Origin of the sequence: Peptoniphilus catoniae (assembly GCF_901447155.2) — a bacterium.
Lineage (GTDB): Bacteria > Bacillota > Clostridia > Tissierellales > Peptoniphilaceae > Peptoniphilus_E > Peptoniphilus_E catoniae.
Map to the genome: position 1 here is coordinate 1 of NZ_LR588414.1, position 115343 is coordinate 115343.

A 115343-nucleotide genomic window follows, 5' to 3' on the forward strand; every position below is an offset into this window, starting at 1 on the left:
TTAGAACCACAGACGTAACAGGAGACATACAACTAGCAGAAGGAGTAGAAATGGTAATGCCCGGAGACAACGCAACCTTCACAGTAGAACTAATCACACCAATAGCAATGGACGAAGGACTAAGATTCGCAATAAGAGAAGGCGGAAGAACCGTAGCATCAGGAGTAGTAACAAAACTACTATCATAAGAACAAAAAAATACAAAAGACAAAGAAGACACCTAAACAGGTGTCTTTTTTTTAATAATAAAAAACATTGCCCAGTTATTTCGACTGAGAGAAGCGAGCGGAGAAATCTCCACCACCCAGTTATTTCGATTGAGCTTTAGCGAGTGGAGAAACCTCCACCACCCAGTCATTTCGACTGGAGCGAATGCAATGAGCGAAACGGAGAAATCTCTTTTTATAAAAGTAAATACAGTTTTCTTTTGATAAATAATTACTAAAATATCTATAGAAAGTAAAAAATAATATTACAATTATATTAAATTTATTAAAATATAAGGGCAAATTCCTGTAAAAAATAGATTTATAAACTTTAGCCAGTGGCTTAAACTAGGGGTTTATAGGAATAAGTTTTAAAAGATTGAGCTTATTATGGCTTTTATTTTAAATGTTTTATTTTTAAGGGATTTAGGGTAGACTATTAGTACATAGAGTTATTAAAATCTTTTGTATAATAGCGTTGGGAGGAGTGATAGATAAGTAAATTTATTAATCACAAGTTTATAAATAAGATTTAATAAAAAAATTTAATAAAGGAGAGTTTTTATGAAAAAGAAAACAGTATCATTGCTTTTAACTCTAGTAATGATGGTTTCAGTTTTTACAGTCGGAGTTTTTGCAGAAGAAAACGAAGCAACTGTTGCTGAGCCTGAAACTACAGTAGCTGAAAGCAATACAGAAAAAGAAGTTGTAGAAACAACATCAGAAGAAGAACCTGCTCTTGAAATGTCAGAAGAATCAGTTGGTCCGGTTTTGAGATCTCCTCAAACACCTCCTACAAAACTTGAGGTTACACCTCCAAGTCTTAGCATGAAAGTTGGAGGAACAGGACAAATTAATGTGACGATAGAACCAGCAGGAACTCCTGTAGCTTATGCAAGTTCAGATACTTCAGTTGCAACAGTTGGCGATAAAGGACTTGTAAAAGGGGTAAAAGCCGGAACTGCAACTATTACAGTTTCATCAGGTGGAGTATCAAAAGCAGTATCTGTTACTGTAACGGATGATACAGTAGTGCCTGTAACAAGTGTTACCGTTACTCCCCTTGGTACAGAAGTTAAAGTAGGACTAACAGTAACTTTAACAGCAAGTGTAAAACCTGACAATGCAACTGATAAAACAGTAGCTTGGTCATCAAGTGATGAGTCTATAGCAAAGGTAAGTAGCAGCGGAGTTGTAACAGGAGTAAAGGAAGGTACAGCTGATATTACAGCTAAAGTTGGAGACAAAACAGCAACAGTTAAAGTAACTGTAAAGCCTGCAGAACCTACACCTCTTGGAAAGATCAACAATGTTAAGGTTTACTATAATTCAGTAACAGGGTATGCACCTGCAAACTCAAAAGTTACTCTTTATAGAAACGGAAGCTATATAGGATCTACAACAGCAGATTCCAAGGGATACTTTTCAATAAGCCATAGTTTCGGTTATTATAACGGATACTATAAGGATTATTATTGGAAGGACTATTGGAAAGATTATGGATATCACTGGTACTATAATTTAAGTGACTATACTCTAAAGGCAACAGATTCATCAAATAATCTACTTGACACTTACTATTTAAGCAATGCAAATGGATATTATGATGATTATTACTGGTGGGGAAATGGATATTATTGGAATAACGACTACTGGTACAATGGCTACAACGGATACAATGGAAGAGTATATCCTACATCACTAAGCCTAAATTCATCAGGTAGATATGTAGAAGGATACCTAAGCTCATATCCAAACACCTATGTTGCAGTTTATAGAAACGGTAGCTATTTAGGATCAGGATACACAAACTCAAGCGGATATTTCAGTATCTCACTTAATGAGTATGTATCAAGTGCATCAAGCCTTGACTTCTACCTAAACAGAGGAACAGGCTACTATTATGACGAACCAAGCAACAGAATTTATCCATGGTCACTTACAGTTAATTCATATTCAGTAAGTGGTTACTATAATGCTAATACACTTGTAAAAGTATACTATGACGGAAAATACATCGGATCAGACACAACAGATTCAAATGGATACTTCAATGTAGCATCAAGCATTAGATTATACAATGATTCATTATTAAAATTCTATGGTGAAAAGACAACTGTTAAAGAAACTAAACCTACTAGCACTACCAGCACCTACAAAACAACAATAACTATTGGAAGTGCGGCTATTTCTAAGACAGTTGACGGTATAACAACAACTACCTATATGGATGTAGCACCTTATATTAAAGAGGGAAGAACAATGCTTCCAATAAGATTTGTTGCAGAATCATTAGGATATGCCGTAACCTTTAACGACACTACTAGAAATGCAACATTCTCAGATGGAAACAAGCTTGTAATTCTTAACATAGATTCATCAGAATTCTATGTAGACGGAGTAAAATACACCTTTACTGTTAAACCTGAAATTAAAGACGGAAGAACAATGCTTCCAATTTCAGAAATAGGTAGAGCACTTGGACTTACTCACGGCAATAAGGGTGAAGGCAAGAACATTGAGTGGGATAGCGTTAATAGAGTAGTTACTATAGAAACTACAAAAACTAAATAAAATTTGTAAAACAAATTAGGTAAGATAGAAAGGACTGTCGAGGAATCGGCAGTCCTTTTTTTATTAATATGAAATATATAGGTGTAATTTTTTATTTAAGACAGGAATATTTTTAATTACAATATTATTTGGGCATATTAAGGCGTTAACATTTCGCCTTAAATCCTTTAAGCTGAACTTATAATAATGCTTATAGCTAAATAGGCAGATGAAAAAAGTCCTTTCCTTGAAAAGATATCCTCAAGAAAAGGGTTGTAACTAAAAATCACTCGTCTTCTATAACAAATCCTGTAATACGGGACTGAATGGCAAGCTGAGTTCTACTTGTAAATCCTGTTTTATCTAGTAGATGTTTAATATGAGTCTTAACTGTATTTTGTGATATTCCAAGAGTTTCTGCAATTTCCTCATTTCCCACCCCTGTAGTAAGAAGACGAAGGACTTGAATTTCCCTAGGTGTCAATTCTTTGGAATTAGTTAAGCCAAGCTGAACTTGTGGAGTTTCATCAGGATATATAGATTCACCGGCTAGAGTCCTTTCAATAATTTCAAGAATTGTTTTTTCAGAAACCTCTTTATACCAAAAACTTTCAACACCTATTTTTTTAGCTCGATCCATCCATGACACCTCAGGCATACTCGTTACGGCAATTATTTTAACATTTGGATTTAATTTTTTAATTTTTTCTGCGGCATCCAGTCCGTTGGAACCATCCTGCATAAGGATATCCATAATAACCAGATCAATATTGCTATTTAACACATAGGTATCCGCAAACATAGCACTATCAATGCAATATAAAACCTCATAATTTTTAGATTGATCAATATAAAGTTTAAAGAGCTCCCTAGATACAAATTGGTCATCTACAATCATTATTTTATAAGTCATAATTTTCTCCTTTAAGCCAAGATAGGTCCAACTGAAAATTCTGATTCATACTTACTTTAATTGTACCATTAAAAGGCTCTAAACGCTGGCGAATATTTTTAAGTCCGCCTTTTTCAATTATGGGACCTTTAGGTGTTAGACTATCGTTTTTTATTCGGCAATAATTTTTAATGCCGTCTTCTCTCAAAGAGATCCAAATGTTTTTGGCATGTCCGTGGCGAATAGCATTGTTTAAGGCCTCGTGTACAATATCCACTAAAAGAACCCAATCGACCTTGTTTTTTGGAAGCTTGCCTTCAACATAGACTTGAACTCCTATATCATTTGCTGCAGCTATTAGCTTTTCAAGTAGGGATCTGTCTTTAGGCGAATCATTGTTTTCATCTAATATTAAAAGGCTTTCCATCCAAAGCTTTATTAAATTGTCTCGATCTTCCTTTGTCTTATTAGTTTTTTCCAGATAGCGTTTAAAGTATATTAAGGATTGTCCGATTTTGTCATGGATTTTTATTTTTGCTTTTAAAATTTCCTTTTGTCTTGTGTATTCACCTACATTTTTTTGGTAATCTTTTAAGTTGGTATTAATTTTTTGAATTTGTTTGTTTTTTCTTTCTATTGCTTGATACATTGCCCATTCCAAAGTAATATTATAGGCTAAAGTTTCCCTAACATTTTTGTGATTTATAACCTTTATTTGCCAAATGTCACCTATACTTTCAATAACTAGGGGATCTCTTTGTAAAATTTTTGCATTTTCTTTGATTTTATTATTTTTTACGGCTTCTGCACAGGCAACATCATTTACCAGCATTTTTCCAAAGACTTCATAACTGATTTCTTGCATTTTACTATTGATTAATAAGGGTGTTCCGTCAAGCTTGGAAAAACAAATACCATCGGGAAGGCTGTCCATACTTTCTTTAATGGAGTTTTTTCCGATATTTTTATTTTCAATTTTAAAAAAGCTTTTAATAAAAATAATTTCTAAAGCAAAAATAAAAATATCATAGATGATTAAAAGGTGTAAGGGCATATCTAAAAATAAGGCGGATATAAAAATTTTTTTACTCCCGATTTCTGCCAAAACTTGAAATGGAAGAAAGCTTAAAAAGAAAATTAAAACACTTATTATAAAAAAATAAGAATGAAATTTATTATCCGCCACTTCTACTATAAATTTTATGCTGATAACTAAAATTATAATGCTAAAAATAAAAAATAGTGTTATGAGGTAGATATTCAAATTTGATAGATTCATAAAACCCCCCTTTCAGGACAAATAATAAATTTGACTTCTTTTTCTTTTAAATCTTCATAAATATAAAGTCCTATGTCCTTATTAAGGTTTTCTAAGTAATTTTTTAAAGAAAAAGTTTTAGAGGAAAGGAGCCTAATTTTCATTTCTAAATTCTTGTCCCTGTTTTCTAATCCCAGATCTATATAAGAGATGTAGGGTAGATAAAGCTCCAGTATTTGTTGGAAAAGTTCATATAAGTTAAGGCAAGCTGTAGAATCAAAATTTCCTTTTATTTGCCAATATAAATTTGTTTTGATTTCACTTAACTTTAAATAATCCAAGGATTCAGCAAAAGCGAGCCTAAGCTCTGAAAGATCTAAAGTATTTTTATTTTTTGTAAGCAAAAATAAATTTGAATATCTTTTTATATATACGCCTAAAATACAGGCATATTTTAGAGCTTTTTCAAAGTCTTTCTCATCCTCCGGCAAATTAATCATAATTGATTTAAGCTTGTCAAATTGTGGTTTAAGCTTCAGTTGAATATACTCTCTTATTTCTTTTTGATCTTCTATCTTAACCATGTTTTTCCTTATTTTATTATTAGCTCTTAAAAGTTCATTTTCGCTAAGCATGTCTTCACTTAAGGCTAAAAGTTTCGATTTAAGCTTATTAAAATCTGTTAAATCGACAAACCAAAAAGACTTTCCACCTTTAATATTTGCACTTTCAAGGATAATATTTTCATCAAGGACCACAGGATTTACAAGGGCTTTGTTAATAAGCTTAGGATCTATATGGGGATAATTTTTGGGACTGAAAATTATTTGATCATTTGAATCCATTATTCCAATATTTAAAGAAGATATTTTTAAAAAAGATTCGTATCCTCTATTGGAGGGAAGGAGCCTTTTAAAAGCCAAGGATTCAATAAATAAAATAACCATTAAAATATTAAACTCAGCGCTTTTAAAAATAATTTTAAAGTAAGAGAAGGGCTTCCAGTCAATCATATAAAGGAAAGTATAAAGTCCCCAAATCAATAAAATGGAAATAGGTAAGATAACTTGAGTGATTTGTCTATTTGCCAGTGATGGAATCATTGTAAAAATTAGTGTTAAAAGTGATAATGTGCCTATATAAAAAATTCCGAAATAAAAAATCGGACCATACTGATTTAAGCCTGTGGAATTTTCATCTAAGGAAAAAAACCAAACCGTGAAAATCATTGCTTAGGATAAAAATAAAGAGGAAACAAGTTGGAATCTATAATAGCTTCCAAAATTTGCTTACATTTTCTCTTTCTGATTTTCCGACAAATAAAGAAGTCAAAAAAACAAGTTGTATAAGAAGAATTGGAAAAACATAATAAAAATATCTAATATATCTGACAGCCGAGGCATTTTCAATTAAAATTTCGTACTTTAGAGTTCTTACTGCCAAATAGGAAATTAAAAGTACACCTATAATTTGAAATCTTTTTACTACAGAGGCTCTTAAAACTCTATTTTTCATGTTGCGTATCCATAAAAAGACAACAAAAGTATATAGGCATAAAACAATTGTATGCGTGGGGAAATTAATAAAATTATAATAATCTAATAGATGAAATGCACAGGCAAGAAAAACTAAAAAAATTGAAACCAAATAACTGATAATTTCTTTGCGATACATTTTCTCATCTCCTGAAAATTTAACAGACTATAAAATCAACTAGCTAAAGTGACTTTTCTTAATTATATCAAAAATTTTCTCTATATCCTATTTCTATTAGAGTTAGCAAATATTCAGAAATATAAAAGATTTACCAAAAAATTATTAAATATCATACTTTAGGGGATGTTTAATTTTTAAAAGCTTGTTATTATAAATACAGGGTAACCTTTTAAAGCTTAGAAGATTAAATATACCTTGTAATTGCATAAGGTATAACTACCTTGATAAAATTTGATTGAAGATATAAAACATTACCTTATCAATAAAACAGGTATTTTACTTCTAGAGTATTAAGTATTAAGTGAGGATTTTAACCGATAATAGCAGTTAATTAGAGCAAATTTTAAAAATTTATGAAAATACAAAAAGGAGGAAAAAAATATGGGATTTATTAGAGCGTTTATAGGAGCCTTAGGCGGAACCTTTGCAGATCAATGGGTGGATTTTTACGGTCCGGGACCTTTAGAATCAGGAACATTGGGAATTTTTCCTGCCAAATCTCAGGGAGCAAATAATGGACGTGGTGAAAATGTAAAGGGCAATCAAAATATAATCAGCAACGGAAGTAAAATTATTGTTCCGGAAGGAACAGCTCTTATTACCATGCAAGACGGTATGATTACAGGTGTAATTGCTGAAGCCGGCGGTTATATATTTTCTTCAGATGATGTGAATTCACAAAGTATTTTTGCCGGAGATGGTCCCACAGGATCACTTATTAAATCCACATGGGAAAAAATAAAATTCGGTGGACAAGTTGGATCGCAACAACTTGCCTTTTATGTAAATTTAAAAGAAATACCAAACAATAGATTCGGCACACAAAGTGAAATTTATTGGGATGATGCCTTTTTTGGCACACAGGTAGGTGCAGTTACCAGGGGTACCTACACCCTTAGAATTGTAGATCCCCTTTTATTTGTTAAAAACTTTGTGCCGCAAAAATATTTAATTGCCGATGCACCTGCCTTTGATTTTTCTGATATGGACAACGATGCAGGGGAACAACTTTTTAACGAAGTTGTGGGTTCTTTATCTGCAGCCTTTTCAAATTATACAAATGATCCAACAAGGGGCAACCGTATGAGTAGAATTCAAGGCGACCAAATTGGATTTGCACAATCTCTTTCCCTTGCAGTAGAGGAAGGCTACCAATGGAAGACCTTAAGAGGTCTTGAAATTATAAAAACTGCCATACTTGCCATAGAATATGATGAAGATACAAAGGCACTTATGTCAGATGTAAAGAAAGCCGATGCACTGTCAGGTAATCGCGGTAATGCATTCTTCCAACAAGCAGCAGCAAGAGGTATGCAATCTGCAGGTGAAAATGGTGGAGGAGCAAATATGGCATTTATGGGTATGGGAATGAATGCAGCGGGAAATATGATGAACCAAACTCAACAAGCACAAACTGAAAGCTCTTACCAACCTAATTTCGGTGCAGCACAACAGGCTAACCAGGGTCAACAAGCTACTAATCAAGGTCAACAAGAAGCCCAAAGCCAAGATCAACAGCAAAGTCAAAATCAAGAAGATCCTGTAGAAAAATTAATTAAAATGAAAAAACTTCTTGATGCAGGAGTTATATCTGAAGAGGAATTTTCTAAAATAAAAGCTGATTTATTAGGTATTTAAAGGTGATTTTATGAGTGAAGATAAACCGAGGGAAAATTTCAAAGTAGTTGAAGAGGAAGAAGGTTTAAAAGACGGTCAGGTAAAATGCCCTAAATGCGGGTCAACAGATATACAGACAAATACAAAGACAGGCAAGCTTAGATGTAATTTTTGCCGACATGAATTTGAATTGGACCTTGCAGAGGAAGATCAGGATATAAGCACATTAGAGGGAAGGACAATAAGGGGCGGAGCCAAAGATATAGATGAGGACAGCAAAGATTTAATTACCCTAAAATGTGAAAGCTGTGGAGCAGAAGTTGTTATAGATACTAAAACCACGACGCAGGCAAGATGCCACTGGTGCCGCAACACCTTATCTATTAACAATAAAATCCCAAATGGTGCTGTACCTGATGTGATTTTACCCTTTAAGGTTTCAAAGGAAGATGCAAAAAAAGAAATCGAAGGTTTTGTAAAAGCAAGAAAGTTTTTTGCACATCCAAAATTTACAGCAGAATTTTCTACAGAAAATATTTGTGGAGTTTATATTCCCTATATGTTAGTTGATGTTAATGCGCACATGAGGCTTGAAGGCGAAGGAGAAATCGAAACGGATTGTCGTGAAATAGAAGAAGATGGTAAAACTCATTACGAATACGATGCAGATGTATATAATATCGTGAGAGATTTTGACATATTTATAGACGATTTATCCATTGAATCATCAAGTGATAAATTAGATTACTCATCAAAAAATAAAACCAACAATATAATAAATTCCATTATGCCCTTTGATACAGAAAATTGTGTAAAATTCAACTCAAATTATTTGACAGGCTACACATCAGAAAAGCGTGACACAAATATAGACAATCTTCAAGAAGTAGTCTATGCACAAAGTTCCGACGTAGCAAGGCTTGAAGCAAAGGAAACAATAACAGAATACGATAGAGGAGTCAGGTGGAAGCAAGAGGATTTTGAAGTAAAGGGTGACTCATGGAAGTCAGCCTACTTGCCGGTTTGGCTTTACAGCTATATGCAGACAAAGGGCAAGAAAAATTTGCTTCACTATGTAGCAGTAAATGCAAGAACACTGGAGACAATGGGAAGCGTGCCGATTAATTTTACAAAACTTTATTTCATTTCAATTTTAATTGAAATTTTTGGAGGATTGGCGGCATTTATACTCACGACCTATGCCGCACTGGAAAAATTTAGCGGCACAGACTTCCAAGAATATAGAGATTATTTTTGGTTGCTACTGCTTTCAGGATTTGTATTTTATATAACTATGTACCTGCGATATAGAAATTCCAATGCGAGACATCATTATGAACTTGAGACAAGGCACGAGATTTCAAATTTAGTTTGTGAGGACGACTTTGTAACAAGTATTTACTCAGTGAAAAACAGTCAAATCTGGGGTGACAATACAGATGAACTAAAGGGAAATAAGCTCGACCTTAGAAAAGATAAGGTCCTAAAAAAAGCTATGGACAAGGGAGTGCTGGATGAAGCTATTGAAAACCAAAAGAAGTTAGAGGAAAAAGATAAGGAATAAAATAAGCTTAACAATTAATAAATAGGAGATAAAATTATGGAAAATTCAAAAACTAAAATCATAAGCTTACTACTGGTATTAGTTTTAATCTCAACAACTTTAGTTGCTTGCAGTAAAAAAGGCTCCAGCACAGAAGAGGCTTCTAATAATCAAGAAACAAAGACAGAAGTAAGTGAAAACACTGAAAAAGAAAAAGAAAGTCAAGAAGGAACTGTTTTTGATATTGCAGGCAACCAATTTGAATTAGTTGCAAGCGATCTTATGGAAGATTGCGATGGAGATATAAACATTGTAAATACATGGAAGTTTACAAATAATACACAAGATGCCACTTCTCCTGCACTTAATGTCTATATGCTACTTACGCAAAAGGGTGAAGAGTTAGATACACCCGGATCAATTTTTATTAAAGAAGGGTCAACAGACCAACTTAGTGATTACGGATTTGAAAATGTTGAACCGGGAGAAAGCGGAATGTTTTTTACTTCATATAAGTTAAAAGACAAAGAAAGTCCGGTTAAAATTCAAATCTCCGACATAGATGGCACAGATGCAATTGAAGTTGAACTGAATATTGCAGAAATGGAAACAGTAACGGTAGATTCATTGCAATTACCTGAATAACAAAGGAATATTGCAGTATAAGTTACTTATTAAAGAGAAAATTTGCCTAGCTAAAGATTGCCCCTTTAGAAAAATAACCCTTTATTGGAAATATTTCAGTAAAGGGTTATTTTAATTGTTAAATTGCCCACTCATCAGTCATTTTCACCGAGCATTTTTCCTTTCGTCATTTCTACCTAGGATCAGCACCACACCCCAGTCATTTCCATTGAGCGAGCGCCCACACTACACACAGTCATTTCCATCGAGCGAGTGCCCCACACTACCTAGTCATCTTGAGCGAGCGTTAGCGAGTCGAAAGATCTCTCTTTTCCCACTGTAGCAAATGCGAATTTCCACCCAGTCATTTCGACCGAGCGAAGCGAGCGGAGAAATCTTTCTCTTTTACCTGAGATCTCTCCATGCGTTCACTCCGTTCACTTAGTCGAGATGACAGGTTAAAAAAGTCCACTCCTTTAGTCGAGATGACTGAATTTATAATATCCTAAATTAATATGACTAATATGACGAATTTTTTCAAACCTTTACATAGAAACAACCCAAAAGCGTTTTAAGGGGTAAGAAGGGGGAGTGCGAGGGGGACGTTAGGGAGAATCGCAACTCCCTTAGTCCCCCTCGTATAAAAAACAATTATATATAATAAAAAACAGAGATCTCTCCACTCGGAATAAATTCCTCGGTCGAGATGACTAACACCACCCAGTCATTTCGACCGAGCGGAGCGAGCGGAGAAATCTCACTTTTTAACCCCGAGATCTCTCCATGGGTTCACTCCGTTCACTTAGTCGAGATGACAGGTTAAAAAAGTCCACTCCTTTAGTCGAGATGACTGAATTTATAATATCCTCTCAGTTGAGATGAAAGACTTTTTAAATTTTCCAATTTTAAAATAATTTTAAAATTTATTTGACTTTAAAGACCCATTAGAGTATTATTAGTCGAGAAGAAAATTACTTTTAATTTAGTGCGGGACGCTAAAAAGGTAATAGATGAGGATCTAATACCGGGTCCCTCCTGCACATACTATAGGAGGAAATTATGTTAAGACACTTAATTGAACCTGGAGACTTTAGTAAAGAAGATTATGAAATATTGTTTGGACTTGCTGATAAGATTGTTGACAATCCTGAAAAATTTGGAAATGTCTGCAACGGTAAATTATTGGCGAGTCTTTTTTTTGAACCTTCAACCAGAACAAGACTATCCTTTGAGTCAGCTATGTATAGACTTGGAGGCAATGTAGTAGGCTTTGCCGATGCAAAGGTATCATCAACTGCCAAGGGAGAATCTCTAACAGATACCCTAAGAACTGTAGAAAACTATTGCGACATAGCAGCCATGAGACATCCTAAGGAAGGTGCGGCACTTCTTTGCTCAAAGAAAATGACAAAAATGCCAATTATCAACGCCGGAGACGGAGGTCACCAACATCCTACCCAAACACTTACAGACCTTATGACTATTCGCCACTACAAGGGTAGATTTGAAAACCTTACAATAGGACTTTGCGGCGACTTAATGTTTGGCAGAACCATCCATTCACTAATGAGACAAATGGCAAGATACGACGGAGTAAACTTTATCTTTATATCACCGGAAGAACTTAAAATGCCAAGACAATTTAAGGAAGAAATAGACAGCTCACGCTACAGCGAAACCAGCGACTTAAAAGGAGCAATAGGGGATCTTGATATACTATATATGTCAAGAGTACAAAGAGAAAGATTCGTTTCAGAAGAAGAATATTTAAGATTAAAAGACTACTTCATCTTAGACAACGAAAAAATGAAATATGCAAGAGACGATATGATAGTTTTGCACCCGCTTCCAAGAGTAAATGAAATCGCTCCTGAAGTGGACTACGACAAAAGAGCCGTATACTTTCAACAAGCAAGATTCGGAATGTATATAAGAATGGCACTTATAATGTTTTTATTAGGTTTGGAGGGTTAAAAAATGATAAACGTATCAAAAATTAAAAAAGGTATAGTACTTGACCATATAGAACACGGTACAGGACATTTACTTTACAAGGCACTTAAACTTGACGAGGTAGATGATCCAATAGTACTAATGCAAAATATAAATTCATCATCAATGGGTAAAAAGGACCTGATAAAAATTGAAACGGATTTTGACCTTGATTTTACAGTTTTAGGACTTATAGCACCACATACAACAGTAAACTTTATAGAAGACGGAGTAAGGGTTAAAAAACTTAGAATGGAACTACCTGAAAAGGTGGAAGGGATTATGAAGTGCAAAAACCCGAGATGTATTTCTAATATAGAAAAGGTTGAAACTCACTCATTTACCTTGGCAAATCCCGATACCAAAGAATATAAATGCGAGTATTGTGATTCACTTACCACCTATATGGAGTAACCATGGCAAAAGTAATATTTAACAAACAAATTGACGACAGCTACTTCCTTATAAAAACAGATACCAAAGAGGAAGCCTTGCCGGGTCAATTTTACATGCTAAGGGCCTGGGACAAATACCCCACTCTTTCAAGGCCTATAAGTATTTATGACAAGGACCCTGAAGGCACAAGCTTTTTAATAGAAAAAATAGGACCAGGCACACAAATTCTGTCAAAATTAAAAGCAGGGAACGAGATAAAAGTTTACGGACCCTATGGAAACAGTTTTAATTATGAAAATATAAAATCAGTTGCCCTAATAGGAGGAGGAGTGGGAACAGCCCCCTTCTATTATCTGGCAAAAACTATTAGAAAACACAACCCTCAGGCACAAATCGATTTTTATATAGGAGAAAGAGAAAACCAAAACCTGGAGGATGCCTTTCAAGATTTAAGGATACTTAAGGTGAACCTTAAAATAAAAAAAGGCGGTCTTATAACAGACATAATACAATACGATAAAGACTTAATCTACGCTTGTGGTCCAGATCCCATGATGAAGGCAGTAAAGGAACAAGCTCTTAAAAACAAAAAAGAAATTTATCTATCCTTAGACAAAAGAATGGGCTGCGGACTGGGAGCCTGCCTTTCATGTACCTGTAAAACCAAAGAAGGCAACAAAAGATCCTGTAAAGAAGGCCCCATATTTAAGGGAAGTGATTTAATTGAATAGACTGAAAACCGAAGTTCTGGGAGTAGAATTTAAAAATCCGGTTATACCTGCATCAGGCACCTACGGATTTGGAGAAGAATATAAAAAGTACTATGACCCGGCTATCCTAGGAGGCATAGCAACAAAAGGTTTAACCCTTAATCCCAAGCCCGGCAATGAAGGCATAAGAATATGGGAAACCCCATCAGGTATACTAAACTCAATAGGCTTGGAAAACCCTGGAGTTGATTACTTCTGTGGCAACATTTTAGACAAAATGACAAAACTCGGTACCAACATACTGGTAAACCTTGGAGGGAACACCATAGAAGATTACCAAAGAGCAGTGGAAAAACTAAACAACTACGACTTCTATGCTATAGAACTTAATATTTCATGCCCCAACGTAAAAGAAGGAGGTATGGCCTTCGGTATAGAAGCAGAAACATCAGCCTTAGTAACAGAAAAAATAAGACAAATCACAGACAAAAGGCTCTTTGTAAAGCTTTCCCCCAATGCAAGAAATATAACGGAAAACGCCCTTGCCGTAGAAGAGGCAGGAGCAGACGGTATAAGCCTGGTAAACACCTTTTTAGGTATGGCAATAGACCTTGACAAAAAGACTGCCGTATTTCAAAACACCTATGCAGGACTTTCAGGACCGGCCATAAAACCCCTGGCATTGAGAATGGTCCACCAAGTGGCAAAAACAGTAAAAATCCCCGTAATAGGCATGGGAGGAATAAGTAGCGGAAAAGACGCCCTTGAATTTATTATGGCAGGAGCAAGCCTTGTAGAAGTAGGGACAGCAAACTTTATGAACCCAACAGCAGCGGCAGACATAATAGAAGAAATGAATCAATATTTAGAAGAAAACAATCTTACAATAGACCAAATAAGAGGAATAATATAATCCTCTTATTTTTATATTAAGAATAAATTATTAATTCAAAAATCCTTATGGGTGTTTTTTATTATTATGGGTAAGAATTAATCGGTGATATAGTGATTAAAAACGACAAGATTTCAAATATAGACAGGTATATGGATAAAAATTATCCCCATGCCCGACTTATAGAAAAAAACAGTTTAATTCTTCCGAATTTTTTGCAAGAAGATGTATCAAAGGATCTTAATAATTGTTCTCTTACTTCCATATTAAGAGTAACGAATTTTTATATACCGGATCTGGATAAGAAGGTTGCCTACAATAAGCTTTATAGGATTGCAAAAACAAGGGGATACATAGCAGCCATAGGGACCTTACCGGGAGTAATAAGTCTAATAGCAAACAGCTTTTTCAAAAATAATGATATTCCGCTAAAAAGTAGCAGTGTTTATTTTTTTAGGTATTTTTATAAAATAAAAAATGAAATAGACAATAAAAGACCTTTTCTTATGAATCTAGCTGTAGGCTACTATAGAAACCATACAGTTACAGTAGTTGGCTATAGGGAGTACCTTTATAAGGACTTAAAGGTAAAAATTCTTGAAGTAATTGATGGATGGACACAGGAGGTAAGGTATATAGACTATTCTGTTTTAAATGGACTCTTTTCCTTGCCTCTGTATTCTTTTAATTTATTCAGATATAAGGAAAGAGGTGTAAGATGAAATTTTTTACTAAGAAAATTTTAAAGGAAGAAAACTATAAAAAGGGTCTTGAGCTTTTAAAAGAGCTTAGGGATAAGTCAAGGTTGGAGGAAGGTTGTATCTACTATGATCTTTATCAGGATGCAGATGAAAGATATACTATAATAATTAATGAAGAGTGGGAAAGCGAAGAAGCACAAATAAATCATACAAAAACTGAGCATTTTAAAAGGATAGTTCCTGCTGTGGCTGATTTATGTGAAAAACCTTTTAAGCTGGTAAGATTTGTAGATTTAAAGGATTAATTTTAATAAAAACACTAAAAAAACCGGTAAACTTTAAAAATTTAACCGGTTTTTATAAAGAAATAATTTTATCAAAAGACAAACTGTAGAAGAATCATATAAGAAAGGGTACCCACAGCTATACTTAAAAGGGTATTCTTTTTTATTAAGGTAAAGGCTACAACCACAGCTACTGAAATAAGCTCGGGGATATTATAGTAAGGCGGCGCAAAGTCAATATTTCTTAAACAGTGGACAACAATAAGAGATATGGCAGCAGGTGGCAGAACTTTTCCTAAATAATTTATATATTGATTATTAGAGCTTGATTTTCCGAAAATTAAAAATGGAGCAAATCTAGTTATAACAGTTGCAAGAATTGTTAATAAAAGAATAATTAAAGCTTCTTTATTAGTTAGCATTTTGTTTAACCTCCAGGTTCTTTCTAAAAATTGTAAGCAAGATTAAAATAAGGCCCATAGCAGGTAAAATAAAGTTGTCAGGGCCAAAGACCAGCAGAGAAAAAATAGAAGCCACAAGGCCTATAACGGATGGTAAGATATTTGATTTAACCTCAAGCTGATTTAAAAATATTACTAAAAAAAGTGCAGTAAGTACAAAATCCAAACCAGCTATATTAAAGCTTACCATATAACCTAAGCTTGCTCCTATAAGAGAACCTATAACCCAGTAGGATTGATTTAAAAGGGATATGAAAAAAATAAAAAGATTTTCATCAACACCCTTAGGAGTCTTAGTGGAGTATGTAATGGAAAAAGTTTCATCACAAAGACTGAAAATACAATAGGGTTTAAGAACTCCAAGATTTTTATATTTATCTATTAAAGAAATTCCATAAAAAATGTGTCTGGCATTAATCATAAGAGCCATAACAAAGGCAGAAATAGGACTAAAAGCTGAGGTAAGATATGGTATTGCCGCATATTGAGATGCTCCGGCAAAGACAAAAAGGCTGAAGGCCAAGGTCCAAGGTACTCCATAACCTTTAGAGTTCATTAAAATTCCATAGGCTATTCCTAAAAATAAAAATCCTGTAAGGACTGGAATTGTGTGAGGGAAGGCTGCTTTTAAAGCCTTAGTTTTTTCTTTCATAAAATCACCTTTATGCTAAGTTAGCATAAAACAATTTATAAATCAATTCAAAGTAAAGTGATAAATTTGAATGTTTTTATAATAAAATAGAGATGATATAATTAATTAGGTGATTTTATGTTATGTAAAAAGAATTTATTAAAAAGATACATAAGGGAAATGACCAAGTACATGACCTATGAAAATTCTCAAAAAGCCTCTAAGGATCTTTATGAAATTATAGAGGAGGATCTTGGAAGCAATTATAGCTTGGAGGATCTGGAAAAATTTTTATTAAAGCTTGGCAGTCCCTATAACCTGTCTCAAAAATATCAATCTAAATCTAATATACTTATTTCAGGCAAAAATTATCTTATATTAAATAGACTTTTAAAATATTTTCTCTTAATTTTATTTGGAAGTATTCTTATTTATTATTTAGCCTTTAACAGCAATCTGAAAGACCTTTTAGAAAGCTCCAAGGATTTATTATTGACAATATTCTTTTCTCTTCTAATTTCTCTATGGATAGCTGAGAAGGTAAAAAACACCAAAATACTATCTTCTCTTTTAAAACCTTTTGAAATAAAAGATTTATATGGCAATAGGGAAAAATATATTTTTAGAAAGAATAAGCTTATTAATCTGATTTTATATTCTATGATAATATTTTTGAATGTTCACTACCTTGTTGGAAAAGGCATGGAAGTAGAAAAAAATATTCTTCAGGCGGCTTTTTTCTTTTTAGTTCTTAGAGATTCCAATAGAATATCTGAAGGAGAGTATGGAAAATATGTAACAATTTTATCTATAGTCTGTAACACCTTTGTGGCTTTAGCAGTTTTATATTTAATGAGAGGGAATTTTAATTATGTTCCAATAAAGCTAAGTTACTTTTTCCTAATAATAGGCGCAATATTTGATCTTTTATTTGTTACAAAAAAATTAAGAACTATAAATTAAGTTTTATAAACTTGATTTTAAAGGTTGAGGCTGTATAATGTATCTTAGTAATTATTATATTTTAGGAGGATATTATGAGAAAATTAACATCATTATCACTTGCAACAGTGCTTTTACTATCAATGGCTACACCTGTAAAGGCTGAAGAGGCAAAGGAATCAAAAGCTGAAGAAGCTAAGGTTAAAGTAGAAGAAGTATTAGAAAAGACAGAAGAAAAGGCTAAAGAAGCTGGCAAAAAAGTAGAAGAAAAAGCTGAAGAAGCTGGCAAAAAAGTAGAAGAAAAGGTTGAAGAAGTAAAAGGAAAAGTAGAAGAAAAAGCTACAGAAGTTAAGAGCGAATCAAGAAAAGTTAAAGTTTCTGTTCAAAAAGTTACTCTTAATGGAGCGCCTGTAACTATTTATGGATATAATATAGATGGAGAAAACTACTTTAAACTTAGAGATTTAGCAGCTGTACTTAAAGATACAGAAGCAAAATTTGGAGTTGAATACAAAGACGGAGTTGTAACTCTTAAAGACAAAGAAGATTATAAAGTTCTTGATACAGACCAAAAAGAAGTAGAAGCTGAAGCTGAAGCTATGCCTACAAATGATAAGGTTCTAGTAGGAGATAAGGCTCTTGAAGCAAAAGCATTTAAGATCAACGGAAATAACTACTACAGACTAAGAGATCTTGGCAAAGCTTTAGAATTTGGTGTAGATTATGACGAAGCAACAAACACAGTTCTTCTAACTGACAAAATGGAAAAAGCTGAAGTAAAAGACGAAAAAGCAGAAGATAAAAAAGTAGAAGAAAAGAAAGCAGAAGAAAAGAAAGCAGAAGAAAAGAAAGAAGATAAAAAGGTAGAAGAAAAAGCTGAAAAAAAGGCTGAATAATCTTAAATAAGAATCTTTTTTAAAAGGAGGGGAATTTCCCCTTCTTTTTTTTATAATAAAGGTCAAAAAAAGTCAAAAATATATTTGACATTCTTTGACCTTCCATATATAATATAAATAGGTTAGCAGTTAAGCACTGAGAGTGCTAATATTAAAGGAGATGTTATTATGATTAGACCATATGGAAGAAATGATTTAGGATTAGCGGATAAAGGATTTGAAGATTTTTACAATATGATTGATAATTTCTTTAATGATGAATTTACACCTCAAAGAGCAATTAACAGTGCATCCTTTAAGGTGGACATAGCTGAGGACGACAAGGGTTACACCGTTGAAGCTGAATTGCCCGGATTTGATAAGGAAGATATTTCAATAAGCTTAGAAGAAGGAAAGCTTACACTTGTAGCTGAGAAGAAAGAAGAAACAGATAAATCAGATAAGAGCAAAAACTATATTCATAAGGAAAGAAAGATGTCACACATGCAAAGAACCATGTTTTTTAAGAATATAGACGAAGACGGTTTAACTGCAAGGCTTGAAAATGGAGTTTTAGAAATTAAGGTTCCTAAAAAAGAAATTCAAAGCAAAACTAAAAATATAGCAATTGAATAATAATCTTTAAAGAAGAAAACCTATAGAATGGCAAAACTTGCTACTCTATAGGTTTTCTTTACTTTTAGACTCTTCTATTAATAGATTTATCCCATCCTTTAATTTACTATAAGACATATTCCCAAAGCCTAGAATTATCCTGGGCCTTTTATAGGGGGGTTTACCTTCGTAAAATTTTGAAAGAGGTATAATATTTACACTTTTTTTCCTTAAATTTTCGGCCAATTGATCTTCACTTAGATTTGTAGAAATTTCTAAAATAAAGTGAAGTCCAGCTTTTTTATCAATAATTTTAAAATTTTCTTCCTCCTTAAAAAGGCAAAGAGCAAATTTTCTTCTGTCATCATATAATTTTCTCATTTTATTCAGATGCCTTTCAAAGTATCCATTATCTATAAATCTTGATAAGGCTCCCTGAATGAGATTAGGCACCGGACAGTTTAAGAAGGGTTTTAAAATCTCATATTTCTTTAAAAGATCCTTAGGCAAAACCATAAAACTTACACGAAGAGTAGGAGATATGGATTTGGAAAAGTTGGATATATAAATAACCCGATCCCACTTGTCAAGGCTTTTTAGGGCCGGAACAGGTCTACCATAGTACTTAAATTCACTATCATAGTCATCTTCTATTAGGTAGCCTGATCTTTTTGTTACCTCATTTAAAATTTCAACTCTTCTTGTAACTGGCATAAGAGAACCTGTTGGAAATTGATGAGAGGGAGTTATTAAAAGAATTTGCTCCTTTTTAATTTTTTTGGGATTCATTCCTTCTTCATCTATATCTATAAAATTGTATTTTCTTTTATTTAAATCAAGAAGTGTTTTTAAGTCCTTGTAGCCGGGATTCTCTAAACCGAAAATTGCATCTTCCGGTAAAAGATATAGGAGAGTTTGAAAAAGATATTCAAGGCCTGAACTTACTATAATAGATGAGGGGTCAACCTCTATTGCTCTTGATGATTTTAAATAGCTTGCAATAGATTTTCTAAGGGGATAAAGTCCCTTGGAGGACCTGATGTTAAGTAGGTTTTCATCTTTCATAAAATCATTTATTATTTTTTTAAAGTTGGTGTTGGGGAAATTAAATTCCGAATTTTTATTAAGGTCAAAATCGTAAGTATATGATTTTTTAACAGGTGGAGAAATATTTATATCTTCTTTTTTTAGGCTTAAAAGGTTATCTATCTTAGATACAAAAAAGCCGACTCTTTCCTTAGAATAAATATAGCCTTCATCAACTAGACTTTCATAAGCGGAGCTAACGGTATTAGTTGATACGCCAAGGTGATTTGCCAGGTTTCTCTTTGATGGCAAGGGGCTGTCAGGTTTAAGGTTTCCTTTTATAATTTCTTCCTTTATTGAAAGATATATTTGCAAAAAAAGAGGAGAATTTTTATTAAAGTCAATAGTAATCATCTGGTACCTCCAAATTTGTCTGTTTTGATACTTTTAATAATATCAGATTAAAAATATAATATCATCAAAGAAAGAGGGATGGAAGATGAATAAAAAATTTATAGAAATAACTGAGTCTTTAAAGGGTGGAGTAATAATGGACGTTACCACACCTGAGCAGGCACTTATAGCACAAAAAGCAGGAGCAGTTGCCGTAATGGCACTTGAAAGAATACCGGCGGATATTCGTGCTGCAGGTGGAGTATCAAGAATGAGTGATCCTAAAATGATTAAAGAGATACAAAAAGCTGTAGATATACCTGTTATGGCTAAGGTAAGAATAGGGCACTTTGTTGAAGCTTCTATTTTAGAGGCTATAAAAATAGATTATATAGACGAATCCGAAGTTCTTACTCCGGCGGACAATCAATTTCACATAGACAAGACGAAATTTAACACTCCTTTTGTTTGTGGTGCAAGAAACTTGCCTGAAGCACTTAGAAGAATAGAAGAGGGTGCAGCTATGATAAGGACTAAGGGAGAAGCCGGCACAGGAGATGTGTCTCAAGCAGTTAATCACCTTAGACAAATACTTGGAGAAATAGCCTTGGTAGTAAGTAAAAAGGAAGACGAGCTTTATAATCTTGCCAAGGAAATGGGAGTAAGCTTTGACCTTATTAAATATGTTCATGACAATGGCAAGCTTCCTGTTGCAAACTTCAGTGCAGGGGGAGTTGCAACACCTGCTGATGCCGCCCTTATGAGAAGACTTGGAGCAGAAGGAGTTTTTGTAGGCTCAGGAATATTTAAGTCTGATAACCCTGAAAAAAGAGCCAAGGCAATAGTTGCCGCAGTACAAAATTATATGGATGATAAAATTATTGCAGAAGTTTCTGAAGACTTGGGAGAAGCCATGGTAGGCATTAATGAAGAGGAAATTAAAACAATAATGGCAAACAGATAAGCTAATCTATAAATAATTAAATCCACTCTTAGGGGTGGATTTTTTTATTTAAAATCATAAAGCTTTTAAATATGGGTACTTAATAATAAGGTGATACTATGAAAAAATTATATTTTTTATTTATTGTAAGCTTGATTTTAAACTTGTCACTTAGTGGAAATGTCCTTGGAAGAGATCTATATGTTGAAGGTGAATTAAAGTCCGGCGATTATAGAATCAAAGCCTCAACAGATATACCCTATACTGAAGTTACATTAAAGGATCAAAACGATAAACTTATAGGAGAGGCTGTGGCCGATAAGGAAGGCAGCTTTTATATGGATTTAACAAGACAATTAGTAGCGGGAGAGGACTTATACTTTCATCTGTTATATAATGATTTTGAAGAAATTTTCACCTATAAGGTTAAACTTAGTGAAATAGGAAATCTTACAAGGCCCGCCTATATAAAAGGTTATGAAGACGGATCATTTAAGCCTGACAAGGAAGTTACAAGGGCAGAGGTTTGTGCCATGTTCTCAAAGCTTATTAATGGATCTGAAGATTTTGGGACATCTGATATTACAAAATTCATAGATGCCAATGAAGAGTGGTACAGTCCCTATATAAACTATATGGTATCCAAAGACCTTATAAAAGGCTACCCTGACGGAAGGTTTAAAGCTGAAAATTTTATAAGTAGAGGAGAATTTGCACAAGTAGCGGCAAATTATCTAAATGAAGATAAAAAATTTTCAAGTGGATTTAAAGATGTAGAGGATTATTGGGCAAAGGATGCTATAGATTTATTAGTTGCGAATAATATAGTAAAGGGTTACCCTGACGGATCCTTTAAACCTGAAAATAAAATTACAAGAGCAGAGGCGGTAAAAATTTTAAATGCTGTTTTCAGCAGATATTCAACTGAGGACTCCTTTAAGAATTTTTCCGGAAGGATAAAACTTAATAGGTTTAATGATATAGATGAAAAAGCTTGGTATTATGCAGATATAATAGACGCATCGGTGGCACATAACTCTTATAGAATATCAGAGGAAGATAAAAGAGAAATTTGGACAGATATATTAGATAATTAGGAGGTTATATGGAAAAGAAAATATTTATTCACGGCTTTAAGGATAAGGAAAGGTTAAGCAAAGTTAAGTCTTTAGCAAAAGACTTAGGACTTGATCTTTATGAAATAAAAGAAGAGGATCTTAAAAAGACTCCCGGGGATCTTTTAGGAGAAGACCACAGTTTAACACAAGCCTATAAGGGTGGAGATGTAGATACGGAATTTATGCTTTTTTCAGATTTTGACAGAAGTATTTTACAAAAGTATATTTTAGACCTTAGACAAGAGGGGATAAAGGTAGATCATAAGTGCGTAGTTACTAAATACACCATGTCATGGGAAATAGGTTATATAATTGAGCATATTATGGAAGAGCATGAAGTAATGGAAGAATTTAAAAGATTAAAGGATCTTGTAGAAGAAGGAAGAGATAAGCTTTCAGTAAATCCTGATGAAAATCTAAAAAATGCCTTGGACTATGCTTTAAGTTTAAGTGAGCTGGAAGAGGTTAGCCTAAAGGATGTAAAAGACAGATATGAGAAGCTAAAGGAGGCCATATCAAATTGAGCTTAAATAAGGAATTGATAGATTTTATAGATAGAAGTCCCTGTTCATATTTTACAGTGAAAAACACCAAAAATCTTTTAGATAAAGTGGGCTTTAAAGAATATAAATTTTCTGAAAAATTTTCTTTTAAGGGTGGAGAAAAGGGATACTTTATAGTAAATGATTCATCTATTATTGCCTTTAATATAGGTAATGAGAATATAGAAGAAGGAGGATTTAAGGTAATTGCTTCCCACAGCGATTCTCCCGGATTTAGAATTAAATCAAAGTCGCCTATAGTGGATAAGGGGATAATAAAGCTTAACACTGAAGTTTATGGAGGTCCTATTTATTCAACTTGGTTGGACAGGGTACTTTCTATAGCCGGAAGAGTTATAGTTAGAGAAAATAATCCCTTTAAGCCTAAGACTTTGCTAATTAATATAGACAGGGATCTTCTTACCATACCAAATCTTGCCATTCACATGAACAGAGAAGTAAATAAGGGCTTTGCCTATGATCCTCAAAAGCATCTTCTTCCCATAATATCCTTGGATAAAAAGGGAAATGAAAAATTTCTTTTAGATTTATTGGCAGAAGAGCTTGAAATTAACAAGGAAGAGATTTTAGATTGCGATCTCTACTTATATGACAGACAAAAAAGCAGCCTTATAGGTAAAAATGAAGAAATGATATCAGCAGGTAGGCAGGACAATCTTTCCATGGTTTATACAAGTCTTAGAGCCTTTATAGATACTGAGCCTATGGGAGTAAATGTTCTTTTAATTACAGATAATGAAGAAGTAGGGTCAAATTCAATTCAAGGGGCTGATTCTCAAATTGCGGAAAATTCTTTTGAAAGAATAGCTCTGGCTCTTGGAAAAAATAAGGAAGACTATCTAAGGGCCGTTGAAAACTCTTTTGTTATTTCCGCTGACATGGCTCATGGATTACATCCTAACTTTAAGGAAACAACAGATCCGACAAATATACCTTTGTTGGGAGAGGGCCCTGTAATTAAATACTCATCCAACAAGGCATATACATCAGATGCTTATTCAGCTTCTGTATTTATGGAGCTTTGTAAAGAAGCTGGGGTTAAGTTTCAGACCTTCTATAATCTTTCAGGAAAAACCGGCGGAACTACAATAGGTCCCATAACGGCAAAGTATTTTAGAGCAAGGTCAGTTGATGTGGGCAATCCTCTTTTAGCCATGCATTCAGTAAGAGAACTTGGATCAGTTAAGGACAATTTATCTATTTATAAAGTGTTTAAAGAATTTTACAAAGGTTGATAAAATATAAAAGAGTAGTCGGAAACATATCCGGTTACTCTTTATTTTTATCTTATCAGCATATTCTCCATAATCATCTTCCTTAATTTTGTACGTAGGGATAAATCTTAGAGAGTATCTTTTAAAACAACAGATAGACAGCGATAAAATTAAAAACTTTTGTAACTTCGTTGAATAAATCCATAAGCTGGAGTAGTATTACATATAAGTAGATTTTGCTTATATCTTGTATAATGGCTAAGTTCACCAACAAATAAGACAAACTCACAAATATCTATAGTCAACTAATTCGCCACTTAAGCTTTAACAAGTTCTCAAGTGGAGGACTTTTGAAGGCTATGCAAAAGAAAAGGAGGGCTTAATGGAATTAACAAAATATCAATCTCAGATGTTAAATGGCGACCTTGGAAAGGGTAAAGCCATGGCTATGAAAATACTAGTTTCTATTGGAGGAAGCTTTGGTGCAAAAAGGCTGGTACCAATTGAAAGAGCTCATATATCCTTAAGTGCTCAGGGGGCTGATAGGTGGTTTTCAGAAAAAATGTATAAAGCAGGTGCTAGCTTTGCGGTAAAGCCTACAGTAAATCCAGGATACTCCCTATGTTATTTTGATAATAAAAATATACTGACAGAAGATGATATAGATAATATGCAAAGAGTTCATAATGCTTATAAGAATATGGGAGCAATAATGACCTATTCCTGCACCCCCTATCTATTTGTCAATGTTCCAAAATATAAAGATATAGTTTCTTTTTCAGAGACCAGTGTAACAATTTATGCCAATTCAGTGGTAGGCGCCAGAACAAATAGAGAAAGTTCTTTTAGCTCTATGTGTTCAGCCATTACCGGTTTTACTCCGGAATATGGATTTTTGCTAGATGAAAATAGGTATGGAGATACCTTAGTAAGAGTAGAAGCGGACTTAGAAAATGATTTTGATTATTCAATACTTGGTTTAATTTGTGGTGAGAAGGTTAACGGTATTCCAATTTTTGACGGAATAAATAAAAATCCCAGTACAGAAGCTTATATAAACCTAGGTACTAATTTAAATGTAACGGGTTCACATACTATCTATCACATTCTAGGCTATACACCTGAAGCTAAAACTCTTGAAATGGCTATGGGAAATAAAAAAATCAAGGAAGAGATAGTAATAACCAATAAAGATATTAAAGACTTTAAGGAGAAAATAAAGCCTCAAGAAAAAATTGACTTTATTATGTTTGGCTGTCCCCATTATACATTTGATCAAATCAATAATGTTTTAGAAATGGCTAGGAGTAAAAAGCCTAAAGTGCCTATCTGGATTCTAACCTCCCAGGCTTTAATAAAGTTATTGGAGGATATGGATCTGAAGAAAGAATTAGAGGATTATAATATCAGTCTTGTTCCTAATACATGTATAGATGAAGAACGAGTGTGGAAAGATTTAAAGGGGAAAAACGGATTATCGGATTCGCCAAAATGCTCATATTATATGTCAAGCTTTAATGTTAAGATAAATGTTCTTGATGCAAAATCATGTATGGAATTAGCTTCTAAGGGCGGTGAGCTTTAAAATGAATAAATTTAAATGCAAAGTGATTTCCGGTGGAAGAGTTGAGGGAGAATTAATTTTTTCAAAAGAAGCTATTTTGTTTTACCACACAGACCCTAAAACCGGTAACATAATTGAAAAAGGTCATGCACTTGAAGGAAAGAGCGTCAAAGATAAAATTATAGTTTTTCCAAAGGGCAAAGGGAGCTCAGTAGTCCAAGCCGACGGATTGTATAAGCTTGATGAGTGCGGGACAGGACCCAAGGCTTTAATTGTTGAAGAGCTTGACACAGTTCTTGTATCTTGTGCAATTGTTATGGAAATTCCTATGGTAACAGAGGTAGATAAAGAATTCTACAAGCAAGTCCATGATGGACAAAAAATAATTCTAGACGCTGACAAAGGAGAAATTATAGTATTATAAACAATACTTGCGCCCTAGAAAGTGCTATTGAGTAAGGAAAAAGTTGATAAAATATAAAAGAGTAGCCGGAAATAAATCCGGTTACTCTTTATTTTACCTTGTCAATGTATTCTCCATAGCCCTCTTCCTCCATTTTATCAAGAGGGATAAACCTTAAAGAGGCTCCGTTAATACAATATCTGGCTCCTCCCTTATCCTTAGGACCATCATAGAAAACATGACCTAAATGAGAGCCTGCCGATTTACTTTTAACTTCAACTCTTTTCATATTAAAAGACTTATCAGCACTGTAATCAATAGTTGAATCTATAGGTCTGGTAAATGAAGGCCATCCACATCCTGCATCATATTTGTCTGAAGAGGAAAAAAGCGGCTCTCCTGATACTATATCAACATATATTCCCTTTTCATAAAAATCGTCATAATTTGAAGTAAAAGGCCTTTCTGTAGCTTTTTCTTGAGTTACCTTATATTCAATATCACTAAGCTTGTCTCTAAGAGTATTGTCGTCAGGCTTCTTATAAGGGGACTCCTCCTTAGATAAAGGCTTTTTGGCTAAGGAAAGGTTTATATGGCAGTAGCCGCCGGGATTTTTATCTAAATAATCCTGGTGGTATTCCTCCGCTTCTATAAAGTTATTTAAAGGCTGTACCTCCACAGCTATTTTTTTATCATAGTCGGCTTGCTTTTGTTTAATGATTTCGTTAATTACAAGCTTGTCATATTCGTCATTGTAATAGATGCCGGTTCTGTATTGCCTTCCTATGTCGTTGCCCTGCTTATTAATTGAAGTCGGATCAATTATTCTAAAATAATATTCTATTAAATCCTGTAAAGTTATTTCATCTTCATTATAAATTATCTTAACAGTTTCACTGTGGTCAGTTTCTTTAACTCTATTATAGTCGGTGTCTTGGGTTTTACCATTGGCATATCCGACTGTAGTGGAAATTACTCCGGGAATTTCTTTAAAATATCCTTCAACTCCCCAAAAGCAACCTCCTGCAAAATATATTTCATTTCTGTTTTTTATATTCATAAGATTTGTATCCTCCTTGGCTTTTTCTCCTTGAATAGAATCTTTTCTTTGCAAAAAATTAATCCCCACAAAGATAAAGATTAAAAATAAGCTTAACAAGATTAGGCCTTTGTATTTTTTCATAATTACCACCAAACCTATTTAGTATTAGTAATATATAAATTTTTATACCTTAAATTCTAAAATTTAATCTCTATAAATAAAAAACCTTGATTAATTTAAAAGCAAAATGAAATAAAGATTAGACACACATGCCTCCTGAAGGAGAAATAATTTGTCCCGTCATGTAGGAGTTTTTGTCTGAAATTAAAAAGCTTACTAGATTTGCGATTTCATAAGGTTCAGCCATACGCATCATAGGAATATTGTCGCAGATGCACTTTAAATCTTCTGATGAGTAAAATTTCATCATATCAGTATTTACAGTTCCGGGAGCTATGGCATTAACTCTTATATTTGAAGGGGCAAGCTCCAGGGCAAGGGATCTGGTAAGAGCCTCTATGGCACCTTTACTTGCAGCATAGGACACTTCACAGGAGGCACCGTGCGAACCCCAAATAGATGAAAAATTTAAAATCACTCCCTTTTTATTAAAAAGCATATAGGGAAGAGCACAGTGAATTGTATTAAAGCAGCCTTTTACATTTACATTAAAAATCTCATCCCAGTTATCAGGACTAAGATCCTGAAACAGACCTGAATAAGAAATACCCGCATTGTTTATTAAAACATCTACGCCCTTGTAAAGATTTTTTATCCTATTAAACATTTCCTCAACTTCACTTAGCTTTGATATATCGGCCTTTATAGCAAGAGCATTTATCCCTTGGTCTTTAAGCTCCTTTTCAAGCTCAAGGGCTGAATTTTCAGATTTGTTGTAATTAATAATTATATTATATTTTTTTTCAGATGCCAGAGTCCTTGCAACAGATTTTCCAATTCCTCTTGCAGCACCTGTAATAAGTACAGTTTTCATATTATCACCGACATGATTATAACTTAAAAAGAATTTTAAAGGAAGTAAGTAACTGTTTATGAATAAGTATTTAATGGGTAAGTATCTACTAAGGAGTGATTAAATGAACTCAAAAGCTTTGGAAGTTATTAAGGCAAGAAGATCCTTTTATGATTTAGATAAAAATGTAGACATAGCTAAGGAAGATATAGGAGATTATATTAAGGAAGTTGTCCACAACTGCCCAAGTTCATATAACGGACAATCACAAAGAGCGGTGGTTCTTTTCGGAGATGATCATGATTACCTGTGGGGTAAAATAGTTATGGAAACTCTAAGGAAAAAAGTAAATGACGAAGAGGATTTTAAAAAGACAGAAAAAAAGATTAATGGATTTAAAAATGCCTTCGGAACTGTTTTAATTTTTGAAGATCAAGCTAGCAATAGGGAGCTTAAAGAGAAGTATCCTAATTATGCTGATAATGTTGACCCTTGGTCTGAACAAAATTCAGGAATTGTTACTCTCGCCCTTTGGATTTCTTTAAGAGACATAGGACTTGGAGCAAACCTGCAACACTATAATCCTATAATTGATAAAGAGGTTAAGGAAAAGTGGAATATTAATGATAGTTGGACTTTAAAATCCCAAATGGTATTCGGCAATATCCTTTCTCATCCGGCTGAAAAGAAGAAAAAGCCCATAGATGAAAGGGTTATAATAAAGTAAAACTCCCTTTATAAGTTAATATAGAAAGCAAGGAAGAGAATCGCTTTTAGAAGGCGGTTCCTTTTCTTTTTATAAATAAGTCTCTCCTTAGCATTTTAGGATTTAAAGATTTCTTGAGGCCTATAAAGGCTTAAGCTATAATAATTATATTAATTTAAGGCAAAGAGCATTAAGGATTATTTATAAAATTATTTAGAAAGATAAAAGGAGTCAGTAGGATGAAAGAAATAGATGGGGATTTTTTAAAGGGACCTATTTTTAAAAACTTGGTGAAATTTTCCATTCCTGTTTTATTGGCATTGATTTTACAAGCCTTATATGGAGCGGTAGATCTTTGGGCTGTAGGTAAATTTGCCACAAGGGCCGATGTATCAGCAGTTGCTACGGGAAGTCAGGCAATGCAAATTATAATAGGACTTGTAAGTGGTCTTTCCATGGGTTCAACTGTCCTTATGGCTCTATATGTAGGAGGAGAAAACAGAGAGGGAATTTTAAAAATAATAATTAACAGTTTTTTTCTTATGGGAATTTTAGCTTTGCTATTAACTCTTTTAACACCTATATCTGCAGGACTTATAGCTAAGGCTACCAAGGCACCTGAAGAAGCCTTTATACAAACTGTAAGCTATATAAGAATTTGCGGTTTGGGAAGTATATTTATAGTTGCCTATAACCTTATAAGTGCGATTTTTAGAGGCTTTGGAGATTCAAGATCTCCTCTATACTTTGTTATAATAGCCTGTTTTGTCAACATTTTAGGAGATATTATCTTAATTAAATTTTTCAACATGGGAGCTTCCGGAGCTGCTTATGCAACGGTATTTGCTCAAGGGGTAAGTGTTGTAATGTCTCTTGTTTTAATGTGGAAAAATAAAAATTTATTTGATTTTGAAAAAGCTTCCCTTCAAATAGATTCTAAGATTATAAAAAGAATTTTAAAATTAGGCAGTCCTTTAGCTCTACAAAGCATGTGCAATGAAATGTCCTATTTAATTATACTTGGAATTGTAAATTCCTTGGGAGAAATTGCATCTGCAGGAGTAGGCATAGCGGAAAAACTGGTTATGTTTATTTTACTTATACCTATATCCTACACTCAATCAATTTCAGCCTTTGTGGGACAAAACTATGGAGCCGGGAATTTAGCAAGGGCTAAAAAGTCGATGTGGATAGGTATGGCTACTGCAGCTGTACTGGGAGGTATTATTTCCATTTTCGCATTTTTTTATGGGAAAGAACTTTCAACTCTTTTTATTAAAATCGAAGATTATGATGTTATTAAGGCATCAGCAGAATTTTTAAAAGCAACAAGTATAGAGTGCTTTATACTATCTCTGGCTTACTGCTTTACAGGCTACTTTAATGGTATAGGTGAAACAAATTTTGTTATGATTCAGGGGCTTATTTCCATTTTTCTTGTAAAGATACCCTATGCCTATTATGCCGGAACAAGACCGGAGCCTTCTCTTTTTCAAATAGGCATGTCAACGGTATGGGCTGCGGCCTTTAGTTTTGCATTTTGTGCTTTCTATTACTTTTACAAAGACATACCTGCAAAATCCTATAAATCTTAAAATTTATAAGAGGCCTTTGGAAGTAGGTTTGTGAAAGAGTATAAAAGACCTTTTTATCTTAAAAGAAAATTTGTCTGATGAAAATAATTCACCATCAACATTTGCCGGGATTTTTTTGTCTGCTTTAATTTCTCCGGAAAGGACCTTGTATTCCTTAACATACCTTGAACTTAAGTGGCGTCCCTTCTTGTATTTTAAAATCAATGATGGCAGCTCAACAAGAGGGATTTTAGGTAAAACAATCAGGTTCAAATAGCCGTCATCTATTTTTGCATCAGGGGCGGGATTATACCCTGATCCATAGTAGGATCCGTTACATATAGCACAAATAAGATAGTCGCCATTTAACTCCACCTTTTTCTTATTAAGGAGGGTAAGGTTAAAAGAAAGCCTATAATATTTTATCTTTAATAAAGATTTAATGACTCCTAAAGTGAAGGCAAGACTTTTAATAGAAGGATATTTTTCTAAAAGTTTGTAGGTATTAATAAGAACATAGGAGTCAAAACCTAAACTTGCAACATTTATAGAAAATCTTTCGTTAATTTCAATTAAGTCCACAGGGCTTAGGATAGGGTCAAAGGTATCCTCAAGTTTAAAATTCTTATAGTCGAAATTTTTAGAAAAGTCATTCCCGGTTCCCATTGGTATAAGACCAAGACCTGTATCACTATTTGCCAAAACATTAGCAAGCTCATTAAGAGTTCCGTCTCCTCCACAGGCATAAACAACTTTTTTATCATAGTTACTTTTTGAAAATTCAAGAGCTGCCTTGGCACCGTGGCCTGGATAGCTTGTTTTTATTATTTCCAACTCATTTAATCTGCCGGCCTTTTTATAGCAGCTTATAATTTTTCTTTCCAAATCCGATGACTTGTAGCCACCGGCCTTGGCATTTATAATAAACAACTTCTTAATCATTTTATCTCCATTTAATAATATAGATACTTTAAACTATTATACTTTAATTTAAAACTTTTAAAGGAAAAATTTATAAAATTCAGCGGATTAAGAAAAAAACGTTGAATATAATTGTAAAAACAAGTATAATAGTAAAAATTATAAATGGAGGCGGCATTTTGAAAGGAAAAATTGTTTATATCTTTCAGATAAAAAAAGTATTTTCTCTAAAAAATTTAAAATTGCGGCAAGGATGACATAAGTAAGTTTGCTTTGAAATTAAATTATAGGAGGAAATTATGAAAAAATTTTTAGTATTAACCTTGTTAGTAGGATTGTTACTTACGGCTTGTGGAGATAAGGCTCAGCAGGAAGAAAGCACAGGAACAAATTCCAAAGAAAATCAAACAGCTCAAACAAGTGAGACTGAGGAATCAACTGACGGCTCCCTTGACGGAATTAAGGAAAGAGGATTTATAACTCTTGGAACATCTGCAGAGTACCCTCCTTATGAATGGCATAATATTGACGGAAGTAAGGACGAAATTATAGGCGTTGATATAGAAATTGCAAAGGCAATTGCAGAGGATCTTGGAGTTGAACTTAAAATTAAGGACATGCAGTTTGACGGACTTCTTCCAGCTTTAAATGCAAATGAAATGGATTTTGTAATAGCTGGCATGGCTGCTAAGCCGGAAAGAATGGAAGCGGTGGATTTTTCACATCCTTATACCTCACAGGAGCAGCTTTTGCTTGTAAGGTCTGAAGATGCGGACAAGTATAAAAGCCCTTCAGATTTAAAGGGTAAAAACATAGGAACTCAACTCGGTTCAACTCAGGAAATGTATGCTAAGGAAAACTTTGAAAAAGAAGGAGCAACTGTAACGGCTTTACCCGATAACAACAATATAGTTATGGAACTAAAAAATCAAACCTTTGATGCAGTATTTATGTCAGGTATACCTGCCAACAAATTTGCCAGTATGCAAGAAGGTCTTAAAGTTGTTGATATAGGAGCACCACCTGAGGATGCCTATGCAATAGCTGTTAAAAAGGGAAATAAGTCTTTAGTTGATGCTATTAATAAGGTAGTTGATAAACTTAATGAAGACGGCAGCGTTAAAAATTGGGAAAAAGAATATATAGAACTTACTGAAAAGTAAAGCAGATAAATAATAGGAGAAAAAATGTTTATTACACAGGAATTGGAATTTATAAGAAAGTATTACTATGCTTATTTATCCGGTGTAGGAATTACTGTCCTTTTGTCTATAATAGGTGTTGTATTCGGAAGTGTATTGGGACTTTTAATAGCTGTTATGAGACTTGGCGATAATAAGCTTCTAAATAAAATTGCCAAGATCTATATAGGTGTAATAAGAGGAACTCCTCTTATGGTGCAGCTTTTAATTATATTCTTCGGACTTAAGGTTGTAATACCGGCAGAAATGGTTTTTTTGAGAAATTCGATTCTTCTTTGTTCTATAGCTATAGTAGTTAACAGTGGAGCCTATATAGCCGAAATTTTTAGAGGCGGAATAAACTCCGTAGACAAGGGACAAAAAGAGGCGGCACGTTCTCTAGGACTAAATAAGTCCCAAACCATGAAGGAGGTAATTTTACCTCAAGCCATTAAAATAATTCTTCCGTCACTAGGCAATGAATTTATAGCCCTTATAAAAGAAACGGCAATAGTTATTATGGTAGGGGTGCCTGATATAATTTATAAGGCAACAGCTATTAAGGCACAAACCTATAAACCGATTAAGCCACTTGTATATGCGGCGATATGCTATTTAATATTAACTGTTGGATTATCTAAACTTATGGGCCTTTGGGAAAGGAGTTTGGAAAATGATTAGAACTGTAAATTTGCAAAAATCCTTCGGCCACCTAAAGGTCTTAAAAGGAATAAATGAAAATGTAGAAAAGGGAGAAGTTTTAACGGTAATAGGACCAAGCGGATCTGGAAAATCAACATTTTTAAGATGTTTAAATCTTTTGGAGAAGCCAACTGAAGGGGAAATATATTTTAACGATATTAAAATTAATGATGAGAAGGTTGATATAGATAAGTTACGTCAAAAAATGGGCATGGTCTTCCAATCTTTTAATCTTTTTCCTCATAAAAGTGTTTTGGAAAACATAATACTTGCTCCTGTAATAACAGGTAAGTCAACAAGAGAAGAAGCTATTGAAAAGGCAATTACCCTGCTTAAAAGAGTAGGCCTTGAGGATAAGAAGGATGAGTATCCTAAAAAGCTTTCAGGCGGGCAACAACAAAGAATTGCAATAGTAAGAGCCCTTGCCATGGAGCCTGATGTAATGCTTTTTGACGAGCCTACATCAGCCCTTGATCCTGAAATGGTAGGAGAGGTTTTAGACGTTATAAAAGGCCTCGCCAATGATGGCATGACTATGGTAATAGTTACTCATGAAATGGGATTTGCAAGGGAAGTCTCCGACAGAATTATCTTTATGGATTCAGGACTGGTAGTTGAAGAAAATACTCCGGAAAAACTTTTAAACAATCCTCAAAATGAAAGGACCAGAAGCTTTTTAAGCAAGGTTTTATAATTATTTTTTCTTTCTACTCTTTTGTTTATTATTCTTATAGCCAGCATTACTTCTTCTTTTGTTAAGGTGATTAACAGAGAAATAAGCAACAGCCATAGTTGATAGGATACCTACAAAAAATTCTATGTCTAATTTAACATAGCCGTTTCTTAAATAATAAACCATAGCATAAACAATCGCGGATATAATAAATAAAGGCATAAGGGACAGTATGTAAAATAATAATTTCTTCACCTTTAACTCCTTTCAAAATAAAAATAATTGAATTTTTTATATATTTAACTAAGCTTCAAAAAAGAAGTCGGTAGTTAAATTTAATTATACATGAAAATTTTAAATTGTATAATTTTATAAGGAAAATTTTATTTCCAAGTTAGTTAAAAATTTAATATTAAAAGAGAAAAGGGAGCCTGTATTATAATAGGGGCTCCCTTTTAATGAACCTTTATTTAATTGATTTAGCTTTATAGCCTGCTTCTTCAATAGCCTTCTTTAACTGCTCATCATTAAGATTATCTCCATTAACCTTTGCAGAGTTTTTAAAGAGTGAAACCTTTACACTTTCAACACCGCTAAGGGCTTCAAGAGCCTCTTTAACATGAGCGGCACAATGCTCACAGGTCATGCCTTCTATATTAATAGTTTTATCCATAACAGCCTCCTATAAATTTAATTTAAAAGCAATTTATCAATGTTTGAAAAATATCTATCAAATAATATTATACTTTTATAATGTGTTATAATCAAGAAAGAATAAGGAGAGATAGGTATGGCATTTATAGAAATAAGAAACCTGTATAAAAAATATTTTATGGGAGAAAATGTTATAGTTGCTAATGAAGACATAAGCTTTGATGTTAACAAGAAAGAATTTGCTCTTATAGTAGGTCCCAGCGGTGCAGGCAAGTCAACTTTATTAAATATACTTGGAGGCATGGACAGTCCAAGCTCCGGTGAAATAATAGTAGACGGGAAAAATATATCCTCTATGAATAAAAGGGAACTTACATCTTATAGAAGATACGACATGGGTTTTGTTTTTCAATTTTATAATCTTATACCGAATCTTACTGCCCTTGAAAATGTGGAGCTTGCCGCTCAAATAGTGAAAGACGCCAAGGATTCAAAGGAAGTTTTAGAGTCTGTAGGCCTTAAGGACAGAATGAATAATTTTCCCTCTCAGCTTTCAGGAGGGGAGCAACAAAGAGTTGCTATAGCAAGGGCAATTGCCAAAAACCCAAAGCTTCTTCTATGTGATGAACCTACAGGAGCCCTTGATTATAAAACAGGTAAACAGGTTCTTAAAATTCTTAAAGATTTAACAAGAACTTATGATACTACTGTAATAGTTATAACTCACAATAAGGCAGTATCACCTGCTGCAGATAGGGTAATAGAAATAGCAGATGCTAAGGTAAGAAGCATTAAATTCAATGAGAATTCTGAGGAAATTGATAATATAGAATGGTAGGTGGGAGTATTGAGTTTATTAAATAAAGATACTCTAAGGGAGATAAAAAGAAGTATTTCCAGATTTATTTCTATACTTGTTATAGTTGGGCTGGGAGTTTTTATCTTTACAGGACTTATTTCTACAGGAACTATAATGAGAGATACTGTAGAAAAAAATATAATTTCACAAAACTATGAGGATATATCAGTTTCCGCAACGGCAGGTTTTGAGGGAGAAGATATTTTTATTATAGAGTCTCAAAAAAATATTAAAGAGTTGGAATATGGTTACGATATGGACCTGTCAGTTAAGGATTCCATTCTTCTTTTAAATGTTATGAATATGCCCTATAAAATCAGCAAACCTACAATTATAGAGGGTAGGGAGCCGGAAAGAGGAGAAATAATTCTTGACTGGGTTTTAAAGGACAGAGGCTATAAGCTTGGGGATACTGTTGAATTTAATAAGGAAGTTAATAAATTTTCCACATTAGACGAAGAAGAAGAGGATAAACTCACAAATTATAGGTACAAGGTTGTAGGATTTTTCAAGTCTGTTCAAGACCCTATGAGGGATTTAAGAGGACAGTCTTTAAGAGGACTTGGAGAGATTAAGGGCAGAGCCTATATAGATGAATCAAACTTTAATATGGACCCCACAATTGCAAGGATTATATATAAGGATACTCAAGGATTAAGGACTTATACCGATGAGTACAAAGATCTTATAGAAGAGCATAGGAAGTCTTTGGACCTTGATTTTAAACACAGACCAGAAAGAAGATTTATAAGTCTTAAAAGTGAAATTGAAGACGAAATAAAATCAGGAGAAGACAAAATATCCGACGCAAAGGATGAACTTAGTGAAGGAGAAGAAAAACTTTCTGATGCAAGAGATGAACTTGCTAAGGGAAAAAAAGATTATAATAAGGGCCTTTCAGATTTTAACAGTGAAAAAGCAAAGAGCAGGTCAAAGCTTGACGAAGCCAAAGACAAGCTGTATAAATCGGAAAAAGATATTGATGATGCACAAAAGGAGCTCTCAGAAGGCTATGACAAGTTAAAAGACGGCAGAGATGAGCTTGATAAGTCAAAGGCAAAGCTTGAAACAGGCCAAGCTGAATACGATCAGGGCAAGTCAGAATACGACAAGGGTAAGGCCAAGCTTGATGCCAGCAAAACGCAACTTGAAGAAGGAGAAAAGCAGCTTGCCCAAGGCAGGGAAGAACTGGATAAAGGATACAAGACTCTGGAAGAATCAAAGAAGAAAATAGAAGATGGGAAAGCTGAAATTGCTGAAAATGAAAGGAAGCTTGAAAAAGGACAGGAGGAAATAAAATCCGCCACAGAAAAAATTGCATCAGGACTTGGAATGCCCGGCTCATCTATAGATGACTTAGAGGCAAAGGTTTATGAGCTTTTAGGCCAAGTTAATCAGGCTGAAGAGCTTCTATCCAAATACAAACTTCTTGAAGATACAATAACAAAACTTGAAAGTGGAATAAGCGAAATTGAGGGGGCGAAGGCACAACTTGAAGGAGCAATAGCCTTAAAGCAAGCTGAGCTCTCAAATCCCAACTTAAGCCCTGAAGAAAAAGCGGCAATAGAAGCTGAAATAGAAGCATATAAGTCACAGCTTACAGGTCTTGAGGCAAAGCTTGAAGAAGCACAGGCAGGTTTAAAAGAGGCTCAAAGTCAAAAGCAAAGTATGGATCTTATACTTTCAAATTTACCGGATGAAATGAAAGATCCATCTACAATTAAAGGCTATAAGGCAAAGCTTGAAGAAGCACAGGCAGGGATAAAGGAAATAAAAAAATCTTCAAGTGAATTAGAAGTAGGTAAGGCTAAACTTGATTCAGCTAAAGAACAAATGTCTGAGGGAGAAAAGCAGCTGGAAGAAGGCATAAAGAAAGCCCAAGAGGGGGAAGAAAAGTACAGAGAAAATGAGAAAAAACTCCTTGAAGGTAGGCAGGAATATGAAGATGGAAAGATAAAGCTTGAAGATACAAAAAAACAACTTGCAGATGCCGATTCAAAACTTGCAAAAGGCAAAGAGGACTATGAAGAAGGAGAAAAAAAGTATCAAGAATCCTACAAGGAATATCTTGAAGGAAGAAGTAAACTAGATACAGGCAAGGCAAAGTACACCATGGGCAAGGAAACCCTTGAAGAATCTGAAAAAACCTTTAATGAAGAAATAGAAAAGGGAGAAAAAAAGCTCGCAGATGCAAAAAAAGATCTTTACAAGGGCGAGAAAGAGCTTGCAGATGCCGAAGTTGAGTATGCTGATAAAAGTAAGGAAGCAGAAGAAAAAATAAAAGATGCTGAAGAAAAGCTTTCAGATGGCAGAAGAATTATGAGAATCTTAAAGCAACCTGTTTATTCTATAACTCCAAGGCACTTGAATTTCGGTATAAATAATTACTTTGATTTTGCAGGAAGAATGGATATGTTATCCTTTATTTTCCCATTGTTTTTCTTTATGATAGCACTTTTAGTAAGCTTTACAACTATGACCAGAATGGTTGATGAGCAAAGAATACTAATAGGAACCTATAAGGCTTTAGGATATGGCAATAAGGAAATAGCAGGTAAGTTTTTTATCTATGGAGCCCTTGCTTCTATAGTAGGGGGAATTTTGGGAGCCTTTGCTGGTTCCTATGTATTGCCTAAAATAATAGGAAATGCTTACTTTATAGGATCTGTATTTGAGTCCAACCTTGCTTTTAGATTCTTTCCATTAAGGATGATACTTGCTATAATTACAGGTTTAATCTTTACGGCAGTTGCAGCTTGGCTTTCAGTTAATAAACTTTTAAAAGAAAATACTGCAAATCTTTTAAGAGTTAAACCTCCTAAGTCAGGAAACAGAATTTTTCTTGAAAGGATAAGTCCTCTATGGAATAAAATGACTTTTCTTCATAAGGTTACAGCAAGGAATCTTTTTAGATACAAGGGCAGAATGATTATGACCATTATAGGAGTAATGGGCTGTATGGCTCTTTTAGTTCTGGGCTTTGGAATAAAAAATTCAGTAAACGGTATAGAGCTTATTCAATTTAAAGACATTCAAAAATATGATTTAGCTGTATCCTATGACAGAGAAATTGATGAGGATTCCTATAAGGCTTACAAGGAGAAATTAAAAGACTTATCTATAGATTACAAAGAGTATTATCAGGAAAACTTTAAAGTCGACTATAAGGAATTAGACCAGGATATAGGACTTATAGTCCCGGCAGATAAACAAGATTCTGATGAATACTTTAGACTGAGGGATAGAAGAAGCAAAAAAGATCTTGACCTTCCTGAAAGAGGAGCTATAATTTCTGAAAAAATCGCCAAGATAAAAGGATTGAAAAAAGGAGATAGTCTTGAGGTAAGGGATATAGAAAATCAAATTTATAAAATAGAAATAGCAGGCATTGCTGAAATGTACAGCGGCCACTATATGTTTATGGATAGAGATTATTATACCAAGCTTTTTGGTAGAGAATTTAAGGCAAACACTGATTTTATGAAAATAAAGGATATGAATCCACAAGAGAGAGAAAGACTTTCATCAAAATTCACCGGCTATAAGGCGGTGCTTTCTGCAGTAGATGTAAGCTCCCTTGAAAGCATTATGGATAAATTCATGTACTCCATATCCAAGGTTGAATTTATAATAATAGTTGCATCAAGTATTCTTGCCATGGTGGTTCTTTACAATTTGACTAATATAAACATAGAAGAAAGAATAAGAGAAATTTCAACTATAAAGGTTTTGGGCTTTTATTCCAAAGAAACTACCAAGTATGTTTATAGAGAAAGTTTCATACTGACCCTTTTAGGAATAATAATAGGAGTCTTTGTAGGAAAAATTCTCCATTACAGTGTAATAAAAATTGTAGAGCCTATATCAATGATGTTTAACCCGACTCTTAAAATATCAAGCTATTTAATTGCAGGATTTATAACCTTTATATTAAGTATAATCGTAATGTTGATTTTCCATATTAAGCTTAAAAATATAGACATGATAGAATCCTTAAAGTCCAATGAATAAGTTTACTTTTTTACAGACTTTAATATATGATATAATAGTCATATTAAAAAGTACGGAGGAATGTTTTGGAAAAGATAATCGTAAAAAAAAGCCCTGCTCTTAGAGGCTCTGTTAGAATTAGCGGTTCAAAAAATGCCGCACTTCCTATTCTTGCCGCATCTATCCTCGGAACAGAGGACATAATATTAGAAGATGTACCTGATCTTAAAGATATTGAAATAATGATAGAAGTTCTTGAAAGTCTAGGCTCTAAAGTAGAAAAACTTGAAAAGAATAAGGTTTTAGTCAACTCTAAAAATCTGACTTCCTATGAGACAAACTATGAGCTTATGAATAAAATGCGAGCATCATTTTTAGTAATGGGTCCCCTTTTAGCAAGAATGGGTAAGACCGTCAACTCCTTGCCGGGAGGCTGCAATATAGGCTCAAGACCTATAGACCTTCATTTAAAGGGATTTGAAGCTCTTGGAGCAAAGGTTGTATGTTATGATGATGGAGTAAGTGCAAGCTGTAATGAGCTTGTTGGAAATGTAGTTTATCTTGATTTTCCATCAGTAGGAGCAACTGAAAATATAATTATGGCAGCGACTCTTGCAAAGGGTGAAACTGTAATAGAAAATGCCGCAAAAGAACCTGAAATAGTCGACCTTGCGAATTTTTTAAGAAAAATGGGAGCAATTGTAACGGGAGCGGGAACATCAACTATAGTAATAAAGGGAGTTAAGGAGCTTAAGGGATGCACTCACCAAATTATACCTGACAGAATTGAAGCGGGAACCTTCATGGTTTCAGCTGCTATAAGCGGTGGAGATGTAAGTGTTGAAAATATAATTCCTTCACACATGAAGCCTATTACAGCAAAGCTCATAGAAGCAGGAAATAAAGTAATAGAAAGTGACGATAAAATAAGAGTTATAGGAAATCCTGAAGGGATTCCCATAAATATAAAGACCTTACCCTATCCGGGATTTCCTACAGATATGCAAGCACAGTTTTTGGCCCTTATGACAAGCTTAAAGGGAAAAAGCACTGTAATTGAAACTGTCTTTGAAAATAGGTTTATGCATGTTGCTCAGCTTACTAAAATGGGAGCAGATATAGAGGTAAACGATAGAAAAGCTTTAGTTACAGGAGGCAGACCCCTTAGGGGTGAAGAGGTTATAGCCACAGATTTAAGAGCTGGAGCTGCACTTATACTTGCAGGCCTTGTAGCTGAAGGCAAAACAACTATATCGGACATCTATCACATAGATAGGGGATATGAAGATATTGAAGAAAAGTTCAGAGGTCTTGGAGCTAATATAGAAAGAATAGATGAATAAAAAAATGCTACCAACAGGTAGCGTTTTTTTATAAGATTAAAACTATTCTTCTACAGGTTCAAAGTCTTCCTTAGGGGATCCGCAAAGAGGGCATTCCCAATCGTCGGGAAGATCATTAAAAGATGTTCCGGGAGCTATACCGGTATCTTCATCTCCAACTTCAGGATCGTAAATATAACCACATACTGTACATTCATATTTTTCCATTGTCATATTCTCCTTTCATATAAACTTTCTAAAACATAGATACCCTTGAATTAAAATTTAAACAATTTATTTTTGAATGAAATAATATTAGTAAAATAGAGCTTAGATTAAGGAATAGACTTACAAAATAATTACAAAAAGTTACAAAAAAGTTTTAATTTATTTCCCTAGGGTAAAAGTTTAATGGAGAGTGGCTTTATGGATACTATATATAAATACAAGGGGACTGTCCGCGGTGACTTGGGAGAATTAAGACCATTTCTTGACAGTGCAATGATAAATTTAAAAAAATACATATACAATGAAGAAACGATTTTTGACCTTAAGCTTATACTTCAAGAACTTATGGTTAATGGCCTTATTCATGGAAATTTAAGAGATATTCATAAACAAATAAAGCTAACTATTTATTTAAGACAGAGTTCTATAACCATAAAGGTTGAAGATGAGGGGGAGGGAGTCGATTTTGACTTCAACAGCTATGACTATAAAAAAAGATCTTCAGGTGGTAGAGGACTTATTCTCGTAAAAGCCTTAACAGATACCTTGGTTTTTAATAAAAATAAGGTAATTGTTATGAAAAGAATTTAAGCTTAATACTGTCCAAAATTTGTTTCTTTATATTGACAGGTTTTCAGTTCCTTTAAAAGAGTCTAAGGACTTAATTTAAGCGACCTTTAAAAGACTGAGGGGAGGTTATGACTAAATAGGCTCATAACCTTTTTATTTTAAATTTAAATATTATTTTAATAATTAAAGAGCTTTGTATAGCTCTTATAGTTTTTAAAATTTAATAATACTGTTTTCTGAGAGGTGATGAAAATGGCAAAGTATACTCAAAAAGCTATTATTGAATCTTTTATGGAGCTTTTGAAAAAGAAATCTTTAGATAAAATTACTGTAAAAGAGATTATAGAGTTAGCTGAAATAAATAGGAATACTTTTTATTATTATTTTCAAGATATATACGATTTACTTGACAGTGCTTTTAAGGAAGAGTCTGTAAAATTCAGAAAGGAAACCGATCTTAATAATGATTTTTATCAAGAATACCTACGCACAGTAAATTTTTTATTGGATCATAATGATGCCATTATTCATATTTATAATTCTAGGAGTAGGGATGTAATTAAAACCTATCTTGAATCTGCCGCCGGATATTTTATAGGGAGGTTTGTTAATGAGTCTGCAGAAGGTAGCGGAATTTCTCAAAAGGGCAAGGATTACATTGTCTACTTCTATACAGATGCGATTATAGGCGTTACCTTGCGTTGGATTGAGGGAAGGATGAAGGAATCTAAAAAGGTCCTTATGAAAACTGTTTCTGATTCATTTAATGCTACTGTCAATGAAATGATTAAGACTTATATAAATGGACACCCTGAAGAATTAAGAGAAATTTAAATAAAATACAGACAAAAGAGCTAAAGTGTTGGAATTTCCGACATTTTAGCTCTTTTGTCTGTAGTAAAGTATAAGAATTGCTTATAAACTAAATATAGATAAGATCTTCAGGCAAGTAAAATGATGAAATAATAAGGCTCATATTAAGAAAATTTATATTTTCTCTTCATTTATTTTAGTCTGAGGGTCTTTCTAGAAATTTTTTAAGTAAGAGATTTATAGCTTATAGTTCTATGCCATTGAAATTTCACATGAATACAAAAAGTAAATATTTAAAAATTAAATAGGCCGAACAGATTAAAATTTATAATAAAGCTTAAAAACCTATTTAAATTTGGAATTAATAAAGAACTGTCAGTATAAACCATGAAAACATATGAAAGCTTAACTTCTTATTAGAGGTGTAAAAATTATAGAAAATAAAAGGAAAGCAGAAGGGCTATGCTTGTAATAAAAGTTAAGGGAAATACTTATGGATATGAGGTGAAGCAATGGAGAGATTAAAGAAAGTAAAGGAAATATACAGTGTTTTTTCAATGAGCCTTATTGTTTTAGGTGCAGCCATTTTTATAAAACCGGATATGGCGGCAGAGGTATTTTGCAGAATATGCGGGATACTGTTACTTCTTTTTGGAATAGTAAAGTTATTGGGATATTTCTCAAGAGATATATTGCAACTCGCCTTTCAATTTGATTTTGCCATGGGAGTCATTTCAAGTTTAATTGGATTTGTTATGTTTTTCTGGACAACCAAATTTATAGAGGTTTTGGTTATAGGAATAGGAGTTTTTATGCTTTGTGACGCACTTTTAAGAATACAAACTGCTCTAGATGCAAGAAAAATCGGAGTAGATAGGTGGTGGGTCATTTTAGTAATATCATTAATAAATGCGGTTATAGGAACAATGCTATTTCTAAGACCATATAGAGGAAGCACCGCTATTGTTATGCTCATAGGATTAAATTTAATAATTGACGGAATATTGAATCTATTTGTTGTACAAAGTACTGTAACTACGATTAGGAGGAAGAAAGAATGGGAAATTTAAATCACTTTTCAGCAAGAACTGCAGCAAGTCTTGGCATTGATATTATTTTAAAAAAGGTAAACAAAGAAAATCGTGAAGAGGAAATGGCAAAACTTGTCGATTTAATGCAAAAGTATATGGAAGATGATGATTTGGGAATCGACTATGATGATGTTAGAAGTATGGTCCGCGACAAGGACGGAGCCTTAAACAAGTATCTTAACCGCGCCATTAATGAATTGGATCCTAATGTAATTAAAACAACTGTATTAAATTTAGGCTTTGAAGCAATGCTTACAGGTACTAAAATAATGCATAAAATGAGAGAAATTCACCAGTGTAATATACCTTGGTTGATTTTAATGGATCCTACAAGCGCCTGCAATCTCCATTGTACAGGGTGCTGGGCTGCTGAATATGGAAACAAATTAAATCTTAGTTATGAAGAAATGTCCAATGTTGTAAAGCAAGGTAAGGAATTGGGAGTCTTTTTCTACATGTTTACAGGAGGAGAACCTTTAGTTAGAAAAGATGACCTTATTAAACTTTGTGAAGAGCATAGGGACTGCCAATTTTTAGCATTTACAAATGGAACTCTTGTGGATGAAGCCTTCTGTAAGGAGATGAAAAGAGTAGGCAATATGATGCTTGCCATAAGCCTTGAAGGATCTCCTGAAGTAAATGACCTTCGTCGTGGCGATGGTGTATATGGTAAAGTTATGAAGGCTATGGATCTTTTAAAAGAAAATGGGCTTATATTCGGAACTTCAATTTGTTATACTTCTAAAAATTGCGAGTCTGTAACAGAAAAGGAATTTATAGATCTTATGGTGGACAAGGGATGCCGTTATGCTTTGTATTTCCACTATATGCCTGTTGGTAATGACGCTTCTGTAGAGCTTTTACCAACACCTGAACAAAGAGTAGCAACTAAAAATAGAATAAGAAAAATTAGAAATCTTAGAAGTGGAGAGGGTTTATTTACAATGGACTTTCAAAATGACGGAGAATATATGGGTGGTTGCATTGCCGGAGGTAGAAATTATTTTCATATCAATGCTAACGGAGATGCTGAACCTTGTGTATTTATCCACTACTCAGATGCAAATATCCGCACTCACACTTTACTTGAGATTTTAAAGAGCCCTTTGTTTATGGCATACCATAACAATCAACCCTTTAACGAAAATCATTTAAGACCTTGTCCTATGTTGGAAAACCCGGAAATTTTGCAAAGATTAGTAAAAGAGACAGGTGTAAAATCAACAGATCTTCAGTCTCCCGAAAGTGCTGAACACTTATGTGGAAAATGTGAGAAATATGCACAAAATTGGAAACCTTACGCCGATAAAATTTGGTATGAGAACTAAATACAATAGATTTTAAAAAATTCCCTATTAGTGAAAAAGCAATAAGGAAGTTGTAAAAAAACCTTATTGCTTCTTTGCTGTTAAAGGAAAATATATATAAGAGAGGGATTAAAATGGAAATTGAAGATATATATAGTAAATTAACTGCAAATTTTCTTGAACAACTTAAGAATCAGAAAATTTCCGCAATAGTTAAAAAATCCATTCAACCCTACAAGGAGCTTATGAGCTACTATAAGTGCGCTATGATGGAGGTTGAAACTAAATTTACTGTTCTAAGCGAAGAACTGTCAATGCAGTATGACCGTAATCCTATTGAATCTATAAGGACCCGCTTAAAGTCTCCTGAGAGCATAAGAGAAAAGATGGTTCGAAAAGGATATCCTTTAACAGTAGACAGCATTGAAAAAAACCTACATGATATAGCAGGAGTTAGGGTAATATGTTCCTTCCCTTCAGATATATATGCTTTAGCAGACTCTATTTTAGACCAGGATGATATTAAGCTAATTGAAAAAAAAGATTATATTAAAAATCCAAAGGCTAACGGATACAGAAGTCTGCATCTTATAATTGAAATACCTATTTTTTTACATGATCATAAAAAACTTATGAAGGTGGAGGTTCAGCTTAGGACCATATCAATGGACTGGTGGGCAAGCTTGGAGCATAAAATCAGATATAAAAAGGGACTACCTAATTCCGATTTTATAGAAAAAGAGCTTATAGAGTGTGCGGAAATGGGTTCTGCCATGGATGCCAGAATGGAAAGACTTCATAATATTGCAACTGAACTTATAGAAGAAAATCCTTAATAATAGGAGCAAAAGATATGTCAAAAAAATTCAAAAAAATGCAAACAGTCGCCCTTATATCTTTTACCATGATTCTAGTGGTAATTTTTGTTGTCTTAGAGGGAAACATAACCATTAAAAACCTTACCGAAAGTGTTTCAGGAAAGCCAATTGCTTCTGTTTTGCTTCTTCTTTTGCTGTTTGCAGTTAAAAGCTTATCTATTATAATTCCTTTACCTTCCCTATACCTTGCAAGTGGTATGCTGTTTCCTCCCTTAACAGCTGTTTTTGCCAGTTATTTAGGTCTTGCAGTTACCCTTAGTATTCCATATTTTTTGGGACTATGGTCAGGCGGTGAAGGAATTGAGTATATTAAAAGTAAATACCCTAAAATAGAGAAAATTATAAAAATTCAAAAGAAAAATGAGTTTTTTGCAAGCTTTATTGTTAGAATCATAGGTTGGTTCCCTTGCGACATTATAAGCTTTTATTTTGGAGCCTGTAAAACTCCATATTACATATATATAACCTCATCTCTTATAGGATCTTCTATAGGAGTTATAACAAATACACTATTGGGGGATGTAATTTTAAATCCTTTATCATGGAAATTTGCTATTTTAACCTTAATAAAAATAGTAGTATCCATATCCGCCTTTGGCGTGGCATATTTTTTAAATAAGGAAGATAAAATATAAAATTTTTAGAACCTATAGGAAAAGGGTTTTTAGGATTAATAAATTTATATATCAATGAAATAAAGTCTAATTATCTGTATAATAAAAGTCTAGACATAAATAAATAACTGAAAGGATGAGAGAATGAAGGTTGCAATATTAACAGATACAAATAGTGGAATCAATGAGGATCAAGGGAAAGAACTGGGTGCCTACGTCCTCAATATGCCTATTTTTATTGATGGTGTCAGCTACTATCAGGATGCTGATCTTACAGATTTTAAAATTTGCAAAATATTGGAAGAAGGAAGAAAAGTTACAACCTCTCAACCTTCCATGGGTCAGTTAATTGACAAGCTGGAATTTATTTTTAAAGAAGGATTTGAGGAGATTGTATATATTCCCATGTCAAGCAGTTTAAGCGGATCCTGTAATTCAGCAGCTATTATTGCAAATGATTATGACGGCAGAGTCCATGTTGTTGATAATCACAGAATATCTGTCACTCAAAAAGCTTCTGTTATAAAAGCACTGAAGATGGCGAAGAAAAAAATAAGAGGAAAAGAAATAGCTTCATACCTGGAAAAAGATGCCTGTAATTCTTCAATATATCTTACAGTAAGTGATCTGGACTTTCTTGAAAGAGGGGGAAGGATCACATCGTCGGCAGCTAAGGTTGCCAGTGTACTTAATATTAGACCGCTTCTTACAATTCAAGGAAAGAAAATAGATTCTTTTAGGAAGGTTAGAGGAAGTATTTATCGCACTCAAATAAAAATGATAGATGCAATTAAAACGGATATAGAAAAAAGATTTAATAGGGATGGTCTAAAGTCACTTAATATTGGTGTTGTAGGATTTGGAATTTCTAAAGATCAAGAAAAAGATTGGCTTAAAATAGCCAGAGAAGAATTTCCTGAGGTTGAGGTTTATTATGACCCTCTACCTATAAGTATAGGCATACATACAGGACCGGGGGCCTTTGGTATTGGAGTGTCTGCAGATTATGAAGACTGAAAAATTTTTAAGGATTTTTATAAATGCTAATAGAAAACTTTTAATAGGAGACAGTGAAAAGTCATTGTTCTGTATAGGTTAATTTATGTTTAAAAGACTTGCAATTATTCAAATAATACTTTTAACTTTTCAAGTTGTTTTATATTTCGGCTGTGAAAAATTTCAGCATAATCCTCATAATGTAGAAAGACCAATTGATAGGTATATTCCATTTATCCCGGCAACAGCTATAATTTATTCACTATGGTTTCCGCTAATAGCTGTCTATCCTATAGCTCTTTATTATTCAAGCCCTCTTCTTTATGAGAAGTATATGGTAATTATGGTAGTTGAGATTATTTTAAGTGTGCTGTGTTATTTAGTATATCCTACTACGTTTACAAGACCTGTGCCTCCTAATAGCCTTTGGGGAAAATCTATGAAGCTAATTTATAAGGCAAGCTACAAAGGGTTAAACTGTGCACCGAGTTTACACTGCTCTTCCTGCTTTTTAATAATATTTATTACCCTTACATGTCCTAATATGTCCCTTGCTCTTAGCCTTACTTTTGGTATAATAGCTTTTTTAGTTGTAGTTTCTACACTTACTACAAAGCAGCATACTGTAATAGACCTTGTAAGTGCCTTGTTTTTGTTTATAGTTTGTCTTATTCTTTATAAATTTATTCCGGAAGGATGGTTTATACCGGTAATGAATTTTATAAAAGGCTAATAATAAAAATTTTAAGGATATGGATTGATGAAAATTATAACTTTATAAAATTTATTATTTGTGAGATTTAATCTCACTTTTTCTTTGCCCTAAAGGTCAAAAATTTTGAGGAAAAGTTTAGCACACAGGCAAACATATGTTTACAAAACGTATGTTTGTTGTTATACTTAAGTCGGTGATAGTATGGATATAATAGAGAAGCTTCAAATACTAACAGATGCGGCAAAGTATGATGTGTCATGTTCTTCCAGCAATTCTTCAAGAAAAAACAAGGGAGGCTTGGGAAGTGCCGACCCTGCCGGAATTTGTCATTCCTGGAGTGAAGATGGAAGGTGTATATCTCTTTTAAAGATTCTCTTTACAAATAAGTGCATATATAACTGCGATTATTGCATAAACAGAAGGGAAAATTTACAAAAAAGAGCCGAGTTCAGTCCTGAGGAGGTAGCCTACCTTACAATAAATTTTTACAAGAGAAATTACATAGAAGGTCTTTTTTTATCCAGTGGAGTTATAAGGTCTCCTGATTACACTATGGAAAGGCTTATAGAGGTAGCGAAGATTTTAAGATTTAAGGAAAATTTCAACGGCTATATACATATGAAGTCCATACCGGGATGCTCCGAGGAACTTATAAAGGAATTGGGAAATTTAGTGGACAGAATGAGTATTAATATAGAGCTTCCTACAAGTAGATCCTTGGCTTTACTTGCACCGGACAAGTCCTATAATAAAATCTTAAGTCCCATGAAATATATATCAGAGGAATCGGAAAAAAATATTAGCGACAGAAGGAAGTATAAAAACGCTCCTAAGTTTGTAAGAGCCGGACAGACAACTCAAATGATAGTAGGGGCTGCAGATGAAAGTGATCTTACTATAATAGACAGGGCGGAGAAATTATACAATGCTTTTAAAATGAAGAGAGTTTATTATTCAGCCTTTATACCTGTAAGCACTTCTACTTTAACAGCTAAAATAAAAACACCTCCCTTACTTAGGGAACATAGGATTTATCAGGCGGACTTTCTAATGAGGTTTTACGGATTTCATTCAAACGACCTACTGGACCTGTCAAATCCTTATTTTGATTTGAAGCTGGATCCTAAAATCAACTGGGCTATAGAGCATATAGAAAGATTTCCCATAGAAATAAACAGAGCAACCTATGAAGAACTTTTAAAGGTACCCGGCTTTGGTAGAACCTATGCTAAAAGAATTATTAATTCAAGAAAATTTGCAGCCTTGTCCTACGATGATCTTAGACTATTAAAAATTTCGACAAAAAGAGCAGCAAATTTTATAACTGTTGGAGGCGTTTATAGGGGAATAAACTTCAGTTCCAAGGAAGGATTGAAATTTCATTTAAAGGACAATAACGGATTTGTTCAAATGGATTTTTTAGGTGGCAGAGATGAATTATATATATGATGGCAGCTTTGAAGGGTTTTTAACGGCAATATTTGATTCTTATCCCTATATAGAAAAGGCATCTATTGCAAGGCAGAGGGATCAGTTAAATTTTTTTAAAGATTCTATATTTATAGCAACTGACGAGGAAAAGGCAAAAAGAGTTGCCGAAGCAATTTCACAAAAATTGTCTAATACCTTCTATAGGGACTTGAAATTATCATTTTTATCCAAGGAAGAGGACAAGGAAACAGTTGCAGCGAGAGTTGTAAAAAATACCTTTAAATTCGGTTTGACCTATCTTTTAAGTTCAGAAAAAAATGCAGTTGATTTTAGATCTATGGTTAAAAATATCAGGTCTGAAAATCATAGTTACAAGGGTCTTTTAAGGTTTTCTAAATTAAAAAATGGATTTTTATTTGCTAAAATAAGACCTGAAAATGATCTTATAGAAATTTTACTTCCACATTTTATTGATAGGCTTGTTAATGAAAAATTTATAATTTATGACGAGGGAAGAAAAAAGTGTGTAATTTATTATAAAGGTGAGTATAGAATTTTTGAAATTGATAATATAAATATAGATTATGATAGTAGCGAAGAATTAATAACTCAAGCATGGATAAATTTTTATAATAGTGTTACTATTATAGATAGACGCAATTTAAATTTAATGAAGGCTAATATGCCCATTAGGTATTGGGAATATTTGCCTGAAAGGAGAAGTACTAATGAAAGAATTAAAAGGAACAAAGACAGCTGAAAACCTTATGAAGTCTTTTGCCGGAGAATGTCAAGCAGCAACAAGATATACTTACTATGCAAACCAAGCAAAAAAAGATAAGTATATCCAAATTTCAAAAATATTTGAAGAAACTTCAAGAAACGAAGTTGCTCACGCAAAGAGATTTTTCAAGTTTTTAAACAAGGACCTTGACGGAGAAGCAATAGAAATAACTGCAGGTTTTCCTGTACATCTAGGTGATACACTTTCAAATCTTAAAGCTGCAGCTGCAGGTGAAAATGAAGAACATTCATCAATGTATCCTGAATTTGAAAAGGTAGCAAGAGAAGAAGGCTTTGAAGAAATAGCTAAGGTATTCCATGAAGTAGCTGAAGTTGAAGAAGCTCACGAAAAAAGATATTTAAAGCTTGCTAAAAACATTGAAGAAGGAAAGGTTTGGAAGAAGGACGAAGTTGTTCTTTGGAAATGTAACAACTGCGGTTATATACATGAAGGTAAAGAAGCACCTGAAATATGTCCTGCTTGTGCTCATGGTAGAGAACACTTTGAATTATTTAAGGAAACTTATTAATAGTAAAATAAATTTAAATAAAGGCATAAGAAAACCTCGGTTAGCTTTAAGGCTGCCGAGGTTTTTTATATACTTTATTGTTCAAGAGTTGCTACGAGTTGACCGCTTTCCACCATGTCATTTACATTGACAAGTACTTGAGCGATTTTTCCGTCTGCATTGGTAATTATATTTGTTTCCATTTTCATGGCTTCTATTACCATAAGAGTATCCCCCGCTTTAACCTCTGAACCCTCTTTAACATTAATACTTACAATTTTTCCCGGAATAGATGAACCTATTTCTCCCGGCTCATTAGGGTCTGCAAATCTTACTTGAATCTTATTTACGTTTTTATTACTTGAGGATTTATCTTCTATTTTTACAATTCTTCTGTTGCCGTTTATTTCAAAGGTAACATTTCTAAATCCTTCATCGTCGATTTTACCTATTTCAATTAGGGAAACAATTAAATTTTTACCCTCGTCTATAGGAATTACTATGGATTCATTTTCCATAAGTCCATGGAAAAATACACTTGATGGCATTCTCCAAAGGTCTCCGTTTTCTTTTCTAAACTTCAAATAGTCTTCAAAGACTTTGGGATAAAGAGCATAGCCTAAAAGGTCATCTTCTTTTGCATCTATATGGTATTTATCATCAAGATATTTTTTATCTTTTTCAAAGTCTTCATCTTCCAGTAAAAGTCCTGCACGAACTGTAATGGGTTTTTCATTTTTAAGAACTATTTTTTGAAGTTCCTTGGGGAATCCGCCAAGAGGTTGACCCATCATACCTCTAAAATAACTTTTTACTGAATCGGGATAGTCGAGATTTTTACCCTCTTCAAGAATATTTTCAGGAGTAAGGTTATTTTGAACCATAAATATGGCGAAGTCACCGACCATCTTTGATGAAGGTGTAACCTTTACTATATCTCCAACCATATCGTTTACGCCCTTATACATTTCAAGAACTTTTTTAAATTTATATCCTAAGCCAAAGCTTTCAACTTGTGGTTTAAAGTTTGAATACTGGCCTCCCGGGATTTCGTATTTGTATATTTCAGTAGTACCTGATTTTAAGTCTGATTCAAAATCTGAATAAACAGGTCTTACTGTATTCCAATACTTATTAATATCCTCGATTTTATCAAGGTCCATACCTGTATCTCTGTCGGTATTTTGTAAAGCCGCAACAACTGAATTAAGGGCCGGTTGTGATGTAAGTCCGCTCATGGCGTTAATTGCCACATCCACTATATCAACGCCTGCTTCTGCAGCCATTAAAACTGATGCTACGCCGTTTCCTGTAGTGTCGTGAGTGTGAAGGTGTATAGGGATAGAAATTTCATTTTTAAGAGCCTTAATGAGTTTCCTTGCAGCATAGGGTTTTAAAAGACCTGACATATCTTTTATAGCAAGAATATGGCAGCCTGTTTTTTCTATCTCTTTTGCAAGGTCAACATAGTATTTTAAGTTATACTTATCTCTATTTTCGTTTAAAATATCTCCTGTATAACAAATGGTGCCTTCTGCAATTTTACCGTTATTTAAGACTTCGTCAATGGACAGTCTCATATTTTCCAGCCAGTTAAGAGAGTCGAATACCCTAAAGACATCTACGCCTTCTTCTGCTGAGTGTTTAATAAATCTTTTAACTACATTGTCCGGATAATTTGTGTATCCTACTGTGTTATTGCCTCTAAGAAGCATTTGAGTTAAAATATTAGGCATTTTTTCTCTAAGGAGTCTTAATCTTTCCCAAGGGTCCTCGTGTAAAAATCTGTAAGCCACATCAAAGGTAGCTCCACCCCACATTTCACTTGAAAAAAGCTCCTTCATGTTGTTGTTGGTAGCCTCTGCGATTTTTAACATATCTGTAGTTCTGACTCTTGTTGCCATAAGGGATTGGTGAGCATCTCTCATGGTAGTATCTGTGATTAAAATTCTCTTTTGATCAAGAATCCATTTAGAGAATTTGTCAGCACCCATTTCATCAAAAAGCTGTTTAGTTCCCTTAAAGCCCTCTAGGTTCTTTTCATTTACCTGGGGAATTACCGGAACATCATAAATTCTGTCCTTTTTATTGGGACCGTTTACTACTATTTCTCCAATATAGTTCATAAGTCTAAGCTCGGCATCGGGCTTTGTAACTATTTCAAAAAGCTCCGGATGGGCTTCCAAAAATCCTGTATCACATTCTCCTAATCTGAATTCTTTTGAGTTTAATACATTAAGGATAAAGCCTGTATTGGTTTTTACTCCTGAAACCTTTATTTCCCTTACAGCTCTTAGAGCCTTACTTATAGTATCTTTCCAAGTTCTGCCGTAGGCTATAACCTTTACTAAAAGTGAATCATAATAGGGAGTAATAATAGAGCCAGCAAAGGCATTTCCTCCGTCAAGTCTTACTCCAAAGCCTGAGCTTGATTGATATTTTGTAATTCTTCCTGTGTCAGGAGCAAAGTTGTTTAAAGGATCCTCAGTAGTTACACGACATTGGATAGCATAACCTGAAAGTTGTATTGATTCTTGAGATTTAATTCCTATTTCATCACTGTCAAGCCTATATCCTTCAGCCACCCTTATCATTGATTGAATAAGGTCAATTCCCGTTACCATTTCAGTAACTGTATGTTCAACCTGGATTCTGGCATTTACTTCTATAAAGTAGTGGTTGCCATGTTTATCCACAAGAAACTCAACTGTGCCGGCGGACTTGTACTTTAAGGACCTGGCAATTTTTAATGCGTCTTTTAAAATTTCATCTACAACCTTAGGATCTACTGAAAAGGCCGGAGTAAATTCTATAACTTTTTGGTGTCTTCTTTGAATGGAGCAGTCCCTTTCATAAAGGTGGACTACATTTCCGTAGGCATCTCCTAAAATTTGTACCTCAATATGCTTAGGACTTTCTAAGTATTTTTCTACAAATATAGCGTCATTGCCGAAGGCCTTGGCAGCTTCATTTTTAGCTGAATGAAATTTTTCCAGAAGTTCATTTTCATTTCTTACTATTCTCATTCCTCTTCCGCCGCCGCCTGCTGCAGCCTTTAGCATAATAGGATATCCTGCTTTTTCAGCAAATTCAAGAGCCTGCTTGTCTGATCTTATAGGCTTATCAATTCCAGGTATTGTTTTTACTCCAGCATCGTGAGCAACGATTTTTGATTCGATTTTATCGCCAAGTTTTGCCATAACATCAGCCTGAGGTCCTATAAAAATTAAGCCCGCCTCTTCACACTTTCTTGCAAATTCAGAATTTTCCGCTAAAAATCCGTAACCGGGATGAATTGCATCAACCTGTTTGCTAAGGGCCAAGGCAATAATTTCATCCATATCAAGATAAGCATCAAGAGGGGTTTTCCCCTTGCCTATTAAATAAGACTCGTCCGCCTTTGTCCTAAACATAGCCAGAGAGTCTTCCGCTGAATATATTGCAACACTTCTTATGCCTAATTCTCTACATGCTCTAAAAATACGAATCGCAATCTCGCCACGATTTGCTACCAGTATCTTTTTGATTTTTTTGATATTAGTCATTTTTCTCCCCCACACAAATAATACATACTTATATTTAATTATATAAGCTTTAAGTAAAATAATATATTTTAAATATTATACCACTAATGTAAAATATTGCTCTAATAATTTGATTTTTATAATTTATTTCCACACTTCGGACAAAATTCAAAGCCCTGGTAAACTTCACTGCCACAGTTGGGGCAGGTGAAAATACCTGTGCTATATTCTCCAATATAGTCTTTATCCGTAATTTCCGGATTAAAACCCCTCTCTATTTCTCTTCCTAAGTCCTTGCTTATTTCATAAACCTTGTTGCAACAAGTATAACTTGCAAAGTATCTTTTATTAAATTTAAAAACAGGTATAAAAAACAGAGACATATAGCTATAGGTTACACTTATCTTTACTCTTGCATATTTACCGCAGTCATGAATAGATAAACCGGGGCTGTAATTAAGTTCTTCTTCTTTTTGATTTATTCCCATTACAAAAAACATAGCAACCTCCTGTCATGATTCTACAACATTTATCAGCTGGAGACTATAGACTATTTTAAATAGAAAAGCTTTTTAAATAAAATTTATAGTTTTTATTGACAAAAAATAAGAGGGAGCATATACTGTACATATACATCATATACACTAAGGTGATTAAATGAATATAATTATATCCAACACAAGTGAAGTTCCCATTTATGAACAAATAAAAAATCAGCTTAAAAACATGATAATTTCAGGAGAACTTGCAGAAAATAAACTTCTTCCGGGAATGAGGTCCCTGGCCAAGGATCTCAAGGTTTCGGTTATTACCACAAAGCGCGCCTATAATGACCTGGAAACTGAGGGGTTTATATACACCGTACCCGGTAAGGGTTCTTTTGTAAAAAGCTTAAACTCCGATTTAATAAAGGAGAAAAGCCTGTCTAAAATTGAGGAGCTTTTAAGTGATGCCATTGTTGTAGCAGAGGGAGGCGGCATTGACTTAGATGAACTTATAGAAATACTTGAGACTTTGTGGAGGTAGAAATGGAAGCTATTGAAATTAAAAATTTATCCAAGTCCTATGGAGATTTCGCCTTAAAAGACATTTCCTTTACTGTACCAAAAGGTGCGGTTACAGGACTTATAGGTGCCAACGGTGCCGGAAAAACTACAATTATAAAATGCATATTAGGAATGATAAATTATAAAGGAGATATAAGAGTACTTGGAGAGGATTTAAAGGATTCGGTAAAAGACAGAATAGGGTTTCTTTTAGAAGATGTTTTTATAAGCAATTATTTAAATTTAAATGAAACAGATAAAATTTTCTCAAAAATATATAGTAATTGGGACAGCGCCTATTTTAAATATTTAACAAGTAAGTTTGATTTGCCTAATGACAAAATAAATCAAAAATTTTCTAAAGGTATGAAAATGGAATATAAAATTGCCATAGCCTTATCCTCAAAACCGGAGCTTTTAATATTTGATGAGCCTACAGGGGGACTTGATCCTGTAGTGAGAAGTGACATTTTAGATATTTTTTTAGAGTTTATGGAGGATGAAAACCACAGTATTCTTCTTTCATCTCATATAACAGAGGATTTGGAAAAAATTGCGGACTATATTACCTATATAGACAAGGGTAGCCTTATACTCTCAGAGGAAAAATACAACCTTCTTGAAAGCTATGGGATATTAAAATGTTCTAAGGATGATTTGCTTAAGGTACCTAAGGAATACATTTTAAAGTATAGAGAGGAAAAATATTATTTAGAGGCCTTGATAAAAGATAAAAAGCTTTTGAAATCTAAGTTTCCAGACCTAGTTATAGACAATATAGGCATAGATGATATTATGGTTTTTTATTCTAAAGGTGAGAATCTATGAAAGCGGTTAACCTAGTGGACTTATGTAATATAAAAGCCCTTATGAAGAATTTAATTTTCAATATAGTTTTAATGTTTATGTATCCTTTAATAAAAGCTTTCAGGGGAGACTTTGACAATTTTGCCTTTATTGTTACCGTGGTTATAATCAACTATCTGGGGACTATAATATCATCTAACAGCTATTATATTGATGGAAGCAATAAATATCTTCAGTATATGAAGGCTTTGCCCTTAGAGGTTAAGGATTATGTAGGCTCTAAATTTAAAATTATCGGAATTTTTTCCCTAATAGATATAGTAATTTTAAGCCTTATTGCCTTTATCTCTTATGGAAATTTAAAAATTATGCCATTTGTTCTAGCTCTTTCTTGTTTTTTAAATATCCTGGGTCTCTTTAACTTTACTATGATGTTAAAATACAATGAAAATAAATTAGCTATAGCACCTATATCAATAGACTTTCTTATAGTTGCTGCTATTATTAAGCTACAAAATAATATTGGGCCTGCTGAATTTTTTGAAATCCTTAAAAATTTTGGCATACTTATGCCTATAGCTATGATTATTTTAAATATTTTTGCTTATTTATTTTTAAGAAGATGTTCTGTGAAAATATTGGAGGAAAGATCCTATGATTAAAGCTTTAATTTATAAGGACTGTGTAAATTTAAAAAAGATGTTTTTTGAGAAAAAAGGTATTTCTCTTTTCCTTATGATTTATTTAATACTTATTTATATCCAGGGAAGTGTTTCGGCATCTACTTATCTAGGCATAATTTCCTATATTGCATTTATTAACACCTTTAACTTCGATAGCGAGGCTAAAAGTACCAACTACCTTTTTGGTACGCCGGCAAGGGATAAGTACGTAATATTGGCAAAATATCTCCTGGCATTTATTTTAGGGATAAGTTTTTATTTAATAAGTCTTGGGCTTACCTTTTTAATAAATTTTATATTTCAGGAAATTTTCAGTTACTCTATAGTTGAAAAACATAAGTTTATGGAGAATATTTTGGCTATAGGACTTTCTCAGCTTGGAATATTTACAATGTATCTTTTATTTATACCTTTACTTTTTAAGTTCGGTGTGAAATATTTTTTGGTTTTTGTATTTGGATTTTTTGCAGCTATAAGTATAATTACTTATTTTTTAAAAGATAAGTTTTTATATATTATAGAGCCGATAAAAAATTTAGATGGAATTGTAATTTTTGCAATTGCAGCCGGTATTTGGCTATTGGCTCTTTTTGTGTCTTACTTGATTTGTAAAAAAATCCTTTCTTCAAGAAAGGTAAGTTAGTAAGAAATACAAAAAATTTAATAATCTATGGGACGGCTACTATAGGCTGTCGACTTGACGGATACATTTTCTTAAAGGATAATAAGTGTATCCGTTATTTTAAAGGTGATATTATGACTGAAAAACTTATAAATAATAAAGACTATACAGACTTTCCCTTTGAAGATCTTCCAGGATCTAAATGGATTATTTCAATGATTCTTCTTTTCGGGGGATTTTTAGTAAGCAGTTTTAACTTTATAAATCCATTTTTATCCTTTGCAATTTTTATAGGATCAAGCTTCGGTTCTCTTTTTGTCCTTAATAGGAGATGGTACAGATACCTTATTAAGTCAATAGAAGCAAGGGATATCCTGGTAATAATTTTTGTTTTAATACTTACTTATGCTTTCGCCTTTTTATCTTCAAGCTTTATAGACGGAGCCAATATGGAAGAAAATCCTATTGTCGACCTCTTGGAAAAGGATACAATAAAGCTTCTTGCCCTTATAGTTATAATTCAACTTTTTACGGAAGAGATTCTTTTTGTTGTGCCATTTTTGTTTTGTTATCATAAGCTTAAGGGCTTAAATAAGGGTGTTGCTTTAATAATTGCCTGGCTGGTAAGCTCGATAATTTTTGGAGCCTTGCATCTTCCGACCTATAATTATAATTTAGAGCAAAGTCTTATAGTAATATCTTCCATAAGGTTTGCTTTAAGTCTTGCCTATATTTTAAGGAAAAATCTTTTAGTATCCTATATAATTCATCTTTTATATGACGGTATAATTTTTGTCTTTGTATTTTTGGCTAAGCTTTATGGGTACTATTAGTTTTAAAAATCTAAGATTTATGTTATAATAACTTTTGCCCAGTAATTCCGAGTAATCGGGACTTGTTTGAGAGCTCCAAGGATAAAAAAATTAGGGCTTTTTTATTTGAGTTCTCCTAAATTAATAGGAGGTTTTTTTATGCAAAAAATTAGAACGAAAGACTTAGTTATAATTGGCATTCTTATGACAGTTAACGTAGCAGGATCATTTATTGCGGTGGCGACAAAGGTGCCTTTGCTTCTTGACCACATAGGTACTATGATGATTTGTTTAATCTTCGGTTGGAAGCTGGCTGTTATTTCAGCCTTTGCTTCTTCCTGTATAATGACTATTTTATTTGACCCCTATGCCTTGCCCTTTGCACCTACAGGTATGCTTATGATATTTATGGTCGGACTTTTTCTGGAATTTAATATTTTTAATAAGCTTACTACACCTTTTGCTATGGCCCTTGCGGTTTTGCCAGGTGCCATTTTGGGAGCCATAATAGCAGGCTATATATTTGGAGGTGTTACTTCCAGCGGATCATCAATAATAGTCAGGTTTCTTATTAATATGAAACTTAACCCTGCAGTGGCTGTTTTTATAGTTCAGTATTTTATGGAATACCTTGACAGGCTTATGTCTTTTTATTTAGTGAATAATATTTATAAGAGGTTAAATCTTGATACGCTATAGTGAAATTAAAAATAAGAGAAAAAGAGAAATAGTTTTATTAATAGGTAAACCCTGTTTTTGGAGCAAGTGTACTTTTTGTGATTATATAGACGATAATTGTCTTGACGAAGATTATATAGTAAGGGAAAATTCTAAAATTTTAAAAAACGTTACAGGCAAGTACAAATCTTTGGAATGTATTAATTCAGGTTCTGTATTTGAACTTCCAAAAGCGACTTTAGAAGAAATAAAAAACCTTGTAGCGGAAAAGGGAATTTCAAAATTAATATTTGAAGCACACTTCGCCTATAGAAAAAGGCTAAATGAAATAAGGGAATTTTTTGAAGGAACTCAGGTACTTTTTAAGGTAGGAATTGAAAGCTTTGACAACAATTTTCGACAAGAGGTTCTCAATAAAAATGCAGATTTTAAATCCTACAAGGAGGTAGAAAAATATTTTGATTCTCCCTGTATAATGGTTGGCATTAAAGGTCAAACAAAGGAAATGATAGATAGGGATATAGAAATAATAGAGAATCATTTTAAATGGGCGACTGTTAATGTTTTTGTTGAGAACACCACAGATATTAAAAGAGATAATGAACTTGTAAGCTGGTTTATGAATAAGTACGTCTATTTAAAGGATGATGATAGAATAGATTTTCTATATGAAAACACTGATTTCGGTGTTGGAGGAGCTGACTGATGTCAGCTTTTTTCTTTGCAAAAAAATTTAAGGTAAAATGTTAAAAACAGTTGATTTTTTAAAGCATCTAACGTATAATTATTATTAAGGTCAAAGAAGGTCAAAAAAAGAATTTTCCATAAGGAAGTGATTACTTGAAGTATAGAGATTATTATAAAATTCTTGGAGTGGATAAAAATGCAAGTGATAAGCAGATAAAATCCGCTTACAGAAAACTTGCAAAAAAATATCATCCGGATCTTAATCCGGATAACGATGAAGCTCAGGAAAAATTAAAAGAAATTAACGAGGCTTACGAAGTTTTATCAGATAAGGACAAAAGACAAAAATATGATACCTTCGGCTCAAATTACGATTTTGCCAACGGAGCCAACTTTGACCCGTCACAATATGGATATTCTTACTCAAAAGGAACAAACAACGGAAATTTTTCTGATTTCTTTAATATGTTTTTCGGAGATTCAAAAACCACCGGAGGATTCAGTTTTTCAGATATATTTTCAGATATGAATACCGGAAAATCAAGAAGGACAAAGGAAACCAGACAAAGGTACAATACCGATATAAGCATTTCCCTTAAGGAAGCTTATAAGGGAGCTAAAAAGGGCATAAGTCTTTACTTAAACGATAAGCCTATAGATGTTGAATTAAAAATTCCCGCCGGTATAACACCGGGTAAAAAAATAAAGGTAAATGGAGAGAAGTATGGAGTCCCTGGAGATATTTACTTTAAAGTAGGTGTTTACACATCAGACAATGAAAAGCTTGAAGGCCTGGATATATATAAGGACAGAGAAATTTATCCTTGGCAAGCGGCCCTTGGGGATTCATTACTTGTTGAAACCTTAAGCGGCAAAATAAGAATAAAGCTGCCTAAAAACACTAAGGGAGGTTCTAAAATGAGAATCCCCGGCAAAGGTTTCAAAGATTTAAAAGGCAAGACAGGGGATTTATTTATAAGATTTAATATAATAAACCCTGCTAATTTAAGTGAAAAACAAATAAAACTTTATGAAGAGTTAAAAAACATTTCATAGGGGGAGAGTGGTATTATGAATTTTGAAAAATTTACACAAAAATCATTACAGGCTTTACAGGATGCACAGAGCCTAGCAAGTTCTTATGGAAATGCACAGCTTGAAGAGATACATTTAAACTATGCACTTTTGCAAGATAAAGAAGGCCTGGTTCCAAGAGTTCTAAAATATATGGGAGTAAGTGTTGAAGCCTTTAGGTCTGAAGTAAAGGATGCTATAGAAAAACTTCCTAAACAAAGTGGGGGTAGCGTCTATGCCTCACCTGACTTTAACAAGGTTCTTGAAGGGGCAAGAAAGTATGCTTTAGATTTTAAAGATGACTATGTATCAGTTGAGCATCTCTATCTTGCAATTATATCCTTAAAAAATTCAAAGTCTTCCGGAATTTTTACAAGGTATGGAATAAATACCGACACATTTTTAACAGCACTACAAAAAATAAGGGGAAATCAAAAGGTAACCAGCGATAACCCTGAATCAACCTATGACGTTTTAGAAAAGTACGGCAGAGATTTGACTAAGGATGCCAGATCAGGCAAGGTGGACCCTGTAATAGGACGAGATGAAGAAATAAGAAATGTTATAAGAATTCTATCAAGAAGAACAAAAAACAATCCTGTTTTAATAGGTGAGGCAGGGGTTGGTAAAACAGCCATAGTTGAAGGCCTTGCTCAAAGAATAATTAATGGAGATGTGCCGGAAGGCCTAAAGGATAAAAAGGTATTTTCTCTTGATATGGGTGCCCTAATAGCAGGTGCCAAGTATAGAGGAGAGTTTGAAGAAAGACTTAAGGCTGTTCTTTCAGAAATTAAAAAATCTGAAGGGGAGATTCTTTTATTTATAGATGAAATCCACAATATTGTAGGCGCCGGTAAAAGTGAAGGTGCCATGGATGCATCAAACTTGTTAAAGCCTATGCTTGCAAGAGGTGAGCTTCATACTATAGGAGCTACTACCTTAGATGAATATAGAAAGTATATAGAAAAAGATCCTGCCCTTGAAAGAAGATTCCAAAAAGTTTTAGTTCAGGAGCCTACAGTAGAGGATACAATTTCTATTTTAAGAGGGCTTAAGGAAAAGTATGAAATCTTTCATGGAATTAGAATTTCAGACTCCGCAGTAATAGCCGCTGCGACCTTATCGGACAGATATATTTCAGACAGGTTTTTGCCTGACAAGGCAATTGATTTAATGGATGAGTCTTGTGCTATGCTTAGGACGGAAATAGATTCCATGCCTACAGAAATAGATGATGTAAGAAGAAAAATTCTTCAGCTTGAAATAGAAAGACAGGCACTAAAAAAAGAAGATGACAGCGGATCAAAGAGAAGACTTGAAGAACTTGAATCTGAACTTTCAGAAGAAAAATCAAAGTTTGATGAGTTAAAGGCAAAATGGGAAAGTGAAAAAAGTGAGCTTGAAAAGGTAAAGGAAATTAAAAAGCAAATCGATGATGTTAAGCATAAAATCGAAGAGGCTGAAAGAGTTTATAATTTGGAAGAACTTTCTCAGCTTAAATATGGAAGCTTGCCTAAGCTTGAAGAAGAATTAAAAAAAGCTGAAGCTGTAACTAAGGAAGAAGACTCTATGGTTAAGGAAGAGGTTACAGAGGATGAAATCGCCCATGTGGTAAGCAGATGGACAGGAATACCTATAGAGAAATTAAATAAAACTCAAAGAGATAAGCTTATAAATCTTGAAGCGGATTTACACAAAAGGGTAATAGGACAGGAAGAAGCAATTAAGGTTGTAAGCGATGCGGTTTTAAGAGCAAGAGCAGGTCTTAAAGACGAAAACAGGCCTATAGGTTCCTTTATATTCTTGGGACCTACAGGAGTCGGTAAAACCGAAACTGCAAAGGCACTTACTGAAAATCTTTTTGATGATGACAGAAACATGATAAGAATAGATATGTCTGAGTATATGGAAAAGCATTCAGTTTCAAGACTTGTAGGTTCACCTCCGGGATATGTAGGTTATGATGAGGGAGGCCAACTAACTGAAGCAGTTAGAAGAAAACCCTACTCTGTAATACTTTTTGATGAGATAGAAAAGGCTCATCCGGATGTTTTTAATATTTTGCTTCAGGTCTTAGATGACGGAAGACTTACAGACAATCAAGGCAGAACTGTTGACTTTAAAAATACTGTTATAATCATGACATCAAATATAGGATCTCAATATCTTCTTGAAGGCATTGGCGAAGATGGAGAGATAACACAGGAAGCAAGAGACTTGGTAAATTCTGAAATGAAGCTTAGATTTAGACCTGAGTTTTTAAACAGGGTTGATGAAATAGTAATGTTTAAGCCTTTGCTTAGAGAGCAAATTTTTGAAATTATTAAGTTCACTATTAGGGATATTGAAAATAGACTTGCTGACAGAAATATTAAAATTAATATTACAGATCAGGCATTAAGTTTTATATTAGACAGATCCTTTGATGTTCAATATGGAGCAAGACCTGTTAAGAGGTATATCCAATCAAAGCTTGAAACGGAAATTTCAAAAATGATTATTAAAGATCAGTTAATGGAGAATAATACCTTAACTGTAGATGTAGAGAATGATGATTTAAAATTTGAAGTAAAATAAAAAGAAAATGCGTTAGAGAAAAATCTAACGCATTTTTTATATCTTTACCTTTAGTACATAACATCAGGTTCAGGAATTTTTGATTTAGGACCTGCATATAAATCCGCTGCCCAAGGAGTTATTCCATAGGAAGGATCACTTTTTAAAATTTCTCTAAAGGCTTCATCAGTAAGTCTTTCTGAATTTATAAATTCTCTATAGGATAAAACTCCTCCACGGCCAAGATAAAGCTTGCCGTTAATAGGAAATACCGTATAGATTTCATAGGCATCGCCAAGACCTGCATGAAGGTATTCTCCTTCAGGTAGTCCAAGGCTGTTTGGAGCAATGGACATAAGGTCTGCAGTTATGGACATATGTCTGTCATTTTCATCAAGAAGCTCCCAATAAGGAGAATCTCCTGTAACGAATTTTAAAGATACACTTTCCAAGGTTCCGCCAATATACATTAAGTTTATATATTCATCCTCTGTAAGTTCTTCCCCTGAAAGTTCCTTTATACTTGCAGATGCAAGGTCATCACAAAGAGTTTTAAGATACATAATGTTATCATAGGTAAACTCATCAAGCATATCCCTAGCCCTTAAGTTTTCAGCTGAGAATTCTATTAACCAGGCTAATTTTTTATAGAGATTTACGTTAGGTTCAACATAGGACTTAGGCACAGTATCATAACCTCCGCCTCCACATTCAGCTATAGGTTGTTTGCCATAAAGAACCGTATCGTGTTTAAGCTCAGCCCAGGATCCAAGTAGAGTGTTAGTGTCCTTTGCCTTCCAGGAATCTTTTTTCATAAACTCAGGATAGCCTTCACCAAAGTCTTTAGTCAATTCCTCCAAGGACCACAACCAACCTCTGTATAAGTTCTTTTTCCAAGTTTCATCCTTAATTGAAGCTACTTCTTCAGTAGTTTTCTTAAGATTCTTTTCATAGTCCGGCCATTTTTTGTTGTCGGGGTTATTAAGCTGAAGATTTGTAGCATAATCGCTTCCCATTACTGCCGCTACATCAAGACCGCTGTAGATAGGTCTTCTTGACGGAGTGTTAGGACCGGCGATTTCAACAAGGTTTTGCATCCATACTGAATCAAATACAGCCCTTTGAGGTAGAAATCTGAAGGATTGTCCCAAAAATCCGCCTATTTTAGGTTTTCTCATTATTTCTATGTTGCCGTAAACATCTTTTAATTTTTTCTTGTTAAGAAGATCATTAAGGTCAGGTTCTTTTCCGTAGATACCGTAAAGAATTGATGAATATTCTTTAACTGTCAGGTCATCTGCGCTATCAACAAGAAAGCTCAAAGGATCAAAAATATCACTCCACAGGTTATAGGAAGCTTTATTGCTGAAAACATTGTCGGTTATTAAAAGAGCCATACCTGTAAGGTCTTCTCTATAATTGCCATCATCTTTTACAAAGAAACCGGCTTGTCCGTAGTACATGGAGGTTATAAAATACTTTTTCAAAATCTCGCTTTTAGTATAATGACCCCTTGGAGTAAATTGGCTATAGTCCATTTTAATACCAAGAATATCTGAAGCTTCACCTTGCTTTGAGCTTATTTTTTTATATTCTTCCCTTGCAAGGGATTTTGCCTTATCAGGTATATTATCAGGAAGCTTTTCTCCCAGGCAAAGTTCCGCAGTTGCAAAGTAGGCTATATTTCTAAGGGCAAGGTCTTTAACCTTTTCATTGTTAATGGATTCGTATTGAGTTATAGAGTCCTTAAACATATTATCAGTAAGTTCAAATAACTTGTCATATAGGGTTTCCTCTTCCAATCTTTTAAGGAAGTTGTCATAGAAGATGTGATAGGTATGTAAAACTGAGTCCGTTGTAATAAAGGAAGGTATAAGTTTATATTCGTTGTCTTCATAAATATAGAAAAGTTGTTCCTTAATAGAAGAAGCATAAGTGTCATTAGGGTCAGTTACCAAAGGTGCTATAAAAAATCCTGAATTAACAAGGGCTTCTTTTTGAACATCGGTAAAGTCTCCAAACTGATCCAAATTTTCTATATTTGATAAATCGTTTCTAACCTTATAGGAGGGGATGCTTGCATTTACTTCAGTAAGATCAATAGGTACATCTATTATTTTATTGTAGCCTTCAGGAAGATCAATAGTTTCAACCTTAGATACATTTGTTGTATCAATTTCTTCCTGACTCGGTTGCTTTGCTTCTTTAACTTCCTTTTTGTCCTTAGGGGCAAAGAAGTTACAAGAAGTAAGTAAACAAAGTGTTGCCATAAATAAAATTATTTTTTTCATTTAATCACCTGCTTTATTTTATTATTTTCAATAGTTAACATCTTTCCATCAACCTTTAAATCTTTGGACTCATCAAAGGATTTAAAGGTCCCCGGGTCACCTTCATAAACAAGCTCAAAGCCGAAGTCCCTCCACCTGTATGCGGCAATTCTTTGGCTTTTGTCTTTATTTTCTTCTATGCTTATAAGTTCCCATATTCCATCGGCGTCTATGTCATAAGGTCTAAAGTCAATCATGGGTCTTGAGAATTTAGATATTCTTATTCTTGGAACCAGCTTCTTTTCTTCCTTGTTAAGGTTGTAGATAAAGCACCTTTTAGCCTTAATATTATGTAGGGGAGTTTTTTTAAAAACACCCAGGGCAATTTCAGGCTCAGACCTACTTACCAAATTGCCGAATTTTATTTTCCAGGGCTTTATTTCCGATAGGTCCATGGAATAGAGAATTTCTCCAGAATCCTCGTCAATAATTTCCACTATCCTTTTAAGAGATAAAGGTTTTCTGTAAATAAGACCTACTCTTTTAATTTCACCTGACCGGTAATAATCACAAGATATAATTTTAATTTTATCTTTTAAAACTTTTCCGTCCTCAGATACCAGGATGTCATAAAAGACAGATGGACTCTTGCAATATATACCCCCTATAAGGGCAAAGAATATAATTAGAGCTCCAAGGCTAATAATAAATTTTCTCATAATTATATTCTAACACATGTGGAGATATTTTAATTTTTAAATTTATAGTATAATAGCCTTGAGGTGGGAAATGATAAATTTTAGAGATTACGGTAGGTTATTAGTAGACGAACCTTTAAATAAACATACGACTTTTAAAATAGGTGGAAAGGCAAAATATGTTTTGTTTCCCAATAGCGAAGAGGATTTAATAAAGGCATTAAAACTTGCTCGAGGGGAAAATATAAAATATTTGGTCCTAGGAAGGGCAAGTAATGTTCTTGTAGATGATAAAGGATTCAATGGTCTGGTTCTTATTTTAAAATCATTAGATAGATTAACTATAAAAGACAATAAAATTACTGCAGCCTGTGGAGCTGGTCTAAGGGAGTTGGCTAACTTCGCCCTTGAAAACAGTTTAAGCGGTCTGGAGTTTGCTCATGGTATTCCCGGATCTGTAGGAGGAGGCGTTATAATGAATGCCGGAGCCTATGATTCTGAAATGAAAAATTTTGTTAAAAGGGTAAGACTTTTAGATAAGGATCTAAATATTTTGGACCTATCCAATGAGGAAATGGATTTCGGTTACAGACATAGTCTTGCACAAGATAAGGGCTATATAGTTTTGTCCGCTGTATTTGAGCTTAAAAGAGGAGTAGACTACAGTGGGATAAAAGAGAAAATGGATGACTTTTTTAAAAGAAGAAGCTCCAAGCAACCTCTTGAGCTTCCCTCTGCAGGTTCAACATTCAGAAGACCTGAGGGCTATTTTGCAGGAAAGCTTATAGATGATTGCGGTCTTAGAGGTTTAAGACATGGTGGGGCTATGGTTAGTGAAAAGCACTGCGGATTTATAGTTAATTATAATAAGGCCTCTTCAAAGGATGTAAAAGAACTTATTGAAATGGTGCAAAAAGTAGTTTATGACAGGTATAAGGTAAAGCTTGTACCTGAGGTGAAATTTATCGGAGGAGACAATGGAGATTCTTGTAATAACGGGAATGAGTGGAGCAGGTAAATCCAAGGCCCTAAATCAATTGGAGGATTTAGGATATTTTGCCATGGATAATCTTCCTCCTCAGCTTATTCCAAAATTTGCTGAAATTGCATCTGCATCAAACTATATGAATAAGGTTTGTGTAGTAGTAGATGTAAGAAGTGGAGAATTTTTTCAAGACTTCTCCAAATCATTAAAGGAGCTTAGAAAGCTCAACTTTAAATACAGACTTTTATTTTTAGATGCTGCTGAAGATGTAATAATAAACAGGTATAAGGAGCTTAGGAGACCTCACCCCTTAAGTAAATCCATAGTAAGTGGTTATAAAAAAGAGCTTGAACTTATGGAGGATATAAAAAAAAGTGCCGACTATATTATAGACACTTCGGATCTTACTGATAAGCAGCTTAGGGAAAAACTTATTACCATGTTGGGAATAGAAAGCGACGGAGAAATAAAGGTATCTATATGCTCCTTCGGTTTTAAAAAGGGGATTCTCCTTGATGGGGATTTAATATTTGATGTAAGGTTCCTTCCAAATCCTTATTATATAGAAGAACTTAAGCATTTAAACGGAGAGAACAAAAAAACCAAGGACTATGTAATTAATAAAGAGGTAACTCAAAAATTTTTAGAAAAATCTGTAGATATCCTTAATTTTCTAATACCTAATTATGCCAAAGAAGGAAAAAGTATATTAGTTGTAGGTATAGGCTGCACAGGAGGCTTTCATAGATCCGTTGCAATAGCAAATGAGCTTGGTAAAAGATTAAAGGAAATGGGCTATAATATTTCCGTTAGCCATAGAGATGTGAATAGAAATTGAAAAAAGTTGTTGTAATAGGCGGAGGCACAGGTATAAGTGCCATATTAAAAGGAATAAAGAAGTACAGCTCCAACATTACAGCTGTAGTAACTATGGCCGATGATGGAGGAGGGTCAGGTATACTTAGACAAGATATGGGTATATTACCTCCCGGAGATGTAAGAAACTGTATAGTTGCCTTGTCAGAAACTGAAGGAGTTATGGAAAATCTTCTTCAATACAGGTTTGAAACCGGAGGACTTAAGGGACAAAATTTCGGCAATATTTTAATAGCAGCCCTTTGCGATATATATGGAAGTTTTAATAATGCTCTTAACCAGGTGGAAAATATTTTCAGTATGTCAGGAAGAGTTGTTCCCGTAACCTATGAGAATGTACATTTAGTTGCGGAATTTGAAAACGGTGATAAGTGTATAGGAGAGTCCATAATCCCTAAAATGGCATATAAGTTAGACACAAGGATAAAAAACATAAGTCTTTTTCCTCAGATACCTAAGGCAAGTTCCGACGCTCTTTTAGCTATAAAGGAAGCTGATTTAATAATTATAGGACCGGGTAGTTTATATACATCAATAATTCCAAACTTGGTAGTGGATGGGATAAACGACGCTTTAAGAAAAAGTTCAGGTCAAAAAGTTTATATTTTAAATGTAATGACTGAGCTTGGAGAAACCTTGGGCTTTAATATAAGAGATCATGTGGAGGCCATTGTTAAACATTCCTATGAAGGGATTATAGATAAAATTATAATTAACAATAAAAAGCCGTCAGAAGAAATGATTAAAAACTATTTAAAAATTTCAAGATCAACTGAAGTAAAAATTGATGAAGATGGTCTTAACTATCTTAAATCCAAAGGTATAGGTTATATCCTTGGAGATTTTATAGAAGAGAAGGATACAATTAGACACAGCGGAGAAAAAATTGCAAAGGGACTTTTAGATGCCGGCTTATTATAGATTGGAGAATAACTATGAGAAAGTATAGAAAAAGAGAGCACTTGGAGAACTGCCTACGCACAAGCTATGTAGGGGATACTCTTTTTGAAGATGTTTTTTTATATCACAATTCCTTACCGGATTTGGATTTTAACAATTTAGATACATCGGTGGAATTCTTAGGCAAGAAGCTGGACTTTCCGCTTATAATAAATGCCATGACCGGCGGAACTGACTTTTCAAAAAAAATTAACGTGGATTTAGCACAAATAGCTGATAAATTTAACATAGCCATGGCAGTAGGATCTGAAACCATAGCTCTTGAAGATGAAGATGCCAAGGAATCTTTTAAATGTGTAAGAGAAGAGCTTAAAAATGGAGTTGTACTTGCAAATCTTAATGGCTATGCAAGTGTAGATAATGCAAAAGTTGCCATTGACCTAATTGAAGCTGACGGCTTGCAAATTCATTTAAACCCTGCTCACGAACTTGCCATGGAAGAAGGAGACAGGGACTTTAGAGGAATACTTAAAAATATAGAAAAAATTGTAAATTCCCTTGATAAACCTATAATAGTAAAGGAAGTGGGCTTTGGACTTTCCAAGTTTGCAGTTAAAGAGCTTTATGACATAGGTGTAAGATATGTTGACTTGTCGGGATCAGGGGGAACAAACTTTATTGAAGTTGAAAACCTAAGGACTCCCTATAAGGACTTATCAGACCTTTACTCCTGGGGCAACCCTACGGCTATGATCCTCATAGAAGCAAAGGCTCTTAATTTAACTGATCTTACTATAATAGGTTCAGGTGGAATTAAAAGCTCCCTTGATATAGTAAAGGCTCTTGTACTGGGAGCGGACCTTACAGCTATAAGCGGGGAGATCCTTCACTATTTGGTACATGGTGGTCTTGACTATGCAGAAAAGTATGTGGAGAATTTAATTTATAAAACAAAAATGCTTATGGTGCTGACTGGTTCAAAAAATATTAAAGAATTAAAAGAAGCCAAGTATAAGCTGACTGGAAAGTTAAAAGATTTGACTCAGGCTTAATTAAAATATAAATAAAGGCTGCAAATTTATTTTATAAATTAATAGCTTTGCCGCTAGATTAAAATCCTGATTGATTCAGGATTTTTTATTTATAAGAGATAAAAGGGGTATAAGCTAAAGGAGGAGGGAGTAATATGTACGATATAATAGTTTTAGGTGGAGGTCCTGCAGGACTTACAGCAGGTCTTTACGGGGCAAGGGCAAAGCTTAAAACCTTAGTAATAGAAAAAGGAATAGAGGGCGGACAGATTAGTAACACTACAGAGGTTGACAACTATCCGGGCATAGAAAAAATAAATGGGACTGATTTGGCAGTTACTATGAGAAAGCAGTGTGAAAATTTCGGAGCCGAGTTCTCCTATGATGAAGTAGTTGAGGTTGACCTTAAGGGCGATATTAAAAAAATAAGGACGGCAAATGAAAGCTACGAGTCAAAGACAGTTATTATAGCCAGCGGACAGGAGCCGAGAAAAATCGGTTGCCCGGGAGAGGAAGAGTTTGTCGGCAAGGGTATCTCCTATTGTGCAACTTGTGATGCAGCCTTTTATGAAGGACTTGACGTATATGTAATAGGTGGAGGAGACGCAGCCATAGACGAAGCACTTTTTATTTCAAAGTTTGCCAAAAATATATATGTAGTCCACAGAAGGGATGAGCTTCGTGCAAGTAAGTCTTTACAGGAAAGGGCACTTGCCAATAAAAAGTTTCATTTTATATGGGACAGCGTAGTTGAAGAAATAAGAGGAGATAAAACTGCTAAAGAATTAGTTTTAAGGAATATAAAAACAAATGAAGTCACAGAAATAAAAAAAGATGAGCCTTTCGGTATTTTCGTATTTATAGGTTATTTACCTGAAACGGAAATCTTTAAGGGTCAGGTTGAAATGCAAAAAGGCTATATACCTACAGATGAGGAAATGAGAACTAACCTTAAAGGTGTCTTTGCAGCAGGAGACCTTAGAGTTAAAAGTGTAAGGCAGGTTGTAACTGCGGCATCAGACGGAGCAATAGCTGCAGTTACTGCAGAAAAATATATTGCAGAAAAAGAGGGTCATTTATATCAGGGATTTAAAGAAGAAAGTGAAGCTTAGACTTCACTTTTTTTATAGAAGATTTTAAGAAAGCTCTTTGTCAAAAACAAGTTTTATATTTAAGCTAACAAAGATTTGAGTTATTTAAAATTATTTGCTATACTCTATATATTAAAAGTGAATTTATATAAAACTATGAAGAGAAGTAGTAGGCAAGCTAGATTTTAAGAGAGTCCGTGGCAGGTGAAAACGGATATTCGACCTTGTTGAATCCGTCTTGGAGTTTTTATTTGCTAAGTGAATCGAAAGATTAATTAGGGTGGCAACGCGGGTTCTCTCGTCCCTTGGGGATGGGGAGCTTTTTTTATTGTGGAGGTAAAAATGTTAGATATTAAATTTGTAAGGGAGAATCCCGAAAAGGTAAAAGAAAATATTAAAAAGAAGTTTCAGGATGAAAAGCTTCCTTTAGTTGATGAAGTTATTAAAATTGATGAAAGATTAAGAGAAGTAAAAACTAAAGGCGACGATTTAAGAGCAAAGAGAAATAAAACCTCTAAGGAAATTGGAGCCTATATGCAGAAAAAAGAAAAAGAAAAGGCTGAAGAAGCAAAGGCTGAGGTTAAAGAAATAAATGACGAAATTCTTGCTCTTGAAACAGAAGAAAGAGAGCTTGCAGAAGATTTAAAGCAGAAAATGATGGTTATTCCTCAAATGATGGATTCTACAGTTCCTCTAGGTAAGGATGACAGTGAAAATGTCGAGCTTGAAAAGTTCGGAGAACCTATAGTGCCTGACTATGAAATCCCCTACCATGTGGATATTATGGAAAAATTTGACGGAATAGATCTCGATGCTGCAAGAAAAACTTCAGGATCAGGCTTTTATTATTTAAAGGGAGATATAGCAAGGCTTCATTCATCAATTTTGTCCTATGCAAGGGACTTTATGATAGATAGAGGCTTCACCTATTATATTCCTCCTTTTATGATTCGCTCAAATGTTGTTACAGGAGTAATGAGCTTTAGCGAAATGGAAAATATGATGTATAAAATCGAAGGAGAAGACCTTTACTTAATAGGTACCAGTGAACATTCTATGATAGGTAAATTTATTGATACCATAACAGATGAAGCAAATCTTCCTCAAACCCTTACCTCTTATTCACCTTGCTTTAGAAAAGAAGTGGGAGCTCACGGTATAGAAGAAAGAGGAGTTTACAGAATTCACCAATTTGAAAAGCAGGAAATGGTTGTAATATGTAAACCTGAAGACTCACCTTACTGGTATGATCAGTTATGGAACAACACAGTGGACTTTTTCAGATCTCTTGAGATTCCTGTAAGAACCCTTGAGTGCTGCAGCGGTGATCTTGCTGACTTAAAGGTTAAGTCCCTTGATGTTGAAGCTTGGAGTCCAAGACAAAAGAAGTATTTTGAAGTAGGTTCATGTTCAAATCTTGGAGATGCACAGGCAAGAAGACTTAATATAAGAATTAGAGGAGAAAACGGCAATTATTTGGCTCACACCCTTAACAATACTGTTGTGGCTCCTCCAAGAATGCTTATAGCCTTTTTAGAAAACCTTCTTCAAGAAGATGGTTCAATAAAAATACCTGAGCCTTTACAACCTTACATGGGAGGAAAGACTAAGCTTGTAGCAAATAAATAAAAAGATTTAAAAATATGGTCTCCTTATGGAGATCATATTTATTGATTTTAGATAGGAGATTGTATGGAATACTTCGGCTTGGGAATAAGTGCTATTTTTCCAATATTTTTAGTATTGTTCCTAGGATATTTTTTAAAGGTTTTAGGATTTATAGATGAGAACTTTACAGCTAAGGGCACTAAAATAATTTTTTATTTTATTTTGCCCTGTACTCTCTTTTTCGATATAAGGGATTCGGAATTAAAGTCCTTTGATAGGGCATATATAGTCTATATTTTGCTTGGAGTCTGTGCTATTTATGGCATTACCTGGTTTGTAGCTAAGCACTTTATAAAGGACAGAAGGAAGCTTTCCGCCTTTGTTCACTGTGCCTACAGGTCCAACTTTATCTTTATAGGAGTGCCTATTCTTGATGCTATAACAGACAGTTATGATATGGATCCGGTTATAGCGGTTTTTATGTTCGGCATAGTACTTTACAACTTTCTTGCCATTGTTCTTCTTACTTATTATGGTGAAGATGAGATAAACTTTAAGGAGTTTTTCTATAAGGTTGTTAAAAATCCCATGATAATTACTATTATAGTAGGGATGCTTGCAAGAAAATACAATATTTATATTTATCAGGGAGTGGAAGACGCTATGCACATGATAGGCAAAATTGCCAGCCCTTTTTCCCTTATACTGGTGGGATCATCTCTTAATTTTTCAAAAGATACAAAGGACATGGGTCTTGCTATAGGCTCAGCTTTTATAAAAGACGTTTTAGGAGCTCTTATACTTGTTCCTATAGCATATTTTTTAGGCTTCAGTAATGATCAGATACTTGTTGCCTATGTATATTTTGCAACACCCTGTGCAGTAAACTGTTTTGTAATGGGAAGAAGTATGGGATCAGACGGCGAACTTACATCAAAGATAATCACAGCCTCTTTTGTTATGTCAATATTTTCCTATGCAGTTGGAATTGCGCTTCTTCAATATTTCGGCATAGTAGCGGTCTAGACCTTTACAAAAGATATTTAAACTGTTATAATCAAGTCAACTTAATATGAGCCTTATTAAGAGTGGTGGAGTGAATGGGCACGATGAAACCCGGCAACCTTTTAAAGGTGCCAAATCCCACAGAGAGCTTCTCTGAAAGATGAGGTTATTGTCTTCTCCAAGCTCCCTTGGAGATTTTTTTATTGGAGAATCAAGTAGTTTTATATAGGAGGAAGAATGAAAAATAAAATATTTACTTCAGAATCTGTAACTGAAGGACATCCTGATAAGGTATGCGACCAAATTTCAGATGCAATATTAGATGCTATACTTAAAGAAGATGACAATGCAAGAGTTGCCTGCGAAACCTTAGCAACGACAGGACTTGTTTTAATTTCAGGTGAAATAAGCACAAATACTTATGTGGATTTTACAAGTATTGTTAGAGACACTATAAGGGAAATCGGATATGACAGGGCAAAAATAGGTTTTGATGCTGATACCTGTAGCGTACTTTCAGCAATAAAGGAGCAATCTCCAGATATCGCTATGGGAGTAAACAGATATAAGGAAGGCAATGTAGACGAATTTGACAGTTTCGGAGCAGGAGATCAGGGAATGATGTTCGGCTATGCAACAGATGAAACAAAGTCCCTTATGCCTATGCCAATTGATCTTGCTCACAAACTTGCAAGGCAGCTTGCCAAGGTTAGAAAGGAAAATGTACTTGAATATTTAAGACCTGATGGCAAAACTCAAATAAGTATTGAGTACGAAAATGATAAGCCTAAGAGAATTGAAAATGTTGTAGTATCCACTCAGCATAGGGCGGATGTTCCTATAGAACAGCTTAGAGAAGAAGTTAAAAGGGAAGTAATAGATAAAATAATTCCTCAAAACATGGTGGATAAGGATACAAAATATTGGATAAACCCTACAGGAAGATTTGTTATGGGAGGCCCTATGGCTGATACAGGTCTTACAGGAAGAAAAATAATTGTAGACAGCTACGGAGGATTTAGCAGACACGGTGGCGGAGCTTTTTCAGGCAAGGATCCTACAAAGGTTGACAGATCAGCCTCTTACTATGCAAGGTACATTGCAAAAAATATAGTTGCAGCAGGTCTTGCTAAAAAATGCGAATTGGGACTTGCCTATGCCATAGGAGTTACAAGACCTATCTCTATTTATGTAAACACTTTCGGCACGGGACTTTTAAAAGATGAAGACCTTGCAAATATTATTAATGAAAACTTTGATGCGAGACCGGGAGCCATCATTAAAAATCTTAAACTTTTTAGACCTATTTACAAACAAGTAGCAAGCTATGGGCACTTTGGAAGAGATGACTTGGATCTTCCTTGGGAAAAAACCGACAAGGTGGAAAAGCTAAAGACCTACCTTAAATAATAAAAGCTTTTAGTCGGTAGATTTTATTAATAATAATGTAATACAATATACAGGGGACATTTGTTTCCTGTATATTTTTTTGGCGGTGGACTATGATTGAAATAAAAGCTGTTATTGAAAGAATTATATATAGAAACGAAGACAACGGCTACACTATAGCAAGAGTAAACTCTGAGGATGAAGATCTTGTTGTAGTGGGAAACTGTATGGAGATTAAAACCTCCATGGAGTATATCTTTAGGGGAGATTTCGTTTTTCATAAAAAATACGGAGAGCAATTTAAATTTGAAGACCTTGAAGAGATTCTACCTAAGTCTCAAACAGGAATAATAAATTATCTTTCATCAGGGGTCATTCCTTTTATAGGGGAAAAAACCGCCAAGGCTATAGTGGATAAGTTTAAGGAAGAAAGTTTAACTATTATTGAAAATAATCCTGATAGGCTTCTTGAAATTGAAGGAATAGGAGAATTTAAGCTTGAAAAGATAAAATCAAGTCTTGAGAAAAATAAGGGACTTAGAAAACTTATTATATTTTTAACTTCCTACGGTTTATCCTCCTCCTATGCGATAAAAATTTATAAAAGCTATGGAGAAGATTCAATTAGCCTTATCAAAGAAAATCCTTATAAGCTTGCTGAAGATATAAGGGGAATAGGTTTTAAAAAGGCTGATGAAATTGCTATAAGGCTTGGAAATGTAGATCCTTCCTTTAGGGCTAAGGCAGCACTTAAATATACTCTTTTTCTTGCAGCTCTTGAAGGTCACAGCTACCTTCCCCAAGAAGAACTTTTAAAAAGGACTGAGAAGCTTTTAAATATAGATGAGAAGAGTTTAAGGGAGGAAGTGATTAAACTCACCTTTGATGATAGATTCTTTATAGAAAGAAATGAAGAAGGAGATTTTGATTGTTACTATGCTCCCTACCTACAGGCCGAAAACTATATTAGCGGCAAAATAAAGTCCATGCTTAAATATCCCTATGAAAAGGTAAAGAATCTTGATCAATTAATAGATAAGGTTGAGGGAAGACAAAATTTAAAATTTGCGGCAAATCAAATTAAGGCGGTAAAGGAGTCTGTGGAAAACGGGATTTTAATTATTACAGGAGGACCCGGAACAGGTAAGACCACAACTTTAAAGGCCATTATAGAAGTTTTTGAGCTACTTGAAAAATCAGTTAAGTTGGCAGCGCCTACAGGAAGAGCGGCAAAAAGAATGAAAGAAGCTACTATGAGAGAGGCTATGACTATCCACAGACTTTTGGAAATAGGCTTCAGCTCCGATGACAGATTAAATTACGGCTATGAGGAAGAAACAACTTTAGATTGTGACGTTTTAATAGTAGATGAGGTTTCCATGGTAGATCTTATTCTTATGAATACTCTTTTAAAATCAGTAAAGGAAGGGACAAGACTTATATTGGTAGGAGATAGAGATCAATTACCTTCAGTTGGTGCGGGAAATGTTTTAAAGGACCTTATTGAATCAGATAAGGTTCCCTTGGTCAATTTAGATGAAATTTTCAGACAATCTGAGGAATCTATGATTATAAAAAACGCCCATCTTATTAACAAGGGTAAAATGCCTGAAATTACAAATTCCAAAGATTTCTTTATGATAAATGAGCCTGATCAGTTAAAAACAAGTGAAATAATAGCAGACTTAGTTAACAGGCGGCTACCGGACTATTACGGTATTGATAAAAAAGACATTCAGGTTCTTTGTCCTATGAAAAAAGGACCTGTGGGAGTTAAAAATTTAAATGATAAATTACAGACCCTTTTAAATCCCAAGGGTGATGAAGTAAAATACGGAGATAATATTTTCAGGGTAGGGGACAAGGTAATGCACACTAAAAACAACTACAACCTTGAGTATAAAATAGAATCCGACTTTTATTTAGAAGAAGGAGAGGGAGTTTTTAACGGAGATATAGGCTACATCGAAAAGATAGACAAGGAAGAAAAGGAAGTCTATGTAAGGTATGATGATGTAAAGCTTGTAAAGTATGAGTATGAGGACTTAGATGAGCTTATGCTTGCCTACGCCTCCACAATTCACAAATCTCAAGGGTCAGAGTTTGACGTTGTTATTATTCCCCTTCACTTCGCTCCTCCCATTCTTTTAACAAGAAATTTAATTTATACCGCCATTACAAGAGCTAAAAAGCTGGTGGTGTTAGTTGGGGAATACAAATATTTAAAAATAATGGTGGATAACAATACAATATCTAAAAGATATTCAAGGTTAAAGGAAAGATTACAGGATGAAAGCAATTAAAGAGAGATGCCTTTTTTGCGATGATATAAATGTTTATAGCTATGGACTCTGTAGGTCATGTTTTGAAAACTTAAATTTTGATTCTCACTTTCCCTTTAAGCTTTCAAATCTTGATAGGATTGTGGTGGGAGTTGAATATGTAGGTATGATTAGAAAAATAATATCCGATTTTAAGTTTAGAGATAAGGTCTACTACTATAAGCTTTTTTCGGAAATTTTAACTGAAAAATTATTTGCTGAATCCTTATCCAAGGACTACAAGCAAATAACCTATGTTCCTATGCACATTAAGGATTTAAAAAAACGGGGTTACAATCAGTCTAAGCTTATAGCTCAGGGAATATGTGACAACACCTTAATGGATCTTATAGAGCCTGCAAGAAAAATTAAGCTTACTAAGGAGCAGGTTAAGACTGAAAGTACAGAGGAAAGGCTGACAAATATTAAAGGAGCCTTTAAAGGGACGGAGCCTCTTAGCGGCGGGATAATTATAGTTGATGATGTTATTACCACCGGGGCAACGGTAAATGAACTTGCCGGTGTTTTAAAGTCTATGGGGGCAAAAAAAGTAGCTGCTTTAGTAGCAGCTAGTCCTCAAAATCTTTAAGAAGGTTTTTAAAAAAGGATTCATGCCTTGGCCATTTATTAGTTGTCTTAAAGTTTTTCATGGAGAATATAACTCCATTAACTTCAGCACCTAGAAGAAGAATTATGGACATAAGCCACATCCACACCAGTAAAATAATAATACCGGCAAGGGATCCATAGGTAATGGAATAGTTGGCGAAATTGTTTACATAATTTCCGAAAATTTGAGACACGAATATGGAAACAAAAGTTGTAAAAATGGCACCGGGTAAGGCGGTTTTGTAGGATATAAGTTTTCTTGCACTTTTATTGGGGGCGAGCCCGTAAAGAAGAGCCAAGGTAATTATCATGTAAGCTACAGTTATAAGTATTGCCAAGGTGTGGATTAATTGCCTTGTTTCGCTTTCTATTTTAAAATATTTAGACAGGCTTTCTACAATAACCTTGCCGAAAACTTGAGTTGTCATAAGCATAATAACCATAATTAAAATAGCTAGGGTAAAAATTAGCGACAAGAACCTCTCCTTAATAAAACCTCTGTCATCTTTAAAGCCATAGGCAAGACTTATGTTTTTCATTATCTTATGGAGAATGTTTGATGCGGTAAAAAGCACCATAATAATTGAAAAGGACAAAAGGCTTGAAGAAGAGTAGGTGTTTATTTCGTTTATAAAGCTATCAACTATTATTGCAATATTTCCAGGTAGATAGCTTATCAGCCCTTCAAGTGACTCAGAAGTTAAAATATTTGTATAGTTAATAATATTTAAAAGGGCAATAAGAAATGGAAAGATTGACAAAATCGCAAAATACACCAAGGAGGCTCCAATTTCAGTAATCCTATGGTCAACAAATCTATAAATAAATTTATCTATAAAGACAAAGAGCTTATTGTCTTTATTTTTATATAAAAATTTTTTGAATTTTATCATGTTCACCTCTTTTACAAACAATTAAGCAAAAGGAAATTCTATTTCATATAGTCTTCTATGTTAATTGTATTACCATCTACTAAGTTATTTTTATAGCTTTTAAAAATTCTTTGTCCAGTTTCAGTAAAGCTTACAAGATTGCCCTCTAAACTTACAAGGTTAAGATCAGCTAAGGTATCAATTAAAAACCTATTTCTTTTTTTTATTTCCATATCAGTTATATCAAGAGGAGATTTTTTTTCAAGCCTATTTAAAAGACACTTTAAATCTTTAAAATAGTTTTCTATTTTGTAAGGCCTTAAGAATAAATTTAAAAAATTTTTATTTAATAAATAGTGTAAAAATATAGCGAACTGTTCCTCTAAATCTAAAAATAAAAATTGATTTAATTTACTTGTAAAACTTATTTCCCTTGAGTCAAGCTTAATCATTTTCTTAATATTTAAAAAATTAAAGAAAAAATTAATTAAAGGATAGTGACTTTGATTAGGCCTTTTTACCTCTTTAGCAGGCTTAAGAGTAAGATTTTTTGCAATAAGATAAACCCCGGCATCAGTTATAGCCTGGGAGGATTTTTTAGCTGTAATTTCAGGTAGGCTGAGCATATCAACAAAGGCACCGAATTTGTCTATAAGATTAAAGTAGAAGGGTTCATCCAGCAGAGACAAAATCTTTTCATCAAAATAAAATCCTTCAGTAGAGTTTTCAAGATTGTTAAGATAAATAAATATATTTTCAGAAATTTCATTTAGTTCTTCATAAGGTTTTTTAAATCTGTCAGAGTATTTTAGAGCATAATTATAAAAATCTCTAAGGGATAAAACCGCCTTTTTAAATTGTGATGAGTTAAGGAAGGCTCCCTTCAAAGCTGCATCCTTAATTATATCTATAAAGCTGAATTTGCTGAAATCTGAAAAATTTAAGGACTTGTTATTAAGAAAGCCCTCTAAGACACTAAATATATATATAAGCTCATCCTCATTAAGGGAGTTTTTTGCTTGAGAGATTTTAGAAAACCTTTCAAAAATTTCAAGATCTTCATTTGAAAAGAAATAATTTTTAATTTCCTCTTTCTTATGTTCAAAAATTATCTCCTCATCTATGTCAAAAAGCTCCGCCATAGTTATCATATAGGCTAAAAACAAATCCGGAAAAGATTTTTTAAGAATTAAAATTTTTTCTTTCCTTGTCTTTGACTCTAAATTATTTGAAGCCTTAAACAAATTTGAAAGGGAAGTTAAAAAGCTTTCCCTTTCATCATCTTTAAAGGTTGAGATTTTATCTAAAATAAATTTATAACCATCTATTTCAATTATTCTTACAAAAAGACTTTCTCCCTTTTTAAAATCAGGATCTTCATTATAAATTTCAAAGTCTTCTTTTAAGAAGTCATCATAAACTAAACTTTTTTTATTTTGAGCAAGATTAACTCTTATAAGGGTCGGGTAGGATTCAAGGAGTCCCTTGGCTATGGAGGATATATAGGACTCATTAAAAACCCCTGTGAAAAAAGATTTAATATGTTTTTGTAAAAGGCCTACATCTTTATTTATATCCAGTGCAAAATGAGATTTTATAAATTTTTCTTCTTTAAGAATTTCTAAAAGATTAAAAAATTCATCATTGTTATCATTTACAATTTTTATAAATTTGTCCATGTTAAAATAAAAATTCTTTGCCATTAAAAATTTGTTACGGGCAACTAGAAGCTTTATATCATTCATAGTCATACTCTCCAAGTATTCTTTCTAATTCATTTATTGATAATAAAATTTTATCTATTTGAAAGTTATAAACCGTATTTAGTTCTCCCTTAAGCTTTCCTTTATCCAATATGTTTATATGAAGCATATCTTCCAAAGCTTTTTTATTGTCACAGTTTATATCAGGTCTGTCTTCAATGGAATTAAGAAGTTGAAATCTCACATTAATATCTCTAAAATGATTCATAATTTTTTCTGATGTAATAGGCATAATATTTCCGTGAATAGGTATGTTTTTTTCAGACATTAACAGCTCATAAGAAAGATTCAGTTTTTCATAAGCTTTACTATAATAATCTATAGAGTGAGCGTCTTTAATAACAAGTTCCATAAGGAATTTTTTTGCGGAATTTAAGGTTAGTCGGGAATTATTTATAAAAATTTCAAAAATATCAGGGGTTGCAATTAAATAATTAATGACAACTGATACGGCTATACCTAAAAAAGTTCCGACAACTCTATTAACTCCGTAAATTATTTTGCTGGATTCCGAGGTAAAAGATGCGACAAAGACTATACAGGAAAGTATAACCATAGACTTCATATTCATATGCTGAAGAATATAAATAATAATTATAATCCCAAGTCCTCCCAGTAGGGGAGTTAAAATTTCAGGCACAGGAATAAGACTGAAGGCATAACCTAAAACCACACCGAACACAGATGAGAACATTCTCTTTTTTACGTCCTCAAAGCTTTCCGTAAGAGAAGCCTTCATTGATGTAATTGCCGCAATGGCAGTAAAAATAGGGGTGTGCAGATTAAGCAACAGTGAAAGATATAAGCTTATTGTAACAGCAAGAGAAGTTTTAATTGTTCTCATGCCTATTCTATATTTAGGTTTAATATCTAGAAATTTCATAATATCACTTAAATAATTATATATCATTTTAATAAAAAAATTAAGAACAATCTATTCACAACTAAAGATTTGAAAACTTATATTTTTAACAGACTTATCCACATTATCCACATGTGGAAAAGATAAATGCGGTGTTTTTTATCTTAAGTATTATGAATTAATTAATTAATTTAGGGTAGATATCTAATAACATAAACAAACCACACAAATTGAGAGGAGTGATTATATGTTACTTGATTTAGTTGGAAAAAATATTGAATTAACTGATGGTTTAAAGGATTATGCGAGGTCGAAATTTTCAAAAATTGATAAATATTTTGATAAAGAGATAAAGGCCAGAGCTGTATTCTCAACAGTTAAAAACGATCAAACTGTCGAAGTAACTATATTTTTACCGGGAACGATTCTTCGTGCTGAAGAAACAACAGAGGATATGTATACATCAATTGATAAAGCCATAGATGCTTTGTCAAGACAAACCAGAAAATATAAAACCAGATTAAAGAAAAGATACCAAGGAAATTCTGAAACCATAAGATTTGAAAACATAAATCCTGTAGAAGATGAGGTGTCCGGCGGTAAAGAAGCAAAAATCGTAAAGAGAAAAACTTTTAGTTTGGTACCTATGCATGAGGAAGAGGCATTGCTTCAAATGGAACTTTTAAATCATAACTTCTTTGTATTTCTAAATGCCGACACAGATAAGGTAGAGATAGCATATAAGAGAAAAGATAAGGACTATGGTGTAATAGAAGTCCTTGTTGAAGATTAATAAGAACATATATAAGACTGTTGCGATGCAGCAGTCTTTTTTATTGCTTTTATAAAGGGTGGTGGTAGTATAATAATAACGGAGGACTTATGAAAAAATTTATTGATAAAATAGAATTTAATAGGGATAATACTTTCATCTCCATTATTTTGTGCCTTTGGGTAGCAATACAAATTATAGTTGTTGGATTTTTAAATGTAGATGATATGTTTCTAAGATGTATTCACATTATTTTCGTACTTATAATATCGTCCTTGCTTTTTAAAGACCTGGGCAATTTTTTAAAAATATCCTTGTCTATACTCTCAGTCTTTTCCTTTCTCTATGTAATTTTTAACTACACACTTATATCTAAAAGAGGAGGCTATACTTATGGCCTTGATGTTTTTGTAGCAGGACTTGGTATCCTTCTTGTGCTTGTAATAGGGTTTAAGTCCAATAAAAATTTGAGTCTTCTTGCTCTCTTCTTTCTGACTTATTTATATTGGGGAAAATTTTTACCCGGCAGTCTTTCTCACGGGGGCTTTTCTTTAAAAAGGGTTCTTAATTATTTATTTTGGGGTACCGGTGGAATTTTCGGTATAGGAGTGGGAGTAAGTGCAAGTTACATATTTCTCTTTGTAATTTTCGGATCCTTTTTAAAATACAGTGGATTTTCAAATTTTATAAACGATTTGTCCATGTCCTTAATAGGAAAATCCAAAGGGGGGCCTGCAAAGGTGGCAGTGGTTGCATCAGCTTGTATGGGTATGATAAACGGATCTGCAGTGGCAAATGTTGCTACTACAGGTACCATTACTATACCACTGATGAAAAAAACAGGCTATGATTCCGACTTTGCCGGTGCAGTTGAAGCTGTTGCATCAACGGGAGGTCAATTCTGCCCTCCAATTATGGGAGCTGCAGCCTTTGTAATGGCTGAATTTTTACAAATCCCTTATACTCAAGTGCTTATGGCTGCTATTGTGCCTGCTTTTTTGTTCTATTTAAGCCTTTTACTTTCTGTGCATTTGGAAGCTGAAAAGTTAGGATTAAAAGGTATATCAATAGATAAAAAAAGTAAAGAAATTTTAAAATCAGGTTTTCATTTATTAATTCCACTTGTAATTTTAATTGTCATGATGCTTATGGGATACTCTCCTATAACCTGCGGTATAGCTGCAATTTTTGCAACGATAATTTCAAGTCACTTTAAAAAAGAAACGGCAATGAATTTAGAAACTATAATAGAAGCTTCAAAAGAAGGAGCCTTATCAGCTTTAAATGTTGCTATGGCTTGCATTCTAATTGGACTTATTATAGGATCTGTTGCCCTTAGCGGCTTGGGTCTTAAGTTTGGAAGTATTGTGTTAAGTATTGTAGGCAATAGCAATATTTATTTCGGAGCCTTTATGGTAATGATACTTTCAATAATACTGGGAATGGGAGTGCCTGGAGTTGCAGCCTATGTAATAGTAGTGTCTGTTGCCGTTCCGATTATGATAAAGGCAGGGGCAAGTCCGATATCAGCTCATATGTTCTGCCTAATTTACGCCTGCCTATCAAATATTACACCACCTGTTGCAATATCTTCCTATGTGGCAAGCTCCATTGCAGATTCAGATATGGTAAAGACCTCTCTAAAGGCTGTGAAGTTAGGATTAGGGGGCTTTATACTTCCGTTTTTCTTTATAAAAAATCAGGATCTTTTGCTTCAATCGACGGAAATTTTTACCGGCCTTAGAGTAGTCTTAGGTGCGGCTGTGGGTATACTTTCCTTTACCGTAGGAATGGAGGGCTATCTTTACAGAAACCTTAATAAGATATTCAGATGCCTCTTTATTTTTGCCGGGATTCTTTTAATAGATACGGGGGTTTATACAGATCTTATAGCTTTGACAATAATTATTTTTGTCTTTATTTACGAAAAAAGGTGTAGTTATGAGAAAAAAATTTAAATTTATACTTCCTTTGCTTGTAATTTTATTTTTGCCATCTTGTAAGGCTAAAGAAAAAGCAATTCGCATACCTACGGCGTCAACTACAGGTGCTTTATATAATTTGGGATTCTCTCTTTCTAAGCTTTGGACTGATAAAATAGGACTTAAATTTAATTCTGAAGCCTCAAATGGTGGAGTAGATAATCTTAATATTATTTATGACAAAGATGCCGAGGTGAGCTTGGGAGTAAGCTCCATAGTTTATCAGGCCTACCACGGAGAGGGAGTATTTAAGGACAGAAAAAACCCGAGCTTAAGAATTATTGCAGGTCTTTACTTAAACCCCAATCAGGTAGTAGTAAGAAAAGATGCAGGAATAAATTCTCTTAAAGACTTAAAGGGTAAAAATTTTTCCGCAGGCTCCTCCGGCAGCACCACTGAAAGCGAAACAATGAATCATTTAAAAGCCGTATGCTTAAAAGAAAGCGACCTTAATATACAAAGAATTGCACCGGGAGAAAGTGCCGACCTTATAAGAACGGGAAGTCTTGACGGAGTTTGGATTATGGCGGCTATACCAACAGCTTCCGTTACAGAAATTACAGCTTCAAGCGGCGCTGAAATTTTAGAAATAGATAGACAAACTGTAGACAAGCTTAAAGAAGAGGATCCTTGGTACACAAACTATACTATTAAGGCGGGAAGCTACATAGGTCAGGACAAAGATATAAACACTTCAGCCATAAAAATGGTTCTTTACACAACAGATGAGCTTAGCGATGATTTGGTATATGAAATGACTAAGACCTTTTGGGAAAATTTAGAAGAGCTACAAGAAAGCAATAAAAGCTTAAAAGGTTTAAAAGTGGAGGACGCAATAAAAGATATAGCTGATTTACCATTGGCTGAAGGAGCCAAAAGGTACTATAAGGAAATAGGATTAATTAAATAAATTTATTTTGGAGCTTTAAAAATTAAAAAAGAAGATTAATTAAAAGGCGACTGATTAAAGTCGTCTTTTTTATTAACATCTAAAAGTAATTTAATCTAAATAGAAATATAAGCTTTAAAAATTTATAAAATAAAAAGCTTGTCCCTAGGTTTAATCTAAAAAACCAAGACAAGCTTTATATGGTCGGGGTGAGAGGATTTGAACCCCCGGCCCCATGGTCCCAAACCACGTGCGCTACCAAACTGCGCTACACCCCGACAAGTTTACCCATTAATTATAAGCTATTTATAAAACTTTTACAAGTAAATTTTATAATAGCTAATCATTATTAACAAACTGGAAATAATTATAGCAAAGCAAAACTTTATTTGCAAGGCGATTTTGTAAATAAAATTTTATGTAAAATTGACAGGTAAAAGCACCGCTTATATAATATTTTAAAGAAATGAGGTATTTATGAAGGGAATAATTTTTGATTTAGACGGCACTCTTATTGACTCTATGGGTATGTATAGAAATCTTTCAAAAAACTACTTAAAGAATCTGGGAGTGGACCTTACTGATGATGTGGCTCAAAAAACTACTGTAATGGGTTTGGGTAAAAGTGTAGAGTTTATTGTGGATTACTATAAGCTGGATAAGGAGCCTGAAGAGATTTATCAGGACTATAAAAATATAGTTGCAGATTTTTATGAAAACAAGGCTTTGGCTAAGGAAAAATCCATTGAAACTTTGACAAAATATTATGACTTGGGCTATAAGCTTGCCCTTGGAACCGCTACTAATATGAAATTTTTAAACCATGTTTTTAAGCGCTTTAATATAAAAGACTACTTTGATGTGATTCAAACTGTAGATGATGTAGGAGTTAAAAAATCTGAAAAAGAATTTTTTGAAATTCTTGCAGCTAAGCTTGGACTTGATACCGAAGATGTTATGTTATTTGATGACGCTCCCTATGCTCTTAAAGCCGCTAAAAAGTCAGGGATGGTTACCATAGCAGTTTATGACGAAAGTGCCAAAGATTATTGGGAAGCTTCCAAGGCCGGAAACGACTACTATATAGAAAGTTTTAAAGATTGGGCTGTATGAAACTCCTTATTTTTTTCCTCTTAAGAGGAACAGTTACCTTTATTTTGACCTTTGTAATATTCTCTCTTCTAAGAACCTATTTCTTTAAAAGTTTAAAAAAGCACTCAAATTCCAAAAGAGAATTTATACTTTCTCTTTTTGCAGGTTATGTGGCAGTTATGTGTTTATTTTTATTTATGCCAAATGCATTTTTGGCACATAAGGGGATAGATTTAAGCTCTGAAAATTTTGATTTTGTAGGGGATTTTAAAGACAGAATAAGTCAAGGCAACTGGGGAGTAAACCTTGTGCCCTTTAAAACTATTAGAAGTTACATAAGGTACTCAGGATTTTTTCATTCCTTTACAAATATTTTCGGAAATATTTTAATTTTTATACCTATGGGATTTATGATCCCTGTTCTCTATAAGGACATGAGGGATTTGAAAAAAATTCTAATATTTCTATCCTTAATATCGATTTTAATTGAAACCGTTCAATTTTTTGTAGGAAGATCCGTGGACATTGATGATTTTATTTTAAATGTTTTAGGAGGCTCAATAGGTTATTTAATTTATAAGCTAAGAAGCAAATCAATTTGACCTGGCTTTTTATTTATCTTATAATTATAGTACCTTATGGGGATGAAATTGGCTTCGACGGGGATTTGGAGCTTTCAGTAGCGAGCAGTTGTGAGGAGCAACTTTAAAAGCCTCAAAACAAATAAACGAAAACGAAAATTACGCTTTAGCAGCCTAAGCTGCTGCTCATCTTATATTTGATCCCCACGGCTTATATAAGGTGTCAAATTAGTGGGAAACGAAGCCCTGCAAGGCATCATAACAGGGTGGGTTTCATGATGATATAATTTGAAAATCGTGTATGTTCGAGTTTTAAATTGAATATAAATAACTATACTGCGCTCGGAGAAGCTGACTGCGAAGAGTTTTCGGACACGGGTTCAACTCCCGTCATCTCCACCATATGTGTCTTGTAGGTTTGATACTTACAAGGCTTTTTTACTTATTGCCTTTCTTTAATTTTATTAATAAAAAATAAATGCCGACAGAGGTGAACAATCACTTATCGGCATTTATTTAAAACTTTAAAATATTAAGTCCTGTTTTATCATCAACCATACGATCAATTTGACCGTCAATAATTTGAATAAAAAGTTCGCAGGTTCCGCAAATTCTACATGAGTTTAAGTGGCCGCCTGCAATAAATTTGTTTCCGTCTCCAAAGCTTATGTGAAGGTGTGAATAGTATTCTCCGTCAAGACTTGTAATATTTCCTGTGATATTTGTAATTTCAAATTCACCTTGATGGCGAAACTTGTTGTATTTTCTTTCTTCTACACTATAAAGCCCTACTGTTATATCGTCTCCTGCACCAATACCTGTTATGTATGCTGACTTTATATTCATTTCTTCACAAGCTTTTTTTAGTTCTTCTAAAACTTCTTCTCCTCTGTCTATGCGTACTGCTGCAACAGATCCATATTTTTTAAAATCCATATAAATCCTCCTAACAAATAAAATTCATTAATTACATTATACGCCTTTAAAAAAGCGATGTCTTAAAATTTAAAATAAAAAAGCAGACCCGGCTACTTTTTTCTTAAAGCTTTTTCCAAGTCTACTGTTACAGGAGATATTTTGTCGGGGCTGAGTCTGCAATATTTTATAGCCAACTGCCTAAACCTGTTAGGGTCAGATGTGGTATAAAAAACTACCTTGCCCTGGTTATTTTCATTAAAGGCATCTAAATTCTTTAAAGTTTTTTCTAATTCGAGAGCTGTATTATAAGCGGGGTCAACTAAAAAAACTTCTTTATTCTGTCTTTCATATATGTCCTTAAAATTTTTCCTAGCAAGAGGGAAGTGGGTGCAAGCAAAAACTAAAGTATCATAATCAAAATCATCAAAAAATTTTAAATAGTCCTCTATAATTTCGGCACCTATTTCATCAAGGGCATGCCCTGCTTCTATAGTTAGTACCAATTTAGGACAAGCCAAAGATCTAACTTCTATTTGAGGATCCCTCATTCCTATATATTTTTCATAGACTCCTGAATTTACAGTTACGTCTGTTGCAATTAAGGCAATTTTTTTGTTTTTTGTTACCTCGGTTGCATCTACTGTGCCGGGTGTAACAACCTCTATAATAGGAAAGTCAAACTTATCTCTAAGGTGATCGACTGCAACGGAACTTACGGTATTGCAAGCTATAACTGCGGCCTTCAGGTTTTCTTTTGATATAAATTCTATACAGTCTGATGAAATTTTTTTAATATTTTCTTCGCTTCTTATTCCATAAGGCATTCTTGCTGTGTCGCCTATGTATATATAATTTTCATTGGGAAGCAGTTTAAGAAGTCTGTTGAGCACACTTATTCCGCCAACACCGCTGTCAAAAACTCCAATGGATCTTTTATCCATTATTTTATCCCCTTCCTTTTTGTTCTAGCAATTATTTTAACATAAAACACTTTAGTTTTTAAAGTATTTAATAAATTGAACCTATATATTATACTATATGCTAAAAGCCTTGAAAACCACAGGGGGTAAAGATATAATATTAAGGCGTTGTAATATTTGAATGGAGGAAGTTATGAGATTATCAAAATTTTATATGCCAACTTTAAAGGAGGCACCTCAAGATGCCGAAATAGCATCTCATAAATTATTGCTAAGAGGTGCTTTTATAAGGAAATCCGCCAGCGGTATATATACATATTTGCCACTGGGTTATAGGGTTGTAAGAAAAGTTGAAAATATAGTTAGAGAAGAAATGGATAAGGCAGGCTCACAGGAGATTTTAATGAGCGCCATCCAGCCTAGAGAAATTTGGGAGGCCACAGGCAGATGGGAAAGATTCGGTCCTGAAATGTTTAAGCTAAAGGACAGACATGAAAGAGAATTTTGCTTAGGGCCAACAGCTGAAGAATATTTTACCACCCTTATTAAGGATGAAGTCAGATCCTATAAGCAACTACCTTTAAACCTCTATCAAATTCAAACAAAATATCGTGATGAAAAAAGACCGAGATTCGGAATAAATAGGACAAGAGAATTTTTAATGAAGGACGCCTACTCTTTTGATACTGATCCTGAAACCATGAAGGCTTCATACTATATAATGTATGAGGCTTATGAAAAAATTTTTGACAGATTAAGAATCACCTATAAAATAGTTGAGGGAGACAATGGGGCTATGGGAGGCAATATGAGCCATGAGTTTATAGCTCTTTCAGAAACCGGAGAAGGAGAGATAGCCTATTCTTTAAAGGATAAGTATGCAGCTACAGTTGAAAAAGCTAAAGTTATTTACGAAGCAGGAGAAAAAGAAGAAGCTCTTGAGCCTGAAGAAATTGAGACTCCAAATTGCAAAACTATTGAAGAGGTAGCAAGCTTTTTAGGTGTTAATAAATCTAAATGCCTAAAGGCTGTAGATCTTAGTGTAAGAGGAAAGCCTGTAATAGTTTTTATTCCGGGAGACAGGGAGCTTAATGAAGCCAAATTAATTAGCTACCTTCAAGTTCCTGAACATGAAATAGAAATGATGTCTGATGAAGATATTAAAAAATCAGGATCAGCTCCGGGATATACAGGACCTATAGGTATTTCAAAGGATGTAAGGATTATATTTGACAGTTCAGTTACTAAACTTTCAAATCTTGTAGTAGGTGCAAACAAAGAAGGCTACCACATTAAAAATGTCAACTATAACATAGACTTTAAAGGAGAATTGGCAGAAGATCTTTTGCTTGTGCAAAAGGGAGATAAAATTGAAGGCAGTGATGAGGAATACAGTTTTGCCAGAGGCATAGAAGTTGGAAATATATTCCAACTGGGAACTAAGTATTCAGAAAGCATAGGAGCAACCTACCTTGACGAATCAGGCAAGGAACAGAATATTTGGATGGGCTCTTACGGAGTGGGTATTACCAGATCTGTATCTGCAATAGTTGAGCAGTATCACGATGATTATGGTATTATCTGGCCTATGGTAGTTGCTCCTTATCATGTAATTATTACAATAATGAATCCTAAAAAAGAGGAACAACTAAAGCTTGGAGAAAAAATATATCAGGATCTTTCACAAGCCGGTTATGAAGTTTTACTTGATGATAGGGATGAAAGAGCAGGAGTTAAATTTAATGATCGTGATTTAATCGGAATACCTATAAGAATAACAGTAGGTAAAAGGGCCGGTGAAGGTGTAGTTGAATACTCATTAAGATCTGATGGCAAAAATAGAAAAGAAATAAGTTTTGATGAAGCAATGGAAGCTGCAAAGTCTCTTATAAGAGAAGAGCTTCCTAAAAGTAAACTCTAAGTTGTAATAACCTTAGGAGGAAACATGGCTGATATTAAATTTGAAATAGTTAAACATTTAGCGGTACTTTCTGAAAAGTCTACAGGTTGGACAAAAGAAGTAAATTTAGTTTCCTGGAACGACAGGAATCCTAAATACGACATAAGAGAATGGTCGCCTGATCACACAAGAATGTCTAAAGGATTGACTTTTACAGATGAAGAAATAGAGATACTTAAAGATGTAATTGAACACATTTAAGTGTAATATAAAAATTCTATATGGTATAATATATTAATTAAATAGCTCTTAGAGCCTATTAAATGGAGGATAAAATGACTGATATAAAAAAGAAAGAAAATAACACCGTATTTTTTGACATAGTTTTAGATGCACAAGATTTAAAAAAAGCTCAAGATGAAGTATTTATAAAGAACAGAAAATATTTTCAAGTTCCGGGATTTAGAAAAGGTAAGGTTCCAAGAAAAATAATAGAAAACATGTATGGTAAAGATGTTTTCATGGAAGATGCAATTAATGAAATACTTCCATCAAAATACGAAGAAACTGTAGATGAACTTAAACTTGAAGTTGTAGACCAACCCAATATAGATATTAAAGAAGCTAATCAGGGAGAAGATGTTACAGTAGAAGTAAGTGTAGATGTTAAGCCTGAGGTTAAGCTTGGAGAATATAAGGGAATTGAAGTGGAAGATGTAAAGTATGAGGTTACAGATGAACTTATTGATAAGGACCTTGAAAACCAAAGACAAATGAATGCAAGACGCGTCAATGTAGATGACAGACCTGCAAAGGAAAAAGACAAGGTAAATATTGACTTTAAAGGTAAAATAGACGGAGAAGAATTTGAAGGCGGATCAGCTGAAAAGCAAGACCTTGAGCTTGGATCAAATACCTTTATTCCGGGATTTGAAGATCAAATTATAGGACATAAGGTAGGAGAAGAATTTGAAATTGATGTAACCTTCCCTGAAGATTACGCTTCAGAAGACTTAAAAGGAAAGGATGCTAAATTTGAAATTAAGCTAAACACTATTTCCTATGATGAACTTCCTGAGCTTGACGATGAATTTATTAAAGACATTTCAGACTTTGATACAGTTGAAGAATATAGACAAGATTTAAAAGAAAAAAGAGAAAAAGAATTTGAACATAGGGAAAGAGCTGAGAAAGAAAACAAAATTTTAGAAAGAATTGTAGAAGAAATGGAAGTTGACGTACCCCAAGGTATGGTTAATCACCAAATAGATATGCAAATGCAAAACTTTGACCAAAGTCTAAGAGCACAAGGTATGAGCCTTGAAGACTATATTAAAATGATAGGTTCAAATGTTGATGCCTTTAGAGAAAATTTAAAGGATGACGCTTTAAGACAAGTTAAAACTTCACTTGCTATAGAAGCGGTAGCTAAGGCTGAAAAAATAGACGCTACAGAAGAAGAAGTGACAGCGGAAATTGATAGAATGGTTGAGGAATATTTCCCTGACGAAGAGGATAAAAAGGCTAAAATGAAAGAGCAAATGGCTGCTGCAAACAAGGAAGGCATTAAAGAAAATCTTCTTAATAGAAAAGCCCTTGACTTCTTAGTTGAAAATGCAAAGTTTGTAGAAGCTAAAGAAGAAAAGGAATCAGAAGAAGACAATAAAGAAGAAAAGTAAAATAACAGAAAGTTAAGGTGATAGTATGGCACTAGTGCCTATGGTTGTAGAACAAACCAATAGAGGAGAAAGATCTTACGATATATATTCCAGATTGCTAAAGGAAAGGATTATTTTTATAAGCGGCGAGATTGACAATGTTACAGCAGATCTTGTAGTAGCTCAACTTTTATTTTTGGAAGCGGAAGATCCCAATAAGGACATTCAAATATATATAAATAGTCCCGGAGGTTTGGTAAGTGCAGGCTTTGCTATATATGACACCATTCAATATATTAAATGTGACGTTTCAACAATGTGTATAGGACTTGCTGCATCAATGGGAGCCTTTTTACTTGCATCTGGAACTAAGGGAAAAAGATTTTCACTTCCAAACTCCGATATTATGATCCATCAGCCTTTAGGAGGAGCCCAAGGTCAGGCATCAGATATTAAAATTCACGCTGAAAAGATTCTTGAATTAAGAGATAAAATAAATAAAATTCTTTCCGAAAGGACAGGTCAACCTCTTGAAAAAGTTGAAAAGGATACTGACAGGGATTATTATTTATCAGCTGAAGAAGCGGCGAAATATGGACTTATAGACAAAGTAATAACCAAAAGAGATTGAGGTGTGGTATGCCCGATAACGAACAAGAACTTAAGTGTTCTTTTTGCGGTAAGTCAAAAGGCCAGGTAAATCGACTTATAGCAGGACCAAATGTATATATTTGCGATGAGTGTATTGAGCTTTGCAATGAAATACTGAAAAAAGAGCTTATTGAGACTGAAGATTCATTAAAATTAAAGTTAAAAAAACCTGTTGAGATAAAAAGTGTTTTGGATTCCTATGTAATTAAACAGGATCAGGCTAAAAAATCTTTAGCTGTGGCGGTTTATAATCATTACAAGAGAATAACCTCAAAGCTTAAAAGAGACAATGAGGTAGAGCTTCAAAAATCCAATATACTTATGATAGGACCGACAGGAAGCGGCAAGACCTTACTTGCTCAAACTCTTGCAAAGATACTAAATGTTCCCTTTGCCATAGCAGATGCCACTACTCTTACAGAGGCAGGATATGTAGGAGAAGATGTTGAGAATATAATTTTGAAGCTTATTCAAGCTGCAGATTATGATATAGAAAAAGCTGAAACGGGAATAATTTATATAGATGAAATAGATAAAATTGCAAGAAAATCAGAGAATGTGTCAATAACAAGAGATGTAAGCGGCGAAGGAGTTCAACAAGCTCTACTTAAAATAATTGAAGGAACCATTGCCAATGTTCCCCCTCAAGGAGGAAGGAAACATCCTAATCAGGAATTTATCCAAATAGATACAAGTGATATATTATTTATATGCGGCGGTGCTTTTGACGGTATAGAATCTATTATAGAATCAAGACTTTCAAAAAGCTCCATGGGATTCGGGTCAAAGCTTGTTGATAAAAGAGCACAAAGGGAGAATATTCTAACTAAGGTTCAAACAGAAGACCTTTTGAAATTCGGTCTTATACCTGAACTTATAGGAAGACTTCCGGTAACGGTAACCCTTGAGACTCTTGATAAAGAAGCACTTATAGAAATATTGACCAAGCCTAAAAATGCTTTGGTAAAACAATATCAACAGCTTTTAAAATTTGACAATGTGGAGCTTGAGTTTGATAAAAGTGCACTTGAATATATTGCCGAGTCGGCTATAGAGAAAAAAGCCGGAGCAAGAGGTTTAAGAGGTGTAATAGAGTCAACTATTATGGATGTTATGTATGAGATACCATCAAGAGATGATGTTGAAAAAGTAATAATCACAAAGGAAAGCGTCGAAGAGAAAAAACTGCCTAAACTAATACTCAAGAATTAATAAAAAACGGCTCGTCTAAAAAGATGAGCCTTATTTTTACAGCGGGGTGAGAAATATGAATGAGAAAACTAAATTACCGGTTATTGCCCTAAGAAAACTTATAATTTTTCCAAGAACAGTGAGCCATTTTGACTGTGGCAGATCAAAAAGTATAGCCGCTATAGAAGAAGCGGAAATTAAAGACTCAAAAGTACTTTTAGTGGCACAAAAAGATGATGAAGTTGAAAATCCTAAGGAAGATGATCTTTATACCTATGGAACTGTATCAGTTATTAAGCAAATATTGAAGCTTCCCGGTGGAGTAGTAAGGATACTTGTTGAAGGAATTAATCGTGCAAAAATAGAAAATGTAGATACAGAAGGAAAATTTATATCTGCAGAAATTGAGAATTTTATTGAAAATGAAGACCTTGAAGAAAATGATGAAACTATAGCTGCAAAAAGATTGATAATAGAAGACCTTGAATTATATAGCGAGCTTGATTCAAGACTTGTGCCGGGGCTTTTGCAATCCGTTGTTGACCAAAGCACTCCTTCATCTCTTGTAGATACATCTGCAGCCTATATAAATCTTGAGCTTGAAGATGCACAGAAAATTCTTGAAACCCTTAATCCCTATGAAAGAATGCTGCTTTTCCACGGAATACTTCAAAGGGAAATTGAGCTTTTATCAATAGAAAAAAATATAGATAAAAAGGTAAAGTCCAATATGAACAAAATCCAAAGGGACTATTACCTTAAAGAGCAGCTTAAGGTTATTCATGAAGAATTGGGAGACGAGTCTGAAGAAGATACCATAAGTGGATACAAGGAGAAGGTAAAGGAGAAAAATCTTCCTGATTATGTAAGGGAAAAGGCGGAGAAAGAGATATCCAAACTTTCTAAAATAAATTCAGCATCTCCGGAATACACTGTAATACTTAATTATTTAGATTGGATATTGGACTTGCCTTGGCTTGAAAGTTCAAGTGAGGAGATAGATCTTAATAAGGCAAGAGAAATATTAAATAATGAGCATTACGGGTTAAAAAGTGTTAAAGAAAGAATCTTGGAGTTTATAGCTGTAAGAAAGCTTTCTCCTGACACTAAGGGCCCTATACTTTGCCTTGTAGGTCCTCCGGGGGTAGGAAAAACTTCAATAGCAGCCTCAGTAGCAAATGCTCTTGACAAAAAATTTGTAAGAATGAGTCTTGGGGGAGTAACTGATGAGGCTGAAATAAGAGGTCATAGAAGGACCTACGTGGGAGCACTTCCGGGCAGAGTTATAAGTCTTATGAAAAAGGCTAAGGAAAATAATCCGGTATTTTTATTTGATGAGATAGATAAGGTTGGAAATAATTATAGAGGAGATCCTGCCAGTGGACTTTTGGAAGTTTTAGATCCTGAACAAAACTCAACCTTTACTGACCACTACATGGAACTTCAATTTGATTTATCCAAAGTATTTTTTATAGCAACTGCAAATACTACTACAAGTATTCCAGGGCCTTTACTTGATCGTATGGAGGTTATAAGGTTAAGTGGCTATACACCTAATGAAAAGTTTAATATAGCCAAAAAGCATTTATTGCCTAAACAAATAAAGGAAAACGGACTGAAGCCATCAAATTTTAGGATTACAGACGGAGCCCTTAAACTTATAATAGATAACTACACAAGGGAGGCCGGAGTAAGAGGACTTGAAAAAGAAATATCCAAGGCTGCAAGACGTGCCGCTATTGAAATAGTTGAAAACAGTAAGGACAAGGTTTCAATAAATGTAAGAAATCTTTCTGAATATTTAGGAGAAAAGAAGTTTACTTTTGACAAGGTTGATGAGGCAGATAAAATAGGAACAGTAACAGGACTTGCTTGGACACAAGTAGGGGGAGTTACACTTGAAGTTGAAACAGCTATTATGGAAGGCACAGGTAAACTTACCCTTACAGGTCAGCTGGGAGACGTAATGAAGGAATCTGCCATAGCTGCTATATCATATATAGCGAGCAATGCCGACTACTATAAGGTAAATCCGGACTTTAGAAATAAGTGCGATATTCATATACACGTTCCTGAAGGAGCAGTACCAAAGGACGGACCTTCAGCAGGGGTAACTATGACAACATCAGTTTTATCAGCCCTAACCAAGAGAAAAGTATACAGCGATTTGGCAATGACAGGTGAAATAACTCTAAGAGGAAGAGTAATGGCTATAGGAGGACTAAAGGAAAAACTTCTTGCAGCTGAAAGAATGGGCATAAAAAGAGTAGTAATACCCTTCGATAATAAAAGAGATTTAAAGGAAATAGAAGATAGTGCAATAGAGAACCTTGAAATTTATTATGCCAAGGATATTAAGGACGTAATAAAACTTGCCTTAAAGGAGAAATAATGAAAGTAAAAACAGCAGAGCTTGAAAGAGTTGCCGTAGACCCTAAGCAATATCCACCGGAGGATTTATTTGAAATAGCCTTTGCCGGAAGATCCAATGTGGGCAAGTCTTCCTTTATTAATGCAATGTTAAATAGAAAGAACCTTGCAAGGACATCATCCACTCCCGGCAAAACCAGGACAGTTAATTTTTATAAGGTTAACGATAAAATGAGAATTGTTGACTTGCCGGGCTATGGTTATGCCAAGGTGTCAAAAAAAGAAAAAGATTCCTGGGCTAAGGTTATAAATCAATATCTTCATTTAAGAGAAAGCCTTAAAGAAGTAATTTTACTTGTAGATATAAGACATGAGCCTACAGAGCAGGATAAGCAAATGTATGAATTTATAAAGGAAATGGGTTTTTCAGGTATAGTAATAGCTACAAAAGCGGACAAAATAAGTAGAGGCAAGTACAATCAAGCCCTTGCTATAATTGCAAAGAAGCTTCAAATACAAAACAGACAAAATATTATAGCTTTTTCATCTCTTGATAAGAAAGCGGTGGATGATATGTGGTATATTTTTGAAGATATGATGAAATTTCATAGTGAAGACCAGTAGAAAGGGAGCAGAAATGTTCCCTTTTATTTTTTATAATTAAACAAATTAACTTAGACTTTTAAGGTATTATCACTTTAATTGGGGTATCTATATAAAAAGTGATATAGATAAAGGAGGAGAAGACATGAAGGTTATATTTCACATAGTAGAGATAGATAAGTGGGAAGATACAATGGCAAATATAAAAGACCTTGTAACTCGAGTGCCTGATGCAAATGTTGAGATTATAGCAATGAGTAAGGCCGCTTCCTTGTTTGGAAGATATGTAGGTATGGATTTTGACGGAGTTTTGGGAAGACCTAATGTAAAATGGGTTATAGGAGAAAAGGGAATGAAGGATCACAGTATAACAAGAGAAATGCTCCCTGACTATGTAATAGTTGAACCTTCAGTAATTTTACGTATAGCAAGGCTCCAAAATGAAGGCTATGCTTACATAAGACTGTAATTAAATTTGCAAATTAAATTTAATTTTTAATACTATAAAATTAGATACAGGAAGGAGAAATAATCTTCTTCTTGTATTTTTATTTAAAATTATTTATAAGATATTTATAGGGTATAGGTATAGAGAAAATGGACTAATAATTAAAGATAAAGCTTTAATTTTAAAGTACAATAAGGTCAATTAAAATTTGGAGGATATATATGAAAAACTTTTATGAACTGGCAATAAATAAACATAGAGAGTGGAAGGGAAAAATCAAAGTTGAGCTTAACTGTAGCTTAGAGAATTTAGAAGATCTTTCTGTCGCTTATACTCCGGGAGTTGCACAACCTTGTTTGGAAATAAATAGGAATCCTCATGAAGCATATAATTATACATGGAAGGGTAATGTAGTTGCCGTTGTATCTGACGGAACGGCGGTTTTAGGTCTTGGAGACATAGGACCTGAAGCTGCACTACCTGTAATGGAAGGAAAGGCTGTACTTTTTAGAAAGTTCGGAGGTCTTAACGCTGTACCTTTAGTACTTAATACAAAAGACCCAAAGGAAATTATAAGTATAGTAAAGGCTGTAGCTCCAACCTATGGAGGTATAAATCTTGAAGATATATCATCACCAAGGTGTGTTGAAATTGAAAGACAGCTTATAAGAGAGTTGGATATACCTGTTTTTCATGACGATCAGCATGGAACTGCCATAGTCGTTACAGCTGCTCTTATTAATGCTTACAAGATAACAGGCAAGGATCCTAAAGACTCTGTTGTCGTAGTAAGTGGAGCCGGATCTGCAGGATCTTCTATTGTTAGAATGATAAAGCAGTTAGGTGTAGGTAATATATATTGCTTTGATTCTAAAGGTGTTCTTTCAAGTAAGAATGCAGATAAGTATAATTTTGTAAAAAAAGAAATTCTTGAAATTACCAATAATTTTGATGAGGACCTGACTATAAGAGAAGCAATGGCAAAGGCTGATATATTTATAGGAGTATCAAAGGCAGGAGTAATAGATAAAGATATGGTAGCCTCTATGAGACCTGATTCAATTGTTCTTCCTTTGGCAAACCCTGAACCTGAAATAGGCTATCATGAAGCTGTGGCTGCAGGTGCAAGAATAGTTGGAACAGGAAGGTCTGATTTCCCTAACCAGATAAATAATGTACTTGCCTTTCCGGGACTATTTAAGGGTGCTTTGTCAGTAGGGGCTACTAAAATCAGCGAAGAGATGAAGCATGCGGCAGCTTTAGGAATAGCAGAATCTGTTAAGCCTGAGTATCTTTCTGAAAACCATATAGTGCCTAATGTTTTTGAAGAGGGAATAGCAGATAGGGTTGCAGAAAGAGTCGGAGAGTGTGCAAGGGAATATGGACTTATAAGAGAAGGATTTGAAGAGGAATAAAAGTTTTATGACTTTTTATTAAGTGATTCAGTGATAAAAAAGGGAGTAAGTTAAACTTACTCCTATTTTTTATTTAATTTTAATTCTGTGGAAAATCTTCTTTCCTTTTTTAATGAGAAGAGATCCATCTGTAAAGTCATCTAAGGTAATTGTCCTATCTATTTCTGAAACTTTCTTATCGTTTACTGAGACCCCGTTTTGTTGAATAAGGCGTCTGCCCTCTGAGTTGGACTTTATAAGCCCTACTTCACTCATAAGTTCAATTAAATTTTTGCCTTCTTCAAAGTCTTTTTTATCAAACTCACTTGAAGGAATATTTTCACTGTCAGCTCCTCCGGCAAATAAGGCTTTTGATGCTTCAAGGGCCTTATTGGCTTCTTCCTCTCCGTGAACATCTTTTACTATTTCAAAGGCAAGTTTTTCCTTAGCCTTATTAAGTTCTGCTCCTTGAAGCTTTTCATATTCTTTTATTTCATCCATATCCATTAGGGTAAGAAGCTTCATAAACTTAATTACATCTCTGTCATCTACGTTTCTTAGGTATTGGAACATTTCATAGGGTGAGGTTTTCTTTTCATCTAACCAAATAGCGCCTTTTTCAGTTTTACCCATTTTAATACCTGCTGCAGTAGTAAGAAGTTTGAAGGTCATGGAGTAAACCTTGTCCTGTTCAAGCTTTCTTACAAGTTCATAGCCTCCAAGCATATTGGACCATTGGTCGGATCCTCCAAGCTGCAATTTACATCCATACTTTCTGTATAGGTATAAAAAGTCATAGGATTGCAAAAGCATATAACCGAATTCAAAAAAGGTCAGCCCTTGTTCCATTCTATTTTTGTAGCAGTCAAAGGTAAGCATTCTGTTTACACTGAAATGAACTCCTATTTCTCTCATAAACTCCAAAAAGTTAAAGTCAAGTATCCAGTCGGCATTGTTTACAAAAATTGCCTTGCCGTCGGAAAAGTCCAAAAGCTTTGAAAGCTGCTCTTTAAAGCACTTGGCATTGTGGTCAATTGTTTCCTTGGTCATAACCTTACGCATATCAGTTTTACCTGAAGGGTCGCCAATCATAGTAGTGCCTCCTCCGAGTAGAGCTATAGGTGTATGACCTGCCCTTTGCATATGTTGCATAACTCTTATTTGCAGGAAGTGTCCCAGGGTTAAGGAGTCAGCTGTAGCATCAAATCCTATATAAAAGGGAATAGATCCTTCATTTAAAAGTTCTCTTACCTCGTCTTCGTGAGTTACCTGATCAATAAATCCTCTTTCTTCTAAAACATCAAAAACCTTCATAAATTCCTCCACAAAATAAAAATAGCTACCGACTTGAAAGGACACATTCGTGGTACCACCTTTCTTTGCCGTAGCCTCCTACTGTTTAGACACAGTTATCTTAAAACTCGGGTATTGTAATTCAGCCTAAGCCTACTGTATACCTTCTTTGTTTTTATACGATTAGTGAGAGTATATTATATTTATGCTGCCTTGTCAAATGTTAAATCCTATCTTGCTATATTATATAAACTTTTATGCAATTTCTATTAAATTAGTTTATAATTGTAGTAGCGTAGAGGTGTAAGATGATAGGCATTGATATTATAAGTATAAGTAAGGTAGACAAACTTTACAAAAAATACGGTTTTAAATTTATAGATAAACTTTTCACTAAAGAGGAAAAGGAAATTTTAAAAAGAAAAAATTTCAGACCTAAGTCAATAGCAGGTATGTTTGCTGCAAAAGAGGCTATATCAAAGGCAATGGGTACAGGTATAGGCAAGCTTTCTTTTAAAGATATTAAGATTTATTACATAAATTCATCCCCTTATGGTAAAGCCTTGGGGATAAATTATAATTTGTCTATTTCCCATGATAAAGATTTGGCAGTTGCCATTGCTTTAGAAAGCTCTCCAAAATTTTTACATAGAAGAAACCCTGATACTCACAAGGGAGATTACGGCAAGGTTGGCATACTGGCAGGCTCAAGGGGAATGACAGGCTCAGCCTATCTTGCAACTATGGCTGCCCTTAGAATGGGATCCGGCCTAGTCTATAACCTTGTGCCTAAAGATATTTTTAATATTATGTCTATAAAATATATTGAACCTATAGTAAAGACCTATGATGATTTAGATTCCGACTTTCTTTCAAAGCTGGACTCTTTGGCAGTGGGAATGGGAATAGGCAGAACAGAAGAAGCTAAAAAAATTCTTTTCAGTCTTCTTAGACTTAATAAAAAGATTTTAATAGATGCTGACGGCCTTAACCTTATCTCAAAAGATCCTTCAGTTTTAAAGGACAGAGAGGTCTACACTACAGTTCTTACCCCTCACCTAATGGAGTTTAGCAGACTTTGCGGAAAAACTATAGAAGAGATAAATGAAAATAAGGAAGAAATTGCAAGGGAGTTTGCAAGGGACTATAAAGTGGTTCTTCTTTTAAAGGGTCACAGAAGTCTGGTTACATATGATAAGGGATTTTATAAAAATAAAACAGGTAATGCCGGCATGGCCACAGCAGGCAGCGGAGATGTTCTTAGCGGCATAATAGCAAGTCTTCTTGCAAGGGGCTACTCCGCCTTTGAAGCCGCCTGTGCAGGTGCCTACATACATGGACTGGCAGGAGATATTGCCTCTGAAAACCTCGGTGAGGATTTTATGCTGGCAAGGGATATAGTAAAATCCTTAAAATATGTACTAGGACCTATAGATTTAAGCTCCCCTAACAGTTTCAGCTCTTTAAAATTATAAGATGAGGGAAGATTATGCTAATTAAAAGAGGAGATATTTTCTATGCCGATCTTTCTCCTGTAATAGGTTCGGAGCAGGGAGGAGTCAGACCGGTAGTGATTATACAAAACGATATGGGCAACAAATATTCTCCGACTACTATTGTTGCAGCTATAACTTCACAACTTAATAAAACAAAGCTTCCCACTCATGTAAATGTAAACTCAAAAGATGTGCCTCTTCCCAAAAATTCTGTTATACTTCTTGAACAAATAAGAACTATAGACAAGAAGAGATTGAGAGAAAGAATAGGACACTTTGATGATAAGATTATGAGAGAAATTGATGATGCAATTAAAGTCAGCCTGGAAGTCAAATCCTAATAGACCCTTGAAGGGGTCTATTTTAATGTATAAAAATTGATTATTTCATAGTATAATTACCATAGATTAAGTAAAGGAGATATTATGTATACTAAATATAAAAACAAGATTTTTTTAATTCTAATATTAATTTCAATAATATTTTCAACAACCTTTGCCATTGGAAGACACAAGGTTGAAAAAAATTACAGACACTATGATATAGTTGCAGGCTATGACGATTTTGCAAGACTTGGTTATGGCAATGGAGATTTGCCTGTAGAATATTTCAAGAAGCTTTATGACAGGGGACTTACAACAGTATCTTTTAACGAAGTAACTATTGCAGGTCTTAAATCTTTTCCGGGGTCAAGTGTTTCAACTCAAATAATAGGAAATGACCTTATAGTTACAGGTAGCGATAAGGAGCTTAACTTTATAAAAGAAGGTTTATCAACTCTAAAGGACAAGAGAAAGATGGAGCTTTCAAATGGAAGGCTTGTTGTAGAGGGAAGACCGTCAGATATAGTAAGCTATGAACTTGACGCCTATGACACCTATGAAAATAAAATGAAGGGATCCTTACCTAAGGGTTCCATGCTTGAATATGTAGGTTTAGGCTTTGATTCTGATTTAGTTAATGAAATTAAAGATATAGGTATTGATGTAACTCTTCGCCCGGTGTATTTTCCAAATGTCCAAGATTCGAGACTAACTATGGAAAGATTTATAAACTCAGTTAAGTCTTTAAATCCTAATCAGAGATATATAGTATTTTCAGGCAAGGAGTTTTATAAAAATACTGAAGAGGATACAAAGATCCAAGAGGATTTTGAAAAATTTTTATCTGAAAACAAAATAGCCATAGGCTTAATAGAGGCTTCAACTCAAAGGGGACACTTGTCTGTAAACGGACTTGACCCTATAATAAAAAAAGATTCCACAAGAAAACTTAGAGCCTTTACCACTTGGGATTATTTAGCTTCACAATATGATTATGAAATACCATTCCACCAAGAAGGTCAAGAGCTTACCAATGTATATTATAGGGCAATTTCAGAAAGAAATATTTCAGTTATTTTCCTTTCAGGCTTTATAAAATCTCAAACTGCCATTACAGATCCTGACGCCTATGGAAGAGTTATAGGCTCCTTAGAAGAAAGAATGGCCGATAAGGGATATTCCTTAGGAGATGTAAATCCTATGGGATCCTGGCAGGTAAGCTCATATATGAAGGTGCCTGTAGCCTTAGGATCAGCTGCAGCTTCGATTTTGCTTTTAGAACTTATATTTCATCTACCTGCTTTTGCTTCAATGACTCTTTTAATTTTGGGAGTCCTGGCAAGTATAGGCTTTTTCGCCTTGGGTAAACTAGAATCTTTAGGCAATGTGCTTTTTAATTTAAATTCCATAATAGTGTTTCCACTTCTTTCCATTTGCTACATTCTTGAAAATTATAAGCAAATCAGAAATAGAAGATATGAGTCAAAACTTGGCAAGATATTTTTCCATGGAAGTTTAATCCTTTTAATATCCATAGCAATTACTATGGTAGGAGCCTTACATGAAGTGTCCTTTATGAGTGGCACTAACTATCTTCTTGAAATAAATATCTTTAGAGGAGTAAAAATTTCTCAGCTGTTGCCCCTGCTTTGTAGTATTTTTATATACACGGCCTATATAGGTTTTGACGAAAAAATTCACAGAGAGGTAAGAATAGAGCCTAGGGAAATAAAAAGAGTAATGACCAGCAAAATCGAACTTTGGCAGGCTGCCTTGGGACTGATTTTTCTTTTAATCTTAGCTGCATTTGTAGTAAGGGGAGGAAATACAAGTGCAAAGGTACCTAAGCCCGAGCTGCTAATGAGAAATCTAATGGAGCAATATCTACCTGTAAGACCAAGAACAAAATCAATAATAGCAGGATATCCGGCAATATTTATTTTAGTTTATTTGGCCTATAAGAAAAAGGGAGATATGCTGGGACTTGTCTTATGTCTACTTGCAACTATAGGAATGACTGACATAGTTAACACCTTTTCCCATATTAGGACTCCTATAAAGATATCCTTTACAAGAATAGGTGTTGAAATTGTCGTTGCTTTAGTAATATCGTTTATAGTTCTTTTAATAGCCGATTTAATCAGGAAGGGGTACGAAAAGTATATTGACTAAGAGGATTTTAGTTTCAGGATATTACGGTTATAACAATATAGGAGATGAGGCCATCCTTAAAGGACTGGTAGATGGAATATCATCAAAAACCGATGCACAGCTTGTAATACTTTCCAAAAATCCTGATTGGACAACAGCCAAATACAAGGTGAAAAGTGTAAATCGTTCAAAACTTTCCACAATAATTAAAGAGGTTAAAAAGGCGGATATGGTTCTTCTGGGAGGAGGATCTCTTCTCCAGGATGTTACCAGCAAAAAATCTATAATATATTATCTAGGCATACTTATGCTGGGGATCCTTTTTAAGAAAAAAACCTTTATATATTCCCAGGGCATAGGGCCTATAAGACTTAAAAGAAACAGATATCTTACAAAGAAAATACTTTCGAAAGTGGACTTTATTAATGTGAGAGATAACCAATCTCACAGAGAATTAAAAGAGCTTGGAATAAATAGAGAAGTTCTTGTTACAACTGATACAGTTTTTGGAATTAATAAAGTAGGAAAGGACTGTGGAAGAGAAATTTTAGAAAAGCTGTCTGTAGATCCAAAAAAGAAAAATATTTGTTTTACTATAATGAATTGGAAAAACTATGGAGATCAAACGGTAGATAAGGTTTCAAAATTAATAGAGTTGATTTTTAAAGAAAGAACAGACGTAAATATTATTTTAGTTCCATTTTTCTATCACTTAGATTTAGCCATAGAAAGAAAGATTTACAATAGACTTAAACCTGTCTTTGAGGATTTATATATTTTGGAAGACTACCTTCATGTAAAGGAGTACCTATCTCTAATTTCCAATATGGACCTTATGCTGTCAATGAGACTTCACGGTTTGATTTTTGCAACACTTACAGGAGCCTACCCCATAGGAATAAGTTATGATCCTAAAATAGATGGTTTTATTAAGGAGCTTGACAGAGTGCAAAGATACTATGTTGAGGATTTTGACGAAAATATGCTGGCAGAGGAAATTCTAAACTCCCTGGATAATTTAGAAAGCTTAAAGGAAGAAACTGCGGCACATTTAGATAAATTTTATAAGCTTACAAACATACATAATGAAGCTGTAGCAAGGGTTATTAACAGTTAGGAGGATTTTATGAAAAATAATTATTATAAGGAAAAATTAAATTCTCAAATGCTTTTTCAAGTCTATGACACTAAAATAGAAAGGATTAAGTCATATCTCTTTCATGAAATAGACAGAGTGAGAAAGGACTTAACCGGCAAAGAAAATCTTCTTGAAGTAGGCTGCGGATATGGCAGAATATTAAAAGAACTCTCAAAGGATGCAGGCTTCTTAAAGGGAATAGATATTTCAGAAGATTCAATAGAACTTGGAAAAGATTACCTAAAGGATTTAAAAAATGTAGAGCTTGAGGCTATTGATATAAATGACCTTAAAGCTGAAGATGAATTTGATGTGGTAATATCTTTGCAAAACGGACTTTCATCTCTAAAGACGGATCCGGACAAAATTATAAAAATATGCCTTAAGGCTTTAAAAGATAAGGGCAGGGCTTATTTCAGTACCTATAGTGGCAAGTTTTGGGAAGATAGAATAAAATGGTTTGAGGAACAGGCGGAAAAGAAGCTTCTCGGCGAAATAGACTACGAAAGGACCAAGGACGGAGTAATTTATTGTAAGGACGGCTTTAAGGCAGTTACCTTTACAGAAGAAGATCTTAGAGAATTAGGTGAAAGATCCGGATATAGATATATAATTGAAGAAGTGGATGAATCAAGTTTGTTTTTAATAATAGATAAGATTAAGAGATAAAGGAAAAGTGGTGATGATTTGGATAAGGTTAGTATTTTCGGTGTTAATGTCCTAAATATAAGTTTTAAGGAAGCGGTGGAAAGGATAAAAGAACTTTTAAAAGAGGAAAAATTCCACTACATAGTAACACCCAACACTGAAATAGTAATGGATGCCAAGAATAATCCAAAAATGAAAGAGATCCTCAACAATGCGGATATGAGTGTACCTGACGGCATAGGGCTTATATACGGGTCTAAAATAAGAAACAAACCTTTAAAGGAAAGAGTTACAGGCTATGATTTATCCCTGGAGATGCTTAATATTTGCGAAAAGGAAGGTTACAGTCTTTATCTTTTAGGAACGAAGCCGGAAACTGTAAAAAAAGCCTATACAAGCTTAAAGGAGCAAAGACCTAAGCTTAACTTAATTGGATATAATCACGGATTTTTTAAGGGGGCACATACAAATCAAGCTGGCCATGAAGAAGAAATCAAGGTAATAGAAGAAATAAACAGACTTAAGCCCGACATTATTTTCTTAGGGCTAGGCTATCCTAAACAGGAAATTTGGATAGATACCAATAAGGATAAATTAAATACCAGATTAATAATAGGAAACGGTGGAGTTATAGACATATTGTCGGGAGATGCCAAAAGGGCTCCTGATATTTTTATAAAGCTTAACCTGGAGTGGTTTTACAGACTTATAACAAACCCTTCAAGGATAAAAAGACAAATGGCAATACCTAAGTTTTTAGCTGCGGTAATCTTTAATAAAGATTCCGTTAAGTAAGGAGGATTAATTTGAATTTAGAACAAAAAAGTATCAACACTATTAGAATGCTTTCAATAGATCAGATTCAAGAAGCAAATTCCGGACACCCGGGTCTGCCTCTAGGAGCTGCACCTATGGCATACACTTTATGGAAAAAAATGAAAAAAAATCCCGATGATCCTAATTGGATGAATAGAGATAGATTTATATTATCAGCAGGTCATGGATCAGCTCTTTTATACTCTATTCTTCATCTGTACGGCTATGGTCTAAAAATAGAGGATCTTAAAAACTTTAGACAATTTAACGCCCTAACACCGGGGCACCCTGAATACGGACACACCGTAGGAGTTGAAGCCACTACAGGACCCTTAGGTCAAGGAATATCTATGGCTGTAGGTATGGCTTTAGCTGAAAGTCATTTGGCAGCTCTTTACAATAATGAATATGAAATTATAAATCACAACACCTATGTAATTTGTGGCGACGGAGACCTTATGGAGGGTATATCCAACGAAGCATCCTCTTTGGCGGGCACCCTTGAGCTGGGCAAGCTTATAGTTTTATATGACTCAAACAATATTACTATTGAGGGCTCAACAGACATAGCCTTTAGAGAAAATGTAGCACAAAGATATGAAGCTTTGGGATGGCAGACTATAGAAGTCCAAGACGGAAATGATATAGAAGCCATATCAAAGGCTATAGAAGAGGCTAAAGCAGAAAAGAAAAAACCCAGCCTTATAGAAATAAAAACTCAAATAGGCTACGGATCACCAAGAGCCGGCAAGTCAAAGGCCCATGGAGAACCTCTTGGAGATGACATGGCTGCTACAAGAGAATTTTACGGCTTCGGCAGTGAAACCTTTAAGGTAGATGAAGATGTATATAATCATTTTGAAGAAATAAAAAAAGATTTAAAATTTGAATATGACAAGGATAAAAGAGTAGAGAAGCTTTATGCGGACAAATATCCTGATCTCTATAAAAAGCTTGTAGATTCCTTTAAAGGTAAATTTAATTTAGATTTTTTAGATGATGAAGACTTTTATAAATTTGAAAAAGATATGGCAACAAGAGCTTCTTCAGGAGAAGCCTTAAATAGAATTTCCGAAAAATTTGATTTAATTATAGGTGGAAGTGCGGATCTTGCACCTTCAAATAATACTGAAATGAAAAACAGAGAACGCTTCAGTGCAGACAACAGACTTGGATCTAATATAGGCTTCGGGGTAAGAGAACATGCCATGGCCGCAATTACCAACGGTATATTGCTCCACGGAGGCCTAAAAGCATATTGTGCAACCTTTTTAATATTTTCAGACTATTTAAAACCTGCACTTAGACTCTCAGCACTTCAAGGGCTTCCGGCAATATATGTTTTAACACATGACTCAATAGGAGTAGGAGAAGACGGACCTACCCACCAACCTATAGAACAGCTTGCAACCCTAAGGTCAATACCTAATAACATAGTATTTAGACCTGCAGACGCAAAGGAAGCATCAGTAGCCTGGTCAGTAGCAATGAGGTCTAAGGATACTCCGGTTTGCATGGCTCTGTCAAGACAGGGTCTGCCTAATCTTAAAGAAAGTTCAAAGGAAGCAAGAAGGGGAGGCTATATTATAAAGAAGGAAAAATCAGATCTTGAAAAAATAATAATAGCTACAGGATCAGAAGTGCACCTTGCCCTTGATGCTGCAAAGGATAAAGACGGGGTCAGAGTAATAAGCATGCCTTCAAGAGAGCTTTTTGAAATGCAACCTGAATCATATCAAAAAGAAGTCATTCCAAGGACATGCGAAAAAAGACTTATAGTAGAAGCTGCAAGCTCCTTCGGCTGGGGTAAATATGCAGGTCTTAAAGGAAAAATAATAGGTATAGACCAGTTCGGAGCATCAGGAAAGGGACCGGATATATTTAAACATTTCGGCATTACAGTTGAAAATATAAAAAAACAAGTAGAAGAGCTATAAAAATTTAAAATCTTAAAATAACTATACAAAAGAACCGGGAGGTTAAAATATGATTTTAGTCGTAGATTTTGGAGGACAATATAATCAACTCATAGCAAGAAGAGTTCGTGACCTTAACGTATATTGTGAGGTTGTCCCCTATAACAAGGCCCTTGCCAAAGTAAAAGAGGTAAAGCCCAAGGGTATTATCTTTACAGGAGGACCCAACTCAGTATATGGAGACAAATCTCCTAAAATTGAAAAAGAAATATTTGAATTAGGTATTCCAATATTGGGACTATGTTACGGAATGCAGCTTATGGCTTATACTTTAGGAGCACAAGTTAAAGAAGCTAAAGAAAGAGAATTCGGAAAGACACAACTTAAAATAAAAAAATCAAAAATATTTAAGGGAATAAAAGATGATTCAACAGTTTGGATGAGCCATGTTGATAGAGTTGACAGCCTACCTCAAGGATTTGAAAAAATTGCAAGTACACAAAACTGTCCCATAGCAGCAATGGAAAACAAGGACCTTAATCTTTATGCTCTCCAATTTCACCCTGAAGTAAATCATACAGAATACGGCAAAGATATTTTAAAAAATTTTGTAATTGATATTTGTGCTGAAAATCCAAATTGGACTATGAAAAATTATGCCCAAAGAGCAGTAGAAGAAGTTAGGGCGAAAGTCGGAGACGGCAAAGTTCTTCTTGCTCTGTCAGGTGGGGTAGACTCATCAGTAGTTGCCAAACTCATATCCAGGGCTATAGGGCCTAATCTTACTTGTATATTTGTAGATCATGGGCTTATGAGAAAAAACGAGGGAGATGAAGTTGAAGCAGCATTTAAAGATAGCGGTATGCACTTTATAAGAATAGATGCAGAAGAAAGATTTCTTAAAAGACTTGCAGGCATAACAGATCCCGAGACAAAGAGAAAAATCATAGGAGAAGAATTTATAAGAGTTTTTGAAGAAGAAGGCAAAAAAATAAAAGCAGTAGATTACCTTGCACAAGGTACTATATATCCGGACATTATAGAGTCAGGACTTGGAGACTCAGCAGTTATTAAATCCCATCACAACGTAGGGGGACTTCCCGACACAGTAGACTTTAAAGAAATAATAGAACCGCTAAGAATGCTATTTAAAGATGAAGTAAGAGAACTTGGAAAAGAATTAGGTCTTCCCGACTACCTAGTTAACCGTCAACCCTTCCCGGGTCCCGGACTTGCCATAAGAGTAATGGGAGACATTACAAAAGAAAAACTCGATTTATTAAGAGATGCAGACTATATATTTAGAGAAGAACTTGAAAAGGCAGGACTTAATAAAGAAATCAGTCAATACTTTGCAGTTCTCACCAACAACAGAACAGTAGGCGTTATGGGAGACTTTAGAACCTACGACTATACCCTTGCCCTAAGAGCAGTAAAAACTACAGACTTTATGACAGCAGACTGGGCGAGAATCCCCTATGAAGTTTTAGATAAAGCATCAAACAGAATAGTAAACGAAGTAGGTCATATAAATAGAATAGTCTATGACATAACATCAAAGCCACCAGCTACAATTGAATGGGAATAAGCACAAGAAAAGTAAAACCCGTTTAAAATCAATGGTTTTAAGACCTTTAAAAGTTCAACCGGGACATATTTGGGTAAAAAAATAAAAAGAATAATTCGGGGAATGTTTCCAAGTGGTTTAAAAAAATAAAAGCTCTGGTCTTAGGATTAGAGCTTTTTGTTTATAATATAAAAAGAGGTGTGCAATGGTTATTTTAAAGAAGATTTCATTTTCAAATGAGGAAGTTGTTTATGAATATTATCCGGAAGGGAAAACTGAATTTCCGGGGAAAATTGTCGCAGATTTAAGAGAAGGTAAGGTTTTTCTTAAAAAAAGCTCACAAAAAGATTTCTATCGAAAAATACTTGGATCAGAACTTAATGATATGAGGGATAGCATAAATAAGATGCGAGTTGAAAATGGAGAAGAACCATATACTGAGGTGGAATTGTCCCTTTGTGATCCTGATAAAGATTATGGTGGTTACGTATATGCAGAAAAAGCTCTATCTAAACTTGAAGAATTTCTTGAAACTAATAATTACAAAGATGAATGTATAGTTACTTGGTATTAGCAAAAATTATGCTACTAAATTTTTATAGATCTTTAAAATTTTAATTCAAAAAAATGTAAGGAAAAATTTACAGATATGAGGGGAGATTCAGCCATTCAAATATTTTTTCACAAGTATATTTGTGATAAAATATTAGGCAAGAATGCTTTATCTTTATAAAGAGAAAGCAATGGAGGAAATTATGATTGAAAAAATTATTGACGACAATGAAAATATATTGTGGCGAGGAAAGCCCAATGCTTTTCTTTATATTGTAGGCAATCCAAGCATTTATTTAATTGCATTAATTTGGGGGATTTTTGACTTCTTTTTTATTTCTAATTTTTTTAGAGAATTTAGCTTTATGCATGGATTTTTTATAATTTTCTTTATAATTCATCTTTTTCCTGTCTGGTTTGCAATTTTAATGCCGATTTACAGGGTTTTAAATTATGGGACTATAGAATATGCAATTACAGACAAGAGAGTTTACATCAGCCAGGGGATTTTTGGAAGAGATGTAAATAATTATGAGCACAGAGAGCTTACAAACTTGAAAGTAGATGTAAATTTTATTGAAAACATCAAGGGACGTGGCACAATTATCCTAGTTTATAATGGCGAAGGGGGAAATTCATCTTACAGCTTTAAGGCTGACGCAAATAAATTTATTTCCATTGATGATCCCTACGATGTCTACAAACTTCTTAAAAAAGTATCTCTTGATGTTTCGACAGACCAAGCCTATCCTAACGCCTATAGACCAAAAGAGAATGAAGGCTACAACACAAAATATAAAAGATAACTTAAAAGGCAACAAAAAGGTCACTGAGAAAATTTTCATGTCAGAATTTTTATCGGTGACTTTTGATTAATGAGGGAAATTTCTGTAATATTTTATTTTAATAGGGCCTTCTTTGTGTTATTTTTTAATAAATAAGAATAAATAATAAGTTATAAGAAAGAGTTGACAAGTGATGCGTATCCTATGTTACCTTCTAAATATTATTAGTTTTTGTACGGTACTGGGACTGGGACGGGACTAAAAATTTGAAAACGTCCTATAATTAGATGGATTTAGTGGTACTCTAAAAAATAGAATCTAGTATTTTGAATGATTTGGGATGTATCATACGTTTGGAAAAGAAGAATGGGAATAATTTTTGGTAAAATGGCGAACCAGGTCCATTTTGAAGGCCCTCCTTTTGGTTTTTTTACTTCGCCTATCCCTTACATTTTCTATAATTATTTATTGCTTTTAATCTTTTTGATATATTTTTAAATGACTAGGAGGCAGGTATGAAAGATTTTTGGTCATATGACAAAGATGGTATTTTAAAACAACTAAATTCAAGTGAATCTGGTTTGTCAAATAAGGAAGCTGAGGACAGAATTGCAACTTATGGCAAAAATATTTTTGAGGAAAAGAAATCTACATCTAATTTTATGATTTTTTTGTCTCAATTTAAAAGTCCAATAATTATGATACTTATCTTTGCAGCCATCTTATCTATGTTTTTAAAGGATTATTCTGATGGTGTCATTATTTTAGTAATAATTTTACTTTCTTCTTTCTTGAGTTATCTTCATGAAAGCAAGGCAAATGACTCTTTAAAGAAACTCCTTTCTTCTGTCAGCGTTAAGTCTTCAGTTTTAAGAGACGGTACTTTCCAAGAAATTGACAATGCAAATTTGACGGTTGGCGATATTATAAATGTAAAAATAGGAGATATGATACCAGCCGATTGTTTGCTCCTTGAGGATAATTCTCTCTCTACTGATGAGTCAAGCTTAACTGGTGAAACATTCCCTGTTGAAAAGGTGACAACAAAAATACCTGCCAACACTAATCTTTCTGAAAGAAAAAATTCTCTTTGGATGGGCACTCATGTTATTAGCGGCTCAGGAAAGGCAATTGTAGTTAATCTGGCAAAGGATTCTGAGTTTGGCAAAATCACTTCATCTCTTAGCCAAAAGGATAACGATACAGATTTTGAAAAGGGTATAAAGGATTTTGGCAATTTAATCATACATGTTACAACTCTTTTAATAGGTTTAATATTTATTTTTAATATTATTTTAAATAAATCTTTTTTAGAATCATTTATGTTTGCCTTGGCTCTTTCTGTTGGCTTAACCCCTCAAATGTTGCCAGCTATAATTAGTGTGAATTTGTCAGAAGGTGCTAATAGAATGTCTGAACAGGGTGTAATAGTAAAAAAATTAAATTCAATAGAAAATTTCGGGTCTATGACAATTATGTGCTCTGACAAAACTGGAACAATAACAAAGGGAAAGGTCAAGCTTGATAGAGCATTAAATTTTAATGGCGAAAAATCTGATGGTTTAAATAAATTTGCGGCTATTAATTCGTATTTTCAAGAAGGATATTCAAATCCAATTGATGAAGCTATTTTAGGTTCAAACAAATATGATTTTTCTAGCTATAAAAAGCTTTTAGAAATTCCTTACTCATTTGAAAATAAAAATTTAAGTGTAATGGTGAAGGCTGACTCTGATTTTGCAAATAAAAATTTGATGATTACAAAAGGAGCCTTTGAAAGCATTGTCAGTATAAGTAATTTTTATGAAAAGTCTGATGGTTCTATTGGCAATATCAGTGAAGTTAAAGCTCAAATATTTGATTTATTTGACAAATATTCAAGTGAAGGTTACAGGGTCTTGGGTCTTTCTTATAAGGTTTTAAGTGATGATTCTAACATTCAAAAGGAAAAGGCAGAAGGCATGATTTTCAAAGGATTCTTATTGTTTATTGATCCATTAAAAGATGATGTCAAGGATGTAATAAAGCAAATGAATATTCTAGGAGTCTCTTTAAAAATGATAACAGGAGACAATCAAGAAATTGCCAAAAACATTGGAAGTCAAATAGGACTCAATCCAGAAAAAATTTTGCTCGGCCAAGAGCTGGATTCATATTCTATAAGTCAACTGAACAAAAAAGTTGTAGATATTGATATTTTTGCTGAAATAAGTCCAAATCAAAAGGAAAAGATTATTAGGGCCTATAAAGAAGCTGGAGAGATTGTAGGATATATGGGCGATGGGATAAACGATGCGCCGGCTATAAAGCAAGCAGATGTAGGGATATCAGTAGATACAGCAGCTGATACGGCAAAAGATGCAGCATCCATCGTTCTTTTACAAAATAGTTTAAAAGTATTGTTATCTGGAATCAAAGAAGGCAGAAGAACTTTTATAAACACTTTGAAGTATATATTTGTTGCAACGAGCGCAAATTTTGGAAATATGTTTTCAATGGCAGGGGCAAGTCTTTTCTTAAAATTTTTGCCACTATTACCAAAACAAATTCTTCTTACAAATTTATTTACAGACTTTCCTTCTTTACAAATTGCATCAGACTCGGTAGACGAACATTGGTTAAAGAACCCGGTAAAATGGGATATGAAATTTATCAAAAAATTTATGATAGTATTCGGAATAACATCTTCTCTTTTTGACTATGTAGCATTTTTTGTTTTGATGGTTATTTTTAAGGCTGATGAAAAACTTTTTCAAACTGGCTGGATGTTAGAATCCGTAATTTCTGCCATGATTGTTATGTTAATAGTTAGAACTGCAAGACCAGTTATAAAAAGCAAACCAAGTAAGAATTTAATAATATCCATAGTACTTATAAGTTTGTGTTTAATTTCAATAATATACAGTCCCATTAATTCTTACCTTGGGTTAATTGCACTTCCACTGAAGGCGTTTATTTCCATGCTTTGCATATCCGTAATCTATGCCCTAGTTGCAGAGATTTTGAAGAAAAAATTCTATAAACATAACTCCTTTTCCAGAAAGACTACTAACTAGGCTAATAAAAGTAAATACAAGAGAAAGATAAAATCAGACCGTAAGCTAAGACTTGCGGTCTTTTTGGCTTGAGGAAATAATTATTTACAATAGCGACTAAGGCAAAATCAATACTTAATAACTATTAGTTAGAAAATCCAACAACTGTAAACTTAAAATTGACAGTTCAAAAGGAATGTGGAAGAAAATTATAAAGAAGGATTAAGGACAGAGTTTAATCCACAGAATCTTCTTTAACTACAATTCTAAAAAATCTAAATTATGACAAGCAAAATGACGGTCAAAATGAGGGGTAAAATGAGGGTAAAAATGACGGTAAAAAGTTAAAGACAACGGACAGACGACATAAGAACTATTGAATTACCTCATATATTATTGGTATCTGTAAGTACGATTGAAAGAGATTTAAAAGTTCTTAAAATTGAAAAAACAATCGACTATAATGACAGCGTTAAAGATGGATATTAGAAAGTAAACAAATAAAGTTAATAAGAAATCAAATTCTCCCGGAAATAATACAATATTCGGGAGAGTTACTTTGCTGGTGTTGGCGAATGGGTAAGTCTGTTCTGCTCATCACTTTTTTATTGTTTTAATAAATTAATCCCCTTAAAATATAGATTGATCTTCTTATCCATATGCAAATGATAATTATTATCAAAAAATAATTGACAAAAATAAATTGAAGAGCTACAATATAAATAATTAGGCACGCCTAACTTTTATCGAGATATTAATTCATGGAGGAAATATGAAATTTAAAAAGATACTTATTATGCTAGCGCTACTTATTTTTGCTA

107 protein-coding genes, 1 tRNA gene, 1 other RNA gene, 1 riboswitch and 1 other annotated feature (1 of these 111 running past the window's edge) are annotated in these 115343 nt (G+C 33.9%); of the genes, 85 read left to right on the plus strand and 24 right to left on the minus strand.

The window, feature by feature from the left end:
* A partial coding sequence (locus tag PEPCATONIAE_RS02575; RefSeq protein WP_487247493.1) for an EF-Tu C-terminal domain-related protein occupies positions 1 to 188 on the plus strand: 188 nt, incomplete at its 5' end.
* A gap of 582 nt (positions 189 to 770) precedes the next feature.
* On the plus strand, positions 771 to 2780 hold the full coding sequence (locus PEPCATONIAE_RS02580; RefSeq protein ID WP_138159421.1) for an Ig-like domain-containing protein: 2010 nt from the start codon (positions 771 to 773) through the stop codon (positions 2778 to 2780).
* Between the two features lie 265 nt (positions 2781 to 3045).
* On the opposite strand, the gene PEPCATONIAE_RS02585 is transcribed toward PEPCATONIAE_RS02580, so the two are convergent.
* From PEPCATONIAE_RS02585 to PEPCATONIAE_RS08630, 4 genes are all read right to left on the minus strand, one after another.
* Positions 3046 to 3672, minus strand: coding sequence for a response regulator transcription factor (locus tag PEPCATONIAE_RS02585; RefSeq protein ID WP_138159422.1), 627 nt, complete (start codon positions 3670 to 3672; stop codon positions 3046 to 3048).
* Positions 3662 to 4930, minus strand: coding sequence for a sensor histidine kinase (locus tag PEPCATONIAE_RS02590; protein ID WP_138159423.1), 1269 nt, complete (start codon positions 4928 to 4930; stop codon positions 3662 to 3664). Before PEPCATONIAE_RS02590 ends, PEPCATONIAE_RS02585 begins: the two co-directional genes overlap by 11 nt.
* Entirely contained in the window at positions 4927 to 5856 is a 930-nt protein-coding gene (locus PEPCATONIAE_RS08625; RefSeq protein WP_246060414.1) for a hypothetical protein, read from the minus strand. The genes PEPCATONIAE_RS02590 and PEPCATONIAE_RS08625 overlap by 4 nt, the downstream gene beginning before the upstream one ends.
* Positions 5857 to 6175: 319 nt before the next feature.
* A complete protein-coding gene (locus PEPCATONIAE_RS08630; protein WP_246060415.1) occupies positions 6176 to 6424 on the minus strand; it encodes a hypothetical protein in 249 nt (82 codons plus the stop codon).
* A gap of 582 nt (positions 6425 to 7006) precedes the next feature.
* On the opposite strand from PEPCATONIAE_RS08630, the gene PEPCATONIAE_RS02600 reads away from it, so the two are divergent.
* From PEPCATONIAE_RS02600 to PEPCATONIAE_RS02640, 9 genes are all read left to right on the plus strand, one after another.
* Complete coding sequence (locus PEPCATONIAE_RS02600) at positions 7007 to 8263, plus strand: SHOCT domain-containing protein (protein WP_138159424.1); 1257 nt, start codon at positions 7007 to 7009, stop codon at positions 8261 to 8263.
* A gap of 10 nt (positions 8264 to 8273) precedes the next feature.
* Positions 8274 to 9806, plus strand: coding sequence for a TFIIB-type zinc ribbon-containing protein (locus PEPCATONIAE_RS02605; RefSeq protein ID WP_138159425.1), 1533 nt, complete (start codon positions 8274 to 8276; stop codon positions 9804 to 9806).
* Between the two features lie 36 nt (positions 9807 to 9842).
* The gene (locus PEPCATONIAE_RS02610) at positions 9843 to 10430 is read left to right on the plus strand and encodes a DUF5067 domain-containing protein (RefSeq protein WP_138159426.1); all 588 of its coding nucleotides are present in this window, start codon (positions 9843 to 9845) and stop codon (positions 10428 to 10430) included.
* 1038 nt (positions 10431 to 11468) lie between these two features.
* Positions 11469 to 12383 (plus strand): aspartate carbamoyltransferase, encoded by a 915-nt coding sequence (gene pyrB / locus PEPCATONIAE_RS02615; protein ID WP_138159427.1) that lies wholly within the window; start codon positions 11469 to 11471, stop codon positions 12381 to 12383.
* A 3-nt stretch (positions 12384 to 12386) separates the two neighbouring features.
* The gene (locus PEPCATONIAE_RS02620; protein ID WP_138159428.1) at positions 12387 to 12815 is read left to right on the plus strand and encodes an aspartate carbamoyltransferase regulatory subunit; all 429 of its coding nucleotides are present in this window, start codon (positions 12387 to 12389) and stop codon (positions 12813 to 12815) included.
* Positions 12816 to 12817: 2 nt separating this feature from the next.
* Positions 12818 to 13528, plus strand: coding sequence for a dihydroorotate dehydrogenase electron transfer subunit (locus PEPCATONIAE_RS02625; protein ID WP_138159429.1), 711 nt, complete (start codon positions 12818 to 12820; stop codon positions 13526 to 13528).
* Positions 13521 to 14420 carry a dihydroorotate dehydrogenase gene (locus tag PEPCATONIAE_RS02630; RefSeq protein ID WP_138159430.1) on the plus strand — a complete coding sequence of 300 codons (900 nt, stop codon included), beginning with the start codon at positions 13521 to 13523 and terminating at the stop codon, positions 14418 to 14420. The genes PEPCATONIAE_RS02625 and PEPCATONIAE_RS02630 overlap by 8 nt, the downstream gene beginning before the upstream one ends.
* Positions 14421 to 14512: 92 nt before the next feature.
* Entirely contained in the window at positions 14513 to 15121 is a 609-nt protein-coding gene (locus PEPCATONIAE_RS02635; protein WP_246060416.1) for a C39 family peptidase, read from the plus strand.
* Complete coding sequence (locus PEPCATONIAE_RS02640) at positions 15118 to 15405, plus strand: putative quinol monooxygenase (protein ID WP_138159432.1); 288 nt, start codon at positions 15118 to 15120, stop codon at positions 15403 to 15405. Before PEPCATONIAE_RS02635 ends, PEPCATONIAE_RS02640 begins: the two co-directional genes overlap by 4 nt.
* Before the next feature lie 71 nt (positions 15406 to 15476).
* Here PEPCATONIAE_RS02640 and PEPCATONIAE_RS02645 read toward each other — a convergent pair whose 3' ends face one another.
* Together PEPCATONIAE_RS02645 and PEPCATONIAE_RS02650 are read right to left on the minus strand one after the other, a co-directional pair.
* Positions 15477 to 15806: a branched-chain amino acid transporter permease gene (locus PEPCATONIAE_RS02645; protein WP_138159433.1), complete on the minus strand. Its 330-nt coding sequence runs from the start codon at positions 15804 to 15806 to the stop codon at positions 15477 to 15479.
* The gene (locus PEPCATONIAE_RS02650) at positions 15796 to 16497 is read right to left on the minus strand and encodes an AzlC family ABC transporter permease (RefSeq protein ID WP_138159434.1); all 702 of its coding nucleotides are present in this window, start codon (positions 16495 to 16497) and stop codon (positions 15796 to 15798) included. Before PEPCATONIAE_RS02650 ends, PEPCATONIAE_RS02645 begins: the two co-directional genes overlap by 11 nt.
* 117 nt (positions 16498 to 16614) lie before the next feature.
* On the opposite strand from PEPCATONIAE_RS02650, the gene PEPCATONIAE_RS02655 reads away from it, so the two are divergent.
* From PEPCATONIAE_RS02655 to PEPCATONIAE_RS02665, 3 genes are all read left to right on the plus strand, one after another.
* Positions 16615 to 17439 (plus strand): hypothetical protein, encoded by an 825-nt coding sequence (locus PEPCATONIAE_RS02655; RefSeq protein WP_138159435.1) that lies wholly within the window; start codon positions 16615 to 16617, stop codon positions 17437 to 17439.
* A gap of 74 nt (positions 17440 to 17513) precedes the next feature.
* Entirely contained in the window at positions 17514 to 18314 is an 801-nt protein-coding gene (locus PEPCATONIAE_RS02660; protein ID WP_180339342.1) for a hypothetical protein, read from the plus strand.
* A gap of 168 nt (positions 18315 to 18482) precedes the next feature.
* Positions 18483 to 18929: an Hsp20/alpha crystallin family protein gene (locus tag PEPCATONIAE_RS02665; RefSeq protein WP_246060417.1), complete on the plus strand. Its 447-nt coding sequence runs from the start codon at positions 18483 to 18485 to the stop codon at positions 18927 to 18929.
* Between the two features lie 45 nt (positions 18930 to 18974).
* On the opposite strand, the gene pdxR is transcribed toward PEPCATONIAE_RS02665, so the two are convergent.
* Entirely contained in the window at positions 18975 to 20348 is a 1374-nt protein-coding gene (gene pdxR / locus PEPCATONIAE_RS02670) for a MocR-like pyridoxine biosynthesis transcription factor PdxR (RefSeq protein WP_138159438.1), read from the minus strand.
* An 85-nt stretch (positions 20349 to 20433) separates the two neighbouring features.
* Here pdxR and pdxS point away from each other — a divergent pair, with 85 nt between their 5' ends.
* From pdxS to PEPCATONIAE_RS02700, 6 genes are all read left to right on the plus strand, one after another.
* Positions 20434 to 21291 carry a pyridoxal 5'-phosphate synthase lyase subunit PdxS gene (gene pdxS / locus PEPCATONIAE_RS02675; protein ID WP_138159439.1) on the plus strand — a complete coding sequence of 286 codons (858 nt, stop codon included), beginning with the start codon at positions 20434 to 20436 and terminating at the stop codon, positions 21289 to 21291.
* 98 nt (positions 21292 to 21389) lie between these two features.
* Positions 21390 to 22367 (plus strand): S-layer homology domain-containing protein, encoded by a 978-nt coding sequence (locus PEPCATONIAE_RS02680; RefSeq protein ID WP_138159440.1) that lies wholly within the window; start codon positions 21390 to 21392, stop codon positions 22365 to 22367.
* A gap of 8 nt (positions 22368 to 22375) precedes the next feature.
* Complete coding sequence (locus tag PEPCATONIAE_RS02685; protein WP_138159441.1) at positions 22376 to 22912, plus strand: DUF3783 domain-containing protein; 537 nt, start codon at positions 22376 to 22378, stop codon at positions 22910 to 22912.
* A complete protein-coding gene (locus PEPCATONIAE_RS02690) occupies positions 22909 to 24186 on the plus strand; it encodes a M18 family aminopeptidase (protein WP_138159442.1) in 1278 nt (425 codons plus the stop codon). The genes PEPCATONIAE_RS02685 and PEPCATONIAE_RS02690 overlap by 4 nt, the downstream gene beginning before the upstream one ends.
* 361 nt (positions 24187 to 24547) lie before the next feature.
* A complete protein-coding gene (locus tag PEPCATONIAE_RS02695) occupies positions 24548 to 25750 on the plus strand; it encodes an aconitase X catalytic domain-containing protein (RefSeq protein ID WP_138159443.1) in 1203 nt (400 codons plus the stop codon).
* A 1-nt stretch (position 25751) separates the two neighbouring features.
* Positions 25752 to 26153 carry an aconitase X swivel domain-containing protein gene (locus tag PEPCATONIAE_RS02700; protein ID WP_138159444.1) on the plus strand — a complete coding sequence of 134 codons (402 nt, stop codon included), beginning with the start codon at positions 25752 to 25754 and terminating at the stop codon, positions 26151 to 26153.
* Positions 26154 to 26241: 88 nt separating this feature from the next.
* Here the strand turns inward: PEPCATONIAE_RS02700 and msrB are convergent, their stop codons facing one another.
* A complete protein-coding gene (gene msrB, locus PEPCATONIAE_RS02705; protein ID WP_246060437.1) occupies positions 26242 to 27192 on the minus strand; it encodes a peptide-methionine (R)-S-oxide reductase MsrB in 951 nt (316 codons plus the stop codon).
* A gap of 241 nt (positions 27193 to 27433) precedes the next feature.
* Entirely contained in the window at positions 27434 to 28168 is a 735-nt protein-coding gene (gene ymfI / locus PEPCATONIAE_RS02710) for an elongation factor P 5-aminopentanone reductase (RefSeq protein WP_138159446.1), read from the minus strand.
* A 103-nt stretch (positions 28169 to 28271) separates the two neighbouring features.
* On the opposite strand from ymfI, the gene PEPCATONIAE_RS02715 reads away from it, so the two are divergent.
* The gene (locus PEPCATONIAE_RS02715; RefSeq protein WP_138159447.1) at positions 28272 to 28874 is read left to right on the plus strand and encodes a nitroreductase family protein; all 603 of its coding nucleotides are present in this window, start codon (positions 28272 to 28274) and stop codon (positions 28872 to 28874) included.
* Positions 28875 to 29092: 218 nt separating this feature from the next.
* Positions 29093 to 30448, plus strand: a complete 1356-nt coding sequence (locus tag PEPCATONIAE_RS02720; RefSeq protein WP_138159448.1) for an MATE family efflux transporter — start codon at positions 29093 to 29095, stop codon at positions 30446 to 30448.
* Positions 30449 to 30451: 3 nt separating this feature from the next.
* On the opposite strand, the gene PEPCATONIAE_RS02725 is transcribed toward PEPCATONIAE_RS02720, so the two are convergent.
* Positions 30452 to 31369, minus strand: coding sequence for a diacylglycerol/lipid kinase family protein (locus PEPCATONIAE_RS02725; protein ID WP_138159449.1), 918 nt, complete (start codon positions 31367 to 31369; stop codon positions 30452 to 30454).
* 278 nt (positions 31370 to 31647) lie between these two features.
* Here PEPCATONIAE_RS02725 and PEPCATONIAE_RS02730 point away from each other — a divergent pair, with 278 nt between their 5' ends.
* From PEPCATONIAE_RS02730 to PEPCATONIAE_RS02740, 3 genes are read left to right on the plus strand one after another with little or no spacing between them, the layout of a single operon-like run.
* Complete coding sequence (locus PEPCATONIAE_RS02730; RefSeq protein ID WP_138159450.1) at positions 31648 to 32511, plus strand: transporter substrate-binding domain-containing protein; 864 nt, start codon at positions 31648 to 31650, stop codon at positions 32509 to 32511.
* Positions 32512 to 32535: 24 nt separating this feature from the next.
* Entirely contained in the window at positions 32536 to 33210 is a 675-nt protein-coding gene (locus tag PEPCATONIAE_RS02735; RefSeq protein ID WP_138159451.1) for an amino acid ABC transporter permease, read from the plus strand.
* Positions 33203 to 33925, plus strand: coding sequence for an amino acid ABC transporter ATP-binding protein (locus PEPCATONIAE_RS02740; RefSeq protein ID WP_138159452.1), 723 nt, complete (start codon positions 33203 to 33205; stop codon positions 33923 to 33925). Before PEPCATONIAE_RS02735 ends, PEPCATONIAE_RS02740 begins: the two co-directional genes overlap by 8 nt.
* Here the strand turns inward: PEPCATONIAE_RS02740 and PEPCATONIAE_RS02745 are convergent, their stop codons facing one another.
* Positions 33926 to 34159: a hypothetical protein gene (locus tag PEPCATONIAE_RS02745; RefSeq protein WP_138159453.1), complete on the minus strand. Its 234-nt coding sequence runs from the start codon at positions 34157 to 34159 to the stop codon at positions 33926 to 33928.
* 211 nt (positions 34160 to 34370) lie between these two features.
* Positions 34371 to 34577: a heavy-metal-associated domain-containing protein gene (locus PEPCATONIAE_RS02750; RefSeq protein WP_138159454.1), complete on the minus strand. Its 207-nt coding sequence runs from the start codon at positions 34575 to 34577 to the stop codon at positions 34371 to 34373.
* Positions 34578 to 34694: 117 nt separating this feature from the next.
* On the opposite strand from PEPCATONIAE_RS02750, the gene PEPCATONIAE_RS02755 reads away from it, so the two are divergent.
* From PEPCATONIAE_RS02755 to murA, 3 genes are all read left to right on the plus strand, one after another.
* On the plus strand, positions 34695 to 35396 hold the full coding sequence (locus tag PEPCATONIAE_RS02755; protein ID WP_138159455.1) for an ABC transporter ATP-binding protein: 702 nt from the start codon (positions 34695 to 34697) through the stop codon (positions 35394 to 35396).
* A gap of 9 nt (positions 35397 to 35405) precedes the next feature.
* Positions 35406 to 39428, plus strand: a complete 4023-nt coding sequence (locus PEPCATONIAE_RS02760; protein ID WP_138159456.1) for an FtsX-like permease family protein — start codon at positions 35406 to 35408, stop codon at positions 39426 to 39428.
* A gap of 65 nt (positions 39429 to 39493) precedes the next feature.
* Positions 39494 to 40750: a UDP-N-acetylglucosamine 1-carboxyvinyltransferase gene (gene murA, locus PEPCATONIAE_RS02765; protein WP_138159457.1), complete on the plus strand. Its 1257-nt coding sequence runs from the start codon at positions 39494 to 39496 to the stop codon at positions 40748 to 40750.
* Between the two features lie 42 nt (positions 40751 to 40792).
* Here murA and rd read toward each other — a convergent pair whose 3' ends face one another.
* Positions 40793 to 40957 carry a rubredoxin gene (gene rd, locus PEPCATONIAE_RS02770; protein ID WP_138159458.1) on the minus strand — a complete coding sequence of 55 codons (165 nt, stop codon included), beginning with the start codon at positions 40955 to 40957 and terminating at the stop codon, positions 40793 to 40795.
* A gap of 198 nt (positions 40958 to 41155) precedes the next feature.
* Here rd and PEPCATONIAE_RS02775 point away from each other — a divergent pair, with 198 nt between their 5' ends.
* The 11 genes from PEPCATONIAE_RS02775 to rbr all read left to right on the plus strand — a co-directional run bounded on the left by PEPCATONIAE_RS02775 (position 41156) and on the right by rbr (position 50685).
* Positions 41156 to 41548 (plus strand): ATP-binding protein, encoded by a 393-nt coding sequence (locus PEPCATONIAE_RS02775; RefSeq protein WP_138159459.1) that lies wholly within the window; start codon positions 41156 to 41158, stop codon positions 41546 to 41548.
* 231 nt (positions 41549 to 41779) lie between these two features.
* Positions 41780 to 42361 carry a TetR/AcrR family transcriptional regulator gene (locus tag PEPCATONIAE_RS02780; protein WP_180339343.1) on the plus strand — a complete coding sequence of 194 codons (582 nt, stop codon included), beginning with the start codon at positions 41780 to 41782 and terminating at the stop codon, positions 42359 to 42361.
* A 491-nt stretch (positions 42362 to 42852) separates the two neighbouring features.
* A complete protein-coding gene (locus PEPCATONIAE_RS02785) occupies positions 42853 to 43410 on the plus strand; it encodes an HdeD family acid-resistance protein (protein ID WP_138159461.1) in 558 nt (185 codons plus the stop codon).
* Positions 43398 to 44759, plus strand: a complete 1362-nt coding sequence (locus tag PEPCATONIAE_RS02790) for a radical SAM/SPASM domain-containing protein (protein WP_138159462.1) — start codon at positions 43398 to 43400, stop codon at positions 44757 to 44759. The genes PEPCATONIAE_RS02785 and PEPCATONIAE_RS02790 overlap by 13 nt, the downstream gene beginning before the upstream one ends.
* Before the next feature lie 113 nt (positions 44760 to 44872).
* A complete protein-coding gene (locus tag PEPCATONIAE_RS02795) occupies positions 44873 to 45574 on the plus strand; it encodes a GTP pyrophosphokinase (RefSeq protein WP_138159463.1) in 702 nt (233 codons plus the stop codon).
* A 17-nt stretch (positions 45575 to 45591) separates the two neighbouring features.
* Entirely contained in the window at positions 45592 to 46251 is a 660-nt protein-coding gene (locus PEPCATONIAE_RS02800; RefSeq protein ID WP_138159464.1) for a VTT domain-containing protein, read from the plus strand.
* Between the two features lie 123 nt (positions 46252 to 46374).
* Positions 46375 to 47247, plus strand: a complete 873-nt coding sequence (locus PEPCATONIAE_RS02805) for a DegV family protein (protein ID WP_138159465.1) — start codon at positions 46375 to 46377, stop codon at positions 47245 to 47247.
* An 85-nt stretch (positions 47248 to 47332) separates the two neighbouring features.
* Positions 47333 to 47959 (plus strand): phosphatase PAP2 family protein, encoded by a 627-nt coding sequence (locus PEPCATONIAE_RS02810; protein ID WP_138159466.1) that lies wholly within the window; start codon positions 47333 to 47335, stop codon positions 47957 to 47959.
* 183 nt (positions 47960 to 48142) lie between these two features.
* On the plus strand, positions 48143 to 49390 hold the full coding sequence (locus PEPCATONIAE_RS02815; protein WP_138159467.1) for a putative DNA modification/repair radical SAM protein: 1248 nt from the start codon (positions 48143 to 48145) through the stop codon (positions 49388 to 49390).
* On the plus strand, positions 49374 to 50132 hold the full coding sequence (locus PEPCATONIAE_RS02820; protein WP_138159468.1) for a TIGR03915 family putative DNA repair protein: 759 nt from the start codon (positions 49374 to 49376) through the stop codon (positions 50130 to 50132). The genes PEPCATONIAE_RS02815 and PEPCATONIAE_RS02820 overlap by 17 nt, the downstream gene beginning before the upstream one ends.
* Positions 50101 to 50685, plus strand: coding sequence for a rubrerythrin (gene rbr, locus PEPCATONIAE_RS02825; RefSeq protein WP_138159469.1), 585 nt, complete (start codon positions 50101 to 50103; stop codon positions 50683 to 50685). Before PEPCATONIAE_RS02820 ends, rbr begins: the two co-directional genes overlap by 32 nt.
* 74 nt (positions 50686 to 50759) lie before the next feature.
* Here rbr and PEPCATONIAE_RS02830 read toward each other — a convergent pair whose 3' ends face one another.
* Complete coding sequence (locus PEPCATONIAE_RS02830) at positions 50760 to 54200, minus strand: pyruvate carboxylase (RefSeq protein ID WP_138159706.1); 3441 nt, start codon at positions 54198 to 54200, stop codon at positions 50760 to 50762.
* Between the two features lie 125 nt (positions 54201 to 54325).
* Entirely contained in the window at positions 54326 to 54688 is a 363-nt protein-coding gene (locus PEPCATONIAE_RS02835) for a zinc ribbon domain-containing protein (protein ID WP_138159470.1), read from the minus strand.
* 157 nt (positions 54689 to 54845) lie between these two features.
* On the opposite strand from PEPCATONIAE_RS02835, the gene PEPCATONIAE_RS02840 reads away from it, so the two are divergent.
* The 9 genes from PEPCATONIAE_RS02840 to clpB all read left to right on the plus strand — a co-directional run bounded on the left by PEPCATONIAE_RS02840 (position 54846) and on the right by clpB (position 63174).
* Positions 54846 to 55214, plus strand: a complete 369-nt coding sequence (locus PEPCATONIAE_RS02840; protein WP_138159471.1) for a GntR family transcriptional regulator — start codon at positions 54846 to 54848, stop codon at positions 55212 to 55214.
* Positions 55215 to 55216: 2 nt separating this feature from the next.
* On the plus strand, positions 55217 to 56062 hold the full coding sequence (locus tag PEPCATONIAE_RS02845) for an ABC transporter ATP-binding protein (RefSeq protein ID WP_138159472.1): 846 nt from the start codon (positions 55217 to 55219) through the stop codon (positions 56060 to 56062).
* A complete protein-coding gene (locus PEPCATONIAE_RS02850; RefSeq protein ID WP_138159473.1) occupies positions 56059 to 56703 on the plus strand; it encodes an ABC-2 transporter permease in 645 nt (214 codons plus the stop codon). Before PEPCATONIAE_RS02845 ends, PEPCATONIAE_RS02850 begins: the two co-directional genes overlap by 4 nt.
* The gene (locus PEPCATONIAE_RS02855) at positions 56696 to 57367 is read left to right on the plus strand and encodes an ABC-2 transporter permease (RefSeq protein ID WP_138159474.1); all 672 of its coding nucleotides are present in this window, start codon (positions 56696 to 56698) and stop codon (positions 57365 to 57367) included. Before PEPCATONIAE_RS02850 ends, PEPCATONIAE_RS02855 begins: the two co-directional genes overlap by 8 nt.
* A 113-nt stretch (positions 57368 to 57480) precedes the next feature.
* Positions 57481 to 58179: a CPBP family intramembrane glutamic endopeptidase gene (locus PEPCATONIAE_RS02860; protein ID WP_138159475.1), complete on the plus strand. Its 699-nt coding sequence runs from the start codon at positions 57481 to 57483 to the stop codon at positions 58177 to 58179.
* Positions 58180 to 58317: 138 nt separating this feature from the next.
* Positions 58318 to 58857: an ECF transporter S component gene (locus tag PEPCATONIAE_RS02865; protein WP_138159476.1), complete on the plus strand. Its 540-nt coding sequence runs from the start codon at positions 58318 to 58320 to the stop codon at positions 58855 to 58857.
* On the plus strand, positions 58844 to 59542 hold the full coding sequence (locus PEPCATONIAE_RS02870) for a radical SAM protein (RefSeq protein WP_138159477.1): 699 nt from the start codon (positions 58844 to 58846) through the stop codon (positions 59540 to 59542). Before PEPCATONIAE_RS02865 ends, PEPCATONIAE_RS02870 begins: the two co-directional genes overlap by 14 nt.
* Positions 59543 to 59676: 134 nt before the next feature.
* The gene (locus PEPCATONIAE_RS02875; protein ID WP_138159478.1) at positions 59677 to 60579 is read left to right on the plus strand and encodes a DnaJ C-terminal domain-containing protein; all 903 of its coding nucleotides are present in this window, start codon (positions 59677 to 59679) and stop codon (positions 60577 to 60579) included.
* A gap of 15 nt (positions 60580 to 60594) precedes the next feature.
* Positions 60595 to 63174, plus strand: a complete 2580-nt coding sequence (gene clpB, locus PEPCATONIAE_RS02880) for an ATP-dependent chaperone ClpB (RefSeq protein ID WP_138159479.1) — start codon at positions 60595 to 60597, stop codon at positions 63172 to 63174.
* Positions 63175 to 63224: 50 nt separating this feature from the next.
* Here the strand turns inward: clpB and PEPCATONIAE_RS02885 are convergent, their stop codons facing one another.
* Both PEPCATONIAE_RS02885 and PEPCATONIAE_RS02890 read right to left on the minus strand, forming a co-directional pair.
* Complete coding sequence (locus PEPCATONIAE_RS02885; protein ID WP_138159480.1) at positions 63225 to 65444, minus strand: DUF3160 domain-containing protein; 2220 nt, start codon at positions 65442 to 65444, stop codon at positions 63225 to 63227.
* Positions 65441 to 66142 (minus strand): hypothetical protein, encoded by a 702-nt coding sequence (locus tag PEPCATONIAE_RS02890; protein WP_138159481.1) that lies wholly within the window; start codon positions 66140 to 66142, stop codon positions 65441 to 65443. Before PEPCATONIAE_RS02890 ends, PEPCATONIAE_RS02885 begins: the two co-directional genes overlap by 4 nt.
* Positions 66143 to 66212: 70 nt before the next feature.
* On the opposite strand from PEPCATONIAE_RS02890, the gene murB reads away from it, so the two are divergent.
* The 10 genes from murB (at position 66213) to PEPCATONIAE_RS02940 (ending at position 77916) form a co-directional block, all read left to right on the plus strand.
* Complete coding sequence (gene murB / locus PEPCATONIAE_RS02895; protein WP_138159482.1) at positions 66213 to 67139, plus strand: UDP-N-acetylmuramate dehydrogenase; 927 nt, start codon at positions 66213 to 66215, stop codon at positions 67137 to 67139.
* Positions 67099 to 67944, plus strand: coding sequence for an RNase adapter RapZ (gene rapZ, locus PEPCATONIAE_RS02900; RefSeq protein WP_138159483.1), 846 nt, complete (start codon positions 67099 to 67101; stop codon positions 67942 to 67944). Before murB ends, rapZ begins: the two co-directional genes overlap by 41 nt.
* The gene (locus tag PEPCATONIAE_RS02905) at positions 67941 to 68903 is read left to right on the plus strand and encodes a gluconeogenesis factor YvcK family protein (RefSeq protein WP_138159484.1); all 963 of its coding nucleotides are present in this window, start codon (positions 67941 to 67943) and stop codon (positions 68901 to 68903) included. Before rapZ ends, PEPCATONIAE_RS02905 begins: the two co-directional genes overlap by 4 nt.
* 14 nt (positions 68904 to 68917) lie before the next feature.
* On the plus strand, positions 68918 to 69934 hold the full coding sequence (fni, locus tag PEPCATONIAE_RS02910) for a type 2 isopentenyl-diphosphate Delta-isomerase (RefSeq protein ID WP_138159485.1): 1017 nt from the start codon (positions 68918 to 68920) through the stop codon (positions 69932 to 69934).
* 134 nt (positions 69935 to 70068) lie between these two features.
* On the plus strand, positions 70069 to 71025 hold the full coding sequence (gene trxB, locus PEPCATONIAE_RS02915; protein WP_138159486.1) for a thioredoxin-disulfide reductase: 957 nt from the start codon (positions 70069 to 70071) through the stop codon (positions 71023 to 71025).
* A 126-nt stretch (positions 71026 to 71151) separates the two neighbouring features.
* Positions 71152 to 71313: a binding site (T-box leader), on the plus strand.
* A gap of 33 nt (positions 71314 to 71346) precedes the next feature.
* Positions 71347 to 72633: a serine--tRNA ligase gene (gene serS, locus PEPCATONIAE_RS02920; protein WP_138159487.1), complete on the plus strand. Its 1287-nt coding sequence runs from the start codon at positions 71347 to 71349 to the stop codon at positions 72631 to 72633.
* A 63-nt stretch (positions 72634 to 72696) separates the two neighbouring features.
* Entirely contained in the window at positions 72697 to 73638 is a 942-nt protein-coding gene (locus PEPCATONIAE_RS02925; protein ID WP_138159488.1) for an AEC family transporter, read from the plus strand.
* Between the two features lie 50 nt (positions 73639 to 73688).
* A riboswitch (SAM riboswitch) is annotated at positions 73689 to 73784 on the plus strand.
* A 70-nt stretch (positions 73785 to 73854) separates the two neighbouring features.
* Positions 73855 to 75027, plus strand: coding sequence for a methionine adenosyltransferase (metK, locus tag PEPCATONIAE_RS02930; RefSeq protein ID WP_138159489.1), 1173 nt, complete (start codon positions 73855 to 73857; stop codon positions 75025 to 75027).
* Between the two features lie 92 nt (positions 75028 to 75119).
* On the plus strand, positions 75120 to 77309 hold the full coding sequence (gene recD2 / locus PEPCATONIAE_RS02935) for an SF1B family DNA helicase RecD2 (protein WP_138159490.1): 2190 nt from the start codon (positions 75120 to 75122) through the stop codon (positions 77307 to 77309).
* A complete protein-coding gene (locus PEPCATONIAE_RS02940; protein ID WP_138159491.1) occupies positions 77296 to 77916 on the plus strand; it encodes a ComF family protein in 621 nt (206 codons plus the stop codon). Before recD2 ends, PEPCATONIAE_RS02940 begins: the two co-directional genes overlap by 14 nt.
* Here the strand turns inward: PEPCATONIAE_RS02940 and PEPCATONIAE_RS02945 are convergent.
* Genes PEPCATONIAE_RS02945 through PEPCATONIAE_RS02955 form a run of 3 tightly spaced genes read right to left on the minus strand, consistent with a single transcriptional unit; the run spans position 77897 to position 81454 of the window.
* Positions 77897 to 78829 carry a YihY/virulence factor BrkB family protein gene (locus PEPCATONIAE_RS02945; protein WP_138159492.1) on the minus strand — a complete coding sequence of 311 codons (933 nt, stop codon included), beginning with the start codon at positions 78827 to 78829 and terminating at the stop codon, positions 77897 to 77899. The genes PEPCATONIAE_RS02940 and PEPCATONIAE_RS02945 overlap by 20 nt on opposite strands.
* 38 nt (positions 78830 to 78867) lie before the next feature.
* A complete protein-coding gene (locus PEPCATONIAE_RS02950) occupies positions 78868 to 80553 on the minus strand; it encodes a hypothetical protein (protein ID WP_138159493.1) in 1686 nt (561 codons plus the stop codon).
* A complete protein-coding gene (locus PEPCATONIAE_RS02955; RefSeq protein ID WP_138159494.1) occupies positions 80546 to 81454 on the minus strand; it encodes an FUSC family protein in 909 nt (302 codons plus the stop codon). Before PEPCATONIAE_RS02955 ends, PEPCATONIAE_RS02950 begins: the two co-directional genes overlap by 8 nt.
* Positions 81455 to 81680: 226 nt before the next feature.
* Here PEPCATONIAE_RS02955 and hpf point away from each other — a divergent pair, with 226 nt between their 5' ends.
* The 3 genes from hpf (at position 81681) to PEPCATONIAE_RS02970 (ending at position 85097) form a co-directional block, all read left to right on the plus strand.
* Positions 81681 to 82226 carry a ribosome hibernation-promoting factor, HPF/YfiA family gene (gene hpf, locus PEPCATONIAE_RS02960; RefSeq protein ID WP_138159495.1) on the plus strand — a complete coding sequence of 182 codons (546 nt, stop codon included), beginning with the start codon at positions 81681 to 81683 and terminating at the stop codon, positions 82224 to 82226.
* Between the two features lie 89 nt (positions 82227 to 82315).
* The gene (locus PEPCATONIAE_RS02965) at positions 82316 to 84163 is read left to right on the plus strand and encodes a TRAP transporter permease (protein ID WP_138159496.1); all 1848 of its coding nucleotides are present in this window, start codon (positions 82316 to 82318) and stop codon (positions 84161 to 84163) included.
* Positions 84147 to 85097, plus strand: coding sequence for a TAXI family TRAP transporter solute-binding subunit (locus PEPCATONIAE_RS02970; RefSeq protein ID WP_138159497.1), 951 nt, complete (start codon positions 84147 to 84149; stop codon positions 85095 to 85097). The genes PEPCATONIAE_RS02965 and PEPCATONIAE_RS02970 overlap by 17 nt, the downstream gene beginning before the upstream one ends.
* Before the next feature lie 180 nt (positions 85098 to 85277).
* On the opposite strand, the gene PEPCATONIAE_RS02975 is transcribed toward PEPCATONIAE_RS02970, so the two are convergent.
* Positions 85278 to 85354, minus strand: a tRNA-Pro gene (locus tag PEPCATONIAE_RS02975).
* A 199-nt stretch (positions 85355 to 85553) separates the two neighbouring features.
* Here PEPCATONIAE_RS02975 and PEPCATONIAE_RS02980 point away from each other — a divergent pair.
* The 3 genes from PEPCATONIAE_RS02980 (at position 85554) to ssrA (ending at position 87151) form a co-directional block, all read left to right on the plus strand.
* On the plus strand, positions 85554 to 86189 hold the full coding sequence (locus tag PEPCATONIAE_RS02980) for an HAD family hydrolase (protein ID WP_138159498.1): 636 nt from the start codon (positions 85554 to 85556) through the stop codon (positions 86187 to 86189).
* Positions 86186 to 86770, plus strand: coding sequence for a VanZ family protein (locus tag PEPCATONIAE_RS02985; RefSeq protein WP_138159499.1), 585 nt, complete (start codon positions 86186 to 86188; stop codon positions 86768 to 86770). Before PEPCATONIAE_RS02980 ends, PEPCATONIAE_RS02985 begins: the two co-directional genes overlap by 4 nt.
* Before the next feature lie 38 nt (positions 86771 to 86808).
* Positions 86809 to 87151, plus strand: a transfer-messenger RNA (tmRNA) gene (ssrA, locus tag PEPCATONIAE_RS02990).
* Between the two features lie 114 nt (positions 87152 to 87265).
* Here the strand turns inward: ssrA and PEPCATONIAE_RS02995 are convergent.
* Together PEPCATONIAE_RS02995 and murI are read right to left on the minus strand one after the other, a co-directional pair.
* Positions 87266 to 87685 (minus strand): PPC domain-containing DNA-binding protein, encoded by a 420-nt coding sequence (locus PEPCATONIAE_RS02995; protein ID WP_138159500.1) that lies wholly within the window; start codon positions 87683 to 87685, stop codon positions 87266 to 87268.
* A gap of 92 nt (positions 87686 to 87777) precedes the next feature.
* Complete coding sequence (gene murI / locus PEPCATONIAE_RS03000; RefSeq protein ID WP_138159501.1) at positions 87778 to 88608, minus strand: glutamate racemase; 831 nt, start codon at positions 88606 to 88608, stop codon at positions 87778 to 87780.
* Between the two features lie 172 nt (positions 88609 to 88780).
* On the opposite strand from murI, the gene PEPCATONIAE_RS03005 reads away from it, so the two are divergent.
* From PEPCATONIAE_RS03005 to PEPCATONIAE_RS03045, 9 genes are all read left to right on the plus strand, one after another.
* Positions 88781 to 90508, plus strand: a complete 1728-nt coding sequence (locus PEPCATONIAE_RS03005) for a proline--tRNA ligase (RefSeq protein WP_138159502.1) — start codon at positions 88781 to 88783, stop codon at positions 90506 to 90508.
* 24 nt (positions 90509 to 90532) lie between these two features.
* Positions 90533 to 90748 carry a YdbC family protein gene (locus PEPCATONIAE_RS03010; RefSeq protein WP_138159503.1) on the plus strand — a complete coding sequence of 72 codons (216 nt, stop codon included), beginning with the start codon at positions 90533 to 90535 and terminating at the stop codon, positions 90746 to 90748.
* 74 nt (positions 90749 to 90822) lie between these two features.
* The gene (gene tig, locus PEPCATONIAE_RS03015) at positions 90823 to 92166 is read left to right on the plus strand and encodes a trigger factor (protein ID WP_138159504.1); all 1344 of its coding nucleotides are present in this window, start codon (positions 90823 to 90825) and stop codon (positions 92164 to 92166) included.
* Positions 92167 to 92191: 25 nt separating this feature from the next.
* Complete coding sequence (clpP, locus tag PEPCATONIAE_RS03020; protein ID WP_138159505.1) at positions 92192 to 92776, plus strand: ATP-dependent Clp endopeptidase proteolytic subunit ClpP; 585 nt, start codon at positions 92192 to 92194, stop codon at positions 92774 to 92776.
* Between the two features lie 8 nt (positions 92777 to 92784).
* The gene (gene clpX, locus PEPCATONIAE_RS03025; protein WP_138159506.1) at positions 92785 to 94008 is read left to right on the plus strand and encodes an ATP-dependent protease ATP-binding subunit ClpX; all 1224 of its coding nucleotides are present in this window, start codon (positions 92785 to 92787) and stop codon (positions 94006 to 94008) included.
* A gap of 55 nt (positions 94009 to 94063) precedes the next feature.
* The gene (gene lon, locus PEPCATONIAE_RS03030; RefSeq protein WP_138159507.1) at positions 94064 to 96379 is read left to right on the plus strand and encodes an endopeptidase La; all 2316 of its coding nucleotides are present in this window, start codon (positions 94064 to 94066) and stop codon (positions 96377 to 96379) included.
* A complete protein-coding gene (gene yihA / locus PEPCATONIAE_RS03035) occupies positions 96379 to 96981 on the plus strand; it encodes a ribosome biogenesis GTP-binding protein YihA/YsxC (protein ID WP_138159508.1) in 603 nt (200 codons plus the stop codon). Before lon ends, yihA begins: the two co-directional genes overlap by 1 nt.
* Before the next feature lie 124 nt (positions 96982 to 97105).
* Positions 97106 to 97429, plus strand: coding sequence for a DsrE family protein (locus tag PEPCATONIAE_RS03040; RefSeq protein ID WP_138159509.1), 324 nt, complete (start codon positions 97106 to 97108; stop codon positions 97427 to 97429).
* A gap of 200 nt (positions 97430 to 97629) precedes the next feature.
* A complete protein-coding gene (locus tag PEPCATONIAE_RS03045; protein WP_138159510.1) occupies positions 97630 to 98823 on the plus strand; it encodes an NAD(P)-dependent malic enzyme in 1194 nt (397 codons plus the stop codon).
* A gap of 69 nt (positions 98824 to 98892) precedes the next feature.
* On the opposite strand, the gene tyrS is transcribed toward PEPCATONIAE_RS03045, so the two are convergent.
* Entirely contained in the window at positions 98893 to 100116 is a 1224-nt protein-coding gene (tyrS, locus tag PEPCATONIAE_RS03050; RefSeq protein WP_138159511.1) for a tyrosine--tRNA ligase, read from the minus strand.
* A 287-nt stretch (positions 100117 to 100403) separates the two neighbouring features.
* Here tyrS and PEPCATONIAE_RS03055 point away from each other — a divergent pair, with 287 nt between their 5' ends.
* The 12 genes from PEPCATONIAE_RS03055 to PEPCATONIAE_RS03110 all read left to right on the plus strand — a co-directional run.
* Positions 100404 to 101570 (plus strand): NAD(P)H-hydrate dehydratase, encoded by a 1167-nt coding sequence (locus PEPCATONIAE_RS03055; protein ID WP_138159512.1) that lies wholly within the window; start codon positions 100404 to 100406, stop codon positions 101568 to 101570.
* A 14-nt stretch (positions 101571 to 101584) separates the two neighbouring features.
* The gene (locus PEPCATONIAE_RS03060) at positions 101585 to 101932 is read left to right on the plus strand and encodes a type II toxin-antitoxin system PemK/MazF family toxin (protein ID WP_138159513.1); all 348 of its coding nucleotides are present in this window, start codon (positions 101585 to 101587) and stop codon (positions 101930 to 101932) included.
* Between the two features lie 84 nt (positions 101933 to 102016).
* Entirely contained in the window at positions 102017 to 104086 is a 2070-nt protein-coding gene (locus PEPCATONIAE_RS03065) for a DUF5693 family protein (protein ID WP_138159514.1), read from the plus strand.
* Entirely contained in the window at positions 104079 to 105182 is a 1104-nt protein-coding gene (gene csaB, locus PEPCATONIAE_RS03070) for a polysaccharide pyruvyl transferase CsaB (RefSeq protein WP_138159515.1), read from the plus strand. Before PEPCATONIAE_RS03065 ends, csaB begins: the two co-directional genes overlap by 8 nt.
* Positions 105183 to 105191: 9 nt before the next feature.
* On the plus strand, positions 105192 to 105872 hold the full coding sequence (locus PEPCATONIAE_RS03075) for a class I SAM-dependent methyltransferase (protein WP_138159516.1): 681 nt from the start codon (positions 105192 to 105194) through the stop codon (positions 105870 to 105872).
* A gap of 18 nt (positions 105873 to 105890) precedes the next feature.
* Positions 105891 to 106646, plus strand: a complete 756-nt coding sequence (locus tag PEPCATONIAE_RS03080) for a WecB/TagA/CpsF family glycosyltransferase (RefSeq protein WP_138159517.1) — start codon at positions 105891 to 105893, stop codon at positions 106644 to 106646.
* Positions 106647 to 106657: 11 nt separating this feature from the next.
* Positions 106658 to 108604 carry a transketolase gene (tkt, locus tag PEPCATONIAE_RS03085; RefSeq protein ID WP_138159518.1) on the plus strand — a complete coding sequence of 649 codons (1947 nt, stop codon included), beginning with the start codon at positions 106658 to 106660 and terminating at the stop codon, positions 108602 to 108604.
* 49 nt (positions 108605 to 108653) lie between these two features.
* Entirely contained in the window at positions 108654 to 110171 is a 1518-nt protein-coding gene (gene guaA, locus PEPCATONIAE_RS03090) for a glutamine-hydrolyzing GMP synthase (RefSeq protein ID WP_138159519.1), read from the plus strand.
* Positions 110172 to 110355: 184 nt separating this feature from the next.
* Complete coding sequence (locus PEPCATONIAE_RS03095) at positions 110356 to 110724, plus strand: hypothetical protein (protein ID WP_138159520.1); 369 nt, start codon at positions 110356 to 110358, stop codon at positions 110722 to 110724.
* Between the two features lie 181 nt (positions 110725 to 110905).
* Complete coding sequence (locus tag PEPCATONIAE_RS03100) at positions 110906 to 111508, plus strand: PH domain-containing protein (RefSeq protein WP_138159521.1); 603 nt, start codon at positions 110906 to 110908, stop codon at positions 111506 to 111508.
* Positions 111509 to 112002: 494 nt separating this feature from the next.
* Positions 112003 to 114543, plus strand: coding sequence for a magnesium-translocating P-type ATPase (gene mgtA / locus PEPCATONIAE_RS03105; RefSeq protein ID WP_138159522.1), 2541 nt, complete (start codon positions 112003 to 112005; stop codon positions 114541 to 114543).
* A gap of 751 nt (positions 114544 to 115294) precedes the next feature.
* Positions 115295 to 115343 carry the beginning of a metal ABC transporter solute-binding protein, Zn/Mn family gene (locus PEPCATONIAE_RS03110; protein ID WP_138159523.1) on the plus strand. It continues 893 nt past the right edge of the window, so the window shows 49 of its 942 coding nt (coding positions 1-49); it begins with the start codon at positions 115295 to 115297; its stop codon lies off the right edge, out of view.

Excerpts from the sequence above, each read along its gene's own strand:
- PEPCATONIAE_RS02685 (WP_138159441.1), top strand. The coding sequence starts at position 22,376 with ATGGAAAAGAAAATATTTATTCACGGCTTTAAGGATAAGGAAAGGTTA.
- PEPCATONIAE_RS02735 (WP_138159451.1), top strand. The coding sequence starts at position 32,536 with ATGTTTATTACACAGGAATTGGAATTTATAAGAAAGTATTACTATGCT.
- tig (WP_138159504.1), top strand. The coding sequence starts at position 90,823 with ATGACTGATATAAAAAAGAAAGAAAATAACACCGTATTTTTTGACATA.
- PEPCATONIAE_RS02620 (WP_138159428.1), top strand. The coding sequence starts at position 12,387 with ATGATAAACGTATCAAAAATTAAAAAAGGTATAGTACTTGACCATATA.
- PEPCATONIAE_RS02650 (WP_138159434.1), bottom strand. The coding sequence starts at position 16,497 with ATGAAAGAAAAAACTAAGGCTTTAAAAGCAGCCTTCCCTCACACAATT.
- PEPCATONIAE_RS02795 (WP_138159463.1), top strand. The coding sequence starts at position 44,873 with ATGGAAATTGAAGATATATATAGTAAATTAACTGCAAATTTTCTTGAA.
- PEPCATONIAE_RS02985 (WP_138159499.1), top strand. The coding sequence starts at position 86,186 with ATGAAACTCCTTATTTTTTTCCTCTTAAGAGGAACAGTTACCTTTATT.
- PEPCATONIAE_RS02660 (WP_180339342.1), top strand. The coding sequence starts at position 17,514 with ATGAGAAAATTAACATCATTATCACTTGCAACAGTGCTTTTACTATCA.
- PEPCATONIAE_RS03060 (WP_138159513.1), top strand. The coding sequence starts at position 101,585 with ATGCTAATTAAAAGAGGAGATATTTTCTATGCCGATCTTTCTCCTGTA.
- PEPCATONIAE_RS02860 (WP_138159475.1), top strand. The coding sequence starts at position 57,481 with ATGACTGAAAAACTTATAAATAATAAAGACTATACAGACTTTCCCTTT.
- clpP (WP_138159505.1), top strand. The coding sequence starts at position 92,192 with ATGGCACTAGTGCCTATGGTTGTAGAACAAACCAATAGAGGAGAAAGA.
- PEPCATONIAE_RS02810 (WP_138159466.1), top strand. The coding sequence starts at position 47,333 with ATGTTTAAAAGACTTGCAATTATTCAAATAATACTTTTAACTTTTCAA.
- PEPCATONIAE_RS02790 (WP_138159462.1), top strand. The coding sequence starts at position 43,398 with ATGGGAAATTTAAATCACTTTTCAGCAAGAACTGCAGCAAGTCTTGGC.
- PEPCATONIAE_RS03075 (WP_138159516.1), top strand. The coding sequence starts at position 105,192 with ATGAAAAATAATTATTATAAGGAAAAATTAAATTCTCAAATGCTTTTT.
- yihA (WP_138159508.1), top strand. The coding sequence starts at position 96,379 with ATGAAAGTAAAAACAGCAGAGCTTGAAAGAGTTGCCGTAGACCCTAAG.
- PEPCATONIAE_RS02680 (WP_138159440.1), top strand. The coding sequence starts at position 21,390 with ATGAAAAAATTATATTTTTTATTTATTGTAAGCTTGATTTTAAACTTG.
- PEPCATONIAE_RS02995 (WP_138159500.1), bottom strand. The coding sequence starts at position 87,685 with ATGGATTTTAAAAAATATGGATCTGTTGCAGCAGTACGCATAGACAGA.
- lon (WP_138159507.1), top strand. The coding sequence starts at position 94,064 with ATGAATGAGAAAACTAAATTACCGGTTATTGCCCTAAGAAAACTTATA.
- PEPCATONIAE_RS02730 (WP_138159450.1), top strand. The coding sequence starts at position 31,648 with ATGAAAAAATTTTTAGTATTAACCTTGTTAGTAGGATTGTTACTTACG.
- PEPCATONIAE_RS02815 (WP_138159467.1), top strand. The coding sequence starts at position 48,143 with ATGGATATAATAGAGAAGCTTCAAATACTAACAGATGCGGCAAAGTAT.
- ymfI (WP_138159446.1), bottom strand. The coding sequence starts at position 28,168 with ATGAAAACTGTACTTATTACAGGTGCTGCAAGAGGAATTGGAAAATCT.
- PEPCATONIAE_RS02950 (WP_138159493.1), bottom strand. The coding sequence starts at position 80,553 with ATGAATGATATAAAGCTTCTAGTTGCCCGTAACAAATTTTTAATGGCA.
- PEPCATONIAE_RS02785 (WP_138159461.1), top strand. The coding sequence starts at position 42,853 with ATGGAGAGATTAAAGAAAGTAAAGGAAATATACAGTGTTTTTTCAATG.
- PEPCATONIAE_RS02805 (WP_138159465.1), top strand. The coding sequence starts at position 46,375 with ATGAAGGTTGCAATATTAACAGATACAAATAGTGGAATCAATGAGGAT.
- PEPCATONIAE_RS03055 (WP_138159512.1), top strand. The coding sequence starts at position 100,404 with ATGATAGGCATTGATATTATAAGTATAAGTAAGGTAGACAAACTTTAC.
- PEPCATONIAE_RS02610 (WP_138159426.1), top strand. The coding sequence starts at position 9,843 with ATGGAAAATTCAAAAACTAAAATCATAAGCTTACTACTGGTATTAGTT.
- PEPCATONIAE_RS02640 (WP_138159432.1), top strand. The coding sequence starts at position 15,118 with ATGAAATTTTTTACTAAGAAAATTTTAAAGGAAGAAAACTATAAAAAG.
- PEPCATONIAE_RS02715 (WP_138159447.1), top strand. The coding sequence starts at position 28,272 with ATGAACTCAAAAGCTTTGGAAGTTATTAAGGCAAGAAGATCCTTTTAT.
- PEPCATONIAE_RS02835 (WP_138159470.1), bottom strand. The coding sequence starts at position 54,688 with ATGTTTTTTGTAATGGGAATAAATCAAAAAGAAGAAGAACTTAATTAC.
- PEPCATONIAE_RS02580 (WP_138159421.1), top strand. The coding sequence starts at position 771 with ATGAAAAAGAAAACAGTATCATTGCTTTTAACTCTAGTAATGATGGTT.
- fni (WP_138159485.1), top strand. The coding sequence starts at position 68,918 with ATGAGAAAGTATAGAAAAAGAGAGCACTTGGAGAACTGCCTACGCACA.
- PEPCATONIAE_RS02970 (WP_138159497.1), top strand. The coding sequence starts at position 84,147 with ATGAGAAAAAAATTTAAATTTATACTTCCTTTGCTTGTAATTTTATTT.
- PEPCATONIAE_RS02855 (WP_138159474.1), top strand. The coding sequence starts at position 56,696 with ATGATTAAAGCTTTAATTTATAAGGACTGTGTAAATTTAAAAAAGATG.
- PEPCATONIAE_RS02940 (WP_138159491.1), top strand. The coding sequence starts at position 77,296 with ATGAAAGCAATTAAAGAGAGATGCCTTTTTTGCGATGATATAAATGTT.
- PEPCATONIAE_RS02780 (WP_180339343.1), top strand. The coding sequence starts at position 41,780 with ATGGCAAAGTATACTCAAAAAGCTATTATTGAATCTTTTATGGAGCTT.
- hpf (WP_138159495.1), top strand. The coding sequence starts at position 81,681 with ATGTTACTTGATTTAGTTGGAAAAAATATTGAATTAACTGATGGTTTA.
- PEPCATONIAE_RS03100 (WP_138159521.1), top strand. The coding sequence starts at position 110,906 with ATGATTGAAAAAATTATTGACGACAATGAAAATATATTGTGGCGAGGA.
- PEPCATONIAE_RS02775 (WP_138159459.1), top strand. The coding sequence starts at position 41,156 with ATGGATACTATATATAAATACAAGGGGACTGTCCGCGGTGACTTGGGA.
- tyrS (WP_138159511.1), bottom strand. The coding sequence starts at position 100,116 with ATGAAGGTTTTTGATGTTTTAGAAGAAAGAGGATTTATTGATCAGGTA.
- clpB (WP_138159479.1), top strand. The coding sequence starts at position 60,595 with ATGAATTTTGAAAAATTTACACAAAAATCATTACAGGCTTTACAGGAT.
- PEPCATONIAE_RS02850 (WP_138159473.1), top strand. The coding sequence starts at position 56,059 with ATGAAAGCGGTTAACCTAGTGGACTTATGTAATATAAAAGCCCTTATG.
- PEPCATONIAE_RS02695 (WP_138159443.1), top strand. The coding sequence starts at position 24,548 with ATGGAATTAACAAAATATCAATCTCAGATGTTAAATGGCGACCTTGGA.
- PEPCATONIAE_RS02800 (WP_138159464.1), top strand. The coding sequence starts at position 45,592 with ATGTCAAAAAAATTCAAAAAAATGCAAACAGTCGCCCTTATATCTTTT.
- PEPCATONIAE_RS02755 (WP_138159455.1), top strand. The coding sequence starts at position 34,695 with ATGGCATTTATAGAAATAAGAAACCTGTATAAAAAATATTTTATGGGA.
- PEPCATONIAE_RS02885 (WP_138159480.1), bottom strand. The coding sequence starts at position 65,444 with ATGAAAAAAATAATTTTATTTATGGCAACACTTTGTTTACTTACTTCT.
- rbr (WP_138159469.1), top strand. The coding sequence starts at position 50,101 with ATGAAAGAATTAAAAGGAACAAAGACAGCTGAAAACCTTATGAAGTCT.
- PEPCATONIAE_RS02665 (WP_246060417.1), top strand. The coding sequence starts at position 18,483 with ATGATTAGACCATATGGAAGAAATGATTTAGGATTAGCGGATAAAGGA.
- PEPCATONIAE_RS02980 (WP_138159498.1), top strand. The coding sequence starts at position 85,554 with ATGAAGGGAATAATTTTTGATTTAGACGGCACTCTTATTGACTCTATG.
- PEPCATONIAE_RS02845 (WP_138159472.1), top strand. The coding sequence starts at position 55,217 with ATGGAAGCTATTGAAATTAAAAATTTATCCAAGTCCTATGGAGATTTC.
- PEPCATONIAE_RS03040 (WP_138159509.1), top strand. The coding sequence starts at position 97,106 with ATGAAGGTTATATTTCACATAGTAGAGATAGATAAGTGGGAAGATACA.
- PEPCATONIAE_RS02655 (WP_138159435.1), top strand. The coding sequence starts at position 16,615 with ATGTTATGTAAAAAGAATTTATTAAAAAGATACATAAGGGAAATGACC.
- PEPCATONIAE_RS02590 (WP_138159423.1), bottom strand. The coding sequence starts at position 4,930 with ATGAATCTATCAAATTTGAATATCTACCTCATAACACTATTTTTTATT.
- PEPCATONIAE_RS02700 (WP_138159444.1), top strand. The coding sequence starts at position 25,752 with ATGAATAAATTTAAATGCAAAGTGATTTCCGGTGGAAGAGTTGAGGGA.
- PEPCATONIAE_RS03005 (WP_138159502.1), top strand. The coding sequence starts at position 88,781 with ATGAGATTATCAAAATTTTATATGCCAACTTTAAAGGAGGCACCTCAA.
- PEPCATONIAE_RS08625 (WP_246060414.1), bottom strand. The coding sequence starts at position 5,856 with ATGGTTATTTTATTTATTGAATCCTTGGCTTTTAAAAGGCTCCTTCCC.
- PEPCATONIAE_RS02645 (WP_138159433.1), bottom strand. The coding sequence starts at position 15,806 with ATGCTAACTAATAAAGAAGCTTTAATTATTCTTTTATTAACAATTCTT.
- PEPCATONIAE_RS02820 (WP_138159468.1), top strand. The coding sequence starts at position 49,374 with ATGAATTATATATATGATGGCAGCTTTGAAGGGTTTTTAACGGCAATA.
- PEPCATONIAE_RS02750 (WP_138159454.1), bottom strand. The coding sequence starts at position 34,577 with ATGGATAAAACTATTAATATAGAAGGCATGACCTGTGAGCATTGTGCC.
- trxB (WP_138159486.1), top strand. The coding sequence starts at position 70,069 with ATGTACGATATAATAGTTTTAGGTGGAGGTCCTGCAGGACTTACAGCA.
- PEPCATONIAE_RS08630 (WP_246060415.1), bottom strand. The coding sequence starts at position 6,424 with ATGAAAAATAGAGTTTTAAGAGCCTCTGTAGTAAAAAGATTTCAAATT.
- PEPCATONIAE_RS02840 (WP_138159471.1), top strand. The coding sequence starts at position 54,846 with ATGAATATAATTATATCCAACACAAGTGAAGTTCCCATTTATGAACAA.
- msrB (WP_246060437.1), bottom strand. The coding sequence starts at position 27,192 with ATGAATATAAAAAACAGAAATGAAATATATTTTGCAGGAGGTTGCTTT.
- serS (WP_138159487.1), top strand. The coding sequence starts at position 71,347 with ATGTTAGATATTAAATTTGTAAGGGAGAATCCCGAAAAGGTAAAAGAA.
- rapZ (WP_138159483.1), top strand. The coding sequence starts at position 67,099 with ATGGAGATTCTTGTAATAACGGGAATGAGTGGAGCAGGTAAATCCAAG.
- PEPCATONIAE_RS02865 (WP_138159476.1), top strand. The coding sequence starts at position 58,318 with ATGCAAAAAATTAGAACGAAAGACTTAGTTATAATTGGCATTCTTATG.
- PEPCATONIAE_RS02720 (WP_138159448.1), top strand. The coding sequence starts at position 29,093 with ATGAAAGAAATAGATGGGGATTTTTTAAAGGGACCTATTTTTAAAAAC.
- PEPCATONIAE_RS03010 (WP_138159503.1), top strand. The coding sequence starts at position 90,533 with ATGGCTGATATTAAATTTGAAATAGTTAAACATTTAGCGGTACTTTCT.
- mgtA (WP_138159522.1), top strand. The coding sequence starts at position 112,003 with ATGAAAGATTTTTGGTCATATGACAAAGATGGTATTTTAAAACAACTA.
- PEPCATONIAE_RS02945 (WP_138159492.1), bottom strand. The coding sequence starts at position 78,829 with ATGATAAAATTCAAAAAATTTTTATATAAAAATAAAGACAATAAGCTC.
- PEPCATONIAE_RS02605 (WP_138159425.1), top strand. The coding sequence starts at position 8,274 with ATGAGTGAAGATAAACCGAGGGAAAATTTCAAAGTAGTTGAAGAGGAA.
- murB (WP_138159482.1), top strand. The coding sequence starts at position 66,213 with ATGATAAATTTTAGAGATTACGGTAGGTTATTAGTAGACGAACCTTTA.
- PEPCATONIAE_RS02625 (WP_138159429.1), top strand. The coding sequence starts at position 12,818 with ATGGCAAAAGTAATATTTAACAAACAAATTGACGACAGCTACTTCCTT.
- recD2 (WP_138159490.1), top strand. The coding sequence starts at position 75,120 with ATGATTGAAATAAAAGCTGTTATTGAAAGAATTATATATAGAAACGAA.
- PEPCATONIAE_RS03065 (WP_138159514.1), top strand. The coding sequence starts at position 102,017 with ATGTATACTAAATATAAAAACAAGATTTTTTTAATTCTAATATTAATT.
- PEPCATONIAE_RS02725 (WP_138159449.1), bottom strand. The coding sequence starts at position 31,369 with ATGATTAAGAAGTTGTTTATTATAAATGCCAAGGCCGGTGGCTACAAG.
- guaA (WP_138159519.1), top strand. The coding sequence starts at position 108,654 with ATGATTTTAGTCGTAGATTTTGGAGGACAATATAATCAACTCATAGCA.
- PEPCATONIAE_RS02955 (WP_138159494.1), bottom strand. The coding sequence starts at position 81,454 with ATGAAATTTCTAGATATTAAACCTAAATATAGAATAGGCATGAGAACA.
- PEPCATONIAE_RS02925 (WP_138159488.1), top strand. The coding sequence starts at position 72,697 with ATGGAATACTTCGGCTTGGGAATAAGTGCTATTTTTCCAATATTTTTA.
- PEPCATONIAE_RS02585 (WP_138159422.1), bottom strand. The coding sequence starts at position 3,672 with ATGACTTATAAAATAATGATTGTAGATGACCAATTTGTATCTAGGGAG.
- PEPCATONIAE_RS03095 (WP_138159520.1), top strand. The coding sequence starts at position 110,356 with ATGGTTATTTTAAAGAAGATTTCATTTTCAAATGAGGAAGTTGTTTAT.
- PEPCATONIAE_RS02740 (WP_138159452.1), top strand. The coding sequence starts at position 33,203 with ATGATTAGAACTGTAAATTTGCAAAAATCCTTCGGCCACCTAAAGGTC.
- PEPCATONIAE_RS02965 (WP_138159496.1), top strand. The coding sequence starts at position 82,316 with ATGAAAAAATTTATTGATAAAATAGAATTTAATAGGGATAATACTTTC.
- PEPCATONIAE_RS02890 (WP_138159481.1), bottom strand. The coding sequence starts at position 66,142 with ATGAGAAAATTTATTATTAGCCTTGGAGCTCTAATTATATTCTTTGCC.
- PEPCATONIAE_RS02600 (WP_138159424.1), top strand. The coding sequence starts at position 7,007 with ATGGGATTTATTAGAGCGTTTATAGGAGCCTTAGGCGGAACCTTTGCA.
- pdxS (WP_138159439.1), top strand. The coding sequence starts at position 20,434 with ATGAATAAAAAATTTATAGAAATAACTGAGTCTTTAAAGGGTGGAGTA.
- PEPCATONIAE_RS03045 (WP_138159510.1), top strand. The coding sequence starts at position 97,630 with ATGAAAAACTTTTATGAACTGGCAATAAATAAACATAGAGAGTGGAAG.
- rd (WP_138159458.1), bottom strand. The coding sequence starts at position 40,957 with ATGGAAAAATATGAATGTACAGTATGTGGTTATATTTACGATCCTGAA.
- clpX (WP_138159506.1), top strand. The coding sequence starts at position 92,785 with ATGCCCGATAACGAACAAGAACTTAAGTGTTCTTTTTGCGGTAAGTCA.
- pdxR (WP_138159438.1), bottom strand. The coding sequence starts at position 20,348 with ATGATTACTATTGACTTTAATAAAAATTCTCCTCTTTTTTTGCAAATA.
- metK (WP_138159489.1), top strand. The coding sequence starts at position 73,855 with ATGAAAAATAAAATATTTACTTCAGAATCTGTAACTGAAGGACATCCT.
- murI (WP_138159501.1), bottom strand. The coding sequence starts at position 88,608 with ATGGATAAAAGATCCATTGGAGTTTTTGACAGCGGTGTTGGCGGAATA.
- pyrB (WP_138159427.1), top strand. The coding sequence starts at position 11,469 with ATGTTAAGACACTTAATTGAACCTGGAGACTTTAGTAAAGAAGATTAT.